Annotated in this window: 113 protein-coding genes and 5 pseudogenes (1 of these 118 running past the window's edge); 44 read left to right on the top strand and 74 right to left on the bottom strand. The window is 46.2% G+C overall.

Annotated elements, in window-relative coordinates; all coding sequences use genetic code 11:
• The 3 genes from GO003_RS00560 to GO003_RS00550 form a co-directional block, all read right to left on the bottom strand.
• Window positions 1–97, bottom strand: partial view of a DUF433 domain-containing protein gene (locus GO003_RS00560; RefSeq protein WP_231088745.1) — the 5' portion only. 56 nt of this gene lie to the left of the window's left edge; only the first 97 of its 153 coding nucleotides appear in the window; it begins with the start codon at window positions 95–97; the stop codon falls past the left edge of the window.
• A gap of 138 nt (window positions 98–235) precedes the next feature.
• Complete coding sequence (locus GO003_RS00555) at window positions 236–535, bottom strand: type II toxin-antitoxin system RelE/ParE family toxin (RefSeq protein WP_159658024.1); 300 nt, start codon at window positions 533–535, stop codon at window positions 236–238.
• The gene (locus GO003_RS00550) at window positions 535–780 is read right to left on the bottom strand and encodes a type II toxin-antitoxin system ParD family antitoxin (RefSeq protein ID WP_159658023.1); all 246 of its coding nucleotides are present in this window, start codon (window positions 778–780) and stop codon (window positions 535–537) included. Before GO003_RS00550 ends, GO003_RS00555 begins: the two co-directional genes overlap by 1 nt.
• A 230-nt stretch (window positions 781–1,010) precedes the next feature.
• On the opposite strand from GO003_RS00550, the pseudogene GO003_RS00545 reads away from it, so the two are divergent.
• Window positions 1,011–2,239: pseudogene (locus GO003_RS00545) on the top strand (ISL3 family transposase).
• Window positions 2,240–2,798: 559 nt separating this feature from the next.
• Here the strand turns inward: GO003_RS00545 and GO003_RS00540 are convergent.
• The 3 genes from GO003_RS00540 to GO003_RS00530 form a co-directional block, all read right to left on the bottom strand.
• On the bottom strand, window positions 2,799–3,374 hold the full coding sequence (locus tag GO003_RS00540) for a WecB/TagA/CpsF family glycosyltransferase (protein ID WP_231088744.1): 576 nt from the start codon (window positions 3,372–3,374) through the stop codon (window positions 2,799–2,801).
• A 216-nt stretch (window positions 3,375–3,590) separates the two neighbouring features.
• On the bottom strand, window positions 3,591–3,857 hold the full coding sequence (gene brnA / locus GO003_RS00535; protein ID WP_159656822.1) for a type II toxin-antitoxin system BrnA family antitoxin: 267 nt from the start codon (window positions 3,855–3,857) through the stop codon (window positions 3,591–3,593).
• Window positions 3,841–4,140, bottom strand: coding sequence for a BrnT family toxin (locus GO003_RS00530; protein ID WP_159656824.1), 300 nt, complete (start codon window positions 4,138–4,140; stop codon window positions 3,841–3,843). Before GO003_RS00530 ends, brnA begins: the two co-directional genes overlap by 17 nt.
• Window positions 4,141–4,268: 128 nt before the next feature.
• Here GO003_RS00530 and GO003_RS00525 point away from each other — a divergent pair, with 128 nt between their 5' ends.
• The 6 genes and pseudogenes from GO003_RS00525 to GO003_RS00500 all read left to right on the top strand — a co-directional run bounded on the left by GO003_RS00525 (window position 4,269) and on the right by GO003_RS00500 (window position 8,275).
• Window positions 4,269–4,703 (top strand): Rpn family recombination-promoting nuclease/putative transposase, encoded by a 435-nt coding sequence (locus tag GO003_RS00525; RefSeq protein ID WP_159656826.1) that lies wholly within the window; start codon window positions 4,269–4,271, stop codon window positions 4,701–4,703.
• Window positions 4,681–4,923 (top strand): hypothetical protein, encoded by a 243-nt coding sequence (locus GO003_RS00520; RefSeq protein ID WP_159656828.1) that lies wholly within the window; start codon window positions 4,681–4,683, stop codon window positions 4,921–4,923. The genes GO003_RS00525 and GO003_RS00520 overlap by 23 nt, the downstream gene beginning before the upstream one ends.
• 372 nt (window positions 4,924–5,295) lie before the next feature.
• A pseudogene (locus tag GO003_RS00515) lies at window positions 5,296–6,417 on the top strand (ISAs1 family transposase).
• A gap of 243 nt (window positions 6,418–6,660) precedes the next feature.
• Window positions 6,661–6,933 (top strand): type II toxin-antitoxin system Phd/YefM family antitoxin, encoded by a 273-nt coding sequence (locus GO003_RS00510; protein ID WP_231088743.1) that lies wholly within the window; start codon window positions 6,661–6,663, stop codon window positions 6,931–6,933.
• On the top strand, window positions 6,914–7,183 hold the full coding sequence (locus GO003_RS00505) for a Txe/YoeB family addiction module toxin (RefSeq protein WP_159656830.1): 270 nt from the start codon (window positions 6,914–6,916) through the stop codon (window positions 7,181–7,183). Before GO003_RS00510 ends, GO003_RS00505 begins: the two co-directional genes overlap by 20 nt.
• Before the next feature lie 411 nt (window positions 7,184–7,594).
• Window positions 7,595–8,275, top strand: a complete 681-nt coding sequence (locus tag GO003_RS00500; protein WP_159656832.1) for a hypothetical protein — start codon at window positions 7,595–7,597, stop codon at window positions 8,273–8,275.
• 87 nt (window positions 8,276–8,362) lie between these two features.
• Here GO003_RS00500 and GO003_RS00495 read toward each other — a convergent pair whose 3' ends face one another.
• From GO003_RS00495 to GO003_RS26765, 7 genes and pseudogenes are all read right to left on the bottom strand, one after another.
• Window positions 8,363–8,821, bottom strand: a complete 459-nt coding sequence (locus GO003_RS00495) for a PEP-CTERM sorting domain-containing protein (RefSeq protein WP_159656834.1) — start codon at window positions 8,819–8,821, stop codon at window positions 8,363–8,365.
• A 412-nt stretch (window positions 8,822–9,233) separates the two neighbouring features.
• Entirely contained in the window at window positions 9,234–9,542 is a 309-nt protein-coding gene (locus GO003_RS26050) for a WecB/TagA/CpsF family glycosyltransferase (protein WP_269144459.1), read from the bottom strand.
• A 5-nt stretch (window positions 9,543–9,547) separates the two neighbouring features.
• Window positions 9,548–9,772, bottom strand: coding sequence for a WecB/TagA/CpsF family glycosyltransferase (locus tag GO003_RS26045; RefSeq protein WP_159656838.1), 225 nt, complete (start codon window positions 9,770–9,772; stop codon window positions 9,548–9,550).
• Window positions 9,773–9,987: 215 nt separating this feature from the next.
• The gene (locus GO003_RS00485) at window positions 9,988–10,197 is read right to left on the bottom strand and encodes a toxin-antitoxin system HicB family antitoxin (RefSeq protein WP_159656840.1); all 210 of its coding nucleotides are present in this window, start codon (window positions 10,195–10,197) and stop codon (window positions 9,988–9,990) included.
• The gene (locus GO003_RS00480; RefSeq protein WP_159656842.1) at window positions 10,194–10,616 is read right to left on the bottom strand and encodes a putative toxin-antitoxin system toxin component, PIN family; all 423 of its coding nucleotides are present in this window, start codon (window positions 10,614–10,616) and stop codon (window positions 10,194–10,196) included. Before GO003_RS00480 ends, GO003_RS00485 begins: the two co-directional genes overlap by 4 nt.
• Before the next feature lie 549 nt (window positions 10,617–11,165).
• Entirely contained in the window at window positions 11,166–11,363 is a 198-nt protein-coding gene (locus GO003_RS26770; protein WP_456238219.1) for a WecB/TagA/CpsF family glycosyltransferase, read from the bottom strand.
• A 171-nt stretch (window positions 11,364–11,534) separates the two neighbouring features.
• Window positions 11,535–11,771, bottom strand: a pseudogene (locus GO003_RS26765) (IS110 family transposase); the annotation flags it as partial.
• Window positions 11,772–12,127: 356 nt separating this feature from the next.
• Here GO003_RS26765 and GO003_RS00470 point away from each other — a divergent pair.
• The 4 genes from GO003_RS00470 to GO003_RS00455 all read left to right on the top strand — a co-directional run bounded on the left by GO003_RS00470 (window position 12,128) and on the right by GO003_RS00455 (window position 13,844).
• Window positions 12,128–12,400, top strand: a complete 273-nt coding sequence (locus GO003_RS00470) for a BrnT family toxin (protein WP_159656846.1) — start codon at window positions 12,128–12,130, stop codon at window positions 12,398–12,400.
• Window positions 12,387–12,617, top strand: coding sequence for a hypothetical protein (locus GO003_RS00465; protein WP_159656848.1), 231 nt, complete (start codon window positions 12,387–12,389; stop codon window positions 12,615–12,617). Before GO003_RS00470 ends, GO003_RS00465 begins: the two co-directional genes overlap by 14 nt.
• Before the next feature lie 537 nt (window positions 12,618–13,154).
• Window positions 13,155–13,457, top strand: a complete 303-nt coding sequence (locus GO003_RS00460) for a hypothetical protein (RefSeq protein ID WP_206444679.1) — start codon at window positions 13,155–13,157, stop codon at window positions 13,455–13,457.
• 3 nt (window positions 13,458–13,460) lie between these two features.
• A complete protein-coding gene (locus GO003_RS00455; protein WP_159656850.1) occupies window positions 13,461–13,844 on the top strand; it encodes a type II toxin-antitoxin system VapC family toxin in 384 nt (127 codons plus the stop codon).
• 300 nt (window positions 13,845–14,144) lie between these two features.
• On the opposite strand, the gene GO003_RS00450 is transcribed toward GO003_RS00455, so the two are convergent.
• Together GO003_RS00450 and GO003_RS00445 are read right to left on the bottom strand one after the other, a co-directional pair.
• Window positions 14,145–14,492, bottom strand: a complete 348-nt coding sequence (locus GO003_RS00450; RefSeq protein ID WP_159656852.1) for an HVO_A0114 family putative DNA-binding protein — start codon at window positions 14,490–14,492, stop codon at window positions 14,145–14,147.
• A complete protein-coding gene (locus GO003_RS00445) occupies window positions 14,489–14,854 on the bottom strand; it encodes a toxin-antitoxin system TumE family protein (protein ID WP_159656854.1) in 366 nt (121 codons plus the stop codon). The genes GO003_RS00450 and GO003_RS00445 overlap by 4 nt, the downstream gene beginning before the upstream one ends.
• A 448-nt stretch (window positions 14,855–15,302) precedes the next feature.
• On the opposite strand from GO003_RS00445, the gene GO003_RS00440 reads away from it, so the two are divergent.
• The 4 genes from GO003_RS00440 to GO003_RS00425 all read left to right on the top strand — a co-directional run bounded on the left by GO003_RS00440 (window position 15,303) and on the right by GO003_RS00425 (window position 18,352).
• On the top strand, window positions 15,303–16,337 hold the full coding sequence (locus GO003_RS00440; protein ID WP_159656856.1) for an STAS-like domain-containing protein: 1,035 nt from the start codon (window positions 15,303–15,305) through the stop codon (window positions 16,335–16,337).
• Between the two features lie 920 nt (window positions 16,338–17,257).
• Window positions 17,258–17,545 (top strand): hypothetical protein, encoded by a 288-nt coding sequence (locus GO003_RS00435; RefSeq protein ID WP_159656858.1) that lies wholly within the window; start codon window positions 17,258–17,260, stop codon window positions 17,543–17,545.
• A 184-nt stretch (window positions 17,546–17,729) separates the two neighbouring features.
• The gene (locus GO003_RS00430; protein ID WP_159656860.1) at window positions 17,730–18,068 is read left to right on the top strand and encodes a type II toxin-antitoxin system RelE/ParE family toxin; all 339 of its coding nucleotides are present in this window, start codon (window positions 17,730–17,732) and stop codon (window positions 18,066–18,068) included.
• Window positions 18,065–18,352, top strand: coding sequence for a helix-turn-helix domain-containing protein (locus GO003_RS00425; protein ID WP_231088742.1), 288 nt, complete (start codon window positions 18,065–18,067; stop codon window positions 18,350–18,352). The genes GO003_RS00430 and GO003_RS00425 overlap by 4 nt, the downstream gene beginning before the upstream one ends.
• Window positions 18,353–19,630: 1,278 nt before the next feature.
• Here GO003_RS00425 and GO003_RS00420 read toward each other — a convergent pair.
• Complete coding sequence (locus GO003_RS00420; RefSeq protein ID WP_159658106.1) at window positions 19,631–20,419, bottom strand: WecB/TagA/CpsF family glycosyltransferase; 789 nt, start codon at window positions 20,417–20,419, stop codon at window positions 19,631–19,633.
• A 20-nt stretch (window positions 20,420–20,439) separates the two neighbouring features.
• On the opposite strand from GO003_RS00420, the gene GO003_RS00415 reads away from it, so the two are divergent.
• A complete protein-coding gene (locus GO003_RS00415) occupies window positions 20,440–22,539 on the top strand; it encodes a right-handed parallel beta-helix repeat-containing protein (protein ID WP_159658107.1) in 2,100 nt (699 codons plus the stop codon).
• 133 nt (window positions 22,540–22,672) lie between these two features.
• Here GO003_RS00415 and GO003_RS00410 read toward each other — a convergent pair whose 3' ends face one another.
• The 13 genes from GO003_RS00410 to GO003_RS00350 form a co-directional block, all read right to left on the bottom strand.
• Window positions 22,673–25,801: a right-handed parallel beta-helix repeat-containing protein gene (locus tag GO003_RS00410; protein WP_159658108.1), complete on the bottom strand. Its 3,129-nt coding sequence runs from the start codon at window positions 25,799–25,801 to the stop codon at window positions 22,673–22,675.
• A gap of 525 nt (window positions 25,802–26,326) precedes the next feature.
• Window positions 26,327–27,469 (bottom strand): glycosyltransferase family 4 protein, encoded by a 1,143-nt coding sequence (locus GO003_RS00405; RefSeq protein ID WP_159658109.1) that lies wholly within the window; start codon window positions 27,467–27,469, stop codon window positions 26,327–26,329.
• Window positions 27,466–28,104 carry an acyltransferase gene (locus tag GO003_RS00400; RefSeq protein WP_159658110.1) on the bottom strand — a complete coding sequence of 213 codons (639 nt, stop codon included), beginning with the start codon at window positions 28,102–28,104 and terminating at the stop codon, window positions 27,466–27,468. The genes GO003_RS00405 and GO003_RS00400 overlap by 4 nt, the downstream gene beginning before the upstream one ends.
• A gap of 152 nt (window positions 28,105–28,256) precedes the next feature.
• Window positions 28,257–28,598, bottom strand: coding sequence for a hypothetical protein (locus GO003_RS00395; RefSeq protein ID WP_159658111.1), 342 nt, complete (start codon window positions 28,596–28,598; stop codon window positions 28,257–28,259).
• 205 nt (window positions 28,599–28,803) lie between these two features.
• A complete protein-coding gene (locus GO003_RS00390; RefSeq protein WP_159658112.1) occupies window positions 28,804–30,258 on the bottom strand; it encodes a hypothetical protein in 1,455 nt (484 codons plus the stop codon).
• A 48-nt stretch (window positions 30,259–30,306) separates the two neighbouring features.
• Window positions 30,307–31,611: an O-antigen ligase family protein gene (locus tag GO003_RS00385; RefSeq protein WP_159658113.1), complete on the bottom strand. Its 1,305-nt coding sequence runs from the start codon at window positions 31,609–31,611 to the stop codon at window positions 30,307–30,309.
• A 29-nt stretch (window positions 31,612–31,640) separates the two neighbouring features.
• Window positions 31,641–32,555: a glycosyltransferase gene (locus GO003_RS00380; RefSeq protein ID WP_159658114.1), complete on the bottom strand. Its 915-nt coding sequence runs from the start codon at window positions 32,553–32,555 to the stop codon at window positions 31,641–31,643.
• Entirely contained in the window at window positions 32,552–33,508 is a 957-nt protein-coding gene (locus GO003_RS00375) for a glycosyltransferase family 2 protein (protein WP_159658115.1), read from the bottom strand. The genes GO003_RS00380 and GO003_RS00375 overlap by 4 nt, the downstream gene beginning before the upstream one ends.
• Window positions 33,509–33,558: 50 nt before the next feature.
• On the bottom strand, window positions 33,559–34,710 hold the full coding sequence (locus tag GO003_RS00370) for a polysaccharide pyruvyl transferase family protein (protein WP_159658116.1): 1,152 nt from the start codon (window positions 34,708–34,710) through the stop codon (window positions 33,559–33,561).
• A gap of 156 nt (window positions 34,711–34,866) precedes the next feature.
• Complete coding sequence (locus GO003_RS00365) at window positions 34,867–35,892, bottom strand: nitroreductase family protein (RefSeq protein WP_159658117.1); 1,026 nt, start codon at window positions 35,890–35,892, stop codon at window positions 34,867–34,869.
• Window positions 35,893–36,125: 233 nt separating this feature from the next.
• Entirely contained in the window at window positions 36,126–37,661 is a 1,536-nt protein-coding gene (locus GO003_RS00360) for an oligosaccharide flippase family protein (protein WP_159658118.1), read from the bottom strand.
• A 1,137-nt stretch (window positions 37,662–38,798) separates the two neighbouring features.
• Window positions 38,799–39,050 (bottom strand): type II toxin-antitoxin system RelE/ParE family toxin, encoded by a 252-nt coding sequence (locus GO003_RS00355; RefSeq protein ID WP_159658119.1) that lies wholly within the window; start codon window positions 39,048–39,050, stop codon window positions 38,799–38,801.
• A complete protein-coding gene (locus GO003_RS00350; RefSeq protein WP_159658120.1) occupies window positions 39,047–39,298 on the bottom strand; it encodes an antitoxin in 252 nt (83 codons plus the stop codon). Before GO003_RS00350 ends, GO003_RS00355 begins: the two co-directional genes overlap by 4 nt.
• A gap of 859 nt (window positions 39,299–40,157) precedes the next feature.
• Between GO003_RS00350 and GO003_RS00345 the strand changes: the two genes are divergently transcribed.
• Window positions 40,158–40,415, top strand: coding sequence for a type II toxin-antitoxin system Phd/YefM family antitoxin (locus GO003_RS00345; protein ID WP_159658121.1), 258 nt, complete (start codon window positions 40,158–40,160; stop codon window positions 40,413–40,415).
• Window positions 40,403–40,723: a type II toxin-antitoxin system RelE/ParE family toxin gene (locus tag GO003_RS00340; RefSeq protein ID WP_159658122.1), complete on the top strand. Its 321-nt coding sequence runs from the start codon at window positions 40,403–40,405 to the stop codon at window positions 40,721–40,723. The genes GO003_RS00345 and GO003_RS00340 overlap by 13 nt, the downstream gene beginning before the upstream one ends.
• Window positions 40,724–40,732: 9 nt before the next feature.
• On the opposite strand, the gene GO003_RS00335 is transcribed toward GO003_RS00340, so the two are convergent.
• The 3 genes from GO003_RS00335 to GO003_RS00330 all read right to left on the bottom strand — a co-directional run bounded on the left by GO003_RS00335 (window position 40,733) and on the right by GO003_RS00330 (window position 41,971).
• A complete protein-coding gene (locus GO003_RS00335) occupies window positions 40,733–41,158 on the bottom strand; it encodes a transposase (protein WP_331001653.1) in 426 nt (141 codons plus the stop codon).
• Between the two features lie 107 nt (window positions 41,159–41,265).
• Window positions 41,266–41,541 carry a transposase gene (locus GO003_RS26505; protein WP_206444729.1) on the bottom strand — a complete coding sequence of 92 codons (276 nt, stop codon included), beginning with the start codon at window positions 41,539–41,541 and terminating at the stop codon, window positions 41,266–41,268.
• Between the two features lie 199 nt (window positions 41,542–41,740).
• Window positions 41,741–41,971 (bottom strand): type II toxin-antitoxin system ParD family antitoxin, encoded by a 231-nt coding sequence (locus GO003_RS00330; RefSeq protein ID WP_159658123.1) that lies wholly within the window; start codon window positions 41,969–41,971, stop codon window positions 41,741–41,743.
• Window positions 41,972–42,053: 82 nt separating this feature from the next.
• Here GO003_RS00330 and GO003_RS00325 point away from each other — a divergent pair, with 82 nt between their 5' ends.
• Window positions 42,054–42,845 (top strand): hypothetical protein, encoded by a 792-nt coding sequence (locus GO003_RS00325; RefSeq protein ID WP_231088740.1) that lies wholly within the window; start codon window positions 42,054–42,056, stop codon window positions 42,843–42,845.
• A 134-nt stretch (window positions 42,846–42,979) separates the two neighbouring features.
• On the opposite strand, the gene GO003_RS00320 is transcribed toward GO003_RS00325, so the two are convergent.
• Together GO003_RS00320 and GO003_RS00315 are read right to left on the bottom strand one after the other, a co-directional pair.
• Window positions 42,980–44,299, bottom strand: a complete 1,320-nt coding sequence (locus tag GO003_RS00320; protein WP_159658125.1) for a type II toxin-antitoxin system HipA family toxin — start codon at window positions 44,297–44,299, stop codon at window positions 42,980–42,982.
• The gene (locus GO003_RS00315; protein ID WP_159658126.1) at window positions 44,296–44,535 is read right to left on the bottom strand and encodes a helix-turn-helix domain-containing protein; all 240 of its coding nucleotides are present in this window, start codon (window positions 44,533–44,535) and stop codon (window positions 44,296–44,298) included. The genes GO003_RS00320 and GO003_RS00315 overlap by 4 nt, the downstream gene beginning before the upstream one ends.
• A gap of 272 nt (window positions 44,536–44,807) precedes the next feature.
• On the opposite strand from GO003_RS00315, the gene GO003_RS00310 reads away from it, so the two are divergent.
• On the top strand, window positions 44,808–44,957 hold the full coding sequence (locus GO003_RS00310; RefSeq protein ID WP_159658127.1) for a type II toxin-antitoxin system Phd/YefM family antitoxin: 150 nt from the start codon (window positions 44,808–44,810) through the stop codon (window positions 44,955–44,957).
• 46 nt (window positions 44,958–45,003) lie between these two features.
• On the opposite strand, the gene tnpA is transcribed toward GO003_RS00310, so the two are convergent.
• Complete coding sequence (gene tnpA, locus GO003_RS00305) at window positions 45,004–45,408, bottom strand: IS200/IS605 family transposase (RefSeq protein ID WP_159658267.1); 405 nt, start codon at window positions 45,406–45,408, stop codon at window positions 45,004–45,006.
• Window positions 45,409–45,450: 42 nt separating this feature from the next.
• Between tnpA and GO003_RS00300 the strand changes: the two genes are divergently transcribed.
• Window positions 45,451–46,554 carry an RNA-guided endonuclease InsQ/TnpB family protein gene (locus tag GO003_RS00300; RefSeq protein WP_159658128.1) on the top strand — a complete coding sequence of 368 codons (1,104 nt, stop codon included), beginning with the start codon at window positions 45,451–45,453 and terminating at the stop codon, window positions 46,552–46,554.
• Between the two features lie 460 nt (window positions 46,555–47,014).
• On the opposite strand, the gene GO003_RS00295 is transcribed toward GO003_RS00300, so the two are convergent.
• Window positions 47,015–47,467, bottom strand: a complete 453-nt coding sequence (locus tag GO003_RS00295; protein ID WP_159658129.1) for a hypothetical protein — start codon at window positions 47,465–47,467, stop codon at window positions 47,015–47,017.
• A 113-nt stretch (window positions 47,468–47,580) separates the two neighbouring features.
• The gene (locus GO003_RS00290) at window positions 47,581–48,171 is read right to left on the bottom strand and encodes an Rpn family recombination-promoting nuclease/putative transposase (RefSeq protein ID WP_206444730.1); all 591 of its coding nucleotides are present in this window, start codon (window positions 48,169–48,171) and stop codon (window positions 47,581–47,583) included.
• Between the two features lie 417 nt (window positions 48,172–48,588).
• On the opposite strand from GO003_RS00290, the gene GO003_RS26335 reads away from it, so the two are divergent.
• Both GO003_RS26335 and GO003_RS00280 read left to right on the top strand, forming a co-directional pair.
• Window positions 48,589–54,234: a DUF1800 domain-containing protein gene (locus GO003_RS26335; protein ID WP_231088739.1), complete on the top strand. Its 5,646-nt coding sequence runs from the start codon at window positions 48,589–48,591 to the stop codon at window positions 54,232–54,234.
• Between the two features lie 14 nt (window positions 54,235–54,248).
• Window positions 54,249–55,487, top strand: a complete 1,239-nt coding sequence (locus GO003_RS00280) for a DUF1501 domain-containing protein (protein WP_159658131.1) — start codon at window positions 54,249–54,251, stop codon at window positions 55,485–55,487.
• Window positions 55,488–55,493: 6 nt separating this feature from the next.
• Here GO003_RS00280 and GO003_RS26760 read toward each other — a convergent pair whose 3' ends face one another.
• Entirely contained in the window at window positions 55,494–55,910 is a 417-nt protein-coding gene (locus GO003_RS26760; protein ID WP_231089165.1) for a recombinase family protein, read from the bottom strand.
• Between the two features lie 434 nt (window positions 55,911–56,344).
• Here GO003_RS26760 and GO003_RS00270 point away from each other — a divergent pair, with 434 nt between their 5' ends.
• A complete protein-coding gene (locus tag GO003_RS00270) occupies window positions 56,345–56,593 on the top strand; it encodes a type II toxin-antitoxin system Phd/YefM family antitoxin (protein WP_159658132.1) in 249 nt (82 codons plus the stop codon).
• Complete coding sequence (locus GO003_RS00265; RefSeq protein ID WP_206444731.1) at window positions 56,590–56,880, top strand: type II toxin-antitoxin system VapC family toxin; 291 nt, start codon at window positions 56,590–56,592, stop codon at window positions 56,878–56,880. Before GO003_RS00270 ends, GO003_RS00265 begins: the two co-directional genes overlap by 4 nt.
• 102 nt (window positions 56,881–56,982) lie before the next feature.
• On the opposite strand, the gene GO003_RS00260 is transcribed toward GO003_RS00265, so the two are convergent.
• The 6 genes from GO003_RS00260 to GO003_RS00240 form a co-directional block, all read right to left on the bottom strand.
• A complete protein-coding gene (locus tag GO003_RS00260; RefSeq protein ID WP_159658133.1) occupies window positions 56,983–58,308 on the bottom strand; it encodes a sulfate adenylyltransferase subunit 1 in 1,326 nt (441 codons plus the stop codon).
• Window positions 58,308–59,243, bottom strand: coding sequence for a sulfate adenylyltransferase subunit CysD (gene cysD, locus GO003_RS00255; protein ID WP_159658134.1), 936 nt, complete (start codon window positions 59,241–59,243; stop codon window positions 58,308–58,310). The genes GO003_RS00260 and cysD overlap by 1 nt, the downstream gene beginning before the upstream one ends.
• 191 nt (window positions 59,244–59,434) lie before the next feature.
• Window positions 59,435–59,623: a hypothetical protein gene (locus GO003_RS00250; RefSeq protein ID WP_159658135.1), complete on the bottom strand. Its 189-nt coding sequence runs from the start codon at window positions 59,621–59,623 to the stop codon at window positions 59,435–59,437.
• A gap of 136 nt (window positions 59,624–59,759) precedes the next feature.
• Window positions 59,760–61,334 (bottom strand): cryptochrome/photolyase family protein, encoded by a 1,575-nt coding sequence (locus GO003_RS00245; protein ID WP_407942106.1) that lies wholly within the window; start codon window positions 61,332–61,334, stop codon window positions 59,760–59,762.
• Window positions 61,286–61,435 carry a DUF2256 domain-containing protein gene (locus tag GO003_RS26500; protein WP_159658137.1) on the bottom strand — a complete coding sequence of 50 codons (150 nt, stop codon included), beginning with the start codon at window positions 61,433–61,435 and terminating at the stop codon, window positions 61,286–61,288. Before GO003_RS26500 ends, GO003_RS00245 begins: the two co-directional genes overlap by 49 nt.
• A gap of 566 nt (window positions 61,436–62,001) precedes the next feature.
• On the bottom strand, window positions 62,002–63,006 hold the full coding sequence (locus GO003_RS00240) for a class I SAM-dependent methyltransferase (protein ID WP_159658138.1): 1,005 nt from the start codon (window positions 63,004–63,006) through the stop codon (window positions 62,002–62,004).
• 555 nt (window positions 63,007–63,561) lie between these two features.
• Here GO003_RS00240 and GO003_RS00235 point away from each other — a divergent pair.
• The gene (locus GO003_RS00235) at window positions 63,562–63,924 is read left to right on the top strand and encodes a LysR family transcriptional regulator (protein ID WP_231088738.1); all 363 of its coding nucleotides are present in this window, start codon (window positions 63,562–63,564) and stop codon (window positions 63,922–63,924) included.
• A gap of 132 nt (window positions 63,925–64,056) precedes the next feature.
• Here the strand turns inward: GO003_RS00235 and GO003_RS26495 are convergent, their stop codons facing one another.
• The 20 genes and pseudogenes from GO003_RS26495 to GO003_RS00140 form a co-directional block, all read right to left on the bottom strand.
• Window positions 64,057–64,197 (bottom strand): diacylglycerol kinase, encoded by a 141-nt coding sequence (locus GO003_RS26495; RefSeq protein WP_407942050.1) that lies wholly within the window; start codon window positions 64,195–64,197, stop codon window positions 64,057–64,059.
• Entirely contained in the window at window positions 64,131–64,454 is a 324-nt protein-coding gene (locus GO003_RS00230) for a diacylglycerol kinase (RefSeq protein ID WP_269144302.1), read from the bottom strand. The genes GO003_RS26495 and GO003_RS00230 overlap by 67 nt, the downstream gene beginning before the upstream one ends.
• A gap of 3 nt (window positions 64,455–64,457) precedes the next feature.
• Entirely contained in the window at window positions 64,458–65,093 is a 636-nt protein-coding gene (locus tag GO003_RS00225; protein WP_159658139.1) for a phosphatase PAP2 family protein, read from the bottom strand.
• 529 nt (window positions 65,094–65,622) lie between these two features.
• Window positions 65,623–66,397, bottom strand: a pseudogene (locus tag GO003_RS00220) (ISAzo13-like element transposase-related protein).
• Window positions 66,398–66,945: 548 nt separating this feature from the next.
• Complete coding sequence (locus GO003_RS00215) at window positions 66,946–69,561, bottom strand: TonB-dependent receptor domain-containing protein (RefSeq protein WP_159658140.1); 2,616 nt, start codon at window positions 69,559–69,561, stop codon at window positions 66,946–66,948.
• A gap of 508 nt (window positions 69,562–70,069) precedes the next feature.
• Window positions 70,070–70,885, bottom strand: a complete 816-nt coding sequence (locus tag GO003_RS00210) for a glucose 1-dehydrogenase (RefSeq protein WP_159658141.1) — start codon at window positions 70,883–70,885, stop codon at window positions 70,070–70,072.
• A 35-nt stretch (window positions 70,886–70,920) separates the two neighbouring features.
• Entirely contained in the window at window positions 70,921–71,811 is an 891-nt protein-coding gene (locus GO003_RS00205; RefSeq protein ID WP_231088737.1) for an SMP-30/gluconolactonase/LRE family protein, read from the bottom strand.
• Window positions 71,756–72,301, bottom strand: coding sequence for a gluconokinase (locus GO003_RS00200; RefSeq protein ID WP_159658142.1), 546 nt, complete (start codon window positions 72,299–72,301; stop codon window positions 71,756–71,758). Before GO003_RS00200 ends, GO003_RS00205 begins: the two co-directional genes overlap by 56 nt.
• Before the next feature lie 10 nt (window positions 72,302–72,311).
• Window positions 72,312–73,775, bottom strand: a complete 1,464-nt coding sequence (locus GO003_RS00195; RefSeq protein WP_159658143.1) for an alpha-amylase family glycosyl hydrolase — start codon at window positions 73,773–73,775, stop codon at window positions 72,312–72,314.
• Between the two features lie 4 nt (window positions 73,776–73,779).
• The gene (locus tag GO003_RS00190) at window positions 73,780–76,473 is read right to left on the bottom strand and encodes an MGH1-like glycoside hydrolase domain-containing protein (protein ID WP_159658144.1); all 2,694 of its coding nucleotides are present in this window, start codon (window positions 76,471–76,473) and stop codon (window positions 73,780–73,782) included.
• A gap of 265 nt (window positions 76,474–76,738) precedes the next feature.
• The gene (locus GO003_RS00185) at window positions 76,739–78,226 is read right to left on the bottom strand and encodes a transposase (RefSeq protein ID WP_159658145.1); all 1,488 of its coding nucleotides are present in this window, start codon (window positions 78,224–78,226) and stop codon (window positions 76,739–76,741) included.
• Window positions 78,227–78,567: 341 nt separating this feature from the next.
• On the bottom strand, window positions 78,568–79,956 hold the full coding sequence (locus tag GO003_RS00180; protein ID WP_231088736.1) for a mechanosensitive ion channel family protein: 1,389 nt from the start codon (window positions 79,954–79,956) through the stop codon (window positions 78,568–78,570).
• A gap of 216 nt (window positions 79,957–80,172) precedes the next feature.
• A complete protein-coding gene (locus GO003_RS00175; protein ID WP_159658147.1) occupies window positions 80,173–80,739 on the bottom strand; it encodes a UDP-galactopyranose mutase in 567 nt (188 codons plus the stop codon).
• A 113-nt stretch (window positions 80,740–80,852) separates the two neighbouring features.
• Complete coding sequence (locus GO003_RS00170; RefSeq protein WP_159658148.1) at window positions 80,853–81,296, bottom strand: DUF2383 domain-containing protein; 444 nt, start codon at window positions 81,294–81,296, stop codon at window positions 80,853–80,855.
• Window positions 81,297–81,350: 54 nt separating this feature from the next.
• The gene (locus GO003_RS00165) at window positions 81,351–81,866 is read right to left on the bottom strand and encodes a hypothetical protein (protein WP_159658149.1); all 516 of its coding nucleotides are present in this window, start codon (window positions 81,864–81,866) and stop codon (window positions 81,351–81,353) included.
• Between the two features lie 17 nt (window positions 81,867–81,883).
• Window positions 81,884–82,297, bottom strand: a complete 414-nt coding sequence (locus GO003_RS00160) for a BON domain-containing protein (RefSeq protein ID WP_159658150.1) — start codon at window positions 82,295–82,297, stop codon at window positions 81,884–81,886.
• A gap of 326 nt (window positions 82,298–82,623) precedes the next feature.
• A complete protein-coding gene (locus GO003_RS00155; RefSeq protein ID WP_159658151.1) occupies window positions 82,624–83,568 on the bottom strand; it encodes a hypothetical protein in 945 nt (314 codons plus the stop codon).
• A 278-nt stretch (window positions 83,569–83,846) separates the two neighbouring features.
• On the bottom strand, window positions 83,847–84,041 hold the full coding sequence (locus GO003_RS00150; RefSeq protein ID WP_206444734.1) for a DUF21 domain-containing protein: 195 nt from the start codon (window positions 84,039–84,041) through the stop codon (window positions 83,847–83,849).
• 3 nt (window positions 84,042–84,044) lie between these two features.
• Window positions 84,045–84,215: a hypothetical protein gene (locus GO003_RS00145; RefSeq protein ID WP_159658152.1), complete on the bottom strand. Its 171-nt coding sequence runs from the start codon at window positions 84,213–84,215 to the stop codon at window positions 84,045–84,047.
• 11 nt (window positions 84,216–84,226) lie between these two features.
• A complete protein-coding gene (locus tag GO003_RS00140; RefSeq protein ID WP_159658153.1) occupies window positions 84,227–85,546 on the bottom strand; it encodes a ferredoxin reductase family protein in 1,320 nt (439 codons plus the stop codon).
• A gap of 747 nt (window positions 85,547–86,293) precedes the next feature.
• On the opposite strand from GO003_RS00140, the gene GO003_RS00135 reads away from it, so the two are divergent.
• Entirely contained in the window at window positions 86,294–86,707 is a 414-nt protein-coding gene (locus GO003_RS00135) for a CopD family protein (protein ID WP_159658154.1), read from the top strand.
• A gap of 45 nt (window positions 86,708–86,752) precedes the next feature.
• Here GO003_RS00135 and GO003_RS00130 read toward each other — a convergent pair whose 3' ends face one another.
• Window positions 86,753–87,205, bottom strand: a complete 453-nt coding sequence (locus tag GO003_RS00130) for a DUF2231 domain-containing protein (protein WP_159658155.1) — start codon at window positions 87,203–87,205, stop codon at window positions 86,753–86,755.
• Window positions 87,206–87,229: 24 nt separating this feature from the next.
• On the opposite strand from GO003_RS00130, the gene coxB reads away from it, so the two are divergent.
• The 12 genes from coxB to GO003_RS00075 all read left to right on the top strand — a co-directional run bounded on the left by coxB (window position 87,230) and on the right by GO003_RS00075 (window position 102,414).
• Window positions 87,230–87,946 carry a cytochrome c oxidase subunit II gene (gene coxB / locus GO003_RS00125; RefSeq protein WP_231088735.1) on the top strand — a complete coding sequence of 239 codons (717 nt, stop codon included), beginning with the start codon at window positions 87,230–87,232 and terminating at the stop codon, window positions 87,944–87,946.
• On the top strand, window positions 87,939–90,455 hold the full coding sequence (ctaD, locus tag GO003_RS00120; RefSeq protein ID WP_159658157.1) for a cytochrome c oxidase subunit I: 2,517 nt from the start codon (window positions 87,939–87,941) through the stop codon (window positions 90,453–90,455). The genes coxB and ctaD overlap by 8 nt, the downstream gene beginning before the upstream one ends.
• Window positions 90,455–90,805, top strand: a complete 351-nt coding sequence (locus tag GO003_RS00115) for a hypothetical protein (RefSeq protein WP_159658158.1) — start codon at window positions 90,455–90,457, stop codon at window positions 90,803–90,805. The genes ctaD and GO003_RS00115 overlap by 1 nt, the downstream gene beginning before the upstream one ends.
• The gene (locus GO003_RS00110) at window positions 90,796–91,566 is read left to right on the top strand and encodes a cytochrome c oxidase assembly protein (protein ID WP_159658159.1); all 771 of its coding nucleotides are present in this window, start codon (window positions 90,796–90,798) and stop codon (window positions 91,564–91,566) included. The genes GO003_RS00115 and GO003_RS00110 overlap by 10 nt, the downstream gene beginning before the upstream one ends.
• 353 nt (window positions 91,567–91,919) lie before the next feature.
• A complete protein-coding gene (locus GO003_RS00105) occupies window positions 91,920–92,147 on the top strand; it encodes a hypothetical protein (RefSeq protein WP_159658160.1) in 228 nt (75 codons plus the stop codon).
• Window positions 92,144–93,550, top strand: a complete 1,407-nt coding sequence (gene fumC, locus GO003_RS00100; RefSeq protein ID WP_159658161.1) for a class II fumarate hydratase — start codon at window positions 92,144–92,146, stop codon at window positions 93,548–93,550. The genes GO003_RS00105 and fumC overlap by 4 nt, the downstream gene beginning before the upstream one ends.
• 268 nt (window positions 93,551–93,818) lie before the next feature.
• Window positions 93,819–94,553: a rubredoxin-like domain-containing protein gene (locus tag GO003_RS00095; RefSeq protein ID WP_231088734.1), complete on the top strand. Its 735-nt coding sequence runs from the start codon at window positions 93,819–93,821 to the stop codon at window positions 94,551–94,553.
• 7 nt (window positions 94,554–94,560) lie between these two features.
• On the top strand, window positions 94,561–94,746 hold the full coding sequence (locus GO003_RS00090) for a hypothetical protein (protein ID WP_231088733.1): 186 nt from the start codon (window positions 94,561–94,563) through the stop codon (window positions 94,744–94,746).
• On the top strand, window positions 94,698–95,072 hold the full coding sequence (locus GO003_RS26325) for a DCC1-like thiol-disulfide oxidoreductase family protein (RefSeq protein ID WP_331001614.1): 375 nt from the start codon (window positions 94,698–94,700) through the stop codon (window positions 95,070–95,072). Before GO003_RS00090 ends, GO003_RS26325 begins: the two co-directional genes overlap by 49 nt.
• A gap of 782 nt (window positions 95,073–95,854) precedes the next feature.
• Complete coding sequence (locus GO003_RS00085; RefSeq protein ID WP_159658162.1) at window positions 95,855–98,710, top strand: bifunctional diguanylate cyclase/phosphodiesterase; 2,856 nt, start codon at window positions 95,855–95,857, stop codon at window positions 98,708–98,710.
• 458 nt (window positions 98,711–99,168) lie between these two features.
• Window positions 99,169–99,975: a Crp/Fnr family transcriptional regulator gene (locus GO003_RS00080; protein ID WP_231088732.1), complete on the top strand. Its 807-nt coding sequence runs from the start codon at window positions 99,169–99,171 to the stop codon at window positions 99,973–99,975.
• A gap of 576 nt (window positions 99,976–100,551) precedes the next feature.
• A complete protein-coding gene (locus GO003_RS00075; protein WP_159658163.1) occupies window positions 100,552–102,414 on the top strand; it encodes an AsmA family protein in 1,863 nt (620 codons plus the stop codon).
• Window positions 102,415–102,636: 222 nt separating this feature from the next.
• Here GO003_RS00075 and GO003_RS26490 read toward each other — a convergent pair.
• Together GO003_RS26490 and GO003_RS00065 are read right to left on the bottom strand one after the other, a co-directional pair.
• Window positions 102,637–102,762 (bottom strand): annotated as a pseudogene (locus tag GO003_RS26490) (transposase); the annotation flags it as partial.
• Window positions 102,763–102,835: 73 nt separating this feature from the next.
• The gene (locus GO003_RS00065) at window positions 102,836–103,066 is read right to left on the bottom strand and encodes an ISAzo13-like element transposase-related protein (protein WP_159658164.1); all 231 of its coding nucleotides are present in this window, start codon (window positions 103,064–103,066) and stop codon (window positions 102,836–102,838) included.
• 61 nt (window positions 103,067–103,127) lie between these two features.
• Between GO003_RS00065 and GO003_RS00060 the strand changes: the two genes are divergently transcribed.
• The 3 genes from GO003_RS00060 to GO003_RS00050 all read left to right on the top strand — a co-directional run bounded on the left by GO003_RS00060 (window position 103,128) and on the right by GO003_RS00050 (window position 105,689).
• A complete protein-coding gene (locus GO003_RS00060) occupies window positions 103,128–103,331 on the top strand; it encodes a hypothetical protein (protein ID WP_159658165.1) in 204 nt (67 codons plus the stop codon).
• Window positions 103,332–103,434: 103 nt separating this feature from the next.
• Complete coding sequence (locus GO003_RS00055) at window positions 103,435–105,504, top strand: carbon starvation CstA family protein (protein ID WP_159658166.1); 2,070 nt, start codon at window positions 103,435–103,437, stop codon at window positions 105,502–105,504.
• A complete protein-coding gene (locus tag GO003_RS00050) occupies window positions 105,504–105,689 on the top strand; it encodes a CstA-like transporter-associated (seleno)protein (RefSeq protein WP_159658167.1) in 186 nt (61 codons plus the stop codon). Before GO003_RS00055 ends, GO003_RS00050 begins: the two co-directional genes overlap by 1 nt.
• A 489-nt stretch (window positions 105,690–106,178) precedes the next feature.
• Here GO003_RS00050 and GO003_RS00045 read toward each other — a convergent pair whose 3' ends face one another.
• The 6 genes from GO003_RS00045 to GO003_RS00020 form a co-directional block, all read right to left on the bottom strand.
• A complete protein-coding gene (locus GO003_RS00045) occupies window positions 106,179–106,796 on the bottom strand; it encodes a hypothetical protein (RefSeq protein WP_159658168.1) in 618 nt (205 codons plus the stop codon).
• Window positions 106,797–106,865: 69 nt separating this feature from the next.
• Complete coding sequence (locus GO003_RS00040) at window positions 106,866–107,555, bottom strand: hypothetical protein (protein ID WP_159658169.1); 690 nt, start codon at window positions 107,553–107,555, stop codon at window positions 106,866–106,868.
• A 924-nt stretch (window positions 107,556–108,479) separates the two neighbouring features.
• Window positions 108,480–110,177, bottom strand: a complete 1,698-nt coding sequence (gene ilvD, locus GO003_RS00035) for a dihydroxy-acid dehydratase (RefSeq protein ID WP_159658170.1) — start codon at window positions 110,175–110,177, stop codon at window positions 108,480–108,482.
• Between the two features lie 77 nt (window positions 110,178–110,254).
• Entirely contained in the window at window positions 110,255–110,917 is a 663-nt protein-coding gene (locus tag GO003_RS00030; RefSeq protein ID WP_159658171.1) for a TIGR04211 family SH3 domain-containing protein, read from the bottom strand.
• A gap of 44 nt (window positions 110,918–110,961) precedes the next feature.
• Window positions 110,962–111,864: an ornithine carbamoyltransferase gene (argF, locus tag GO003_RS00025; RefSeq protein ID WP_159658172.1), complete on the bottom strand. Its 903-nt coding sequence runs from the start codon at window positions 111,862–111,864 to the stop codon at window positions 110,962–110,964.
• A gap of 3 nt (window positions 111,865–111,867) precedes the next feature.
• A complete protein-coding gene (locus tag GO003_RS00020; protein WP_159658173.1) occupies window positions 111,868–113,046 on the bottom strand; it encodes an acetylornithine transaminase in 1,179 nt (392 codons plus the stop codon).
• 166 nt (window positions 113,047–113,212) lie between these two features.
• Here GO003_RS00020 and grxD point away from each other — a divergent pair, with 166 nt between their 5' ends.
• On the top strand, window positions 113,213–113,536 hold the full coding sequence (gene grxD, locus GO003_RS00015) for a Grx4 family monothiol glutaredoxin (protein WP_159658174.1): 324 nt from the start codon (window positions 113,213–113,215) through the stop codon (window positions 113,534–113,536).
• A gap of 99 nt (window positions 113,537–113,635) precedes the next feature.
• Here the strand turns inward: grxD and rnt are convergent, their stop codons facing one another.
• Window positions 113,636–114,307, bottom strand: coding sequence for a ribonuclease T (gene rnt / locus GO003_RS00010; RefSeq protein ID WP_159658175.1), 672 nt, complete (start codon window positions 114,305–114,307; stop codon window positions 113,636–113,638).
• A gap of 137 nt (window positions 114,308–114,444) precedes the next feature.
• Here rnt and GO003_RS00005 point away from each other — a divergent pair, with 137 nt between their 5' ends.
• Window positions 114,445–115,206: an MlaA family lipoprotein gene (locus tag GO003_RS00005; RefSeq protein ID WP_159658176.1), complete on the top strand. Its 762-nt coding sequence runs from the start codon at window positions 114,445–114,447 to the stop codon at window positions 115,204–115,206.
• Window positions 115,207–115,343 lie beyond the last annotated feature (137 nt).

Raw genomic sequence — 115,343 nt, 5'->3', positions numbered from 1 at the left:
GTCCCACAATCATGCCGACCGTGACGCGCATTCCACGGATACAGGCTTTGCCACCCATCACATCGGGTTCTTGGGTGATGCGATTCAGTTGTCCCATGCTCTGCTCCTTATCGAAACTCATTGTCATAGTAGTAGGGTGAGAATATAGTTTCAAGAACTATTTGTGAGAATAGATGCGCCTTTATTCTGTGTGCCTCAGAGATAACGCAACGAGGCTTCTCAAAAACCTCCGTTTTTAAGAGGAGGCCAACTGATCTTCAACATTCATGCGTTCATGCAAAATACGAATGATTAGAATATGATCTTCATTGATCTTATAGATAATTAGATGCCTTTTATGGGTATGGATACGGACCGGAGGGGTAAATTCATCGCGCTCTCGAAACACTAAAGGAGTATCCGCGAGAAACTGGCACTTTTCTTTTAAGCTATCACTGTACTGGTTCGCTTGCCGTTCGCTATGGTTTAGAAAACCATAGCGATAAATGTCAATCAGGTCTTCTTCGGCCTTTTTTGAAAAAACATACCGTCCCATTATTGACGGTCTTTCAGGCCTTGCCGAGCCGCATGAATAATCTCGTCGAATGTTTTGCTGCTAACACCGCTTTCTATGCCCTCGGTAATAGCCTGTTGTAGAGCATTCAGTTTTGTTCTGTTTTCCTGATCCTTCCGGATCAAATCCCGAATGTAGTCACTGCTATTTGCGTATGTGCCGGATTGAACTTGAGACAGAACCCAGTCTTTCATTGGATCGGGGACCGAAATATTCATCGTTGCCATTGTGATGCCTCCATTGTGCAAAGATCATATCTTTATTTATGGCATAGATTGGCAATCTATGCCATGTTTTTCGATTTTCAACAGTCTATGGCTATTCTTCAATCGTAAGCGCTTAATAAAGCACGTACTTGCGCTATTCGATTGGATTTGTTTTGTTAATATTCCACGGCAACAAGGCTTCAAGTTTTTGGCTCTATGTGATTTGTAGTGGGTAATGCAATAATATAGCCATGAACAGTGAAACTTTATTCAGCATGGCTTTAGGCCTGCAACCCACTTGGCAGGTCAAAGCCGTGACCTTTTCTACAGATGAATTGGCCCGTAGCGAACTGCATCTGCATATCGATTTTGTGACTGGCTCGCGCTTCTTAGACGACGCGAATAACCTCTGTCCAGTGCATGATACCGTAGAGCGGCAATGGCAACATTTGAGCTTTTTTGAACACACCTGTTACCTCCACTGTGCGGTGCCGCGCATTACCACGACCGATGGTAAAGTCCGCACTGTTGACGTTCCCTGGGCACGGCCAGGCAGTGGTTTTACCTTGTTATTTGAAGCCTTGGCGCTAGCCTTGATCGAACGGGAAATGCCGGTCAACCGAGTCGCCGAGATACTGAGGGTCAATTTACAGCGCATCTGGACTCTCTTTAATCACTGGATTAGCCAGGCAAAAGCAGCCGATGATCCGAGCACGATAACCAAGCTGGGCGTCGATGAAACCTCGACCAAAAAAGGCCATCATTACGTCACGCTGGGCGTTGATTTGGATGAAGCCCGCGTGATTCATGTCACCGAAGGTAAGGGTAAGGCAACGCTGCAAAGTATTCAGCAACACCTTGAAAATAAGGGTGTTGATAAGGAACAGGTGGAGCAAATCAGCATGGATTTGTCACCGTCGTTTATTGCCGGTGCCGCCGAGTCATTCCCTGCCGCACAGATTACCTTTGATCGGTTCCATGTTGTGAAATTATTGAACGAGGCCATGAATCAGGTGCGCATTGCCGAACGCAAAGAGCATGATGCTCTGAAAAGCCACAAATACACTTTTCTAAAGAACCGGGAAAACCTATCCGAAAAAAAAGAAAAAGAGCTGGATGAACTGATTAAACTCTACCCCACCCTGGGTGAAGCTTACCGCTTAAAGGTGCTATTCAATGATCTCTGGGAAATGCCCGACAAACCAGCAGCGGAGGCTTTTCTGAGGCAATGGTGCAACGAGGTGGACGCGGCCAAAATTCCAGCGTTTATCAAGTTTGCCAACACAGTTCAAGGACATTGGTCGGGGATAGTGCATTTCGTGGAATCACTCATTAGTAACGGCATTCTTGAAGGCATCAATAGTAGATTCAGCTGGCTAAACGGCGAGCCAGAGGCTACCGCAACATCAACAATTTCATTAATATGATTTACTTCCTATGTGGAAAGTTGAAATTTGATTACCCACTGTATTTCACATAGAGCCTTAATTTTCTATCATAAGGTCTAAACCAGGCTAGGATATTGCAATCGGGTACACTTTTGAAACGCCTCCAAAAAGGGGTAAAAAACAAGTCATAAATAACAGGTGTTTTTTCGGTAAAAATAACCGGTATTTTTTAGCTATAAAAATCATGTAAAACTCGCATGTCAAAACGTTGTATGAGACCCCTAAAAATGGCTACATTTGGGGTGCCTTGTAAAAGATGAAAAGCCGATCTCCCATATGTATGTTACTGACTAAAAAATCCAAGTCTGTAACACGCGTCAGTAATACGCGTCATTAATAAAAATTACTGACGCGTATTAACCTGGAAATATAGGTACTATATTAGTACCTAAATTGATACCAACCGTTATACACAACTTCGCTAATACTGTAACCTACTGCCCTTTTGTGTTCGAGGGGTGGTAAACAGAGGTGGGATTGGCTTGCGGCGTGATGGTTCATCATAATCATGACTACTCAATTGCTGGATATGAATAAATACTATTATTGATTTAAGTTTATTTTGACTTTCTCAGTGCTTGTTTGCAGGATTTAAGTAGAAAAATTCCTAATCTTTGCGTTGATGAAATCTCTTAAAAACAACGCCAAAAATACCGGATTGGTCATCAAATAGCGCTTAATCAACCGGCGATCCTGGAGCTTGCGATAGACCCATTCCAGGCCCGTTTTTTGCGTCCAGACAGGTGAACGTTTAACATGTCCCGAATGAAAATCGAAAGCGGCACCCACGCCGACTTGTACCGGAACATTGACACGGGCAAGATGCGCAGCAATCCATTTTTCTTGCTTGGGTGCGCCTAACCCGACCCATAAAAAATCCGGTTGCAGGCTTTTGATCATCTCAACCAGATCGGCATCTTCCTGTTCGGACAATGCTTTGAAAGGGGGAGAATGCCAGCCCACGATTTCAACATCGGGAAAGCGCTCCCGCATCTTGCTAACCAAATCAATCAGTACGGCGTCTTTACCGCCCAGAAAAAAATGCCGCCAGCCTTTGCTCCGGCCTTCATCCAGACAGCGCAGCATTAACTCGGGACCGCAGATCCGATCTTTAAGGTTAGCGTTATGCACACAATTGGCGTACCAAACCAGCGGTAATTCGTCCATTGTTGCCAAGGCTTTAACGAACAGGGACTGGTATTTTCAGCTACGAGTACGAGAAAAAAAGCGGTCGTCTAACGCAAAGAAAAATAAGCTCAAAAAAACACAACCCGATGTAAAAATCGATAACCGATAGGGCGTTTTCGCGATAGCAAAACGCCAATATTTTTCAAAGTTATGGCGGATTGCCTGATGGCGAATCCGCCTTACCGGGTTAATGGTCTAATGATTTTGCACTTTCTCTTGCAACCAGACCTTAATCAGTGATTGGTAGGGCACATCCCGAGAATTTGCCGCCGCTTTAATTGAGTCCAGCAAATGTTGTGGTAATCGCAACGAAATGGTCTTGGTTGTTGGCTTCAAATTGGGCAGTACAACCGACTGGGCATGGCTCCAATCGAGATAGTCAGTGGAATCGTGACTTTCCCAAAAAATGCGTTCTTCCTCTTCATTGGAAAAATGTGGAATGGTTTTAAGTTGTTTGTTCATAAATTGAACGCTCCTTTTTATGCATGACTCTCGCCGAGATAACGCGGATAGTCATACCATCATTGCGTAATGTAAATGAAATATGTAAAAGCCGTTCATTGTCTGTTTTGCCCAACGCATGAAAACGTGGTTCCAATTGACTGTGCTTAAAATCTTCTAACAGTAGCAGTGGTGCATTGAAGAATACTTGCTCAGACTCAGCCGTTGATACGCTGTGTTTAAGATTTTTTTGACTATTTCCTACGTCCCAATCAAATCCGGTGACTTTAGCTAAATCTATCATAAATGTATATTATGAAAATATACATAATAGTGCAACACCCATCTTTACAAGCTATATCATTGAAAATTCACTTTTTGAATGCGTTTTTGGCTCAGGAGCTTTCAGAGCCGATTGTTTGAGTGGAGATCTTGAATCCCTATAATGAAAAGGAATTTTTAAGCGATAAGCTCAGCATTGTCGATGTCAAAGCCAAAGACGGGCAGGAACGGATTTACCAAATCGAAATCCAATTGACCAACCATAGCCATTTGCCAGCCAGGATCATTTACAATTGGTCTGACATCTACAGCCAGCAATTAAAAAGTAATCAAGATTACGGCGAACTGAAACCCACTTATGCCATTTGGCTATTGGCCGAAAACCTGATAACCGATGATAACGAGTATGTGCATCATTACAAAGTCCGTGATGAACAAGGAAAAACATTCATTCAACATGGCGGCATCTGGCTGCTGGAATTAAACAAGTTTGATGCAAACCGGATTGAGTCAGAAGATCAACGCTGGTTACAGTTTTTCAAAGTCGGTGAGCAGTTAAACGATGGTCTTTACCGGACTGGATGATAACGCAGGAGATGAAACAAGCCATGAGCACGTTAAGCACTTTTTCAGAAAAAGAACGTCAATACCACCAATACCAAGCCGGCAAGAATATCTGCGGGAGCAGAGGGCTATCCAGCGTGAATTAGAAGAAACAGCACGAGAGTTAATGCAGGCTAAGCTAAGGGAAGAAGCTGCGTTAGCTGAAATTGAGCGTCTTAAAGCACTTCTGGACAAGAAATAGTTCCAATTTAAACGTTTCCAGCCGGCAAGAAACGGTGTGGTACGAACCGCATTAATTGCAAACTTGCAGGAATTCGATAGAGTCTGCGTAAACGGTGGTTAGCCCATCTTTTGCATTTAGATAGGTGCACGATTGACATGACCCGAATGAAAATCAAAAGCAGCCCCACGCCGAATTGAACATGAACATGGGCGTCATCAAGATGCGAGGTAATCCATGCCGGAATGACAGCCTTCGTTAAGGAAAGAAATTAAACTAAAAAACACAACCCGCTGTAAAAAGGCATGACCCGTAGGCAGGGAAAACGCATATAAATAATTTGAAAAACAGTATATTACGAGATTAAAGTAATACTTTTTGCAATAAAAGTATATGACCCCCTGTTTTGTAGAGTATTTTTCGAAATTACCCGATCCTCGAATAAACCGTAATAAGCGGCATGAGTTAATGGACATCATCGTTTTAACCGTATGTGCCGTGATCAGTGGTGCTGACGGCTGGGAAGATATAGCCGATTTCGGTCATAACCAATTAGATTGGCTCAGGCGTTTTGTTCCATTAAAAAACGGTATACCTTCTCATGACTGTATAGCGTATGTCATATCAAGGTTGTCACCTAAAGCTTTCCAAGAGTGCTTTATTAGTTGGACACAAAGCGTGAACACGCAAACAGAGGGTGAACTGATCAGTGTGGATGGCAAAACGGCGCGGGGATCGCGAGATCGAAAAAACAGCAAAAACCCGTTGCATAGGGTGAGTGCATGGAGCGCTTCAAACCGAGTGGTTTTAGGCCAGGAAGCGACAAATGAGAAGTCGAATGAAATTACCGCCATCCCCAAACTGTTGGCATTACTGGAGCTAAAAGGCTGCATTGTGAGCATTGACGCAATGGGCTGTCAACGAGACATTGCTAAACAGATCGTCGATCAAGGTGGCGACTATGTGTTGGGCCTGAAAGGTAATCAAGGCAGCCTGCATGAAGCCGTCGAGGATTATTTCACGACGGCTCAAGCGGCTGGTTTTAAACCAATAAAATATGATTATGTGGAGGAAGTGGAGCACGGCCATGGGCGCTTGGAAACTCGCCGCTACTGGATCACCGACGATTTGCGCACACTGCCGAAAACAGAATCTTGAGCAGGTTTACGGACTATCGGCATGGTTGAAAGAGAATACGAAGAAGCCGGTAAACAGTTTAAGGAAAAGCGTTTTTTCATCAACTCTATTCCGCCTGTTGCTAAAACATTTGCCTATGCGGCGCGGGGACACTGGGGGATTGAGAATATCCTGCATTGGCGGATGGATGTCGTGCTTCGAGAAGATGCCAGCCGGATTCGCAAGGGAAACGCTCCAAGTATTATGACGAGTATCCGACATCTCGTTTTGAATCTGTTCCAAAAAGAGCCTTCAAAACTAAGGCTTGCTAAAAAACGCAAAATGGCCGCTTGGGATGGCGATTTTCGTAGCAAGGTGTTGTTTGCGGATAATTTTTAATGCGTTTGCCCTGGACCCGTAGGGCGTTTTCGCGATAGCAAAACGCCAACAGCCTTCAAAGCCATGGCGGCTTGCCCCGCCCTACCGGGTTGTGCTCAATGACGACAGGGATTCAATGGGCTGCCATTCAACGCAGCTATAACCTGCGACCAAAGTGAAGCTGGTTTTGGACATCAGGTTGATAGCGTTACTAGGGGGTGTCTGCTACACTTGTACGGTATTTCCGTACATATGGAGTCAAATATGGATACAGTTAGCGTAAACCAGTTTAGAGATAAACTAAAATCCCTTGTAGAACATGTGGTTAGTAATCATGTCCCCCTAAAGGTAACTCGCAGGGCAGGTGAAGCTTTTGTGGTTATGAGTGCAGACGACTGGGAGCGAGAACAGGAAACTCTTTACGTTCTCCAGAACAGCAGCCTAATGAAACAGATTGCCGTATCAGTGGCAACTCACAACAATAACTCCGGCTATACCCCGACTAGCGACGAACTGAATGAGATCACTCGTATTTGAGGGTAGAACCTGGGAAACCTACGAAGAGCTTCGTGACAAAGATAAAAAGCTACACAAAGCTCTCTGTATACTCTTAAAAGAAATGCTACGTGATGACCCAAGCAAAGGCTTGGGTAAACCCGAGCAGCTTCGACACAACCTAACTGGATTATGGTCGAGGCGAGTTTCTCAAAAAGATCGACTCATTTATAAATTTGATGAAAAATCCATTTACATCTTTGCAGTTGGTGGACATTACGAAGACCATTGAATTCAGGGTGTCCTAACGTTACGGCAAGGGACGCCCCGCTAACAAACAATGAGAGCCGGTCTTGCGTTGGCAATCGTTAAATAGAAATCCCCAACTGGAACTTGTGTGTTTTGATTGCAAGACTTGACACTACTTAATCTTTGTCGATGTCAAAGCCAAAGACGGGCAGGAACGGATTTACCAAATCGAAATCCGATCCTAGCCATTTGCCTGAACAAGGCTTTGACCTACAAGGACGGGTCAGCTATGAGCATGAGACAAAAACAGTCGTCTAACGAAAAAACACAACTCGATGTAAAAATAGATAATCGGTAGGGCGTTTTCGCCATTGCAAAACGCCAATATTCCTCAAAGTCATGGCGGATTGCCTGATGGCGAATCCGCCTTACCGGTTTGTTTTGACGAACATAGATGGCAAATGGAATCATCCTTTTATATTTTGGGAGAACGATGCGAGTATTGAATAGACTATCTCTAGGATTACCGGTAATAAACACCATTACAGGTTTTCTTTCAATCGTTGCGTTGAGTGCAATGCTCGTCGTTAGTCCAGAGACGCAGGCGAGTTTCGTCCGTTGGGAGCTCAACAACGCAAAATTCGATGATGGAACTGAATTGACGGGTTGGTTTCTTTTGGAACCACTCGACCCCGATGGAAATTCCTCAAATTTTATTGATTTCGATATCAAGTCCCGCAATGGACCATATGGTATGACTGGTTATGAATACACACCAGCATCAGTGACATACGCCGGGCAAGGTGGAGGAGGTGTAATATTGGAAATATCAGAAGGATATTTGGCATTCGGATCAGGAGTGGCATTCACGCAAGCGGGAGGTTTGGTCCCTTTCAATCCCGGCGTTTACTCCGACCCCCAATGGGCTTTACACGGGTCTTATGAAATAAGGGGTGGCGCAACCACTTTGGAACAAGCTGGCACACCGCTCCTGCGTGTTCTCACTACAGGTTCCGCAATTGGTGTGTTGGTCGTGCCGGTACCAGTACCGGCATCCGCTCTATTTTTTCTGGTGGGTTTTGCTCTATTACTGTGTATTCAACGGCAGCCTGGACTCCTTGCCTTTACGAGATAATCTATGGGATATTCTCGTTTTATTGCCAAGTCGCAAAATGCCAATATTCTTCAAAGCCATGGCGGATTGCCTGTCGGCGAATCCCCCTCACTTATAGGCCATTTTTAAATCCCGAATCTTTTTTGTCCGGATTAACCTCATACCTGCCAAGCCCAAACCGAAAAGCGTTAAGCTACTTGGAAGAGGAACGGGTTTTATGGATACTACTCCGATACTATCACCATCTCCGCCAGCTGTCGTGAGGTCAAACCAGTAAAACGCTGTGGGGTCGGCTGGAGTTGCACCATCTAAAGTGAAGTTACCAATGTCGTCACCTGGAATACCTGTATCACAGTACAATACGCCAAAAAGACAGCCATTGCTAAGCGATTGACCAATTAATTCAGTGCCAAAATCAAGGCGGCTTGGTGAATAAAACCAAATGGAATTGAAGTCACTCAGCCCAAAAGTTCCATTGCCAATTGATGCGCCGGATATGGTTATGCCTAGATCGGAAATGGCTGAGCGAGGCAGATTAAAGCCGCCTTGGGGATTGGTTATTTCCAATAACGAGGCGTCGAAAGTAATAAACCCTTTAGCCGTTATTGGTGGACTTCCCCATTTAATATCTAGAGTTATTAATGTTGCATATGCAGTTTTGATTGTGCCAATTGAAACGATAATTGCAAAACAAATTAACTTAACTTAACTAGATTCTTCATGTGGAACTCCAAAGAAACAAAAATTTAACAGGAAAACATCCCATAAAGGAATTCGTAGTCAGTAGGATGCGGTGAGGCACGAACCGCATCAATCGCATACGACGCGGTTTCTGCGCACACCGCAATTCTACAAAAAAAGGCCACTGATCGGCAGCAAGTGTGACATATACCGACCGTTATTAATATCGCACATTTACCCGATTAGCTAAACCCAGGCGACTCAAAAAAGCCCAAATAAGCTGATCCTGATTTTGGGTTTAATCAGAAAAATTCCAAATTTTTGCTTTGATTAAATCTCTTAAAAACAACCCCAAAAAAACCGGATTGGTCATCAAATAGCGTTTTATCAATCGGTGATCCTGGAGCATGCGATAGACCCATTCCAAACCTGTCTTTTGCATCCAGACAGGCGCACGTTTGACATGGCCCGAATGAAAATCGAAAGCAGCGCCCACGCCGACCTGTACCGGAACATTGACACGGGCAAGATGCGCAGCAATCCATTTTTCTTGCTTGGGTGCGCCTAACCCGACCCATAAAAAATGTGGTTGCAGGTTATTGATCATCTCAATCAAATCGGCTCTTCCTGTTCGGACAATGCTTTGAAAGGGGGAGAATGCCAGCCCACGATTTCAACATCGGGAAAGCGCTCCCGCATCTTGCTAACCAAATCAATCAGTACGGCGTCTTTACCGCCCAGAAAAAAATGCCGCCAGCCTTTGCTCCGGCCTTCGTCCAGACAGCGCAGCATTAACTCGGGACCGCAGACCCGATCTTTAAGGTTAGCGTTGTACATACAATTTGGTGGACCAAACCAGCGGTAATTCGTCGATTGTTATCAAGGCTTTAACGAACAGGGACTGGTATTTTCAGCTACGAGTATGAGAAAAAAAGCGGTCGCCTAACGCAAAGAAAAATAAGCTCAAAAAACACAACCCGATGTAAAAATCGATAAGCAGTAGGGCGTTTTCGCGATAGAAAAACGCCAGTGTTCTTCAACGCCTTACCGGGTTAGTCTTTCTCAAGCAATTCTAAGCCTCGCGCCAAGTTTCCACGACCTCTTTCCGCTCTAATTAAAAAACGAGTTTCAGCATCCAGCTCAGCGAGCATCAAAGTGGCCATTTCGTCGATCAGACGGTTGACGCTGGTGCCACGCTGATGAGCCACCTCTTTAAGGCGACGGTACTTGTCATCGGGGAGTCTTACGGTCAGTGCTGTCATGCTGCTATTTCCTTCAAAAATGCTTCAGGTGTCAGTACAGTCAAATGCGGAAAATTCAATTCCATTCTGGATAGATCACGAAGATTGCGAGTTACTATAAATTGTGCATTACCGGCAACCGCTAGCTCGACCAAATGATTATCACCCTCGTCAATTAGATTCGGCCGCCAGCCATAATAGATTCGCGTCCACTGACAAATCGAGAGGAAAATATCCAGAAGCTCATTACGCTCTTCAGCACTCAGACGACTACGGTGAAATAACGTTGTCCGGGCCAGTACATCTTCGTACTCGTTAAATAATGCCGTGCCCATCAAAGGAATGGCCTGACCTCGTAAACACGCAGCGATCACCGAGTTAGCAGAGCCTTGGCTTAAACAGACAGCCAAAAAAATATTGGTATCTACGACAATTTTCATCAGTATGCGGTAGCATAGCTGCAACCACTTAGCTTAGCAATGACATGATTCAATGTCGGAGGACAATCACCTATCAGTCACGTAAAAAGGCAGGTTTCGATATTGACTGACAGCTTAGTATTTATTAGTTCGCCGACAACCCGGATTTGGACTGCATGTCGCTTACCCTCTGTTTCTGGACAGTTGTCGTCAACCCGTAAGTGACAGATTTGTTAGGTGTATTCGTCGATAGTCATTACACCTGGATGGCTTGATTTGGGAATCGTCCTTCCTCATGGGTTTGCTTCACTGTGTTACGCAAAACTACCCTGTATTTCAACAATTCACGCGTACAAAGTCAGTAGGATGCGGAAAGGTACGAACCGCATCAATCGCGATAACTCCAGTCGGAGCAAAAAAGCCAAAATGAGCTGTTCTTGATCTTTGGGGTTAATTAGAAAAATTCCAAATTTTTGCTTTGATGAAATCTCTTAAAAACAACGCCAAAAATACCGGATTGGTCATCAAATAGCGTTTAATCAACCGGCGATCCTGGAGCATGCGATAGACCTATTTCAAGCCCGTCTTTTGCATCCAGACAGGTGCACGATTGACATGACCCGTATGAAAATCATAAGCGGCACCCACGTCGACCTGTGCCGGAACATTGACACGAGCAAGATGCGCAGCAATCCATTTTTCTTGCTTGGGAGCGCCTATTCCGACCCATAAAAAATGTGGTTGCAGGTTATTGATCATCTCAATCAAATCGGCTCTTCCTGTTCGGACAATGCTTTGAAAGGGAGAGAATGCCAGGAAATTAAGCCAAACAACACAACCCGATGTAAAAATCGATAACCGGTAGGGCGTTTTCGCGATAGCAAAACGCCAACATTCTTCAAAGCCATGGCGGATTGTCTGGTGGCGAATCCGCCTTACCGGGTTAACGAAGCGGGCGTTCAATAACACCACTTCGTGGCCCAAGGCTGTAAACTCCCTAGCCCAATGATGCGCTCCACCACACGCTTCCATCGCGATCAAGCTCACGGGCAGCTGTGCGATAAACGCCAACAACTCAGACCGCTTCAACTTCCTTTTCACGGCTTTGCCATCTTTCATCGAGAACAAATGAAATACTTGCTTTGCAATATCCAAACCCATTACGTTACGATTCATGACAGGCACCTCTTTCTTCCGGTTAAATTAGTCGGTGCATTTTGACACCATTTAGGGGTGAGGAGGAGTCCATATCATCATCCTATATTACTCCCTTTTGACTCTAAAACCGTTTCGAAAAAGCGAAAAAGGGGTCAGGTTTAATTCATGCATGAAAAGTAACCTGCTTTTTTTTGGCGCTGTCTTTCCGCCAGATAAAACTGTCGTTGTTGAGGTAATGGCTTTGCTCTCTGAGAATCAAGCCTAATCCGTGCGAGATGAGACGTCCCAGTCGTGACTCGTAGATGCAGATACTTGCTAAAAAAGAAGGAATGCAGATATAGTGCAAACTGATGTGCGCGAAGGATATGGCTTCAATGAAATACGACTGGGATAAAAACAAAGCGGTAGCAAATTTGTCAAAGCATGGGGTTTATTTTGAAGAGGCAAAAACAGTTTTTGATGATCCATTGTATGTAGATTTCTATGACCCTGACCATTCCTTCGGAGAACACCGTTTTATCCTGTTGGGTGAATCGGCCCAGGGGAGACTATTGTTTGTTTCCTATATGGAGCGTAACAATAGCATTCGATTAATCAGTGCTAGAGAAGCAACGCTATCGGAGCGGAAAGCCTATGAACAAGAGTGAAATAGAAGATGAATTACGGCCCGAGTATGATTTACAAAACTTACAAGTAAGGAAACTGGGGCCGGGGCGCAAAAGGTTTTGTGATACCGTTCGTTTAGAGCCTGACGTGATCGCTGCGTTTCCAAATGCCGAAGCCGTTAATGAAGCATTACGTTATCTCATTGAGGTAGCCAAGCGTACAAACAGCCTAACCCAACGCTCCGGCGAACTCCGCTAACGCTTCGCCTCTGAGCATTACATTAACGTCTGTTGTTGAGGCTAATCCAGACACCTGAACAGCAACTGCTGACAGTCAAAAATTGGCCGATTGGGCGAGGTCGCCAATGGCTGCTTTCTGGCTATCCAGTCCGCAAAATCCCGATTAGGCTGACTGTCCGATTTGGAGAACTGCGTCCGGCTGGTTTGAGTCGATCACCACTTGCGATCTTCTCGAAAATTGTCGGTTCGAATGTCGGTATACAGCATTTGAACATTCGATAAAGCCATGGCGGATTGTCAGTTGGCGAATCCGCCTCACCGGGTTGGCGTACCAAACCAGCGGTAATTCGTCCATTGTTACCAAGGCTTTGTCGAACAAGGACCTAGGAGCACAAGACACAAAGCGGTCGCCTAACACAAAGAAATTAAGCCAAATAACACAACTTGATGTAAAAATCGATAAGCGGTAGGGCGTTTTCGCGACTGCAAAACGCCAGTGTTCTTCAAAGCCATGGGGGATTGCATTTTGGCAAATCCACCTTACGGGGTTAGGCAAATGTTGGTATTTAATTTTACTCTGACCCCAACCTTCCCTTTTCATACGTTAAATAAGGAATCCAACATGCAGGCTATAGAATTTGAAACAAATATAGAAAATGGCATTGTCCATGTTCCTAAGGAATATCAATCACTGCAAAAGGCAAGTAAAGCTAGAATAATTATTTTAGTTGACAATACCTCAGAATCACCAACTACCCAGCCGAGACGCCGTCCGCATCCGGACATAGCCGGAAAATTGCAAATTCTAGGGGATATTATTTCGTCAGCGCCTGAAACAGATTGGAATTTGCCAAAATGATTTTTGGATACTCACATCTGGCTGTGGTGGGTCAATGATGAGACGAATTCGTTGAAAGCCCAATGGATGGAACTCATCAATAACACCTCTGAGGTGGGTGTGTCAGCGATTAGTTGTTTTGAAGTTGCATGGCTACAGCGGCATGACCGACTTATATTGCCGGAACCAACCCTCATTTGGCTTGATAAGGCGTTAAGCGGATCGAATATTACTTTAGTGCCCATTACAGCCGAAATTGCTTGCGCAGCAGTCGATTTATCCGAACATCATAGCGACCCGCAAGACCGTATCATCATCGCCACAGCACTTATGACAGACAGCCAGTTAATATCTGCAGATCGCAAATTTCCTCTTTATGCAGAATTAACAGGAAAACTCGTCAATTAATGGATCTTCGGGCCGAACGCCTACTCGATGCGCCGACGCTTTCAGCTATCTTTGATCAACACTAAAGAGATACATAGAAGAAGTATTATTTTAATGTCTGTGCGCCTTTTAATGGATGATGCAAAAATCAAGACCTGACCCCGATCTTTTTCCTTTTTCATCCGCGCAGATCGCGAAGAGCGCGCGAAACGTCTCGGTATTACATCTAAACTATGACGGTATTTTAGTATGTTGGCGCCGATTGAAAATTACACTGAGAATTTCATCTCGCCAGATCTTATACCGATAGTCGGAATTAACTCAAGCAAAAATCTGAAACTCAGTAGCCACAGCAATTGGCCGGACTTGATTTTTCTCGCGCCGCATTTCCACTAACCCATAATTCGACATGGTTTTCAAGGTACGAGACAGATTGCTTGGTTTTCTACCGGTAATCACCGCCAGAGATGAAATTGACTCCGGATGGGTTTCCTGAATGATTTTCAGCAGCGCCCGGTTGTCATCGCTCAAAATCTCGGCCAAAGAACGCATTGAGGTGAACCAAATTTTGGGCTCTGAAGGTTTTGGCTTGTATTCACCTTTGGCAATAGCCAGAACCCGTTCCCGCATTTTTTCCTGTGACAGAATGCCAATCATAACTTTACTCATAGTTTTCTAAGTTCCTCCAATACCCGATCAACCTCTGCGAAGAAGTTCATTAAAAGTTGATACGCATTTTGAAATTCATAAGGCACGCCTTGGTCGCTAATATGCCGGTGTTTGTGGTCATAGGGTAAACGTTGTCCAGCGAATTTGAATTTTTTCGGCGGTTTCACAGCATGAGCATTGTCATAGCCAAGAATCCGCTTGCCATAGGGTTCATGTAAGGTCAGCGAGTACCGTATACCATGCGGAATTTGCTTGGTTGACGTCACTCGTCTGGCCTCAATTTTGATCCAATAGCCATTTCCCTGATCAAGAATCTGTTGATCAAGTTCCAAAAGCGTATCTATTCCTGACTCTTTGTGCACAGTTAATCATATCATCCGATGATAAGGTGCGTCTAAACATATGCTAGAGCTGCATTCTTAGCAAACATTCAAAGTCGATGTTTTCAAGTAAGAACGGGGTCATGCAATCGAGTATTCGGCCTGCATGACGCTCAGCCTTGATATGCTAAAATTAATAACTCAGATTATCGGGCCGCTCCTCCTTTTTTTGCGGTAAATGGATAGTCTGCTATGTGTTTAATTTCTGTCACAAAAACTACGCAGCAGTCCGCTTTTGGCCGCTATGTTAAGCTTAACATAGCGACCCAAAGCCGTCTTTGACAGAAATTGTTTGGTTGACTGGTCATTGGCAAGCAGCAGACGTTCGCTAGATAACAAGAAACCGTGCAATCAGTCTATATCGGGCTCTTGCCCTTTAAGAAAAATCGATTTATCCTTTAAGAAAACAGTTTTTCTTAAAGGATAAAGTATGAGCAACAAAGAGCGCGGTGAGCAAATTCGACGCCAAATTATTAGGGACGTCAGGCATCATCCCATTGATATTGCAAAACATATTGCAACTATCTTCTCGATAAGCGCACAAGCAGTCAACAACCACATAAAACGCTTAGAAACCGAAGGCTGGTTAAACTCGAGCGGCACCGGTAAAGGAAAAAGATATTTTCTTGGCGACTTAAGACAATATAAGTCTCTATTTCCTCTGACCGAAGGCTTCACAGAGGATAGCGTCTGGCGAGATTATTACGCTTTCGTATTTGACGGTTTGCCTGAAAACATCGTCGACATATGCCATTACGGTTTTACCGAAATGGTCAATAACGTCATCGACCACTCGGGCGGAGAACAAGTTTATATATCCGTTGTACGGGACAAAGAAAAAATAGTCATCGCTGTCGTTGACGACGGTGAAGGTATTTTTAGGAAAATTAAACGGCTGTGCGATTTAAGTGACGAACGACAAGCCCTATTCGAATTGTCCAAAGGCAAGCTGACCACCGATCCCGACAATCATACCGGCGAAGGCATTTTCTTTACATCGAGAGTATTCGACGAGTTTGAAATCGAATCGTGTGGAATCAGGTTTAGTCACGACGACACATTCGATTTCGATTTTATTCTCGAGTTGTCTATTTCTAGAGATAAAGACGGTACAGTGGTCTATATGCTTATTAAGCTGGATTCGACGCGCCAGATTCAAGCGGTGTTCGACGACTATGCTGGACCAGACGAATTTCAATTCAACAAAACCATCATTCCTGTTCGCTTAGCCCAATACGGTAATGAAAAACTTGTATCCAGGTCTCAAGCGAAACGATTACTGGCACGGGTAGAACGCTTTCATTACGTTATTTTTGACTTTGAGGGTGTGTTGGCTATCGGCCAAGCTTTTGCCGATGAAATTTTCCGTGTCTATGCACAAGCTCATCCAGAAATAACATTACTGCCCGACAACATGGAACCCAATGTTGATAAGATGGTTTCTAGGGCTATTGCGTCGAGGTAAGTCAATCAACCTGTAAGTCACCCAGATACTATTACCCAAGTTAAGCGGAAATGACGTTGGGTCAGGGCATTTCAGAATCGCATCAACAATTGCTACTGTGTTTTTTCAGGTTGGGTTGTTTGTTGCGTGCGCTTATTTGGGTTTGGGTATGTTTTCTTGACCTAACGCTGGCCGCAGTCGGTTTGTAGATTGGTTTTGTGTCTCTCGCCTAGGAGCCTGTCCGAGAACTCGACAATTGAAATTTTTAACACAATATATAGTGTCAGTTATGACTAAAAAACTATATGCTGTGTCTGTTTTTTCATAACTTGTATTCTCGGACAGGCTCCTAGTTAGTTCTGCCTAAAAATAAGCGCGTTATGACATAAAGCTGCCATTCCAAAATCAAACTCGTCCGGCAGGTATTGGCCGCTATGTTAATCTACAAATAGCGACCCCTATGTGTAGTTCCAAACTATGTGCAGATCGTTAATATCATCTGGATGAGAGGTAGAGTTGACATGGGATACGGTCAATATGAATAATTTTTAGCTTCACATAGTTTTGCCTGTGATCCTGTAGTAATAACTCAGTGGCAACAGGGCTTCTAATGCATCACGTTCCGCGTCACTAAGCTATTTCAGAGCCAATTGGCACCCTAACTCGAGATTTCATGACAACCGCAATGTATCAAAGTGCTGGAATCATCGATTAGCCGATGTTATGCAAACGATGGCAAGTTGATGATATATCTTCAAGCATTGAAATTATGTGCAGTTTCACTCGGTCATATGCAACTGACACCAAGGGCTGAGCCACAAAGTAAATTCGCAAATACACATAGTTTGGATCTACACATAGTGGCCGAAGTGACTCAGTGATAATGCTAATTTGCTCACCGAATACCGGACACCCGGTTGGACCACAGAATGCCTTAACTATTGAAATTAGATAGTGACATCGACCGGCGGGTTTTGGACGATTGGGTGTGGTCGCCAATGGCTGGTTTGGAGACCTCCACTCCGCAGAATCTGGATTGGCTGAATGGCCGCTTTGGAGAAACGCGAGTGTCAAAAATGGGTCGGTTGAACTCAGTGACGAACGGCCGCTTTCAGGTATCGGAATTCAATGACAGCTTTCCGGCGATGAATCTGAAGAGAAGACGGTCGCCATGCAACCTCAAGTTGACGTTCGAAGCTTTGCGCTCAATGTCGGCAGGTATTAATTAACTGTCATTCAACGTCGCAAACGGAGCGTAGGGAATTTTCATCCGAATAAATTTGCTTTGTTAGATTGAAGCACCAAGTCTAACCTCATTCATTTTGTTACCTGCTTGATCAGTCCGTTTTTGAAGGAGGGATCAAGCCTGTAAATCGCTTCTAAAATCATACAAAGTATTGTATAATTTAGCTTATGACAAACACCAAAACCGTCGAATTTAGAGGCCGGTCGCTAGAAGATCTGCGCACTTTTCCGCTGTCAGCGCGACGTGAAGCAGGATTTCAAATCGACAAAGTGCAGCACGGCCAGGAGCCGGACGATTGGAAACCGATGAATACGGTCGGCCAGGGCGTGAAGGAAATCAGGATTCGTGATTCAGCCGGAGCATTCCGGGTGCTGTATGTCGCAAAGTTTGCCGATGCGGTGTATGTGCTGCATTGCTTCCAGAAGAAAACGGAAAAGACCAGCACAACCGACCTGGACTTAGCCACCAAACGATATTTAGAGTTAGTAAAGGAGTTGAAGCCATGACCACTCAACGATTTGCCAGCGTATGGGATGCCATCGAGGACACGCCGCAGGAAGCGGAAAACATGAAATTGCGTTCCACACTGATGATGGCCATCAAAAACCACATCACCCGCGCCGATCTCACCCAAGCCGATGCCGCCAAGTTGTTAGGCGTCACTCAACCCCGAGTTTCTGACCTGATGCGTGGCAAAATCAATTTGTTTGGACTGGATGCCCTGGTGAATATGGCTACTGCTGCGGGCTTGCAGGTTGAGATTAAAGTACTGGAAGTGGAAGCAGCCTAAAACCGGAACATTCAGAGATTAAATCCAAAACGATCGACACGAAAAAGAATTGATCAACACACTTAGGCGCCTAGAAACTCTGTCCCCCGTTAGAAATGAAGGAGCTAAATCGACCCATTTTTGCCACTCGCGCTTCTCCAAAGCGGTCATTCAGAGAAATCCAGATCCTGGGGCTACAAAGCAGCCATTGACGACCTCACCCTATCGGCCATTATGTGAAGTTTCCTTTTATGCACATTGTCTTGGTTTCTCATAGTTGACGCTAGGTATATAGCGGATTGAGCAAGGCAGCCAGATAAAAAGCTGATCATAATTTTTGCAAACTGCAGGAGTCGATTTTCTGTAGTTCCATTCAGAAACTAACCCTCAGTACTACAGATAGCTTTTTCTACTTAAATATTGCTTCCAACAGGGAAACAATCACGCGGAATTTATCCATGATGTCGATAAAAAGTGAGAATTCGATACGTCTGATGACATCGACTGGAATAATCGCTGATATTGCTCCCTTTGGGTGTATTTGAAAGCTTGTTTTAAATCATGGAAATTATGCAAAGATTGTGAACGAGGTAGGGGCTTTAAAGACAGCTTACATCATAGTTGCGCCAAAGCCGCTACACATAAAAGGAAACTTCACATAATGGCCGATTGGGTGTGGTCGCCAATGGCTGCTTTCTGGCTATCCAGTCCGCAAAATCCCGATTAGGCTGACTGTCCGGTTTGAAGAACTGCGTCCGGATGGTTTGAGTCGATCACTGCTTGCGATCTTCTCGAAAATTGTCGGTTCGAATGTCAGGTATACAGCATTTAAACATTCTTCAAAGCCATGGCGGATTGCCTGGTGGCGAATCCGGCTTACAGGGTTTGCTCTAAGCGCCCGTCATGCCCGTCGGGAAACGGGCATCCAGTGCCATGGATGGTAAGCTTCGAACTATCCATGTGACCTGGACTCCGGCAATCCCCCGGCATTCCCTGACCGGGGCAGGCTCTGCCGGAATGACGCGTACGAATATATAGCTGAAACATCTTTATAATCAGGACTATTAATGTAAACAAAGTTCTATAACAAGTCTGGACAACCTTATAAAAACTGGGTAACTTCTCACTTTTCAACATTGAATTCCGAATACCTCAATCAATCAACTGATCGGCAGCCGGGGTAGGTTGGGTTGCTGCTTTTTGCAACCCAACATTCAAGGGTATACACGCTTGTTTACCAGATTAGCGAACTCCAGTCGGATCAAAAAAGCCAAAATGAGCTGTTCTTGATCTTTGGGTTTAATTAGAAAAATTCCAAATTTTTGCTTTGATGAAATCTCTTAAAAACAACGCCAAAAAAACCGGATTGGTCATTAAATAGCGTTTTATCAATCGGCGATCCTGAAGCATGCGATAGACCCATTCCAAGCCCATCTTTTGCATCCAGACAGGTGAACGTTTGACATGGCCCGAATGAAAATCGAAAGCGGCACCCACGCCGACTTGTACCGGAACATTGACACGGGCAAGATGCGCAGCAATCCATTTTTCTTGCTTGGGTGCGCCTAACCCGACCCATAAAAAATCCGGTTGCAGGCTATTGATCATCTCAACCAAATCGGCATCTTCCTGTTCAGACAATGCTCTGAAAGGGGGGGAATGCCAGCCCACGATTTCAACATCGGGAAAGCGCTCCCGCATCTTGCTAACCAAATCAATCAGTACGGCGTCTTTACCGCCCAGAAAAAAATGTCGCCAGCCTTTGCTCCGGCCTTCATCCAGACAGCGCAGCATTAACTCGGGCCCACAGACCCGATCTTTAAGGTTAGCGTTATGTACACAATTGGCGTACCAAACCAGCGGTAATCCGTCCATCGTTACCAAAGCTTTTTCGTTGATTGCCTTTAGTTCGCTGTCAGTCCGGCTCAACACTATCGTATGCACATTGGCAATACAGACCTGATGCGCAGTTTTTTCTGCTATCCAATGACTAAAAATATCCAGCGTTAATGAATAATTAAGTAAAGGAAAATCTAAACCGAGTATCGTAACCCTGCTAAGGTTGTGTATTGGATTAATTGGCGTCATGTTTAAAAGAGGTTCAGGCGATGAAATCATGGATAAAAGTTTTGTTGAGTATAACAGTTTTATTTGGCTCAAATGCGGCCCAGGCACTTGAGCTGTATGTAAGTCCAAACGGCCGTGATCAATGGAGTGGCGCCCTGGATCAAGCCAATAGGGAAGAAACAGACGGCCCATTTCAAACGCTATATCGGGCTCAGCAAGAAATTAGAAAACTAAAAGCTAAACGAGTATTACAAGGCCAAACAACCGTCAATATTGCCGGGGGCATTTATTATCTAGACAAACCATTGAGCTTTGATTTGCGAGATTCCGGTCTCAATGAAGCCGTTACGCGTTGGCAGGGCAAAGAAGGCGAAAAAATAACCCTCAGCGGTGGTAAACCATTGACGGACTGTTTGCCCGAGCAAGCATCCGTCTGGTCGTGCTCCGTAAGAGGGTTAAATCTCGGCCCAAGCAAACTTAAGGAAACCGGGAGAATCAAAGGCAGTTTGCCGGGTTTTGAGCTCTTTGTTGATGGGCAAAGAATGCGATTGGCGCGCTGGCCAAATGAAGGGTGGGCTCACATCAAAGTGCCCCTGGATGCAAAAACACAATTCACTACATTTGAAACCATCCCACTTGATGAAAATGGGTTGAGTCAGGCACATGTGCATATTTGGCCGGGTAATGATTGGTTTGATGAATATCTTCCTGTTAAGACGATTGATTTTGGTACCAATAAAATAACCGTAGGTAGCGAGACAGCGTATCCCTTAAAAAGCGGGCACCGGTTTTATTTGCTGAATGTTCAGTCGCAATTGGATGTGCCGGGAGAATGGTTCTACGATCGGGACAAGGAGCGCATTCAGTTTATTCCACCTTTTGGTCAAGCACCGCAAAAGATCAGTGTTTCTGTCCAAAAAAACCTGATGACCGTCGACGGGGCAAAAAACCTGAATTTCAGTAATCTGAGTTTTGAGGAAGCTGTCCACAGTGCCGTGGTCATCACTAAATCAGACAACGTAATACTGGAGAAACTGGAGATAAAAAATGCCGGTGCTAAAGCGATAGAAATCAACGGCGGCCAAAATATTAGTGTTAAAGATGGCTATTTTCATCATTTAGGGCGAGGTGGAATCTTGGCTATAGGCGGCGAAAGAAAAACACTTTATCCGGGCCTACATAGCATAATCAATAACCATTTTTCCCATTTTGCCGAGATAGTCAAAAATTTAGCCGCTGCAATTGATGTTCAAGGTGTAGGACAAATCATTACACATAATTTGATTGAAAATGGCCCTAGCATGGGTATCTTGATTAATGGCAATGAGCATTTGATCGAAAAAAATGAGCTGCATCATTTATGTGAAGAAGCGTCCGATTGCGGTGCCATTTATTCGGGAAGAGACTGGACCTACCGGGGAAATATTATTCGCTATAACAGTTTGCATGATATTTACGGCTATGGCTTGAAAGCTGTGGATATTGCCAAAAATACAGTGGAATATGTTAAATCAAAAGACGTAATTGGTGTCTATTTGGATGATGCCGTGAGCGGTTTTACGATCTATGGCAACCTATTTAATCATGCCGGAACAAAAGCTATTCAACTGGGAGGAGGGCGCGACAACACAATAGAAAACAACGTGTTTATCACCGATGTTTATGCCATTTGGGTCGATAACCGTTGGCCGGATTATAAATGGTCCGAAAATCAGAAAAACCTGAAGGCCATGCCGTATCAAAGCAGTTTATGGCGGGCTAAATATCCTGAATTACAAAGATCCATGAATAATGAAAAGTGGCCCGAGGGTAACCGCATTCAGCGCAATATCATTATAACGACCAAGCCCGATGGTCGATCGCTCAGATATTTTTTGCCGTATGACAATAACATCATTTCGGACAATCTGGTTTGGAGTACCAACGGAGTATTTCGAGTGGATTATCACCTATTGGATAAGCAGGAGAAAAAAACCGGCATGTTGTGGCTGCAATGGCTGGAAGAAGGCATGGAGAGGAACAGCATCAATCAAGACCCTTGTCTCACTCTTACCAATAACACGGTTAAGTTTTGTGATAAGTCACCGGTAAAACGTATTGGTTTTACATCGCTGCCTGCTGATATTGGGTTGATTAAATAGTGACCTTATATTTTTTCGCAGAATGCAGTGGACTGGTCTTGAACGTACTTCCCGATGATCTAAAGCTTTAAGGGGCGATTTTAATCGCCCCTTAAAGCTCGTTGTAAAGCATTAAATTAACTTTGTAAATTTTCTAATCGAACAAACTGCAGCCTTTACAGTTTACTGCAAGTCCAGTGGCCGAACCTGGGCATTGGTCTTGGGAATCGGCGATACCGTCGCCGTCTGTGTCAATTAAAGTTATATTTTGAGTAAAGACTATTCGACCGGAACGTGGCGGAACTGAAATAGGCCAAACTGCGGCGGTAGCCTCAGGAAAAATAAAATAGTGTGAGCATAATTTGCTGTTACTCAAACGAGTAGGGCAATCTAATGCTTTATCTACATCAGTCTTGTTTACCAGTAAATTGGTGTGCGTAGGTCCCAAAGTACCTGGATCGAAGGGTACAATTTCAAGGTTGGCTATTCTAAGGCTTTGTTTAGCAGGTAGGCCTTGGATGTCAAATCGCGCTCCTTGATCGGCAACAGTGATACTGGACGCTGTCTCGTTAGCCTCGAAGATAAAGGAATGGCGCTTCCATTCCGTTGATGAAGAAAATTTATAGATTTTATTCATCAGGGATTTATAGTTGCTTGGTCCTGCAAACCGGACTAGTGCAGTTAAATTGGCTTGGTCAACACTTGTTTGGAGATCAAACGTTACTCGGTAAAGTTTGCTCTTGGTAATTGTAAATTTCGGGCTATTTACCAGTGTTACTGAGGCACCTGCAATCACATGCATACAGTTGACGCTTACAGGTAAACACCCTTCAAGAGCTCTTGTGGACATGGGGGCAATAGCATTCCACGAACCCCAACCATTTATTCCAGTAACAAAATCAGTATTACTTATAAAATTACTATCTGCGATTCCTAATGCAAAGAATGGCAAAGGCGCCGGTGAGGAACTATTCAAATCATTATTTCTATATTCTCCGTTAAGCGTAGTTGCTGTTTGCCACTCATAAAGTGTGTGTGATGTGGTATCGGTTAGTTCATTTATCTCCCTGGTAACATGATCCGTAAAGATAGTCGCATAATGGTTATCTTCGTAGGTTGCAAATTTTGAAGCATCTTGAGAGTTAGTAGAAAGGAATGAGTTGTTGATGGCAGGGTGATTTTCTGTTGGAAAGAATTGATTGTTATTAATGATATTTCCGGACATATTGCCATAGGCAAGTGTATCTTCTTGCTGCCGAACTAGCCAAATGTCAGAGCCATAAAAAATATTACGGGTGATAGTATTTTGGCTGCTGTTATGAAGATGAAGAGAACTTGTCCCTCCTTTTACGGTATTCCCAATTATTGAAACACCCAAAGTGCCATAATCAAGATATATGCCGTTACTAATTCTATACATCAAATCCGGAGTGCCTGTTAAATCGCCTGATGTTTCGAGAATCAGGTTGTTTTGAATTAAGCTACCCTTCGAATTTGAAGTAACCAAATAAACTGCGCCGCAATCGTTGATATTAAAGCAAGCGTTTTCAATTATATTTGATTCTATCTTGTTTTCTTGTTCCCCACTAATAGCAAACCCTCCTGAGTAAGATAAAGAATTATGGGCTATAACAGATAAGTCGCCACCAATAATTGTAAATTGTGTGGTCATTGGTAGAGAAGTGCGTTTGCCAGATTTTACTATTACTCCAGACTCAGATAATTCATTATTTTCTATAAATGCATTTGTTGAGAGGTATGCATTGATGCTAGCTACCCCGGATAAACCTGTTCTATTAATCTGATTTGCTTTAATGTAGGGGTCCGTTGACTGTCTTGCAAAAACAGCACTAGCACTAATGTTGTTGATGTTCATATTAAATAAACTAACATTTGCGCTTTTTTGCATGCTGACCCCGGTCATCGCGCCGTCAATCTGCAGGTTTTCAATCGCGATGTTGTTTTTAGCATCCAGATTAATCGCCGTGTCTAAGGTAGCCAATGCAACCCGATTACCCGGATGTTGATTTGTCGGCGTCCACACATAAAGGGTTTGAGTGTCTTCATCGAAAAACCATTCACCTGCAGAATCCAGCATCCACAAGTCGTCATAAAAATAAAAACCCCAACCGGCACTTGAAATTGGATACATTGTGTTAGGGCTTATAGTTAAAGTATCTGTTCCCATACTGCTGACCGCATATTCGTTGATTCGCCAGTTGACTTCCCGCAGCCTGAGTTTTGTGCCTGAGTCAATACTGGCTCCTGGGGGTAGTTTTAAATCGGAAGTCATGATTTGATTGCTGTATTGACGATTGTTTCTATCCTTTAATACCGGTGAGGCTTCACTGGTTCTGAGATAAACTGAATCAGGATTGGCGGTATCGTGGCCGACATTGGGGTGGTGTGCAATAGTCAGTGGGTCGCCGGCAAACAGAACCGAGCTGGGTTTAGGCAGAATATCCTGTTGGTACACACTGGCATCGCGAAGATAGACCTGCTTGTTTCTTGGTACTTCTATGTCAAGCCGGGCATTGGGTAACGTGGTTGTAGCAGTAAATTCTAGTCTGAGATGTTGCCATTGACCCGTCCCGGTAATTTTTTGCGATAGTCCCAAGGGGCTGAATTTATTGCCATGTTCGCGGACGATCAGATTAATAGATACATCATTGGGTGCAAACATCGATAGAATGGCAACATACTTTTGGCTGCCCACAATCGGAAAAACACGGCTGATGGCCACACTGCTGTAGTTAGAAAAACCTGCTCGAAAATCCATACAGCCTTTGACCGACAGAGGACAGTCAGCAACAAAGGTTTGGCTGGCATCGGCAGGCCATTTAGACCAATTAGCCACGGTTGTAGATAAACTGCTATTAGGAATTAGACCTTGAGGAAACGTCGTTCTCCAGATATTGCCTTGATAGGGTTGCCAATTATCACTTGGGATCGTGCGAAACCCGCTGATTTTGGGTTTGTCGGGACAATGCGCGGGATAGGACCCGAAATTGATTTTGGCTGTGCTCGTGCCGTTACCGGACGGCTTTAATGATTCATACCATGTCTGTCCGCAACTGAACAAAACCTGGTCTCCCGGCTGTAGAATCGCACTATTGACCCTGGAAATGCTTTGCCACGGCCCATTGGTTCCCGATAGTGTGGCTGAAGTACCATTCCAACTATCATTACCATTCCTGGCATCTACAAAGTAAATCTCAGCATTAGCCTGAGAAAAACTAAATAAAGCAGCTAGGGTGAGGACTACATAAATTAAAGTTTTCATTTTTATTCCTTAAGAGTCTTTCTTACAAATGTAATCAGTCTTCTGTTTTTGGAAAATCTGAATCAGAGGAATGGCTTAGTATTAACCTCTGGCTTACAACATTGAATTAGAGTCTAGGAATACAATGGATATTTTTCTTTGACTAGACGCTCAGTTTTGGCGTGAACTGTGTCGCAGAAAAGGATAGAGCAATTGGACGAGGGGTTGGGTCATGTGCGAGCCATGTGTTTGTCGCGACATAAGTAAAAAACATCCGGCAAAGCCGGAGGCTTGAAAACACCATTCTTCGATTTGGAACAATTCGAACGGACTGCAACCAAGGCTACTGATATTTATTGTTTATTTGCTTCGTGCATGTTACTTGGGTCATGCATTTTAACTACATAAATATGCCTTTTCACATGATATAGCTAATCAACTTAGGAACAAGCATAAAATAAATTGTGTCGTATAATCCCTTCTCTGGAAGAGGACTGAGATGATGGGGGGAAAAGTCTAAGTTATTTTGTACTTATTCCTTAACCGCTAAAACTTCTTGTCCATGATCAAGCAACGCTCAATCCCATTAGCAAAACTGTCTACCATGTTTTGCAAGGTGTAACGCTTAGAGCCATTAAGAGCCCCTGCTTTTAACTGCATATAATACGAGGGATTAAGTAATAAACCAATGATGGCATCGGCATAATCGTCAACACCACCCTTTACCACCAAGCCATTTTCACCATCCTTGAGATAGGCAATCTCTGGTCCGTGTCGAGCTGTAAATGTAGTAACCATAGGAACACCGGCACAGAATGAATCCAGCACATGCAACCCTACAGCACCAGGATTTAAGACGATATGTGCTAAACGAAAATAGGCCGCCTTATCAATGCCTTTGCGCACTCCTACCCAATGTAGCCAAGGCCGTGATACTGTTGCCTCTTTAATTACAGAGACACTTGGGCCATCACCAATGACTACTAAGTGAAAATGAGGCTGCGATGCCTGAATCTTATCAGCAGCGGCTACCATATAATCCAGACGTTTATCCGGATAAAGAGAACCGCAAAATAAACCGACATGTGCGTCGTCTGGCAAGCCCAACTCGTTACGTAACTCAGAAAGACGAGTATCGGTAATTGATGCCAAATCGGCCAAAAAACCTTCATTGTCAATGGCATTATCCAATACCGTTATACGCTCGGCCGGGTAACCGTTAGATAAAAGTATATCTTTTGTCATGTCGGTATAGGCAAACCACCAATCAACCCGGCCTAATAAAAATTGCTTCCACTTTTCTAATAAACCCGCAGGATGGTGGGCCTGAAAATTACGACCATGCCCCCAATACCCTAATTTTGATTTATGCAAACCGCGCAAAAATAGCCACGGGTAATTGGAAAGCAGGCGATTTTCTTGCATTATAATCACTAAGTCAGCATCGTGATGATGGGCGGGGAACGGTTGCCAAAGCACATCTTTACTGCCTATAGATATATAGCGATTTACTACAACATCCGCCCAAGGCAATGTGCCGACATCGCGCTTTTCTCTCTCTCGTTGGGTAGGTTGCCCATGTACTAAATGCAGTTGAATTCCTTTTGCTTCGCATCCTTTACGCAGCCGGTCAAAAAAATTCATGCGATAGTGAAGTAAACGATGTTGAAGAATTACAACTTTTTTCATTCCATTTCCTGATAGTGTTCCACTGCGTCAATTTCTAGGCTTGGTTCTATTAGCCAGTGATCATATCCTCGTTCGGAAGATACGAAACGGCCGGTTTTTATAGATGCTTCATGTTGTTGAATGGTGACCTCATCTTTAAAACGTATGCCAACTTTTTGTGCGGGATTACCTGCCACAATTTCATAAGCACCAACATCTCGTGATACAACTGCTCCAGCGGCAACAATTGCTCCTCGGCCAATTGTTACACCAGATAACACAATTGCGCTAAATCCAATCCAAACGTCGGTTTCAATAAGAACTTTTTCTTCTTTGTATGGGCTAGGCGGCATCTTTCTGCCTACCCAAGGAGAAAAGCGGACAGGGATTCCAATTGCACGAAAGTCGTGATCACGCCGGCCAACCAAAGCCACGCGGTTTGCTATTAGAACGTAATCGCCTATTTCTGCGTTACACTCGACCAATACGTCCTTGCCGATATAGACGCCGCTGCCAATTGAAATGGATTTTGGAGCCCAAAAACGACTACCCGAGCCAATGTGGATATCATTACCAACACTGCGTATCTTTCTTGAGAGTAGAACTTTTAAATTGGTTTGAAGACGCCGTCCAACGGCTAGCAAGATATTTAACATAGGCTATCCCTGTTTGTTAGATGGTAAAATAGCAGAATGTCTTTTGTCATATCGGTATAAAAAAACCATCAATTATCCCGGCCCACTAAAAATTGCTTCCACTTTCCCAGTAAAACCGCCGGATGATTTGCCTGAAAGTTACGTACATGCCCTCAATAACCCACCCTGGCATAAAGCAAACCGCGCAAAAAAAGCCAGGAGTAATTTGAAAGCAGGCGGATTTCCTGCATTAGAATCACTAAGTCGGCATCGCGATGTTGGGTGGGGAACGGTTCCCAAAGCACATCTTTGCTGCCTAAAGATACATAGCGATTTAGCACCACATCTGCCCAAGGTAAGGCACCGACATCACGCTTTTTTTCTTCCCTCTGGGTAGGTTGACCGTGTACCAAGTGCAAGTTAATTCCCCTTTTTTCGCAGGCTTTACGAAGACGATCAAACAGCTCCAACCGATAATGTAGTAAACGATATTGAACGATAATGACTTTGTTCATTAAGTTACCTTATAGGAATATAAAGGCGCTAATTTAAAAATAACTTGGAACGCTCACATAAGGGATTGAGTTAACAAAATATGGTTTCATAGGTGTAATCTTATGTGCGGTAAATGCAAACAGTATTAGCCGAAAATTTCGGAATAAAAAATTGTAAAATTGTCAAAAGTTATAGGTACTTAAGAAATATTTTTATATCGAAATATTAGATTAATGATTTTGATTTTAGTATAAAATATTTTAATATTGCATTACCATTTTTAAATTTTCTAAGGAAACTTTCATCGGGATTTATAGGTTCGAGTAGCACATCACTCCATAAAAGCCGTATTAATTTTTCAAAAAAATAATAATTAGGTGACTTTCTTCTATTGGGGTCTATTTTTAATATACTCAACAGTAAGGTTCGATTGTTAAATGGCGATATCTCTTCAATCGCAATATCTTGTTCAAAAGGATAATTAGCCCCCCAATTTCCAAGTCTCTGTTCCCAATAGAAAAGATCTAACAAAGGAATGTTAAACTCCTCAGAATATTGATTGGCAGTAAAAAACCATTTTTCTATTTGAATATTAAAGAATGGTATTTTATTATTATATCCAGAAAAAGCAAGTAACATATCTAAGCTTATTTTCATATTAGTGTGGCCATAATAGCACCTAGCAATCTCAGTGCAGTTCCCATTAATATTAACTACATCTTTGTGGTAGTTTTTGTCGTAGTGATATTGAATATTTTCAGTCTTTGGCAGAACTCTTGGTACAATATGCTCTTGCTTATATTTTAATAAAAAATCATCTCTTATTTCTTTTGGATTAATGCAGGTGAAATCTATATTTAATAATTTACTTAAATTATCAGGTACCCATGCATCAGGGGATTTACCGAAAGATCTATCAAATACATAATAATTTATTAAATGTTTACTATCCTTGCTTGCCGATAGTAGAATTCGAGAGTCCCAACCTGCTGTTAGCGGTTGTATTAATTGATATCGTTTGGTTAATGCAGAATAAGTATTACGCAATATTAAAGAAGCGAACTCCAAAGTTTTTTCCTCGTATTCATGCTCAATTGAGTGAAGTGGGATTCTATGGGTTTTGTGGGATTTTAAATCTAAATAATGATTAGGCAATAACTTGTGGAAACGTTCATCAATTGTTTCTTCGCCGTACCAAGCTGACTCGTTATTTAAATATATTTTATTGTCTAAAAAATTTAGTTTTTGTTTATTTATAAGTGGCTCGCTACTCAGTGCTTTTAAAATCATTTTAAGTGATGAGCCTATTACGAATTCATTATCTATAAATCCAAAGTTAATTTGACGAAGGTGACAAGCGTCACCTGTGATAATTAAATCATTTTTCGCCTTAAAAATTAAAACATATCTGCCAGAAAAGATGCTGATTTCTTTTAAAAATTGCGGTACAGTTTCGCAGGATTTAGCTAGCTTATTAATTATTTGATTATTCGAATCGTCAGGATTAAGTGGGTCAATAATAAAACCAATTAATATTAATTCAGAATCTGCATTTTTTGCTACTGAAATATTCAGGTTGGGATAGGCATAAATAAACAAATCGTTAAATTCAATTGGATTAATTTCTAGATTTTCAAAAGGTAATATTTTTTGAGTAATGAGATACTGATTTTTGAACATTGTAACTTGCCTCATTTATTTTCAGTCATTTAGCCAATAATTTTTAAGCTAAAATGTTGTATTCGACTTATAAGTAATTTTTTGTTGAGTATGACTTTTAGATTTATATTTATAAGTAAGCAATGTAGTAAAATAAGAAATCAAAAACATTAGCCATGTTAGGCTGCTATTTGACAATATACTAGCTTCTGTAATGTTATGAATTAGAACTACGGTAATTAAACTTAAAACAATAGGATAATCTTGATTGTTATCCATGGCTTCTTTTATGATGCGCAAAAATAATTGTAAAATAATAAGGATAAGTAAAAAAATTGAAATATATCCACCACGAACAAGCAAATCAAGATAACCGTTATGTAGTTGTCCATAACCGAGTTTATAAGTACTCATGAAAGATCTCAGGTTGTCAAAGCTCCAACCTAATATTGGTTTGGCCTCATGGCCTTTGAGTCCAATTTCCCAGAGGCTTGTTCGGCCACTTAAGTTTTCATTCCTTCCAATTAAATGGAAAAAAAATTTAACTGTAAATATCTCGGGATGTTGGATATATATAAAAAATATGCCGATGATAAATAGAAAAACACAAGATAAAGTTTTAATCAGCTTAGTGTTTCTGGATGAACTGTTAATCAGATAAAATCCACTGATGCCTAGCACTAAAGCAATAGATAAAATTAATGAAGTCATGCTGTCGGCTTTATGTAAGCAGTAAAAAGTGCCAGCTAAGGAGACTACAGCAAGAAAGTAAACCCATTTGTTATTTTTTGATTTAAATAATGCACAAGAGCAAACCCAGGTTGTAAATAAACAGATTATGCCTAAGGAATTCGGGTGCCCTGTTAATCCCCGCCACCTTCCTATCAAGCTAATGTCATAAATATTTGAGGATGTCATAACTCCAATATGGGGCATATATATAGTGACAATAATACTGGTAAAAATGTATAGCATTAAAATTATTAATAATAATTTAAAAAAATTATTTTTATTACTAAGTAAATAGATGGCCATGCATATTGCAATTAGTGATAAACCAACATTATGTATAAATGAAATAAAAACTTTGCTAGGGAAATAAGACCAATAAAATGAAATAAGCGTAAATAAAAACAAAGCGCACAGTGGTATTGCTCTCTTCAATATATAAGGTAATAGTCCATGTTGCTTTAATATCAATATTAAGGCAGTAGTATAAGCAAGTGTTAATGTAATTTGATTGATGATACTACTTTCTTGTTTTAAATCGGTGCCATAGGACGGCTGCAGTAAAGCGATACTATTGACTGTAAAATAAATTAAAAATGGCAAAAGATAGGCGCAGCCGATATTTGGTTGGTGGTTTAATGTCATAAGTCATCGTAAATTCATATTGATAAATGTTATTTGTATTCTTGATAAGCATCATTTATAAATAACATGCTTAATTGACCGTAATTTGCCATCAGTTTACGTAAAACCCAAACCCAACTGCTTTTGCCCATAAAAAAAGCTACAGGTAACGAAATAATAGCTATGACAAGATAACTAATACGTTTAATAAACCATGTGATGCGTTTATATAACGAATAATCTTTTAAATAAATTTTGGCGTAAATTTGGCCACCTCGTAGCGCACGCTTGACTAACCACTGGACCGTCATACGTTCCCGCGGAACATCTTCATAGGCCAATGCTTCATTACACCAAATCATTTTAGCGCCAAGCAAATACAGTCGGTGGAACAATTCAGTATCTTCACCTCCAGTGAGGCCGTATTTCGGATCAAAATACAAAGTATTCTTAAATGCTTTCGGTGCACGAATTAATACATTACCACTTGCACCATGAGTCAAGACAGCCCCCGTTTTATTGTTTCGATAAAAAAAACCGCCTTTCAATATCCATTCAGGGGTATCTTCAGGGAATTGTGGTAACACTGGTCCAAATACTATGTCCGCATTGTATTGCTGGCTGGCATTTAATAATAGATTTAGCCAGTTTGGCACGGCCCATTCGTCATCATCAATAAAAGCTAAATAATCGGCAGTGACAAAATCCAACGCTTTATTGCGGGTTAAAGATATATTTTTTTTTGGTTGTACGTCATATATATAAACAATATCTTTATCATAAAAAAAATTTTCAACCGTTAATCTAGCAGATTGTTCTGGATCGTTATCAATAATGATAATTCTTAGCTTAATTGAATTTATTAGTGTTTGTTTTGATAACGATTTTAATAATTTGCCTAATAATTCTTGCCGTTTATATGTTGCGATACAAATGTCAATGTTGATGGTTTTAAATGCTGTCATTTAAGGAATATCCTTTTTAAATATCTAGAACTCATCCTTACACATGTAATCCATGATTTCGGATTTGTTATCAATTTCTTTGCAGCTGAATAAAATCGCCACTGCTTAATAAGCCTGACAATATCGTAATAAAGCATTAATTTATCATAACGTTTTTGTCTTTTTTCCAATAATTTAACAACTGTCATTTTGCCGACTTTTTTTGCGCTATTAATTAATTTTAAATTATTGTCACGCAGTTCTTGGTATTTTGTATTGTCGCCCGTTCTACTTAGCGATTGTGGTACCCTACGATAATAATAATAAGGCTGATTTGTTAGTACAAATATTGCTCCTTGCAGCAGGCATTCGGTATATAACATAAAGTCTTCTCCTAATCTGACATGCTCATCATATCTAATCATGTGATTTTTAAGAAATGAGCGTCGCACGATTGGTTTCAAGTAGCCATAGTTAAAGCCTGTTTTGATTGGAAAATCGTTTGCAATAAATTCGGTTACAGATATTATTTTAAAATTTTTCTCATGTGTAGTTTCTGGAAATGCGATTAATGGATTTTGTCCATTGATATCGACATAAAAAACATTGTCTGCAACTAAATCCGCGTTATTTAGTTCTGCAATTTCTATGAGTTTATTTAATCGCTCCGGATGGTAAAAATCATCTGCATCCAGCAAGGCAATCCAAAAACCGTTAGCTTCAGATATGGCACGGTTACGGGAACATGATGGACCTTGGTTTTGATTGTTTTTAATTAATTTTATTCTGCAATCACTTAAAACCATGCCTTCTACAACAGCAACAGTATTGTCAGTTGAAAGGTCATCGCAGACGATTACTTCTAAATCAGTTTCTGTCTGATTGATAACTGATTCTAATGCTTGCTTAATATAAGGTTCGGCATTAAATGTAGGGATAATGACAGAGACTTTTACGCTATTTCTTTTTGACATAAATAGATTTTAGTTGAAGATTTTGTATGGTTTTTATTCTGGATGCTTGATTACACTTTCTCTATTGCATCTTTTAAAAATCGTACAGCCTCTGCTTTTCTTTCATTTAGCACTTTGTTTACGTGAACCCAGTTAATCGATTCTTTAATTTGTTCATCCGTTAGTTCTTGTAAAGAGTTTATTAGCCGGTTTTCAAGGCCAAATATCTTCAAAAGTGAGTTAAAACGGGCTGAACCGCGACTTTCGTTTCCCAATGCTAAAAATGGTTTATTAAATAAAATTGAAAAAGCGGTGCCATGAAATGAATCGGTTATTATAAATTCTGCATCCATGAATCCACGTAACCATTGTGTGACTGGAGGGTAAATTCGATCGTTATATGGTAATTGACTTGTATTTGTATTTTTATTAATGAAAAAAGGATTAAGGCCGTATATCTCTGAAACCTTTGTTATTATACTTTTGTTGCTAGGTGACAGATCAAAGATATAAATAACCAGACTTTCTTTGACTGGTAGGACATTATCTTTTTCAACCAAGGTTATATAATCTTCCTTATTCAATAATAGGGTGGGGTCTAGTACGTGTGTTGCATTTACGTCAAAGTGTTTTTTGCAAAGCTCAATTGCAGAATCTTCCCTCACTGAAATTGCATTAAATCTTTTTGCTAAGTTTGCGCATATAATTGTTTGTTCTTGAGTGTACTCCCAATTGTCAACTCCGAAAGAAGCTGCATAAGCAATTCGTTTAGCAGGGTCATTTTCATTGATAAAATCAAGAAAGTAATGAGTTAAACAAGGTGAGTACTTTGGTCGCCAAACTTGATCGCTACCGACAATATAAGCTTCAAAATCATAGCTAGAAATAGTTGAAAGATTGGATCCAGACTCAATTTTCGATGTGGTCTGGATATTCTCATTTATAAAGCGTTGAGTATGTTGTGAAATTATGTTTTTAAACTTTGCAGTTGGCCATATGTTTACCACAATCAGCTTGCCGAGTATGTAACGGAGAATTAGTCTCTTGCCGATTGATCTGAATAATCTGAAATAAAATTTAAAATCTCTTTTACTCTCCACTGTCCATATATCTACTGTCAATACTTCATGCCCCATTCGTTTTACTACTGTCTGTAGAGCATAAGCTTGTAATAAGCCACCGTAGTTGTTATGTAATGGTTGTGTCAGTATTGCAATTCTCATAATTTCATTATTCTATAAAGTATTATAATTAAATCATTAATCTTAGTAACAATCATGATTCAAAACTCAGATAAAAAGTGCTCTAAAAATTAAATAACTTGGATAATCTACTAATTATCAATTGAAGCTTGCTAACTATATTTTTTCACGCAAAAATTAGCTTGATACAATTTTAAGAATTTCTTCATTTTCCCTCCTTAATGATAACGTTGTTTTAAAACTTTCGTTTGGTATCCCAATCGGCACAAGACATATTACTCTTTCTGAATCACTTAACTGTAATTCATTTTGAATCAGCTTATCTTTATCATGATTTAAGCCCCAGTGTGCAGGGCACGCACCAATACTATAATAATGCAAAGCATATAATAAGTTCATTAAGAATAATCCACCATCTATATACAACTGATTACGCTCACCAACTGTATAGTAATAATTTTTATCCGCAACAAGTACCAATAATTGATAGATATTATCAGAATAACCAACTAATCCTTGTTGAATAGCAAATACGCTGTCAATTTTTATTTTGTTTTCTATATAATATACACGGCAGGGTTGCCTGTTACATACCGAAGGAGCAGTTTTTGCTATGCCAATTGCGTTTTCAATCAAATTGAATGGTATTTTTTCGCCGGTAAAATTGCGCACACTGCTTCTTGATTTTGAAAAAACTAAAAAGTCACTTCTATTATTTTTGAAATAATCATCATGATTGTGTGTTTTAATAATTTCATTATTTAAAACTGTTAAATTTCTAAAAAACTCATAGTCTTCTCTACTGTAAAAGTCTGAAATATCGATACCATCGTCCAAGTGCTTTTCATAATACTTGCACATTGCCAAATAGGCTACGGCTACTTGGCTCCTTGTGTTGTTTTTAACAATATCTTTATCTTTAAGTAATATAATTAATTCCTTGACTCTACTCTCACCAAAACGATACCTAAAATTTTCATGTAAAAATCCTTTTTCTATTGCATGGTAATGTAAAATAATCTTTGATTCAATTTTGTTAAAGTTATCCAGTTCAAATACCATTGAATGTTTGTAAAATGTTATTGCATCTTTATAGCTATTATTTAATAACAAAACCAGGTTTGATGAATTTCTCTTGATCTTACCTAGTTTTTTTGAAAATTTATTACCTAATATTTTTCTTACTATTTCTTTTGTATTCACGGCACTAACCTATTGTTTTAAAATGATATTTATCAGTTATTGGATCACATGTTTTATTAGTAAAATCCTCAACTTGACAATCTTATCTCCCGCAAATCACTTAAAGCTTACCAAAATTAATAAAATTAGTACTTATAAACTCAATCAATTGAGAGATTTATATCAATTTAGTAGGTCAAATAATTCAATTCTTATATCTATACTTTATTATAAATTTACCCAGCACAATTTATTCAAATTTTACCCGTTTTTAACTTAAGCAAATACGTTAATTTATTTTTTATGAAAATTCGTTCATTATTTTTAAAACCGACTACATATATAACCAATAAAGCAGAAATTGTAGAATATATGCCAACAACAAGTAACCGCTGAAATCCTGGTAAAAGTATCGTGTGCATGAGCAATGGCGGTATTATAGAAAATATGGTAACCGAAAAAACTCTTAAAACTACTTTTACTAAATATCCTGTTACCGATAACCTAACTAAATGGCTTACAATGATCAATCTAAAGATAAGCGCAATAACTGAAACTATTATATTAATATAAATGGTAACTTCCGGCGGATATCCCTGCTTTAGAAAAACATATGAAATAGGCAAAATTGATATTAATAAACCGCCAACTATGCTTTGATACAGTTTTATTTTTCCTGAAGCTTGTGCGGCTGTCATTAATGGCCCGGAAATGCTTTCGATTAATATATTGACAATTACTAGTTGGGTAAAAATAATGGTGTAATCAGGAACTGTATTGAGCCATAATTCAAGAATAATTTCCGTTTCCAGCAGGATAGGTAGTGATAATAGAAAAAGTAAATAAAAAGAGTATTTTGCACCTTGAAAAATTAGTTGATGCATGTACTGGAGATCATTAGCTGCAAACGATTTAGTGATCTGGGGGTTCATTGCCATCTGAAAATTATGAACAAAACCATTGACTGATCCTTGCACTTGATAGGCAATACCTCTGGCTGCATTTACTGCTGGACCAAAGAAAATATTCAAAAGAATATTTATTCCTTGGCTATACATCGCAAAGGCTACATTCCCCCAAAGGTTCCATGCAGCAAAACCCATTAGTGTTTTAAATAATGGCTTATCCCAAAAAAACCGGAACCTACTTTCCGGGAAATTTCTACGGCAATAGATACCATAAATTATCCGAATAATTAATGCGATACTGAACATTAAAACAGCGTAGAGTTTCAGCTTATCAAATCCAAACCATTGAAGCATAAATACAATCAACAGTTTTAAGCCTACATCGATGATGCTTACCCATGCGAACACGTTCATGCGTTCATGCGCAATAATAGCCGCATTGTAGGGTACGCTCACTACGTTTACCAAAAAGGCCAAAATTGAAAACTGATATACCCATAATGTTGCCTCCATTCTTTCGGTTGGGAGCGTCAATTGGGTATTTACGGCCCATAGTCCAATTGTTTCAGCCAAGATTAGAATTACTAGTGCGATAATGAAGTGAATGTTAACGCACATGCTAAATACTTTAGCTAGTTGGGTGAAGTCCTTTTGCCCGATTTCGAATGACAAAAATCGTTGGGTGCCAGAAGCCATGGAGCTATTTAAAAATCCAAAGAGGGTAACAAAGCCCCCAACTACATTGTATATGCCAAAATCCTCAACCCCCAGAGTGTTCAACACGATCCTGGATGTGTATAAGGATACTGCCATAGTGAGCAGCGACCTCAAGTACAGCAAGCCTGTGTTTTTTGCAATACGTCGATTTCTTTCAGAAGACATATTAATTTTATGGTTAAAAAATAAGCATTTAAAATAAGATCTTAATTAAGTTTGAAGAAAGTTTCGAAACTTTCTGTTTCTTGGTGCTTCAAAATTCCAAAATAATCAGGCATATAAAAATAGCATAAACCAGATCGTTGCCGACTTTATTAAAATCAGGAATTTCAACTTATACGGCCAGGAACTTTTGAGAATAGGAAATTTAAATCAAGGTAAAGGATAAACTAGTGTTGTAAATTTGACAGGTCAATCTTCGACTCTTTCGATGCAGCCATATTAACCTTTCCGTATTACAACTTTCTTAAACACAATTCAGGTAGTTGTTCTTCGGGATTTTAAAAACAACCTTTCTGAGGTTACTAAATTTTGTTCGGGTTCTTAGTATTTCGCAATAACCCGGTTAGGCGGATTCGCCAACTGGCAATCCGCCATGACTTTGAAGAATATTGGCGCTTTGCTATCGCGATAACGACCTACCGGATATCGATTTTTACATCGGGTTTTGTTTTTTTGCGTTAGTTCTACTTTGTAAGATTTCAGGTTTCACATGACCGAAGGTCGTCATTCCGGCATGGATTGCCGGAGCCGTTAGACCGCGTAAGCGAATCCAGGCTCCATGGAGGGTTCGAAGCTCGCCATCCATGGCACTGGATACCCGCTTCCCGGCGGGTATGACGGTCTTTCTTCTAATCTGACAAAGTAGAATTAGACGACCGCTTTATGTCTCATACTCTTCGTTGAAAACCAGGCCCTGTTCGTCTCTTTTTGGCCGGTGCTGGCTGCGATCTTCTCGAAAAATTGTCGGTTCGAATGTCAGCCATGCAGTATTTCAACGTTCAATTCTTAATACCCAAAAATTTTCCAGACTACATGGATAGCTCGAAGCTTACCATCCATGGCACTGGATGCCCGTTTCCCGACGGGCATGACGGGCGCTTTTGTATTTAGCTGAAACATCTTGCTAATCAGGAAATTTTTGGGCACAAACGACGAAAAATAGGCACTAGAGCACCGTAAATAAGAGTATCGCGGGCTTACCGTTGATTATTTCTCGATGAAATGTTGCACTAACTCTATCCTACAGCCTTTCCTTGAGCCGCTCTAATAGATTAATGCATTCATGCAACACTGCCAGTATTACTGGCTTGAGGCTTTCCTGTGGGCGTATAAAGAAAATATAGTGTGCTCACACCGACAAACCCGCACATTGGGATATTTTGAAAAAGGTACTTTGGAGAATATCCGTCCTTCTGCAATTTCAATGAAATGACCATTCAACAATCCTGCATAGCTAATCGCTTGTTCGCGACCCCATGTGTCAGCTTTGTAGCTGGCGATATCAGACAAGTCTTTAATAGCCGCTGATGTGAAATCAACAGCAAGCTTCATCGCCGGGGCGCGGCAAGTGCTTCCTCAAAAATTGTTATAACTGACGTGCTAACCACATCGCCACGTTCGGCGGCTTCAATACGTGGTTTTAGAAAGGCCTCCAGTTCTTGTATGGCTTTTTCTTCATCATCGGTCAGCGGCAACAACCGCTGCATCGCGTATTCTTTAATGCTTATACCCTGCAAAGCAGCTAATGCCTTGATGCTCTGATGCTGCTGTTCCGTAATTTCTATGGTGAGTCGGCTCATGGTGAAATTTCTCCAGTTCTTAATTACATGTCAATATTACGCAAAAATGTAAGTATGTAAAAATGTACATCAACCCGGTAATGTGGATTCGCCACCAGGCAATCCGACATAGCTTTAAAGGCTATTGGCGTTTTTCTGTCGCGAAAACGCCCTACCGGTTTTCGCTTTTTACAGCGTGTTGTGTTTTATTGGCTCAATTTGTTTCTTGATTCTAAAGATCAATCAGCTCAGTCAAAAATCGTCATCTCGACAGGGATTGCCGAGATCCAGATGCCATGGATGGCAAGGGCCGAACACATCCTTGTGCTCTGGATTCGCTTACGCGGTCTAACGGCTCCGGCAATCTCTGCCGGAAAGACGTTGTTGCTGAAGCATCTTTATAATCAGGATTTATTTTGCGTTAGACGACCGCTTTAAGTCCGATACTCGTCGTTGAATTGGGTAGTTCAAGCGTAGCTGCGTAGCGGGCTCGCCCCAAGTCTTGGCTAATGGTTTTGTTATTGCTCCCTGTGCTTGCCGACAACACTAACACTATCTCGGCTCGTTGCACCAAGCATGAGGAGCTTCGCGACTCCGAGCGATTGTTTCTAAAATGTCTTGTAACTCAATATTCAGTTTCAGTGGGGATAAAGGCCGTGCCATTTGCTCTAATGTTATCGATTTAAAACAGTATATTATCTAACCTATTTCGAGTTGTTTGTACTATAAGGACCTCAATGTGGGATATTACTCACTCTGAGTGATTTCACACACCCATAAAAGTAGAAAAAAATAAACATAGGAAAAAACTGACAAGAACAAGCAATGAATCCAATAACAATTTTTGCACAAATGTGAGTGATAGTTTAGTATCACTCCTATGAAAATAGAACTTGTCACCACCCTTAAACGTCAGGCCACCAAAATTCTTGCTGAACTGCACGAATCTAAGGAGCCAGTGTTAATCACTGAACACGGCCAGCCATCGGCTTACCTTATCGATGTTAAAGACTACGAGCTTATGCAATCAAGGATGAGCATTCTTGAAGGTATAGCTCGAGGTGAAAAAGCGATTTTTGAAAATCGAACCTTTAGCCAAGCGGAAGCAATCGATAAAATGAGCAAATGGCTCAAATAATATGGACCGAATCCGCCCTCTCTGACCTTGATGATATTGCAGAATACATAGCACTTGATAAAGTCGAAGCCGCTTGTCGCTTGGTCAAACACGTATTTAAAAATGTGGGTGAGCTTGAACATTTTCCAGAATTAGGTCGTAAACCTCCAGAACTTGAAAATTCGACCTATCGGGAGATCATCGTTAACCCTTGTCGAATTTTTTACCGGCTGGATCAAAACGAAAATATTTATATTCTCTATGTCATGCGAGGAGAACGGCAGTTACGTAAGTATTTGTTGGATGAACGCGCTCAAGATGCCAGCTAAGTAGGTGTCTCAAAAGTTGGCAGGAGAGCCTTTGGTTAGTCTATTGAGCATCAAATTAATCATGGCAATATGGACAAATGCTCGACTGGACTCAAGACTGACTTCATAATCCTTGCTCAAACGGCGGTAGCGATAAAGCCATGCAAAGTTTCGCTCTACGACCCAGCGACGTGGCAACAATTCGAAGCCGTTTGCCTTATCGGAACGAAGAACAACAGCCCAGACAATACGAAAACGCTCCGCTAACCAAGCGCTAAATTCTTTGCCAGGATAGCCACCGTTGACCCAAATGCACCGCAGTTTTTTGCAACTGCCGGTGAGTGACGCCAGGACTAATTCGGCCTCTTCTCGTTCGGGCACATTCGCAGCGGTCACGACGATCTCCAGCAGCAGACCCAAGGTATCCACCAGAATATGGCGTTTACGACCCTGGATGCATTTATCCTTTGATACCGGTCAAGGCAGTGGTTATAACGCTTTGGCTATCAATACTGCCCGTCGTAGGATGTTTATGACGCCCGGCTTTTTCCTGACCTGAGCCCTCAGCGTGTCGTGAATACGTTCCCACGTTCCGTCTTTAATCCAGCCCCGGCAATATCTGTATACTGTTTGATAGGACGGGAAGTCATTGGAGGGGGCTGGAGTCGTAAGACGCAGCCGCTAAGAGCGATATACAAAATAGCATTAACAATTTTGCGTAAATTCACTTGCCTGGGTCGACAATCTGGCAAGGTGGCCGGAAATAAATCTTGGACTAACTTCCATTTTCTGTCGTCTAAATCGGTTGGGTAGCGTTTAATCCGTGTCTTATGGGCCATGGCAAAAATTTAATTTTTGCGGATTTAAGCAGCATTGGCGACTTTTAAAATACGTACTAAAGCATGAAACGTGCGATTTATATCTCGTATATGAGTATCAGCCTGGATTTCACCCCAGGTTTTTAGGTGTAACGCCAAATATCCGCTAAATCTTGTCTTGCTCTAGGCCGGAGTTTAAATTGAGCCATCAGCTATGAGATTATTTAATTTCGTTTAAGAATTCTTCTACATCAAAATTAGAGGAAGCGCCGCTTTGTTCGCCGGCAATAAGCTCAGAACGTAGTGCATCCAGTTTCAGTTCTTGTTCTTCAAGCAAACGAAGACCCGCACGTATTGCTTCACTTACCGATCCAAATCGACCTTCTCTGATTTTTCCGGCAATAAACCCTTCAAAATGCTCTCCAAGAGAAACACTGGTATTTTTTTGCATACTCAATCCTCCAAAAACGCCAACAACAATATATTATTGAGCTTCGTAACATCAGTTAGTATTTTTTAATCCTGAGAACAAAATGAGCTGCAAAATGCTGCAAAATGAACATATGCAATGGATAACGCTGGATCATGACCTCATTAAATGCCAAATAAAGCGCATTGATGATGACTGTTATTTAGCATTAGGTCGGCATAAACTTGCATTTCCCGAATGCTTTGATGTTTGGGAGTCCTACCTAAGCTCTAGCGACAATGAGGAATTGAAGACGGCGCCGCTCGCCTTCTTCTTCATGATTTTTGAGAATGCATTTGGCCCAAGCGGCAGTTGGTATGACAGCTATAAGGGGGCGTTTTCTTTTCCATTCGCTCTTAGATTATTTCGCAAGGATACGGTCATTCCTTATCTTCTCCATGTAAGCTGCTGGCGTGGTTCAGTTGAGGTTTGTTTTTATAAAATTATTCCGGCCGATGAAACGCGGTACGACACCAGTATTATTCACAAACCGTTCGACGATGAACTTGCCGAGCGGCAAATGCAGGTGTTGGTTAATTTTCTGATGGGTTTTGCAGAAGGTTTTTGGAGAGGAACACGTCGCAACAAGGACAAGTGGGAAAAGTTATTCCCGGAAGATAAACAACAGGATTTTGTTAAAGCCATTGATTCTAACTGTATTCTTTTCGGTTGCAAGGACGGGCGTTTTTTTCAAATGTGTTATTCCGATCGAGACGAATACGAACAAAAGAAGAGTGAGTTATTGACGCCTTATCAGCATGCGCTTCATCAAAAAATGGTTAAGGATGTGTTTTTTAAGGACCAAAACATTAAAGCTAATCCGGAATTGTGTTGGCGCCAACATGAAACATTCTGAAAGAAAATTGAACATATTAACCCGGTAATGTGGATTCGCCACCAGGAAATCCGACATAGCTTTAAAGGCTATTGGCGTTTTGCTATCGCGAAAACGCCCTACCACTTAACGATTTTTAAAACCGCCTCCGTTGATTATAATTCAGCTTCATCGACAGAGCTGTCCTGTGAAGATGCAGAATCAAAGTGCGTATCCTTTATTCTCATCTTCATCTGAGTCACCGATTTTGTTATGAAAGCTCGGATCTTACTAATCATGTCCAATTCTTCATTACTTAAAGCAAAAGAGCTAAGTTCTTCGGAAATCGAGGGTAAGGCAGATTCAATTCGGTTCATTATGTCGAGCTGAGCTTTAGTGATGTATTGAGGCTTAACACCAATATCGGTTGCAAAACGCCCCCAATGGCGTGCCATCATCCATTTTGGCCGGTTTTCTCCGCCGATCTTAAAAGCAAATTTTTGGCTCAAATTGCCATAAACTGCCGTACAAACCATGTCATAAAAGGGTGCTAGTTGAGTATTTTTTCCGGCAGTCATCAATGATAAATTTTTTGCATGACCATCCATGTTGCCCACCAAAAAATTGAATATCACCCACTCGATTAAACGCCTTTTGTCGATGGCCGGTTGCGAACTGTGTTTCAGCACTGCCTCAAAACATGTTTTCAAAGAAGGGCCACCTTCTGATTCGTATTTCATGCTGGAAGGAACGCCCAATACTTGGCAAAGATCATTCTGATGTAATCGGTGCAAACGATTATCCTTATCTATCTCCCTGTCGTAACGAGCCACAACGACCGCGCTCAATTCCGGCCAATAACGAACATCAGCCACTTCAAGCTTGATTCGTCTGGCCAACATCATAACCATAGCTTCATTAATTGCCGTGCATGGCACGTCTTGCCGATGCTTCACCGAAGGCTTGATGATATGACTGGATGGCGCCGCCCCAAGAGGGATCGATACATTGCCTTTGGAATCGATGAACACCGTCATTTTGTCCTGGGCGCCGGACAAGGACATTCGAGCTTGTTCGCCGTTGATATTCAGAGGAATTCCTCGAGATCGCTGAAACCATTCAAGAATGTCTTGCGGTCTGACAGGCAAGTAGTGCGGCTCATGGGATGGTCGCATTCCTTCTGGTAGCAGTGAAAACGCACCTGCCGTATCGCCGCCGAAGCGTTCAAGCAACCCAAATGTGTTGCCGGATGAAATCTGTATCGCCTTACTGATGAATTCTAAAACATCGCCTTCCGGCAATAGATTCTCAAAAAAAGCAACAACCGGTTCGCCATGATAAGTTTGATCGGAAAGCGGAAGATCACTCGATAGCGACATTGCGTCCGCGTTTGCCAGCCAGGCAGGCGCATAGACAAAGGACATACCTTTAGCAGTGCTTTCCGATAGATATCCAACCAACAGATCACCAGCAAAGATATTCAGTTTTTTTTTCATCTGTCGCGCTTTAAAATAACGACATCAAGTCCAAGCAGATCAAGAACCTGCATAACTTTATCGAATTGCACGGTTCCTTTGCCATTCTCAAGCTCACTGAGAAAACGAATACCCATATTCCCAAGTCCTGCAAGATCCGCCTGAGTAAGATTCTGCGATTTTCTGCGCTGAGTGATAATACGCCCCACATCTTCGGCAGATATTATTTTCCCGTCCGGTAGTATTTTGTAATTCATGGGCCTTTAGCTATATAATTTTCCCGTTCGGGAAATATTATAGCCAAAATGAACCGAATTACCAGGGTTTTCCCTATCGGGATTATAATTAGAAATTTGGCATGACTCCTATCAAAAATCCGCTTGGATTGTAGTTATGCGGCTTTCCGATGTTCGTAGGCCGATCAAACCGTTCATCATCAGCGTCCGGTGACGTCCACGTTAAACGATAGCTTTGTGTTTTTACATAACATTTTTTGTACAAATGTGAGTGATAGTTTAGTATCACTCCTATGAAAACAGAACTTGTCACCACCCTGAAACGTCAGGCCTCCAAAATTCTTGCTGAACTGCACGAATCTAAAGAGCCCGTGTTAATCACTGAGCACGGCCAGCCATCGGCTTACCTTATCGATGTCAAAGATTACCCAAAAAACACGTAAAGCCCCTTTCTTCAGGCGGGGGATATCAGTGTGCTCTTGATTGTAGCTAAACAGGTCTTTCTTGTTGCTCGATATAGTGTTTAAGTATTGAAAGTGGTGCGCCACCGACGGAACCGGCAAAATAGCTGGGACTCCACAAAACACCTTTCCAATATATGTTGTCAATTTCGCTAGCATAGTCAACTCGTAGCCTTCTGCTGGACACGCCTTTAAGGCTATTAACCAGCTTTGAAATACTCACCTTGGGTGGATAGTCAATCAGCAAATGAATATGATTTGTTTCGCCATTAAATTCAACCAAAGTCGTTTCAAAATCACTGCATACTTTTTCCATATACTCTTTCATTGAAACAAGCATTTCATGGGTAAATACTTTATTCCGGTATTTTGTTATAAAGACCAAGTGTGCATGAAGCATAAATACACAGTGCCGTCCGGTTCTAATTTCCATAATAATATTGATAGACCAACCTAAATAGTCTATCATAGCACTATGAACACTCAAACGAAAACCTTGAAAGTCAGAATACGAGATAAACAGGTCGATGTTTTGAATCGTATGGCGTTTGAGTGCAATCAGGTCTGGAATGCAGCCAATGCGACAAGCGCTGAGTTCGCTTGGGTTCCAGTTCCTGAAGTGGGCTATATGACTATGCAGACTTCCGGTTTTGACTTAATGAAGGAACTGAAAGGCATTCGCAAAGAACGCAGTATGATTATCGGTGCGGGAACGGTTCAGGAAGTGATCGCTGTTCACGCGAAAACCCGTAAACAATTCAAGAAAGACAAACTTAAATGGCGGTCTTCAGGTGGCGCAAGGCGCGCGTTAGGATGGGTTCCTTTCAAGTCTGGAGCCGCTCAATGGATCAATGGGCAAATTAGGTTTTGTGGTATCTATTTCAAATGCTGGGACAGCTACGGATTAAGCCAGTACGATTTTAGAAGTGGATCATTCAGCCAGGACAGTAGAGGGCGTTGGTATTTCAATATCGTGGTGCATGTCGAGGCAAAAGTCAGGGTATCAGAAGGCGGTCAAATAGGCATTGATCTGGGCCTAAAAACAACGGCAACGTGTTCGAATGGCGATACTTTAGAGCGTCAGAATGTCTACCGGAATAGTGAAGAAAAGCTTGGCAAAGCGCAACGTGCCAACAAATCCAAACAAATTAAAAGCATCCACGCCAAGATAAAAAACCGGCGTGCGGATGCAATCCATAAGTTCAGCAACAAAATAGTAAAAGAAAACAGTTTAATCGTCGTCGGCAATGTGAGTGCGTCCGGTCTTGCTAAAACTAAAATGGCTAAATCCGTTTTAGATGCAGGTTGGGCAATGCTCAAGGCACAACTTGATTATAAATCCAGAGGGATGCAAGGTGTCTTCCTAGAAGTCAACGAAGCGTACACTTCTCAGACTTGCTCTTGTTGCGGATGGATATCTGCTAACAGCCCGAAGGGGTTAGGCGGTCTTGAAATAAGAGAATGGACTTGTGCCGAGTGTGGCACTGAGCATGACCGCGATCAGAACGCGGCTAAGAACATTCTCCGTATGGGACATCATACGCTAGCAGTAGGAATCACCGTCTCTTCAGGGCGGTGAGGATGTCAAGCTTATGCCCGCAAAGTCGCTGAGGAAGAGCAGGTTTCGATAAACCAGTTTTTTGTTACCGCGATAGCCGAAAAAGTCTCGGCGCTCAAATCCGAAGCCTACTTCCGGGAACGTCAAGCGCGCAGCGAACCGGCAGCTTTGGATGCTTGGCTGGCCGCCAGCCCGGATGCCGAGCCGATGACGGGCGACGAAGTACCGTGATGCTTTAAATCTTAGGCTTTATAGATGCGCTGTGCGTATCCTGCTAGTTGTGGCAAGTTTTCGTGGGGCGACCCCCGTCGCGATTGAGGCGCCCAATTGGAGCTGTTATAAGTAGCGACTATCGTAGCTTTCAGGCTTCGTTTGCTCGCGTCGTTTATCGAATGGCGATGACTTCGACAATCGCAATCTGGGCATCACGCCTACTTTAACTGAAATGTGATAAAGCAGAGCTTGAATTAATTTCCCGTCACTAGGCCAAGAGCGACTCTAGGCTTTCAGCGGTTAAAATACGTTCAGACCAGATTTCGAGTTGTTGAATGTCGGCCTGCTCCATTTTTTGTAATGCCCAGTCGGGTAATTCGCCGTATTTTAAAGAAGTCAATTTAATCAATAAACGCAGAGCTTCTTTTTTCTGACCTCTTTCTTCGCCAATTTTCTGGCCTCGTTTCTCACCTATTTCTTCGCCTTCTTTTTTCCATTGTAGTGTCCAATCGGTTAAGCGTTCGGCTAACATGGCATTGACCTCGGTAAGTTCTTGGTATTCGGGAATCGATTCTGCTTTAAATTTTACGCGCAATAAGCGGCGGAGCCAAATAGCAAAAGAGCGCCGGATCGGTTGATAGTGTGCTGCTTTGAGGTGTTGCTGCAGCAGTTGAATATGAGTTTGCAAGTCGTCCGACGTCGCGCACTGCTGCAAAGACATAAAGCCAAAAACAAACTGGATGTAAAAATCGATAAGCGGTAGGGCGTTTTCGCGATAGCAAAACGCCAAATATACTTTAGGGCCATGGTGGATTGCCTGTCGGCGAATCCGCCTTACCGTATTTCAACTGGCCCACTCCAGTTAGAGGCACCATTGTAGATAACTATTGGCAGTACCGGCGGTAACAGGTCGCCTTTTTTTAGTAGCTGGGAACGAATAATATCCTGGTACAGTAGGCCGAGGTAAGTCATGACTCGATTGGCCATGAAATAATCGTCACTGGATTGAAATTCCAATAACAGGTACAGGTAGAGCCAAGTGTCTTTGAATTTCATGCGCCAGATACAATCATCATGGCGTTGGCGTAGGTCATCGGTAGCAAAGCTGGCTTTGACCGGTTCCAAGGTTTTAAAGTCGATACTGTCCAGCCATTGCGGTTGCACAAATCCGGTGATCAGGTCTTGCACCAGTCGCGGATGGCTAAACAAAAGCTTATAGCAGTGTCGTGCGACAACGCATCTTCCGCATCTTTGGGTGTTGATGAAGCCGGTTTTTTTGCCATGGATTTCGATTAATACAGAGTGGCTTATTACAATAAGACGGATTCTAACAGATCCTGGATTTAAATCAGCCGCCATGCCTGCAGGTATAGGCTCAGAGGGCAAGAGATTAGCTGAATAGCAAGCTGTTTCAGCTAAATCCATAAGCCGTCATGCCCCTCTGGAAAGGGGGTATCCCGTGCCCTGGATGGTAAGCTTCGAGCTATCCATGTGGTCAGGATTCCGGTAATCTACCTGAATGACGAGCATCTTTGAGAATCTGACAATGCAAAACTAAGAGAACCATGAATAAGGTTAAATTTAATCCCATTTTCCTTAAGTAATGGCTGACTTTTGTGAATTAGGGACCAAAAAGCAAAGTCAACTACCTTAGTTCATTATTTGATAAGTTTTACCTGCTAGTCTTTTGACTTACTTTTTGATTCAAGCTTCAGCAGGTAAATAACCATGATTTTTCTTCCCCGTTACAAGTACCCACTGAATTTATTCATAAATTGTTTACTGTTTCTATTCTTAACATTACCTGGTTCAACTTTCGCTGTTGACAACCAGTTGCTCAATGTGACTGTGACCGATGGCATCAGTAATACCGTACTTGGAAATCAGGATGTGACCGTCTATCGCCGCGAAGCTGATCACAGCTTGAAATGGTTTCGTCGACAGGCTACCGATGCTAACGGCAAATTAACACTGGACTTGCCAGGCTTGGGCAACGATACCGTCTATGTGCTGCGAACCGCGATGAAGCACGGCAACCGGACTGCCGATTCCAGTGATATTAAGCAAACCGGCAACTTTGTGTTTAAAGCAGGGAACGTCCGGGTTAAAGCGGTCAATGGCCAAGCTGGCACAGTATTAAGTTCATTTCAGGTTAATGCCTATAAGTCAATGGCGGATGGCAGTGAAGCTTATGTTAGCAGTACCAACACCGATCAAAGCGGCTTGGCCGACTTTAATCTGCCGGATATAAGCAAGGCTCAAGCTTATAAGTTTAGAGCTAAAAACAGTTTTGATAATAGCTGGAAAACCAGCTCCCCAATCAGTGAAACCGGTCTGACGACTTTTGTGGTCGGCAACCAGTTGCTCAATGTGACTGTGACCGATGGTGTCAGTAATTCCGTATTGGGTAACCAGAACGTGACCGTCTATCGCCGCGAAGCTGACGGTAGTCTGAAATGGTTTCGTCGAGAGCCTACCAATGCTAGCGGCAAATTAACACTGGACTTGCCAGGCTTGGGTAACGATACCGTCTATGTGCTGCGAACCGCGATGAAGCACGGCAACCGGACCGCCGATTCCAGTGATATTAAACAAACCGGCAACTTTGTATTTAAAGCCGGTAATGTCCGGGTTAAAGCGGTCAATGGCCAGACTGGTAGCGTATTGAGTGCATTCGATCTCCATGTCTTTAAATCGATGGCGGATGGCAGTGTAGTTTATGTCAGCAGCACCAACACCGATCAAAGCGGCTTGGCCGACTTTGCTCTGCCTGATTTGGGGAGCGCGCAGGCTTATGTGTTTAGAGCCAAAAACAGCTTTGATAACAGCTGGAAAAGCAGTGCTCCGATCCGTCAAGGCGGCCTGACAACCTTTGTGGTCGGTAACCAGTTGCTCAATGTGACTGTGACCGATGGCGTCAGTAATTCCGTATTGGGTAATCAGGACGTGACCGTCTATCGCCGCGAAGCTGACGGTAGTCTGAAATGGTTTCGTCGAGAGCCTACCAATGCTAGCGGCAAATTAACACTGGACTTGCCAGGCTTGGGCAACGATACCGTCTATGTGCTGCGAACCGCGATGAAGCACGGCAACCGGACTGCCGATTCCAGTGATATTAAACAAACCGGCAACTTTGCGTTTAAAGCCGGTAATGTACGGGTTAAAGCGGTCAACGGCCAAACCGGCAGCGTGATGGCAGCGTCTCAAATTAATGCGCATAAAGTAATGGCTGACGGAACCGATGTTTATGTCAGCAGCACCAACACCGATCAAAGCGGCTTGGCCGACTTTGCTCTGCCTGATTTGGGGAGCGCGCAGGCTTATGTGTTTAGAGCCAAAAACAGCTTTGATAACAGCTGGAAAAGCAGTGCTCCGATCCGTCAAGGCGGCCTGACAACCTTTGTGGTGGGTAACCAGTTGCTCAATGTAACGGTGATCGACGGAGTCAGTAATTCCGTATTGGGTAACCAGGACGTGACCGTCTATCGCCGCGAAGCTGACGGTAGTCTGAAATGGTTTCGTCGAGAGCCTACCAATGCTAGCGGCAAATTAACACTGGACTTGCCAGGCTTGGGCAACGATAGCGTCTATGTGCTGCGAACCGCGATGAAGCACGGCAACCGGACCGCCGATTCCAGTGATATTAAACAAACCGGCAACTTTACATTTAAAGCCGGGAACGTCCGGGTTAAAGCGGTCAACGGCCAAACCGGCAGCGTTTTGGGGGCCTATCAAATTATTGCTCAGAAAGTGATGGCTGACGGAACCGATGTTTATGTCAGCACCACCACTACCGATAGCAATGGTTTGGCTGACTTTGCTCTTCCCGATTTAGGCAATACTCAGGCTTATATCTTTAAAGCCAAAAACAATTTTGATAACAGTTGGAAAACCAGCGCCCCTATCAATCAAGGCGGCTTGACGACCTTTGTGGTGGGTAACCAGTTGCTAAATGTAACGGTGACTGACGGTATCAGCAATACAGCTTTGGTGAATCAGGCCGTTACTGTTTTGCGGCGCGAAGCAGACGGCAGTGTTAAAGGTATAAGAACCGTTGCTACGGATGCCGGAGGCCAGCTGAGTTTAGATTTGCCGGGCTTGGGCGCCGGTAGCGTCTATGTGCTGCGCACAGCAATGAAGCATGGTAACCGGACTGTCGATTCCGCTGATATTAAGCAAACCGGCAACTTTGCGTTTAAAGCCGGTAATGTCCGGATTAAAGCGGTCAACGGCCAAACCGGCAGCGTGATGGCAACGTCTCAAATTAATGCGCATAAAGTAATGGCTGACGGAACCGATGTTTATGTCAGCACCACCACTACCGATAGCAATGGTTTGGCTGACTTTGCTCTGCCCGATTTAGGCAATACTCAGGCTTATATCTTTAAAGCCAAAAACAATTTTGATAACAGTTGGAAAACCAGCGCCCCGATCCGTCAAGGCGGCCTGACATCGTTTGTGGTCGGCAACCAGTTGCTCAATGTGACGGTGACTGACGGCATCAGTAATACTGCCTTGGGTAATCAGGGCGTGACCGTTTATCGCCGCGAAGCTGACCACAGCTTGAAATGGTTCCGGCAAGGCACTACCAATGCTAGCGGCAAATTAATGCTGGATTTGCCAGGCTTGGGTAGTGACACTGTTTATGTGTTGAGGACCCAACAACTCTTTGGTTCAGGAACGGTGGATTCCGGTGAAATAGTCACTACTGGGAATATGGAATTCAGAGTTGGTAACTTGCTTGTTAGGGTAATTAACGGTGCTACTAATCAACCATTAGTTGGCCAGGACATTACCGTTATGGAGGAGTCTGTCGACGGAAGTTTATCTTGGTTTGCCCGCGTACCCACTGATCAAAATGGCAGGGTTCCTCTTCATTTGCCGGGCTTGGGGCAAGGCCGCAAATATCTTCTGAGGGCTCAGACTCAACTTGATCAGCGTTCAATAAGCAGTGATTTAATCGTTAATACCGGTAAATTTGATTTTACTGTAGGTAATAAATTGTTAAATGTGACTATGCTGAATGCTCTGGACGGTAAGCCTTTAGCTAATAAAGAAGTGACTGCTTTTGAGCGGTTGCCGGATCAGACATTACGGTGGTTTCAACGAAAAAGTACGGATGCACAGGGCAGGATTGATTTCGATTTGACCGGCTTGGGGCAGGGTTCCAGTTATGTGTTGAAAGCCAATCCTTACGGTAACTGGTTTGAAAGCAAAGACCTCGATAAAACCGGTCCATTCCAATTATTGGCAGGCCCTGTTGCGGTTAAGTTGCATAAGGCTGAAACCGGTGAGGTGATGTCCGGGCAAAGTCTAACGTTGTTTGAAAAAGGTTCTGATGGCCGATTAATTTGGCGTTCGACGTTAGTCACTGATCGCACGGGTGTCGTACGTTTCGATCCTGTCGGTTTGGGCGATGGCCGCTTATTTGTGGTCAGAGCGACTAATTTATTCGGTAACGCTAAACATCACTATAGCCGGTGGATTGCCCAAAAAGGCTGGGTAGACTTTGCTGTCGATAAGGACGATCCGGATAAGCTGGATGATAAGCCTCCGATATTTGTGGCTTTTAATCCTTCCGGAAACTCAAAACTATCCGATAAAGGTTTTCAGCTGACTATGCGGGTGACCGATAATCAGGAAGTCGACAGGGTTGAGATTCTGGTCACTGATCCGGTTGCCGGTGCTTTCTCCGGAGTGGCTGGACTGGTTAAGGGTGAATGGCTGTTTTCTGTTAATGATGCCATGTTGACAGCGGGGCAACTTGTAACCGTTAAAGCAACCGCTTTTGATAAGGTGGGTAATCATTCTGAAATAGCCAAAACATATTCAATTATCGAAGATAAAGAACCGCCTTCTATCGTGATTTCATCTCACAGCGATGAAGATCAAGTTGATGAGCATGGTTTGGCCTTACTCGGAAGCGTTTCCGACAATACCGGGGTAAAATCATTAAAAGCGACAGTGATTGATGCGGGTAAGGGAACTGTTGAAAACAATAAAGAGCTTGAAATGGGTGAAAATGGCGGCTGGGGACTTGCCGTTAGAGGTTTGACCCGGAACGGCACTGTTAGTGTTGAACTGGTTGCTGAGGATTGGGCGGGTAATAAAGCGCATAAAACGCTTGTATTAAATGTGATGACCGAATCGGTAAGTGCTGTTCAATTACTGAACCGGATAACCTTCGGGGCAACCCCTGAGTTATTGAAGGAGCTTAGAGATTCTGGTTCTGCGGCCTTTATCCAGAAGCAATTACATCCTGAGTTAATTGATGATGCTGAATTTGAGGCTTATTTATCGCGTGTACAGGAATTGACGCCACATCTCGAGCAAAAGCTGCAATTTGCTCAAATAGCCCGAGCAATCTCCAGTAAAAAACAGCTATTGGAAGTGATGACCTGGTTTTGGGAAAATCATTTTAATACCGACCGCAACAAAACAAGTAATGGATTCGAGTTGGCTGAGAATGCTGCTTTCAGAACGCATGCTTTAGGACGGTTTAGAGATTTACTGGGAGTGAGCGCAAAAAGCCCGGCAATGTTGCTCTATCTGGATAATCATCAAAGCCATAAATCTGCACCCAATGAGAACTATGCCCGCGAGTTATTGGAGCTTCATACCATGGGCGTCGACAATGGGTATGCCGCTAAGGATATTTCAGAAGTTGCGCGCGTCTTTACCGGTTGGCGAGTGTCTAATGGTGCGTTCCATTTTGATAAATGGCGTCATGACGATGCTGAGAAGTCAGTGCTGGGGAATCTTGTTTCTGCTGGTTCGGGCATATCCGGCGGCGAGTGGGTGCTTGATTTACTGGCAGAACACCAAGGTACGGCGAGGCACATTTGCAGCAAACTGCTTAAACTGCTGGTTTCCGATCAACCTTCCGCGGCCAGCATAGGGTCTTGTTCCAAAGATTTTGTTACTTACGCAGAAGACGAACATCAAATTGCGCGGGTTTTGGAGGGCATCTTAACCTCAACTGCCTTCTCCGATTCCGGCAATTTCCATAACAAAGTGAAAATTCCTCTGGAGTTCGTGGCGGGTTTATTCAGACAGTTGCCGTTGACCATCGCTTTTGAACATACCCGTGTTCAGTTAAGAGAAATGGGTATGGATTTGTTCAATTACCCTGTACCCACAGGTTGGGCTGAAGAGGCGGATCGTTGGGTGAATTCCGGACAATTAATGCAGCGCTGGCAGTTTGCCGGACAAGGCATGATGAACAAGCCTGCTGTCTGGCGTAATTATTTGGAAAATCCAGCGCAGTTCTTTATCGAACAAGGTATAGAAACGGCAGAAGGGGTATTGGGTTATTTGTTTGAGTTGACGCTAAGTCACGATTATTCAAATATAGAGAAAGAAGCCGCGATGGCGATATTGACTGGCAACGGTACAGAGACGTTCTCTGTTCGTGATGCAAGTGCCGATGTCAAAATTCGTAAAGTATTAGCATTAGTGCTGAATTACCCAGCCTACCAATTGCAATAAAGAGGAATGCGATCATGAAAAGAAGACACTTTTTACGTAATTTGGCGGCACTGCCGGTGCTGGGTCGGGGTTTGTTATCTGGTGGCGCACTTTTGTCCGGCTTTAAAAACGCTTATGCGGCTTCTGGCAAGACCTTGGTGGTTATTTTTCAGAGGGGAGGTTGCGATGGGCTGAATGTTGTTGTTCCTCATGGTGAAGATGAGTATTACCGGCTTAGACCGGATATTGCAATCGCCAGGCCCGGATCGGGAACCAGTGCTGCGTTAGATTTGGACGGCTTTATGGGTTTGCATCCCGCTATGGCGCCTTTGTACGATATTTACCAGCAAGGACATATGGCTGTTATGCCCGCTGTTCATTACGATGATGCTAACCGTTCGCACTTCGTCAGTCAGGATTTTATAGAGAGCGGAGTCGGAGGAATGCGGACTGCTGATGGTTGGTTAAACCGTCATTTGTCGAGTAAAAGCCAGGATGCCGAGGTTCGTGCGGTTAGCTTTGGAACGCTGGCACATGCTTTAAAAGGGAATATACCGGTAACAACAATTGATAGCTTGGCTAAATTAGGCGCGGGGATGGATGGTGAAATGCTTAATAAGCTTACCGCTATTTATCAGGAGCCGGTCAGCTCTTTGTTAAAACAACGATTATTGTTAAAGCAGCACGGTGAATTGGCCATTGATAATCTAGCCACATTAGATCCGTACAGCAAACAAGCTTATTCGCCTGAAAATGGGGCGGTTTATCCTAATACAGATTATGGAAGGCAGTTAAGAGATGTTGCTCGATTAGTTAAAGCCGGGGCAGGGCTTGAAATAGCGGCAGTCAACATAGGCGGTTGGGATAATCATTCAGGTCAAGGGGGTGCGCAAGGAACGCAAGCCAGTCGATTAAGCGAGTTTTCAGGAGGCATTGCAGCCCTTTACCGCGATTTGGGTACGGTTTATATGAACGACGTCGTGATTTTGACCATGACGGAATTCGGCAGAACGGCTCAGCAGAATGCCAGTAAAGGAACCGATCACGGGAACGCTTCAAGCTGGTTTGTTATAGGCAATCAGGTAAGCGGTGGAATTTATGGCGATTGGCCCGGGTTGTTACCTGAGCAATTGTATTTAGGACGTTACCTTGCTCATTCGATCAATTTCACGGATATTTTTGGTGAACTTTTAGCCAGACACTTAAATAACGCTTCAGGCTTGGCAGCTGTTTTGCCTGGAAGTCATTATCAACCGGTTGGCTTTTTAGCTTAATGATCGTCAGGGGCTGAACTCAGACGTCTTGGAGGTAGATTGCTGCAGTCTCGAATGCTTCCTCTGGTGTCCCATGGAACGTCCCGTTATCGAATGGACTTGGCTCATATTTTTCATTGCTGTAGGAATAGAAAGCCATGCTCCATCGGTCTTCATCCCCGAAAAAACGTAATCGGCACAAAAGAAGTGGTATGTTACCTTTAGCCGTCCTTCCTTATAAAGTGTTTCTACTGGACAGGCGGTGGCTTTTGCTTTTGGCGGAATGCCTTTGGGTCTGCCTCCGTTTCTCCCTCTATCCCTGGCTGCGGACAAGCCGGCTTGGGTTCTTTCCTGTATAAGTTCGCGCTCAAATTCGGCTAATGAGGCGAACAGGTTAAAGCTTAACCGGCCTTGGGCCGTGGTGGTGTCACTGGGATCGTGCAGGCATTGCAGGCCGATCTTTTTCGATTAAGTCATTGACCAGGCTAATCAGGTGATTGAGCGATCGCCCCAATCGGTCTAGCTTCCAGATTACCCGCCATCACCCGGGCGTAGGTTATGAATCATCTCATTCAATGCCAGGCTCTGGTCTTTGGTGCTGCCCCGTGCATAGCCAATTTTCATGAAGGCCGATCTCCAGAAATTGTATGAAAATTTCGTTTCTACAAAGCGTTTTAAACCTTGTTTTCTAAAACCGCAGTACCGAACCATAAAATCAAGGACTTGAAGGTAAACACGGCGAACTTTTATGGTTCGATAAAATCCTCGTTTTATCGAACCCGTGAATAGTGGACGTAAACGGCAGAATGACCTGTTTGAAGTCTTGTTTGATTTGCGTGATTAGCTAGACTAGACTCGGCCTTTTTAAGGAGCATGTAATGCAAACTGTCAATATGTTAAAAGCCAAGTCCTCTCTGTCCCGCTTAGTCGAAGCCATTGAGCAAGGGCATGAGCGTGAAATTGTGATTGCCAGAAATGGCCGTCCAGCTGCTAAACTTGTTCCGGTGGATAGTGGACCAACCGGGAAGCGGATTGGTGTGGCGAAAGGCTTGTTCGTGGTGCCGGACAGCATTGATGCGCATAACGACGAAGTGGCTCAGTTGTTCATGGGCGAGGTGCATTCTTGAATCTGCTGCTGGATACTCACGTTGCACTGTGGGCTATCACGGATAACCCAAAACTGCCACAAAACGCGCGTGATTTAATTGCGTCACCCAAAACGAACGTTTGGGTCAGCGCGGTGAATGTCTGGGAAATTGCCATCAAGCATTCGTTAGGGCGAGGCGACATGCCGGTTTCTGGCCGAGACGCGATGCGCTATTTTCAGGAGTCGGGTTATCGCTTTCTTGCCGTTGAGGCGGAACATGCGATAGCGGTCGAAGAACTGCCTTTACAGGCGGTCAACGACAGATAAATCGGCATCGCACTGATCGGGTTCACCACCGAAATCAAGCCGACCAAAAGCAGTACGTATTCGTTCCAGTTCATTTGGTTCCTGTTTCTAGGCCCTATATGATTAAATGATCACTCCGGCCGCGACCGTATGAAACGACACTGGATCGATAACAATGAAGCTGCCGGTGGTGCGATTGTCGGCGTAACTGTCCACGAACAACGGCTGCTGCAGTTTCAGTCTGACCCGCAGGATATCGTTCATGACAGTCTTTTCAGGCACGGCCTCATGTGCCAGCGTGTTGACATCAACCCGGTAACTCAAGTCATCGAACAGGGCATTGACGGTTCGAGTTGTGTGTTTAATCAGATACTTGCCCTGCGCTTGCAAAGGCTGCTCCGACAGCCAGCAGACATCCGCCGTTATTATCTTGATGGCACGCGGAGGATGGACCGGATCGGACAGCATATCGCCGCGCGATATATCGATTTCCCGATCCAGCGACACCACCACCGAGCTGTCCGCACTGGCTTTTTGTAATGCACGTTCTGCAATGTTCAAGCGAGTCACTCGGGCCCGATGTCCTGACGGCATCACCTCTACTTCATCGCCAACTTGTAAGTGACCTGAAGCCAGTGTGCCTTGATAACCGCGAAATTCCACGTCGGTCGCGTCGTTGGCGCCATTGCCCATCATCACGCGCACTACGCGCTGGACCGGTAGTCTCAGCGGCGCTTGATCGGCGTCGCGCCGGGACGGGATGGTTTCCAGATGCTCGAGCAAGCTCGGGCCGTCATACCACGTTATGGCTTCCGCGTGGGTTGCCACATTGGTGCCGTTCAGCGCCGACAAGGGGATCGCTTGAACATGATGCCGACCCAACTGGCCGACGAAAGCGTTGAATTCGTCGACAATGGCTTGATATATCGATGGTTGCCAGTCGACCAAGTCCATTTTGTTGACCGCCAGCACGAGTTCGCGGATGCCGAGCAAATGCGCAAGATAGGCATGGCGGCGGGTCTGGGTAATGACACCTTTTCGAGCGTCGACCAGTAAAATCGCCAGATCGGCGCTGGACGCGGCGGTGACCATGTTCCGTGTGTATTGCTCATGGCCGGGCGCATCTCCGATAATGAATTTGCGCCGTGCCGTCGAGAAATAGCGGTAAGCAACATCGATAGTGATCCCTTGTTCACGTTCGGCGATAAGGCCGTCTGTCAACAATGACCAATCGATTGCCGCCAGCCCGCGCTTTTGCGAAGTCGCCTGAATTGATGCCAATTGATCGGCGGCGACGTTGCCCGTGTCGTACAACAGTCGGCCAATCAACGTGCTTTTACCGTCATCGACGCTGCCGGCGGTGATAAAGCGCAGTAGGCCGGACGGGCTTTGATTGGGTGCCAGTTCAGTCATTTCGTTGTCTAGCGATGGGTGGGCTGATATGTTCATTAGAAATACCCCTCTTTTTTGCGTTGTTCCATAGCCGCTTCCGACGCTCGGTCATCCAGGCGCGTGGCGCCGCGTTCGGTGAGCAGGCATTGTGTCGTTTCGGCGATAATGTCGGCCACGGTGATGGCCGTCGACGCCACCGGCGCCGTGCAAGAAATGTCGCCGACCGTTCGAAAGCGGCAACTGATCGTTTCCACGGTGTCGCCATGGTTCGCCGGTGTCAGGTGCGTGACCGGTACCAGAATGTCGCCGCGCCGAACGATATCACGCAGATGGGAGAAATAAAGCTTGGGAAGCTCTATGTCTTCTCTTTGGATGTACTGCCAGACGTCGAGCTCGGTCCAGTTCGAAATCGGGAATACCCGAACATGATTGCCCGGAGCAACACGCGTGTTGTACAACGACCAGAGTTCAGGACGCTGGTTTTTGGGTTCCCATTGGCCGAACTCGTCTCGCACGCTGACAATGCGCTCCTTGGCCCGCGACTTTTCCTCGTCGCGCCTCGCACCGCCCAAACAGGCGTCGAAACCGAATTCGGCGATCGCTTCCATCAATGTCACAGATTGATGGGGATTACGCGATTCCAGTTGATGCCGCAAACGTACCGAACCTTTCCGGATCGAATCTTCGACGTTACGAACGTGCAGTTGGCAATCGTAGCGTTCCGCCATGCGGTCGCGGTAGGCAATCACTTCGTCGTAGTTATGGCCGGTGTCGATGTGCAGCAGAGCTAAGCCGATACGTTCCGGATGAAAAGCCTTGTAGGCCAGATGGAGTAACACCGCCGAGTCTTTACCGCCGGAATACAGCAAGACGGGGTGGCGGCATTCGGCAGTCACTTCCCGCAGGATGAACAGCGCCTCGGCTTCCAGCAAGTCCAGGTGATCGGCCGATGGATGTGGCATGTTCAATAAGTCCTTTGATTGCAAGTTCATATCATGGCTCCCATGAGTAATCGGAAACGGGTTGCGATTGACGTACCGGCCACAACGGGTCTTTTCGCGCGCAGAAACTGTCGATGACGGCTGTCATGTTGCTGTCGACAAGACGGCGTTGATATCGGAACTATTTACTGTCCCGGCACTGCCGGAGTAGCTTTTGGATTTAAACGCCAATACCACTGAGTTCATTGCGGAATTCTTCCAGGTTGGAGATGGCTAAGGTGAACTGGTTTGGGCCAGTAACGAGTGATCAGTCGGGTGACCAAGGTGCTGATGTAAATGTCGTTGTACATATGGACGTAGGCAGTTTGCCAAAGCTTGGCCGCTGCCGAGCCGGAGTATTGAAGCTGCAGCATCAGAAAGGTTGTGTTCATGACGATCTCCAGAATTGATGATGGGAGGTCATGGTAGCAATCTGTCTTTAATTCATCCAATATATGTGCTCAATAAAAACGTTCTTTTCTATTAATGAAGAATGTCTTCGCTGAATTACCCCCTAGGCTCAACGCCTTACAACTCGTCCAAATCCGATAAAACCGTTTCGGCACGCCGGACTATCGCGTCGCGTTCTGAAGCCGCGAAGCGGTCGAGATTGCGGTAAACCAAGCTCAGTCGCGGATTGTGGTTGAGCTTTTCGCGGTGACGGATAAAAAATTGCCAGTACAGCGCGTTGAACGGACAGGCAAGGTCGCCGGTGCGGGTTTTTTTGTCGTAGCGGCACCCTTTGCAATAATCGCTCATGCGATCGATGTAGGCCGCGCTGGATACATAGGGTTTGGTGGCGAGCAGCCCGCCGTCGGCGAACTGGCTCATGCCTAAGGTGTTGGGCAGTTCCACCCATTCGAAGGCGTCGATATACACGCCGAGATACCAGCGATGCACCGCGTCGGGCGCAAGGCCCGCCAACAGCGCAAAATTGCCAATCACCATCAAACGCTGGATATGATGAGCATAGGCATATTGCAATGATTGGCCGATGGTCGCCGCCAGACAATTCATAGTGCTTTCGCCGGACCAGAACCAGGACGGCAGCGGCCTATCGTGGCCGAAATAGTTTTGCATCACGTAATCCGGCATCTTCGCCCAATACACACCTCGCACGTACTCGCGCCAGCCCAGAATTTGGCGAATAAAGCCCTCGGCGGCCGCCAGCGGAGCATGACCTTGGCGATAGGCGATTTCGGTGCGCTCAACCACCTCGCGCGGATTGAGCATTTTGGTATTGAGCGCGAACGACAGCAGCGAATGAAACAGCCGCCAACTGCGCAGACTCATCGCGTCTTGAAAGTCGCCGAAATACGGCAGGCCCTGAGCGATGAACGTGTCGAGTTGCATTAAGGCTTCAGCGCGATTCAGCGGCCAGCGGAAATCGCCGGCATCAGCTTCGCCAAAACTGCGCACGCCTGCCGAAACGATGGCGTGCCAAAGCGCCGAATGGTCGTGATGTGGTCGCTTGTCGTCTGGCACAGCCGGTGTGCCGAGCCAAGTCTTGCGATTATCGTGGTCGAAATTCCATTGGCCGCCGATCGGCCGTCGGTTGTCTTGCATCAGTACGTTGTGTTTGACGCGCATGCGACGGTAGAACATTTCCATCAGCCAATGGGGCCGTGAGCCGAACAGTTCAGTCGCTTCATCGCGTCGAGTGTAGAAATGTTCGGTGTCGTCAGCCTGGCTTGGAATCGCCAGATTTCGGCAATAAGTTTGCAACTGTCGATCCAACCGCCATTCGTCAGGCAACTGGTACTCGAAACGCGTAATTGGGTAGCGTTCGATCAGGTCATCCAGATTGGCGGGCAGCGATTGAGAGTTATCGGGGTCATCGATTTTTAAGTAATGTACACGATGGCCTTGGGTTGCCAGATGCCGCGAAAATTCGCGCATCGCCGCGAAAATGGCGATGATTTTTTGGGCATGGTGCAGCACATAATCGGTTTCCTGGCGAATTTCCATCAACGTGTAGATCACGCTTTCGTCAGTTCGCGCAAACCAGCTGTGCAGTGGGTTAAGCTGGTCGCCAAGAATCAGGCGTAGTGTGGTCATGTTGCAGCTACCGTTGATCGCTGACGGCGGCAGCGCTCGGAGCAATACTTCACCGAGTCCCAGTGTTTCGTCCATTTTTTGCGCCAGACAAACGAGTGGCCGCAAACGATGCACAATTTCGACGGTAGCAAGGCTTTACGGTGCATCAATACTCCAGTTCAGTTTGTTCAGTCGCCGGCGAGCGCATTTGGTTTTTTGGGCGCCGGGACGGCAGTTTGAGCGCGCCCTTTTTTCGACGATAGCAGCCTTGGCGGGTTTGATCTCGGTGCGGTTCCGTATTTCGTGGAGTTGCAGGCTTGCCGGATTCCATATTCCAGATTCCAGATCGGAAAATATCCCCTTATATGATGCGCATATAAAACAAAATATCATGAATTATAGTTTTTTATGCCGACGTATACGGAGCGCATACAAAAAAGGGGGGGTTAAGCGGTTCTTTCGAACACGTTTTAAACGTTTTGCAACGGGTAAGAATATTTGGAGAGCGGACATTGGCGATGAGAAAATATTAAGTGATTGGTTATTCGCAGTCGGCTCAAAACTGCCGGTTCTGTGATTGGCGAGGAACTCAATGGATTTATGTTGACACCTGCACTCCCGGGCATCAAGTCAATTCTGCAACGTGCCGCAACTGAGAAATTGGTTTATTTTAAAGAGCCTGGAGTATTTGGCAGAACACTCCCGACTGAGATTAACTTTACCCTGACCCCGATTATTTCGGGTTTTGAATTGACAACAATTTACTGCATACGGAATCGCAGATGTCTTTGGCGTTTTTAAACTTTTTGATATCGATCTGCTCTTTGCAATACTGATGACTTTTTCTCAAAAATCTCCCATAAGGGGCGGGTGTCAAGAAATGTCTTAGCAGGGTGTGCTGTTGAAGCACCTTTGAGATAGTTTCAGCATTGCCCGCAACCAATGAATTAACTTCTACTTCTGATGCTGGTGATTCGTCACTTTTTGTTAGCACTATATTGATGTGCTTGGTGCCATTTATAATTTGTACATCATCAATAAGAAAGCCGAGTTGAAGCGCTAAAGCTCGAATTGTATTAGGGTTGAACCAGTAAAGATGACCGACATGAAATATTTTATTTGGTGCATGATATGTCGCCTCGATATTAGGTATCTCCATTAGCACATGCCCGCCTTTTTTAAGTAGTTTGTGCATTTGTACCATTGCTTCGCGAGGATTGGGCAGATGTTCGAACACATGATTAATGGTTATCAGGTCATATTGGTTTTCAGTTGTTAAATCTCGAAGAAATCCAGTTCTTATGGTGTTCAAGTGAAGATTAGATCGTGCATAGTTTGCATACTCTTCGTTAGGCTCAATTCCCTCAATTAAGATTCCTATCTTTTGTAAGACATATGCAAAAAAACCCGCCCCTGCGCCTACATCAAGCACTCGCATACCATCTCTATATACCGATAGAAATCGAGTTTTTCTGTCTATGGCTCTCAGCGTTTCTCGATAACAGTGCTTGTGTTTTGGTTGAAAAGCCTTTTTGTACTGTTTTCGATACTCAGAAGAATAAAACTTTTCAGTACATTCAATAGTCGGCTGAGGATCGACCCAGACCAAACCGCAGTTTACGCACATTACGTTAGTAAGCGGCTGACCATTTCGGTCTTTTTTGGCAATGATTTTTGTCTGATTGTTTCCGCATACTGCGCAAGGCAATGATGCTATCCAGTGTTGTGCTGAGAGCACTTAATACCTCCTCAAAAAAGTTAGGTGAAAATCGGGCTCAACCATTTGACTGACTTAGTTGCTAACGTTTCGGAGCTTTTCAATCAATAATTCGGGTCAGTGCGGTTAGGCAAGTACGTGCATTCAATTGGGTGTGAATTCCAGTCCAGTAAGGCAGGCGAGTCGCTGGATAGAGAGCTTTGGGTCGGCGGAAGTAATTCCAAAGATTAAGCACAGGCCAATGCAAATTTAGGCTATGGCTTGCGTTTTTGCGGGTATTTTTGCCGAGGCAATTAACCCAGCTAAAAACAGTAGTTTAGGTGCTGCCAGGGCCGCGTTGGCAATCCAGGCAGTCATGGCTGGTCTCCATTACTTACGGGGTGAGTGGATGTAATGGCGGATTGGCTATCGTAACCGTTCGCATGGCGGATGGTGGTATTCATGACGATCTCCTCAAAGTGATCAATACGCCGCCATACTAGCAATCGGCCATTAACTCATCCAATATATGTAATTAATGGATATGTTCTTTTTTGTGAATGTAAAATAGCTTCGCTTAATTATCACAGGGGGCACTTGCGTTATTTTTGGATAATCGCCAACGAAAGCAACCTGACTCTAGCTGCAGAGCGTCTGCACGTTTCACAGTCGGGACTCAGCATCCAATTAGGTCAGCTCGAAGACTCACTCGGACAAAAGCTATTCGAGCGCGAGGGCAAACGCTTGCTATTGACCGAAGCAGCCCGGATTGCGCTGGATTATGCCAACTTCATCTTTCACACTGGCGATGAACTGTTCAGCGAAATGCATGGCCGTTCTGCCGGCGAACGTCAGCTGTTGCGGATTGGCGCCCAATCGACATTGTCGCGCAACCTCCAGCTCGAATTAATGCGTTTCTGGGCATACAGCGCAAGGCTCTATGTGAAATACAGCGGATAATTGAAGCCGGACATGACGCCGGCGAACCATGACGACACCGTGGAAACGACTTCAACAATTTCGCATGATGCGTATTGGTGTAGCTACTAAGCTATAAAATAATGTTTCCTATTTCATAAATAGGTTTATTGTTTAAAAGACAGATACAACGAATGACCATAAATGACTTAACTCCGATACTAATACGACTGCCCAAATCAGGATGCTTATTCCGGTGGCCGCGGCGGCAATATCCTTAATGACACGTATTTTTTCGTTTTGCCGTGTTTCCACAAAATCGCAGAGTGTGCTTCTACAGTAGTGTTAAACATTTCGCAAATCAACATCAGGCCGGTGGCGGCGAATACAGAGATGAAATCCACCCATTGGCGAAAATAAAAACAGACGGCCAAAACCAGAACTGAAAGTATGACTTTATAGGCCACGCTGAAATCATATAAAACCGCGTAACGTAGACCTGATAAACAGACCTTCAATTTTCTAAAAGGGTGGTAGCCGCTCTGGCCCGTATTGAGAAACTTGTTGCGCATAGCCTACCTCATGATGATGCCGATGGTATGCAGCAGTTTAAATAGACCCAGAACCCAAAGCAAACCCAGCAAGGCGCCCCCCACTATATCCGAAGGGAAATGAACCTGAAGATAGATGCGGGAGAGGGCGACCAGGAACGCCAATAAGAGGGTAGTCCCCGTCAAAGAGTAATAGGTAAAGCACCGTTTCTCGGTTTTCAGTATCCAGCACACTGCCATCGAAAAGGCAACGATTTGCGCAGTGTGGGCGCTGGGATAAGAGGCATCCAAAGGGATTTCACCAATAACCGGGAATAAATCGGGGCGTGGTCGTGAGAACCAGAGCTTGGCCAGACGGCTGACCAAGGCAATACCGACTAGGCTCAAACCCAACAAAAAAGCCTCTGCGGCGCGACCGTTTCTGACCAGAAATCCACAGATCAGAGCTGTTACGGGAATTAGTATAAAAAGGGAGCCGGCCCAAGTGATGAGTGCGAAAAAACGATCGAGATGGAAACCTCTCAGTCCGTGAGCAAGGCTAAGCAAATAGCGATCCCACTGATACGGCGGTATACTGATGCGTTCGATGAGGACCAGCAGAACGATTGCAACTAAAAAAGTTACTACTGTTGGCAGGTATTTCAAACCTTGAAAGTACATTGTTTTACCTTATATCTCAGCCAATGAACAGGTTACTTGAAACTTTATCATAAGCCTGATTGAGCATTCAAAGTTCATTATTTCCCCGGACACGCTAAGCATTGAGAACCTAAGCGGTGGTGCTGGGAAGTCCGAGATTCCTATAGTAGCGATGAACGCGGGAAATGCTGCGGAAGCTAATGGAAGTCGGTTTAAGATAATAGTCAAGGGAAACATGCACCGACACCGAGCGGACTCTGCGCATGGCAACAACAATCGCAATTGAACGTTTCAAAAAGGGGTACTATTGCATTTGCATCCCAATACAACGCACTGATGGGAATACTGAGCAATCCGGAAGAATGACTGGAATGCTTTGAAACTCAGCCGGGTAATAAAGCGTGCGAAATCGACAAGATCTTCAGCTACGCCTATTTGATAAGCCATTCGTAGTTTAATGACTCAAACGGCGAAGTCAAAGGCGGAGTAATAATTGGGTTAAATTTATCAAGGTGCTTAGGATTCCGTCAAAAATAACTTCCCGAAATAGTCAGCCGTGAGGCAGAGCCCGGTAATTCCAGCGGGGTAAAAAATCATCAAGCACGATGCGCCTGTTTTGGATGAAATAGGCAGCGCATTGCTTTCCCGTTTCATAGGTGCCCTCCAGGATAGCCACAGTGACTTTGAGTTCCGTATTGGTCTTGGCTTTTTCCGTAAACCGCTTGGCAATCTCGACTGTATAAAATACCACGCCCTGACAGGCGCGGGTGATGTGTGGAAACAAGCGATGCTCAATCGGATTGTGCTTTGAGCAATACGGTGGATAATGCGCAATTCGGATTTCCAAGTCTAAACAGTCGGCCAAAGCTTGCAAGGCTTCTTTGAAAACATGCCGATTAGCGGCATTGCTTCCACCGCCATCGCAGAGGATTAATAATCGCAAAGCATTGGGGTAATGGTAGCGCCCCTGCCGTTGCCACCCCCACACTTGAAACATCATGATCAAGTGTTTCGACGATGACTTGCGTATGGGTATGACCCTCACGGGCGAAGTCGCCGATGAGTTCCTTCTTTTTGGTGTCGATACTAATCACGGGATCTCCGGCAGACAAGTATTCCGCTTTAAGTTGAGTCATGTTTTCGAATTGGGCATTGCGATCGGGATGGGCGCCCATAGATTTTTTCTTGCGCGCCTTACGTTGATCCAGTCCGTTTTTTTTCAACAGCTTGCGAACTGTGCGACGGCTGGTCGGCGTTCCCATCTCCCGTAACCGACGGCTGATTTCACAACGCGATAGATGGGTCCATAACACGCCATCCCGCATCGGGTCCCCGGCGGTGAATTCTGCCAGAAGTGCCAGAAAGTTAACCAACATTTGAGATTACTGTTCAATCGCTGATTTCCGGCCCCCACCTTTTTTTTTCGGACCCGCTCCGATGATAGGTCATCGGTCGAGTCTAATTCCTGCAATCCGCGCCGGATCGTTTTGGGATCAACATCCAATAGCTTCGAAATAGAGTTGATACCGCCATGGCCCAGTTTCGTCGTTTCTGTACCTGCGTATCGACGCTTATCTTTTTCGGACAGAGTGCAAAGCCGCATGACTAATAGGATTGCACTTATAACTTGAATCCAAGCGGGTTAAAAACCTCGATTCTCTTTATTAATTCAGGGAAGTGATTTGGGGCGATATCCTAAGCGGTTCATTCGAACACGTTTTAAACGTTTTGCAACGGGTAAGAAAATATGGAGAGCGGACATTGGCGATGAGAAAATATTAAGTGATTGGTTATCCGCAGCCGCCCTTTTCGGTCATTCGATACATACATTCTGATTGTGATTATTTGATAGGCTGATTGGAACACTCCCCCTTCAGAATGCTGCTTTCAAACTAATACGGAAACTCATCGGTTCGATCGGATGAAAGTGAACATCATCGATGCCGGCAGCGTCTTCGCCGGGCAGCCGGGATGGGTAGTAGTAGTCAATGGCGCTGTCTTTTCTATCCAGAAGATTAAACATCTCCGCCTGTACAGTCCAGTTCTTGTTGAATGCGTAGCCAAGCATTGCAGACAGAAGAATAGTTGAATCTGAACGGACGCTGTTATCTTCGATCAGTGACCGTGGGCCAAAGTAGCGCAGACGCGGACCTCCAAAAAAGCCGCCATAGAGGTCATGAAACGTAGCGCCGGAGGCGATGACTGTTTCCACTGACCCAGGAATATGATTACCTTCCGGCGCATCATCTCGAAAACGTGACTTGGAAAAACTGAAATCCGCATCGAAATTCAACCAATCGGTCGGTGAGTAGTAATTAGCCCACTCCACGCCGTAGCGTCGACTGGGACGACTGGCTTCCGTGGTGCCGGCATCACCCACGAAGAGCAGTTCTGAATCAATATCCAGCCACCATAGCGCCAACGTGCTGTGCAAGCCCTTGACCCAGGTGGTGCGTAGCCCGGTTTCCGCGCCATACGTGCGGGCCAGCGGGGCTGCCGGTTTGACGGGATTTCCGTCGGCATCGACCGATTTACCGCTAGCGGGGTCAACGCGTGTGTTCACGCCGCGGGCATCGTTACTGTGAAAACCGAGGCCGCCATTCAGGTAAAGCTCCGTATCCGCCCAAGGTCCGAAGACGATACCGAGTTTGGGACTGACCAGGCCGTCGGTAGTGTTGCCGTTGTTTTCCTGGATATTGCTATTGTCCACATTAAAGCGAAAGCCGTCGAAGCGTACCCCTAGAGTGGTGCGCAGCCAGTCATTCCAGTGCGTTTTGTTTTCCGCGTAGGGACTGACACTGGTTACCCAGACCTCATCAGCACGGACAGTGTCATAGCTTACCTGGGCTTGAGTTAACAGCAGGCCGTTTTCGATAGTATCGTTACGGATTTGCAGTCCTAGGGTAGTCTCGGAATCGACGGCGCCGAGGTGATGAAAAAAAGTATGACTTGCTTTGAGGCCCGAGGTCCAGCGTTGGTCAGGTTGGGCAAATTGGTCGCCCCGCACCGGGTCATTCAGAAAGTAGGTGAAATTCGAATACAAATCCATTTGCGTATAAAGTCCATACACCATTAGATGAGTAGCGCTGGAGTCGTTCTGCCGGTGCCATTCGGCAGTCAAACTATAGCGCTGGCTGCTACCGCCATCGGTCGGGTCAATGGTCCCGTTCCGGTCTATCAAACCGGCCTCTACGGCACGCTTGGGAATCTGATCGGTTGAATTCCAATCGGCCTTATAGGCCATCGCCGTGACGCTCCAGCCCGAATCCGCGTGCTCTTTACTGTAACGAAGCACGCCATTAAATTTAAGATAATCATTGCTGACCGTCCACGGACCGCCGTTATTGACGACTTCACCGGCATAAAGCAGGCGGCTGTGTTCATCCAGTTTGCTCGATCCCGCCGCTAACCCCCGATAGTAATCGAAACTGCCACCGGTAAATTTAGCGATGTTGTCGCGCAGGTCGTTGAAGTATTTGATATTGGCCGCGCCGGTACTGGAAAAGTCTCCGTTTTCGGCGTAGTAATTACCCTTTTGATAGTTGAGGGTCCTGATCAATTCGGGAATGAGAAAGTTGGTGTCGGTCCAGCCTTGTCCGTGCGCGTTGGAGACCTGGTTGACCGGCACGCCCTCGATCTGGGTCAGAAAATCCGTACCGTGATCGAGATTAAAGCCGCGCAAATAATACTGGTTCGCCTTGCCCTCGCCACTGTGTTGAGAGGCAATGAGGCCGGGCACGGTTTCGAGTATTTCACCGGGACGGGTGATGGGCCGGTATTCCAACTGCTCCTGTCCCACATTGCCTTGCGAGGCGCTGTCGGCATAACCGATCATTGAGTCGGCGCGTTCAGTTACGATCATTTCTGAAAGTTCCACAGATTCCCCGCCGGTAACTTGGGCGTTGGGTTTGCCTGGTGCAGCGTTCCCAGACGGTTCGGCGTAAGCGCTGTTGCCAAGAGAATAGGCGAAGGCTAGCAAAACCAGACGCGCGGCCACGATACCCGCACCGTGCAATAGTAAGGTCGCCAACATGAAGCCGAGCGCGAATGACAGCAGACTGGCTGAAGTGGGCATTTCCTGGCCGTGCGCATAGCCATGAAAAAAGGCGAAAAAAACTACGATGAGTACGCTGAGCAATGCTTGAAAGCGGATGCGGCAGACTATCAGAAAACCGAAAACCAACACGGACAGCAGAATCATCGTTTCCACGCCCGGCACGGAGACCCCCATCATGCCGGCTAACCCACCGAGACTCATCACCCCGACGAACGCAATGGGAAGCTGCCATACAGCTCGGCCACCCAATTGCGCCGCCCAAACGCCCACGGCGAGCATGGTCAAAAGATGGTCCCAGCCGTGCAGAGGATGATTGAAGCCGTTAGCCCAGCCACTCATTGCAATGCTGTCGGTATGGGCCTGGACGTGTGAGGGTAATAGAGACAGCAGCAGCCCTAAAAGGCACAGCAGAGTCGTTTGATTAATGCGCATAAAATTCCTAGATCATTATAATTTTGCATTCGCTCCTCGGCTGGGCAGCCGGGACCAAAAAACATCACATTCGAGCTTTGTTTTATCGGTCTGTGAACACAATCATTATAAAATGTCAGCTTTGGAGCGCACTGATTGTTATTGTTTATTCGAATAATATTTCGTGCTACTTCTTTGCCTATATCAGCGTGTGGCCGTGTCATTATGGGGTTAAATAATGGGGTTCATCTCTATGAATAGCTCGCAAAAAGATCCAGTCCCTCGGTCATGCTCTACACCAATACAACGTTCGGTCTGAAAAACCCGGAAACGATGTCATCGACGAGGGTCTGATTTTGTTTTGGGCGGATAATCAACGCCGCATCATTACCGGCTTTGAGCGGCTCGGACGCTTATTACGTAAAATTGCCTGCCCAGCCCCCACCGTTGAAAAATTAACGAACAGAGATTCGGATCAAATCCGGAACAAAACATTGCTATCAAAGACCTCACGCGATAAAAAAAGAACTTATCCCCCTTCGCCAAATCCCGGATAAAGCGTCATCCCGCCATCGATGTACAACGTTGTGCCGACCACGTAATCGGATGCATCGGAGGCGAGCCAAACCACCGCACGGGCAATATCGGACGGATCCCCGATGCGTTCGTATGGAATCAGTTTCAGTAAATCGGCTTCCGCCTCGGGAGTTTCCCAAGCGCTACGATTGATCGGTGTTTTGATCGCGCCCGGCGACACGGCATTGACCCTAATCTTGTCATGAGCGACTTCCTGAGCCAGACTCTTCATGAACATCAACAGGCCGCCCTTCGACGCAGCATAATTGACGTGTCCGGCCCAAGGAATAATGTCATGCACCGAGGAATTGCAAATAATCTTGCCGGCCGAACAGGACAATTCCGGCACCACACCCCGGCGAAGAAATTCCTTGACCGCTTCGCGGGCGCACAAAAACTGCCCGGTCAGATTGACCGCCACCACGGTTTCCCATTGTTTCAAGGTCATCTCGACAAAAGGCGCATCGAGCTGTATGCCGGCATTGTTGACCAAAATATCGAGACTGTCCCAAGTCCCGATGACTCGTTGAAACATCGCAATCACTTGATCTTCTTGGCTGACATCGGCCTGAACCGCAATGGCTTCGCCGCCCGAGGCTTGTATCTGATCCACTAACTTTCCTGCCTCCTCGGCATCGGACAGATAATTGATCGCCACACGTGCGCCAGCTTCGGCCAATGCGAGCGCAATCGCCGCGCCAATGCCGGAGCTACCGCCGGTCACTAGAGCACGTTGCCCGGCTAATGATTTCTCGATAATAAGCGGCATATCGTCTCTCCTTTTTTCGAGGGTTTAATGGAAAATCAAGGCAAACCCGCACCCGGCACTTCAACTTCGGCCATTTCGATGCGCCCCGATTTCAGACTGTTGGCCTTATCGGGATCGTCCGTTTCGGAAGTCGTGATAAACAAAGTCCGGCGCTCCGGACCGCCCAACATGCATGCGTACGGCACGCCCAACGGCTTGATACGGGCCGAAATCTTGCCGCCCCGTTCGACCCGGATCACTTCGCCGGTTCCGGGACTGGCGACCCAGACCGCGCCTTCGTCGTCGAGACAGATACCGTCCGGCGTTGCCTCGCTCAAATCGGCCCAAGTTCGGGCGTCTTTCAACAGGCCGTCGTTACCGATCGTGAATTCGGTCAAGCGCGCCGCGAAAGTTTCCGCGACGATCAATGTCGCGCCATCCGGCGTGATCACACAACCGTTCGGAAACAGCAAGCCTTCGGCTGCGATCCGGCAACTACCGTCCGTTTCGACCGCTATCAAATGAGTCTTGGCTTGCGGGGCGCCGCCGTGCAAATCGTAGCCGAAGTTGCCGATATAAACGCGGCCGCCGGCTGCCGCGATCATGTCGTTGCAATGAAACGGTGCCAATGCGGACAAATCGGCATAGAGAGTCCAAGCCCAGGCTTTGATTTTATAAATGGCACGCTCGGTCATCGCAACGACTAAAGGCGTTCCATCAGGCAGCCAAGCGAGTCCGCCCGGCAGATCGTCGGTTTCGAGAACACACTCGGCCTGCCCACCGGTTTTCACGGTCATCACACGCCGCGCATGCTGATCGGTAAACCAGAGACGATCGCCGCGCCAACGCGGCGCTTCAGGAAAGGCCAAGCCGGTCAGCAGTATTTCGGTATCATGTTTCATCGCATTTGCTCCCAGAATAAGCCAGCCAATCCACGATCGATTCAACCAGCGTTTCGACGGCTTGTTCGCTGTCTATTAAAAGGATATCGTGAGACGATTCAAGGGTCGCGAGCTGGCTATCGAGCAATTCGGCACCTAAGAAATGGCCTTGCCGTGTCGTCAAACGTCGATGCAGACTTTCACGGTTGCCGCTCAAGAAGACAAAGCTCACGTTAGCTTCGGCACCGCGCAATATCTCGCGGTAACTCGCCTTCAATGCCGAACAAGCCAGCACCGCCGAAATACCGCGATCGAGATGATGTATGATTTCATTGTGCAAGCTTTCCAGCCAAGGCTTTCGGTCGTTATCGTCCAGCGCTTCGCCACGCCGCATTTTTTCTATACTCGCTTCGGAATGAAACGCATCGCCTTCGATGAAGGACCAGCCTAAATACTCGGCCAGCGCCTTGCCGACCGTCGATTTTCCGCAACCGGAAACACCGCCGATGATTACGACGCGCGCGGTACGATGCCGGGTGCCGTTCGACGAGTTCATATTTTTCTCGTCAGTCCGGTAACGTAAAAACAAGATAGCCCCATGCTGGAAAATGGAACCGGATACTCTCCTCGTTCATTTCGACACCCGGCTTCTGCGGCTGCGAACTCAACAGGACTTGCGTGTTATTTTTGGCTTTCGGTATCTGTGCCCCTACAAGACGACACTGGCCCGGCTGAGCGGCATAGTTGACGACGACCCAAGCCGTTTCACAGGCCGATCGCCATCGATAAACGATGAAATCCTGCCAGGATGCGTTGCGCTCTTCGGCCGGACTGCAGTCCACCAATGTCCATTCGCCGCCTCTAAACACCGGCCTTTGCAAGGTCTGCAGCAAATCGCTGTAAAACTCGCTCAAGCGCTGATCGGCGGTTTCATCGGGGCCACGGCACAGATGAATTGGAATATGTACACGTTTACCAGTCAATTGACCGTCATGAAAAAAACGCAAACCCGGCGACAGAAAAGTCACGATCGCCGCGGCTTTGTGGATATCCTGCGGAAAAGTCTCCGCGGCGCGCGGTTCGTCGTGGTTTTCGAGAAAACGCGCCAGCTTGCTCTGAAAATCCAGATCCGCGACCAAATGTTCGCGCACCGGGCGGCCAACTTGATCTCTGAGCCGGTCGTAAAGGCGTTTGTCGTAGGTGTAATTGAAGCCTTGCTGCTGCAGCGTCCATTCGAGATCCCAATAAACTTCGGCCAATAACACGAAATTCGGAAAACGCTCGCGCACCGCCGCAATCGCCTTCGGCCAAAACGGCTCTATCGATTTCCCCCAGGTTCGCTCGAATACGTCCGGCAAAATCAACATCGCCATGTCGCAGCGCACGCCATCGCAGCGTTCTGCTATGGCAAGCAATTCGGCGATCATCGATTCCTGTACCTTGGGATTGCTGTAGTCCACCTGCAGCGCATCAGGCCAGCCGTCGAAATAAGGATCGCGGCCGTAAGCAAACACATGTTTGCCGTGCAGGCTTTCGAGCTCGATATAATTTTGCGGTTCTCGCGTAAGATCTTCATACGAGCCTTGAATATAAAATTCCGGGCGTTGCCGAACCCAAGGATGATCCAATGCGGTGTGATTCGGTACAAAATCGAGCATGAGCTTTAGGCCTCGCTCGTTCAGCTTTTTGCGCACACTGGCAAGGGCTTCATCTCCGCCGAGACACTTCGCCGTTCGATAAGCCGCGACCGCGAAGCAAGACCCGCAGATGTCATCTTCGGATAAATAGGCCAAACTCGCATGAAAACCTGCTTGCCACGGCTCATGACTTCGGGAAACTTGTGCTCCGGCTTGACCGGTTTGCCAAACGCCCAGCAGCCATAGCCAATCGAAACCTTGTTCGGCAATGCCTTGCCATTCGCTATCCGGCCAGTCGCCGATGCCGGCAGCCCCACCCCGATCGCGGCAGAATTTGCGATGCCGGACCCGTGTATTGATCTGATAAAGCGATGGATAATGTGAAACCGCCATTTCGTCACCTCGCTAGCTGGGTTGTATTTTCGTCCGTTCCCGCCAATGCTTCGACGACTCCCTGCATACCGCCTTCCAACAATTCTTCATGATCGAGCGAACCGAATATCGTCAACAATGTCGCCAGGGTTCCGGTCCAGCCGGTTTGATGACTGGCCCCCAGCCCCGAACCGTCGTCGCCATGAAAATATTCATAGAACAACAGATTGTCATGAAAATGAGGATCGTTCTGAAACTTTTCGGCGCCGCCGAAGACCGGCCGCCTGCCGTTTTGATCGGGCAGAAATATATCCATCAGCCGGCATGAAATTTCCTTGGCGATTTGAAACAGATTGAGCCGGTTGCCTGAACCGGTCGGGCATTCCATCATAAAATGGTCGCCGTAGTAGGTATGCATCGCCAGTAAGGACTGGACGATCAATAAATTGGCCGGCAGCCACACCGGGCCTCGCCAGTTCGAATTGCCGCCGAACATATAGGTATCCGACTCGCCCGGTTTGTAAGCGACTGTATAAGTTTGGTCTTGCCAATGAAACTGATAGGGATGATCTTGATGATATTTAGACAGCGAGCGAATGCCGTAAGGGCTTAGAAACTCTTGTTCGTCGAGCAATCGGGTCAACACGCGCCTTAATTTCTCTTCATCCAAGATCGCCAGCAAGCGCCGGTTCTCTCTGCCGGGCGTCACCGGACAGAAAATCGCCTCAGCCAGATGCTCCTTTTGCTGAACCAGTTTTTCATAGCGGGCCGCGAGCTCAGGCAATTGCGTCAAGGTATCGGCTTCGATCACCGTGACCGCGCATAACGGCAACAAGCCGACCAGCGAACGAACTTTTAAACGTGTCGAGCTGCCGTCCGGGAAACGCAGCACATCATAGAAAAAACCGTCCTCCTCGTCCCACATATCCCGGTGTTCGCAGCCAATATCATGCATCGCCGCGGCGATTTCCAAAAAGTGATCGAGATAAGCAGTGACCTTTTGTTGATAGCCGGGATCGTGCTTGCTCAACTCCAGGCCGATCTGAATCATGTTCTGCGCATAGAGCGCCATCCAGGCGGTGCCGTCCGACTGTTCGAGATGCCCGCCGGTCGGCAGATGTTCGCTGCGGTCGAACACGCCGATATTGTCCAAACCCAAGAAGCCGCCTTGATAAACATCGCCGTCGGGGCCCTTGCGCGTTTCCCACCAATGAAAATTGCGCTCCAAACCGGCAAAGGCGTTCTTCAAAAAGTCGATATCGCCCTCGCTCCGGCGCTCGCGATCGATACGATAGACCATGCACACGGCCCAGGCATGGACCGGCGGATTGACGTCGCTGAAATTCCATTCGTAAGCAGGAATCTGGCCGTTCGGATGCAAATACCGTTCGTCAAGAAATAGGCTGAGCTGCCCCTTCGCAAAATCGGGATCGACCCGTACCAGCGCCAAGGTATGAAAAGCCGAATCCCAAACCGCGTACCACGGATATTCCCATTTATCCGGCATCGATATGATGTCGTGGTTGCGCATGTGCCCCCAATCGCCGTTGCGGGTAGCCGTACCGTGATGCTCGTCGAGCCAGCGGCCGACATCGAATTCGTAATATTGCTTGGACCATATCATGCCCGCCAGTGCTTGCCGCAACACAAGCCCTTGCTGGCCCGGTAGTTCGCCGGTCAACTCCTGATAAAATTCATCCGCTTGTTTGGTTCTTTGCTCGAAGATGGCGTCGAAGTCTTCGAAAGCCGTTTTCGCTTCACCGTCCGCTTTACGCATGCGCAGTTTTACGGTTTTCGTCTCGCCGGGCCGAACGGTCAACGCATAATCGGCCGCCGCTTTCGTGCCGAATCCTTCCGGATTCACGGCATCGTGCTTGCCAAGCACGATGCAGTCGTTGATGCCGTCCTTGACATAAGCGCTATGGTTCTCGCCACCGAACAATAAGCGGTTATTGCTTTCATTGTCGACGAACAACCACTCCGGCGCGCCTTCGGCGATAAATTGATAATCGCCTAATTCCGCATGACTCGCAGACACCGCGCTCGCGCCGTTTCCGCTTTCGCCCCGGTTCAATTGGGGCTGAGCCATCTCATACGACCCCGCCCAAGTGTTGCGAAACCACAGTGTCGGCAGCACCCGAAGCGAAGCTACGGCCGGACCGCGGTTCACGATGCTGATGCGGATCAGAATATCCTCGGGTTCCGCCTTCGCATATTCGACGAAGACATCGAAATAACGATCCTCGTCGAAAACACCCGTATCGATCAATTCATATTCGGATTCTACTTTGGAGCGCCCGCCGTTGGTCTCGACCAGATCTTCGTATGGAAATGCGGCCTGCGGATATTTATAGAGATATTTCAGATAGCTATGGTTCGGCGTCGCATCGAGATAGTAATAATATTCCTTGACGTCTTCACCATGATTGCCTTGCGGCCCGGTCAATCCGAATAGACGTTCTTTCAATATAGGGTCTTGCCCGTTCCAAAGGGACAGCGCGAAACAAAGCTGTTGACTCTCGTCGCTGATACCGCCCAAACCATCTTCGCCCCATCGATAGGCACGCGATGTCGATTGAGAATGCGGGAAATAATTCCAGGCGTCGCCGTTGTCGCTGTAATCTTCACGCACCGTTCCCCATTGCCGTTCGCTGAGATAGGGTCCCCATTTCGACCAAGCCTTGCCAGCGGTGTTTTCTAGCGTATCATTTTTTGTCATGGTCTTCTCTACCAAAAGTTTATAAGTCGGGAACGCTTGACAGCTTTGAGTCTAAGTGAGCCATTTGCGCTGTAACACTTTCCAGATTCACTGGTGAAAAAGGGGCGGCTATTTCGCCTCAAAATAAATTTTTGGACGACTCACTAACGCCGCTTTCGACGATTTTCAGCGCTCGATATCAAAAAAACCATAAGAGCCTATTTTTAGGCAATACGCCCGCTTGCCGATATGATCGGCGGCTGTTGGAAATCGCCCCAGTCAAAATTTAACCCGTATTTCGAATCGGAATCGGCTTAACCAGTGAGCGCATCTGCTCAATGCGCCCCGCTTTCACATGGCCTAGCGCCATAGCCATCATAACCGCCAGTGCCAGCCCCATCCGGGTTTTCATTTTGGCCTGGCCCCGGATAAAGTGCTGTTCAAAACAGAAGTTATTGTCAATCCGGTTGTTAATGCGTTCCAAGGCGCTGCGGCGAGCATACCCTCGTTGCCAAGAGGGACTGCCATGAGGCGTCGGGACGAAAATGCGCCGATTTTGTTCAGTGATGTCGATGCGGACAATCCGACCATAGTCGCCCGGATTCACTTGCCCGGCTGCGTGGCATTGGGCTTTACCTTGGCAGTCCAGGCCATAAGCTGCCGCAGGACAGCGATATTTCAGGGTGTCCCGATCGGCTTCGAAACCCTGAAAGGCTAAATCGCGTTGGGTACCGGTGACTAAGCAAACACAATGAACTGTTCCTTTCTCGGTGTACACGATAGTGTCAGCCCGATCAGGGTAGAGAGGACGCGTAATCGGCTGACCAGGCTCATAATGGGGTTCCTGTTTTTCTGATCGCCACATTTCGCGGGTGTCGATCAGTGGACGGATGTGATGCTCATCCCATAGCTTAGCCTTGGTTTCGGCGCAATCCAGGCCCCGATCCGCACTAAAATCCGCGCAGCGTTCGGCCAATTCGGGCGTTTGTTCGAACAGCTCATCAAGCATAGCCCGCAGTTCGACCTGTTCAGAACGAGACGCGGGGGTCAGGTGAAATCCCACCGGAATTTCGTAGTGGGTGTCGGCAATCAGGTGCAGGCCATAGCCAAACCAGTTTTTTACTTTCTTCCAGGGCGTGCCGGTTTTGGCATTCACGCCGACTGTTTCGTGATGCCCCCAATCGGCATCAGGGTCTGAACAGTGTCCACTTTTGCTATCGACGTGTCCGGTGCTGTGGCTATCAATAGCTTTGCCATCGTAGCCCAGGTGTTGACCAAAATCAGGCACTACCGCCATTAACTGTTCACGCAAATCGATTAACATTCGGCTAACCAGTCCTTGTTCCGTTTCGACAGCAATGAGATTACTGAGAAAGCGCGAGAAATTCCAGCTATTGGGTACCGCATAATGGGGGGCTTCGGGTTGAGGCCAAATCACCTCCATCCGCCCGGTAAGCTGATTCTTCACCAGTTGCGCCACCGGCTTTTTTTGCAGGGGTAAAACATTAAAACCACACGCCTGTAACAAGGCCGGATTACGGGACAGTTCTCGCTGCAACAATTCAATCGATTCATGTTGAAAAACCACACCCGCGACTATCGCATTCCACATAGGAATGACCGGATAGTCATCCCGCCCTAGGCCCCGTTTCGCCTCCAAAGCAGCGATCAAATCACGGTCGGGCAAATGGTCACGAACCAGAAAAAAACGCGCCAGATCCGAACGTGCTTCGACGGCATCCCAATCAAATAATACGGCCGCTATCTGAGTCATAAAATACCTATAATTAGCATAATTATCAATAGGTTAATTATAACATGACCCCCCATTGCATAGCCTGTCAATCGTGGGGTGAAAATCCGAAAAAAACTGTGATCGTATCTCTCAACCCCGCATTCTTCAGTTACAATTTGGGGTAAACGATTTTTAGGGTGCGCTGTAGGCTAAGTAAGTCAAGGGCTACAGAGCTGCGCAATTGGCTCTAAGTCACAAATTCATTTCTTTACTCGGAAGCGAGGGTTAGACCGGTACTCTATTTCCCCAACACAAGCGACAAACCCGTGCCGATAAAAATGAGGGGTGACCGAATAGTTACGCTGCTCTTTTTAGATTTATTACTCTGAAGGTGTATTCGGATCCAAAAGATTTTCAACCTTGTCTTCTATATTTTCCTTTAAAATCTGCTTTTCGACAGAGCGATCGACTGTCATATCATTGACTTCCTCAGTTTGATTGTCGATGTTTTGAAGATCTGTTTTTATAGCTGTCTTAACTTCCTGTTGATTTTTTTCCTGGGACGGCTCTTGGTTATGAGTCATTCTAAGATCGTAAATCGGATTGGGCATCGTGATCAATGATTCGTCAAATGCTTGCTTCACCGATTTAATCGCCTCGCTACGCACTTTTAAAAAATCATGTTGTGTTTGGTTTACCCAACCGAAAATACGCATCACCACATGGGAATCACCTAACTCATGAATAATGGCTAAAGGTTTTGGTTCCTCTAAAATACCGGGTACAGTTTTGAGCATGGCCAATGCTATAGCTTGAGCTGTTGACAAATCGTGGGTGGTACCTACACCGACATCGAATTGGAATTGTCTCTTGGGGTTTCGTGTGAAGTTGGTTATCGTGGCTTTGAATACTGTCGAGTTTGGAATACGGATATGATTGCCATCCGGTGAAATCAATATGGTGGCCCGTGACGTCAGACGAGCGACATTGCCTTGTCGGCCTTCAATCTCAACAAAATCGTTGATTTCAAAGGGATTTCGAATGCTCAATAAGGTGCTTGCGATAAAGTTTTCGACAGTATCTCGTATAGCAAAGCCGACTGCCAAGCTGAAAATACCGGCTGCACCGAGAATTGTGCTCAATAATGCGACAGAATCCAATAGGTTTAGCACCAGGACAATGCCAATGAGTATAAAAACAAAATGGGTGATCTTCCCCAATAATTCGGCGATGAAACTGTTAACGCTGATACGACGAAAAAGTGCTCTACGTTGAGAAAGCCAACCGCCCAATTTCCAAAAAACCAAAAAAATTAGCAACGCCATCAGAATCAAGGGAAGCCCGGCGATCAACTGCTTGCCAAAAGTCGATATTTTATTGATCGTCTCCGGAAAACGTTTTGTTATGCTTTGATTAATAACTAACCGGTTCTCAACTTCGACAACACTTTCGATTTGTTGGGCAAATTGAATAGCTCTTGTTTCCGCTGCTTTTGAAACAATTTCACCTTCTAAGATTACAACACCATTACTAACGGACACTTTTATGTCCTTTAAATTATCCAGCTCTGAGAAAATCTGCTGCAAACGTTTTTCTATTTTTTTATCATTTTGTTTCAAGTGCGTTACCGTAATGACTTGATCCGGTGCAGGAGCACTTTCATTAGCATCACTGCCGGTCAATAATTTCGATAAGTCCTGAGCTTGAGCGATATCAATTTCAGACAGAAGGCACGTTAGCCAAACGAAAGTTAGGAGCATCTGTTTCATTAATTTTTTCATCTTATTTGCCTTTCATCCCTTTTTTCAGTCTTGTGTTTGACTGTTTCAGCTCGTCAACGATGTAAGTCAGTCCCTAAATTCATATCGCTCAAGCTAAGGACTTATCAAACCCAAAATTGCCGGCAATTTAGAGTTCAATCTCGGTAATCAATGGTAAATGATTGGAAGCGACTGCTTCTTTACCTCTGCCTGATCATCAAAATCTCATTTTTCTCCAAGATTGCCGCAATTATTAGCCAATTTCACCTTTATGCAACAAAACGAGGTTGTGAGATGAAACGCCAGCTCGTCCTTAGAACCATTGCTTCGATGCAAGCCATTCGCAAGCATTTTCCTGACACGCGCTTTATTCAAACTGATCCTGCCATCCGCGCGATCCTTCGCCCAACAATAGTCGTAATAGATATATTGACCGCATGGGCCTATGAAAGTGATAGGGTTTAATTTTTTCGCTTCATTACGATATTGTTGGTATAACGATTGGTGAATACCGTCAACCTTTTTGATAGGATAATAACGTTCATAATTATTTTCCTCATATCTGCAGGGAATCTCTTTGGTAAGCAACACTTCACTCCGCCCGCCTAAATCACAGCCCGGATACAAACGCCAATCAGTCTGGCGGCTATAAATGCCCTCATCGGTAAAATTTATGGTCGGGACGGGTTGGTCATGCTGTTTTAACCTTTCATGAACAAATTTATTAGCGGGTGTTTTGTGCTCACAGTTGATGCTATCCAGAAAAACTTTGACGTCCTCTTCATTTTTCAATTCACCTTAATTTAAAATCCGGTAACGCAATAAATAGAGCCAGCGCGAATCAATTTGAGTTCACGCTGACTTCATTTAAAAACTGCTTGCTAAGGCTAAGAAGATTGAAAAACCTACTCAGTTTCCGCGCCCAAAAGCCGATCCAAAGTTCTAATATGCGCTTGTTGAGCAGGCAGCAGCTTCGTTTCAATCAAAGTGTGAATATCTGATGACAGCTCACTCTCCTCCAACGCTTCCTCATAAGCTTCGGCGCCGCTTTTTTCTCCGCTCTGTAAAGCCTTTAGGGCCGTTTCTTTTCCCAGCAGATTAGCGCTGCCCTGGACTATTTTTGCCCACGTTCCCCAGGCTCCTGAATCCTCACAGGGCGTTCCTCCCAGTCGACTGATGAGTGCCTGTAAACTGGAAACTGCCTGCTTATGATCCTCATAAATGGGCGTTAGAACCTCCGCTTCGCTAGCTCCGACATCTTCTCGAAGTTTGTCCAGCGCCTGTTGATAGGTTTCTGTTGCCGATAATTCATCTTTCAGAAATTTGTTGAGTGTTTCAATGTTGTGCATGATATAACTCCTGGGTGATTAGTTTTTGATGACGTGCCAGTGCATCATCGATGCTTAAACTGACGCTTCCCCTGTCGAAGAAATATCCTCGGCATGAGCCAGCTCGAAGATTTTTTTCGCTTTATCCACCGCTTCGCTGCTGGTCGTATGGACCGAAATCAAAGCATTGCCGCCCGCGACTTTTCCTTCGTAGCGTTTCGCTTCATACTCGGGGATTCCCAGCCCGATTAAGCCACCCGCCAAACTGCCGGTGGCAGCGCCTACTGCGGCTCCGCTCAGGGCGCCCATAATGGGTCCTGCGGCGATAAAGGGGCCTACACCGGGAATTGCCAAAGCGCCAATCCCGGCTAACAAGCCGAGTACTGCGCCGGTGCCAAAGCCCACTGTCCCTCCCAGAGCAGCCCCTTCGGGCGCTTTGGTGTTCTTTTCATGGGCAAAATCCTGGGTAGAGGATTTGTCCGAAAACAAAACTGATATATCACTGTGGGAAAAACCCGCGGCATTCAGGTCATTAACGATGCTCTCTGCCTGACCGGTGTTTTGGGCGATACAAAATACTGCTTTACTCATGGCGTTCTCCTGAGCCTTTAAGGCGCTTTAATTTCAAGTTGATTATCTACCTGCACGACGCCGGGTGTTTGCTTGGCGATAGCATGCAGTTTGATTTTTTCGGCTTCACTTTCAACAGGCCCACGCAAAGTCACCACGCCATTACGGGTGATGATTTTTGTATTTTGCGCATTGACTGATAGCGACTCATTTCTAACCACGGCTTGCCGGATGGCCGCTGTGATAGCGATATCGCCTTCGGTTTCCTTTTGATCTACCGGGGTTAAAGTAGCATCATCTCTGTCGCGAACATTGCGCTCGGTGTTTTCCAGTTCCGAACTGGAGCCGTTCGCCAAATAGAGGACGGCACCCTGTTCGGCTTGAACGGAACCGCTCATCAGGAGTAGGCTGCCGGTTAAAGTGAAGAGTACTAACGGTAATCGTGTAGACATTGTAATTTCCTCGCTTTTTTTATTTTTTAAGATAATTGAATGCCATCCCTGGGGGATTTATTGTTAATGGCTCACCGTTTTGGGCCTGCGTTGTTTTGCTGCCTGAACTGGTGGATGGTTTAATTTATCCCTCTAATTTCGAAGCCGCTTTCTCCATTTCATAATGGGTGGGGAAGAAGAAAGCGACTTTTCACGCCGACTGTCTCACGAGCCTATTATAAAAATAGCGCAATCAAAATGATGATGGGAATGGGAATACCGAGCACGAACAAAAGAATTGAACGCATGGCTTGTCTCCTTATTTAACGGTTAGTGAGTGGAAGTTGCTAGCACAGGTCACGTTGCTGACCACCGAATATAGCCGCGTAACTGGCAACAAATGCACCGATGAGTAGCGATATGAAGAACCACAGCGCCATATAGGCGGAAGCCTTGCGCATTTTGTCAGCCGCTTCTTTCGCCGCAGTTTTCGCCTCATGCAGCTGGCTCTGTAGGCGAGCATAGGTATCCTTCACCCGTTGTTCAGCCTCTTGTTGACTCATGCCGGTACGCAACGCGACAACCTGTCCGACATACTGAACATCCTCTGCAGGCAGAGGGCCCGTGTGAATACTATTGATGAAGATGCGGGTGACTTCGGATGCAGATTCGGCAGGCTTTGCCCTCTGAAACCGGACTGGCTGCTGCGCCGAATCGCTTTCGGCTGGAGTCAGGGCGTAGGTAGTTGCATTGATCTCCTTTCGGAATAGCGAATCCACGAAATAATCCATCGCTTCACGGTTGCTGTCGGATTCCGCCGCTTCGGCCCCGACGGCCGTGGCCACTCCGCCCGCTACAGAGGCCCCAGCCTGGATTCCACCGCTAACGATGAACCCAGCCGCCGAAGTCAGTAGCGCGGCGGTCGTCAGTGCGGCAACGGCCCAGGCCAGAAAGCCGTGCGCGGTGTCACGGAAATAGACCTCGTCCGTAGGCACCGCCAACCACTTTATTCTCAACCTGCCGGCTAGGTACCCACCCAGCCCCGAAGCAATGAGTTGCGTGAAGGTCAACCACAGGATAGACGAGACACCGAAAGTGGTTGCGCTGACACCGCTGTAAGCCCAGGGTGATACCGAAGACAGACCCAAACCCACCCCCAACATCAAAAGGATTAATGCCAGGGCAGCGGCGGCTGTAGCTCCTGCCAAGATAGCGCTCCACGACACTGCGCTGGGTGAAGTTTGTAAGGATATTGCGTATTCGTCAGCGGTTGAGTGATTAGATAAGGTCATAATGAGTCTCCATTCAGTTGTGTGCGAGAATTATTAAACGAATCGCCGGCCTAGTCTGTTCGCTATCAAACAATAAGCTGAACAAGTTGCAGCTTCAGAAGTCAAGCAACATCCCTACACTACAAGTTTGACTCGGGCACGCCGTCTGATTCAACGTAGGCGAATTTCTGTCCAGTGACACCTGGCAGAGGGAACTGGCGCTAGTTGGCGATCTTGGATGAAGAGAAATTAAGGCGCGTGTTGACCCGATTGCTCGACGAACAAGAATTTCTAAGCCCTTACGGCATTCGCTCGCTGCCTAAATAAGAATTCCGACGCAGTGCCAAAACCCTCCGGGCGTTTGGGTCACCTTTTTCGGCGGCGGTTTCGAGACGCAAGCGGCTCAAGCTGAAGGCCGCCAAATTCAGGCCCGACAATGCTGCAGACTGAGACAGGCAAATGAGAATACCGGTCCAATATCGCAGGTTGATCATCGGTCACTTTTCAGGACGGTAAACGTCGCCGAGAGCTTCACTCCAATCGGCTAAAATAGCCAGCCATTCTACCGGACTGAGAGCGCCGGTTCGCAGTCCGGCCAACGCCACAGCGATTAATACCAGTAGGGCGGCGGTAATGGTTCCGGAATGGCGGGCTTTAATATGCAACATCGGCGACCCCTTTAGACGAGATTGAAACGTTCCGAATAAACCCGGTTGAGAGCCGCTCCTCGAGCGATCAGAATCGGTTCGACACTGTCCATCATCAGCGGTGGACCGCATAGAAAATACTCGATGACATCGTTGTCCTCGGGCAGATGGCGGGCGAGTAAATCGGCATCGACGTAGCCGGTCTCGCCGTTCCATTCTTCATTCGGATTCGACAAGACACACACCAAAGTCAGCGGCAAATGGGCGGCCATTTCGTTCAATTCATCGCGGAACAGGATTGAATCAGCATCCGAGCAGGCGTAAATCAGCCATAACGGATAATCGCGCTCTAGATCGCGGTAAGTACGCAGCATGCTGATAATTGGCGTGATGCCGACTCCGCCGGCGATGAAGATCGCACCGCGCGAGCGGGCTGCGTCATGAAAGAATACACCGTAAGGTCCTTCCAGCCAGGCATGGGTGCCTGGCTGGACTGCGCTCAGGTTACTGGTGAAGTCGCCGAGCGCTTTGGCGGTGATGGCCAATTTATCGGGATGGGCAGCGCTCGAGCTAATAGAAAAAGGATGTTGTTGTAGCGAAAACGGTGAATCGCCGAGTGTCAACCATACGAACTGGCCGGGGCGGAATTTCAGTCCGGCGTGGCCTTGGGCCTCGAACATTATTGTTGTAGCATTTCCGGGTTCTGGGATGACTTCAATGACCCTCCAGGGCCTCCGGAGCATTCTGAGTGGGCGCAGCAGGCGTGATTCAACAATTAGTAACAGTGCTAACCCGACCACGCTCATTAAGACCAGTTTTTTCCAGTCCGGCGCGAAGTAGCTGTTAACCAGCAATGCATGACTGAGGCCACCGATAATGACCAGAATAGATAACACGCCGTGGATGACTCGCCATAGCTCGTAGGACAGTCGAAATGTCAACCGTAGCAGGGAACTTGTGACCAAGATCAATGTAGCGATGATGATGAAATTCAACGCTGCGGCGCGCATGAGGTTGACGCGCGGATCAAGAAACGCAAAATTGGTTGGATTGGCGATTAACATCGCGGCCGGATGGGCAAGTACCAAAAGGAGGGCAAAGATGCCGAGTTGACGGTGAAATTGCAGTACATTATCCATGCCCGCACCCACTGCAAACCAGCGGTGACGCCCTGAGACGGCTGCTTGCATCGCCAGAACACCAAGTGCTAGTAAGCCTAATATTGCCCCCAATTCAGCCGCGAATGACCCCGCCGACGGCGCTTGAAATCCTAACGCCAGGATTGTCGGCAGCTGCACCAGACCCAAGTAAATGATAATCCATGCAACTGCTTGCCAGAAACCGTATTTCAATTGCGTCCCCTCGTTGTTGTATTCGCCAATTTGCGGCGGCAGCTGCCGTAAAATAAAAGCCTTGCGTGTTTTAATCTATACAGTCATCAACAGGAAACGCCAAGACCGGGCAGGAAAAAATTAAAAGGGAGTCGATCACGCCGCCCTAGCTCATGTCCATTGGTCGTTGCCGAATCAAGGAAGCGACAAACATTAACCTAGTCTCAAGAATAGGAAGGTTAGGGTTAATTCAAAATCTACTCACCGACGCGTCTTTGGCCTTCCCCTATTAACTTATCCCCCGGTATTCCAGGGAAACCAATAGATTCACTGGTTGAATATAGGGCATCGCTAATTTGCACAGATGCCAATGACTGCAAAGAATTGACCCTAACCTGATAAACTCAAAATACAAATTATTAGAAACTGTGTTGCTCAAGCTAATCGGTAAAGCCGATGGTTTAAACATATGAAGGACGTTTTTATAGGCCTTTTTAATACTATTCCTGCCAGCCTTGGTCGTCGGTTTGGTACCGCACAGATAAAAGACAATGAAGTTTTTATTCTTACTAAGGTCCCCCACTAGACTGGCATCATTTAATTGAAAAGATTGCAGGAGCAAGAATTCATGCAGATAAATGCCTTTTGCGATAAATGAATCAATGCGTTTTATTAGTCCTGCGAAAACGCCTGAATTTCCAATGCAGATTGACATAAGCATGTCGGTAGATTTCAGAAATGGGTTTCAATGCTGGAAAGGAGAGGTTAATGCTCTGGCTTTTACTGTTACATATTTCCGCTGTAGTGTGCTGGTGCGGCTCATTGCTGTATCTACCTGCCTTGATAACCGGGACGGCTTCACAACATACGGACATCGAGCGTGAGCGTCAGCAAGCCATGATGTTAATGGTTTACAGATTATTCTCTACGCCCGTTGCATTGATGGCTATCGCTTCCGGCACAGCCCTTTTTATAACGGGTGGCATTTCAAAGCATTGGCTTATTATTAAGTTCACATTGGTCGCCGTGTTAGTGCTGTGCCATGTACTTAGCGGCTGGATGCTGCTGCTCACGCAGAATAGATCCTATAAAAATATAGGGGTAGCAAGCGTGTTACTGAGAATCGTGGTTGCAATCCTGATACCTTCGATAGTTTGGATCGTTCTGAGTAAACCCCTATAGGAGTTGTTATTGAAACATCTGAAGCGAAATAGACGGGTTGAGGCCTCAGGGATCAATATGAACTCCGACTGCATGATGGTAAACCATTTGCCCGCCCAGCAGGCTGGTAATTGTAATCAGCGCCGCCGTCAGCAACGAGATATACAAACACCAGGGATCAAATCCACTAGCCTCACTGAAGCGCAGCAGCCAGTTGAACGAAGCCAGCGACAGCGTCATGACGGCCATCAGCGCATGGCTCCAAGCGATGATCAGATTGCGTATGCGCGGGACGAATACGAGGTCGACCAAGCCTGCCAGTCCCGCCAACCACCCGCCCAGACTCCCCAGTCCCGCCAGCCACAAGCCGACACGCACCCAGAACGGGTCAGCCGTATAGAGAAAAGCCAGATCGGCACCGACCAGCCCGAGCAGGAAGGCCACGGGAAAATGAATCAGCATAGGATGCACAGGATGGCCGGCAACAGACATCCGACTGATAATGGGTTCTTTCGCCATCGTGGTCTTCCTTTTTGGTTGAAAATGAACGTGTTAACGGTTAATCGCAGTTTAGCTTCACCCGTAGCGTTTATCATTCTTTTTTTTCTGGGTGGCTGTGGAGGTCCCCAATCCATTCTGAATCCTGCCGGGCCGTCAGCCCATGCCGCAGCTGCGCTATGGTGGGGCATGTTCGGTTTTTCCGCACTTGTGCTGTCGGTCATCGTAACCTTATGGCTCTATGCGATGTGGCGCAAACCGAAGCCCTTGACCATAGCACAGGCCAGCCGGCTCAACCTGCGCTGGATTATCGGCGGTGGACTGGTGCTGCCGGTTATCAGTCTCTCCATCCTGCTTGGCTTCGGCATTCCGATGGGTTACCGCATGCTGCCGCTGCCTTTGGTCGGGCAAACACCGCTTCGCATCAATGTAACCGGACATCAGTGGTGGTGGGAAATCCGATACCCCGATGCGGGTATCGTGTTGAAAAATGAGCTGCACCTGCCGGCCGGCATCCCGGTCGACATCCATGTGACCAGCGCCGATGTGATCCATTCGTTCTGGATACCGAGATTGGGCGGCAAACTCGATATGATTCCGGGTCGCACCAACATCCTGCGGCTGCAAGCTGACCTGCCTGGCCATTACCGCGGCCAGTGCGCCGAATTTTGCGGCACCGGTCACGCCGACATGGTGCTGGCGGTGCAAGCCCACACTTTGCAAGATTTTAAGACCTGGCTGGAGGCGTACAAACATGAATGAGGCAAACGGGAAAGATAGGGACGCCCTGCATCAGGATTTCATCAAGGTCTGGGGCAATCCGCAAGGCTGGCGGGCATTAACCGTAGTCAATCATACCGCAGTCGGTATACGCTTCATGGTAACGGGCGGGGTGTTCTTTCTGATCGGCGGACTGATGGCGATGCTAATGCGCACGCAACTGGCATTGCCGCAGCAGAAAATCATCGGCCCCAAACTGTACGACCAACTCTTCACAATGCACGGCACAGTGATGATGTTTCTGTTTGCGGTGCCGATCCTGGAGGGATTGGCGCTGTATCTGATTCCGAAAATGATCGGCGCGCGCGATTTACTGTTTCCGAGGCTCAGTGCTTTTGGATACTTTTGCTATCTTTTCGGTAGCCTGATCCTGATGTCTAGCCTGGTACTGGGAATCGCGCCGGCGGGCGGCTGGTTCATGTACACACCGTTGACCAATGCCGTTTACTCGCCGGGACCCAATGTGGATTTCTGGTTGCTCGGCATAACCTTTGTCGAGATCTCGGCGGTATCGGCCGGGGTTGAGCTGGTCGTATCGATCCTGCGTAGCCGGACTTCCGGTATGGAACTGATGCACATGCCTTTATTTTGTTGGTATATCCTGGTCATGTCATTGATGATCGTGTTCGGTTTTCCGCCACTGATTCTGGGCAGTATCCTGCTGGAGCTAGAGCGAGCGGTCGGCATGCCGTTCTTCGATATCGCCCGCGGCGGTGATCCGATTCTCTGGCAGCATCTATTTTGGTTATTCGGCCATCCTGAGGTCTACATTATCTTTCTGCCGGCTGCAGGCATCGTATCGACTCTGCTCCCGGTGTTTTCACGACGGCCTATTTTCGGCTATCGATGGATAGTTATGGCCATCATAGCGACAGGCTTTATCAGCTTCGGCCTGTGGGTGCATCATATGTTCGCGATCGGGATTCCGAAACTGGCGCAGACTTTTTTTTCGATGGCCAGCATGTTGGTCGCGATACCTACCAGCATTCAGCTGTTCGCCTGGCTGGCCACGCTCTGGACCGGAAGGCCGGTCTATCATGTGCCGATGCTTTGGCTGGTCGGATTTGTGGTTGTCTTCGTAGCCGGCGGACTGACAGGCGTCATGCTGGCTTTAGTGCCGTTCAACTGGCAAGTGCACGATACGCATTTTGTTGTGGCTCATTTGCATTACGTTCTCGTCGGCGGCATGTTTTTTCCATTGATGGCTGGCCTTTACTATTGGCTGCCGCATTTCTCCGGGCGCATGCCGTCCGACAACCTTGCGCGTTGGGGTTTCTGGCTGACATTTGTCGGTTTCAATACTACGTTTCTGGTCATGCATTGGACCGGCCTTCTCGGCATGCCTAGGCGCGTTTACACCTACCAGGCGGGCCTTGGCTGGGATTTGCCCAACGGTCTATCATCGATAGGCGGCTTCATCTTCGCCATGGGAATTGCGATGATTTTGCTCGATATCGTATTGCATTTTCGCTTCGGCCGACCTGCGGGCACCAATCCTTGGCAGGCCGACACGCTGGAATGGGCAACGGACATGCCCCCTCAACCTTATAATTTTATCAGCCAGCCCGTTTGTTCTACGCGGCATCCGATGTGGGATGAGCCGGACCTGCAAGCAACGATCGCAGAGGGGCGGCATGGCTTATCGGAGATTACTCATGGCAGGCGGGAGACATGGGGCTCGGATCCCGTTACCGGCAGCATTCGCGAAATCATTCATCTGCCCGGCAACTCCTGGCTGCCTTTCTGCGCGGCATTGGCGCTGTCGGTGGTGTGCATTAGCCTCCTGACCCGGTCCTATGGCATGGCTGTGATCGCAGTTTTGGTCAGTTTGTTACTTCTCCTGCGCTGGTCCTGGATCAACGGCGCACATCCAGACGCTGCTCCCGACGCCGATGTCATGCCCGGTCATCCGCCCTTGCATTCGCTTACATTTGATGGTCCGGGGTTATGGGGTATGGTGGTAACGCTGCTATCCGATGGTGCGCTTTATTTATCCATGCTGTTCAGCTGGCTCTACTTGTGGACAGTTGCGCCGCAGTGGCAATTGCCCGATACGGCACCGATGTCCTGGTTGCCGTTTTCGATTAGCGGTTTACTACTGACCGGCGCGGCGGTCTGGTTTAATCAGATTGTCATGCGGCTGCGCAAGGGCGTCGTTTACCGCTTGCAATCCCAGTTGTGGTGCGTATCGGTATTAGGCCTATTACACTGTTTTCTCTTGATTTGGGTCTGGTCGGATTCGGCTCTGGTCTCGACAAAAACCGCTCACGATGCCGTTATTGCAGTGCTGCTAATGTATCAGCTGTTCCATAGCGGACTTGCCGTGATTATGACCGCCTTACAGGCCTTACGCGTCGCCTATGGCTATGTCGGTAAAGCCGCGCCCTATGAACTGGCCGTTGTAGCGCCCTGGTGGCTTTACACGTCCGTCGTATTTTGGATCAGCTTCGCTGCCATCGTGCTGTTGCCTGGTGCCTGGGGAGATTTCTGATGCTGTCGCCTTATCATCCGCTACAACTGGCCTTGGGCCTGACTGTTTGGATTATCTGGTTTGCATTGATGTACGGGGTCTTGGCTGTCGCCTGCAAGATGGCCCCGCCACTGGCCGAACAGGGTCCCTTCACCTGGATCAATGTCGCGTTGCTGTTTAGCACCCTGTCGGTTACCGGACTCCTGTTGTTCTGGGCTAACGCCTGTTGGCGCGCGTATCGAGCAGGAATCGGACAAACCAGTCCGTCACGGTTGTTTATCGCTAGGTTGGGCGCCGGCATCAACCTGATGGGTGCCATAGCAACGCTCAGTCTCGGACTGATGGCGCTACTATTGCCGCCATGCCTTTAAAGATTGGGCTTCTAGCTTTCGTTGTTCTGCCGGTGTATCCGGCGCACGCGCATGGATGGATTGAAGAGACGGAGGTAACGAGTTTTCCGGAAATACTCGGTGGATTGCTGCTTGCACTCCTCTGGCTGTCCTACTGTATCGGAGCACGGCGCATACGACCAACGACAGGACGGTCCCTGACATTTCATGTTGCCGGCCTGATTACTGCATTGATCACGTTCGGTCCCCTTGCTGCCCGGTTAGATAACAGTTCGGCGATGCACATGATTCAGCATATGCTGATCATGGTCCTGATCGCTCCGCTGTACGTTCTGGCGAGGCCCTTGCCGCAGTGGTTTGCCGCAAGCGGACGGACAGGTATCAATCTAGTGAAACCTTTATTGCGCCTGGGTCGTTTTCCGATCCGGATGTGCGGTTTGCAGGGTATTGCGATCTGGTTTTGGCATGCGCCCAAGTTTTATAACCTGGCACTGGAAAGTCCCTGGTGGCATTTCGCCGAGCATGTCAGTTTTGCGTTAACCGCAAGCCTATTCTGGTGGTCGATTTTGGGAAGACAATCGTCTTCCGCTTTGCCGGCTCTGTTGTTTACCCTGATGCACACCGGCATGCTCGGTGCTTTGCTGACTTTTGCGCAGATGCCTCTCTACAGTGATCTTCACGATATTCAGGATCAGCAACTGGTTGGCCTGATCATGTGGGTGCCGGTTGGATTGATGTATCTGGTTGCCAGCGTCTGGATCAGCATGCGGTGGCTGCAATAAAATGTGTTCAGGATCTAAACGCTATCAATCATCGATATTACATACGCTTAGGGGATTCATGTCTGTACGTTTGCATCTCTAGATTGCCTGGAAATAGATAAGCTACGGGCGTTGAAGGAATGGGGAATATATCCGTTTGTGGAACTTTATTGTCAGTATGGTGATTCGCGTTTTGCATTAAACAATGAGCCGCTATCGCTGTCGATATCATCCTATAGAACCAGACAAAAACTCGTACCTTTTTGTGCGCTACCGTACAGAGCCACTTTTTTTTATTTTATATTGTTCCTATCCAGAGCCGGAACCTGAGCGCTCTTAGTTTTGATAAATTTACAAATTATCAAGGAGTCATCATGAAAGAACAGAACCACCAGTACCGATCTGAAAAAGCCGAAGGTAATTGCAACGATACCGTCAGCAACCCGTTCGACTATGAAGATCAGGAGTTGGAAAGATGTTTGCACAAGAAAGTGGGCAAAATGGAAACCGGCCTTGGGAATTTCAGAGAAAAAATCAAGAAAGGCCGTAAAAGCAGTTCTGCAGATCATCCCGGCCCTGTTTCAGGAAGACCTACCCGGTGAGTAAAAGGGAAGAGTTGGCACGGATCGAGACCGACTCTCTGGGCGATATTGCCGTCCCTGCCGATAAATATTGGGGTGCGCAAACCCAGCGTGCTCTTGAGAATTTCAAGATTGGCAACGAACGCCTACCCAGACCCTTGATCCGCGCCTTGGGCATCGTCAAGCATTGCGCGGCTCTGGCTAATATCGCGGCAAACAACCTTGACGAGGCTATCGGTCAGGCGGTTGCCGATGCAGCCTTGGTGGTGATAGCGGGCAGGCTGGACGACCATTTTCCCCTTGTGGTCTGGCAATCCGGTTCCGGCACTCAAGCCAACATGAATGCCAACGAGGTGATTGCTAATCTTGCCAGCGAAAGGCTCGACGGCACGCTGGGATTAAAAACGCCAGTGCATCCGAATGACCATTGCAATCGCAGCCAATCGACTAACGATGTATTTCCAACAGCAATGCACATTGCCACAGTCGAGCAATTGCAGCAGCTACTGATTCCGGCATTGCAGCATTTGCATCTGGCGCTATCCGACAAAGCCCAACAGTGGTCCGGCATTATCAAGATCGGCCGCACCCACATGCAGGATGCTACACCTCTGACGTTGGGCCAGGAGTTTTCAGGTTATGCCATGCAAGTGCAACTGGGTATCGAGCGAATTAACGACAGCCTGAAACGTTTATATCCCCTCGCCCAGGGTGGCACAGCGGTAGGCACCGGCCTGAATACCAAACCGGTTTTTGCCGAGCTATTTGCCAAACAGGTGGCAAACTTCACCGGATTGCCTTTCTGTTCCGCCGTGAACAAATTCGAAGCCATGGCTAGCCACGATGCGTTGGTTGAAATTTCCGGCGTATTGAACTGCATCGCAGTCAGTCTTACTAAAATCGCCAATGACATAGGTTTACTGAGTTCCGGCCCGCGTTCGGGACTCGGTGAACTGATTTTACCCGCGAACGAACCCGGCTCATCCATCATGCCGGGCAAGATCAATCCCAGCCAATGCGAGGCCTTAAGCATGGTTTGCGCACAGGTTGTCGGTAATCACGCCTGTGTGACGTTTGCCGGCGCGCAGGGCCATCTTGAACTCAACGTATTCAAACCTGTGATTATTTATAATGTATTGCAATCAATTCGACTGCTGGGAGACGCGGCGATGAGCTTAACTGATCATTGTGTGGAGGGTATCACGCCGAATGGCGAACGTATTAACGAACTAATGACACAATCGCTAATGCTGGTCACTGCTCTGGTGCCAATTATTGGTTACGATAAAGCTGCCCATATTGCTAAAACGGCCCTGAAAAACCGTAGCACTCTGCGCGAAGAGGCCATTGCCAGTGGGTTTATAAGTGCGGATAGGTTCGATACCGTTGTCCGACCGGAACTGATGCTGTTTCCAAATACGTAAGGCGACAAAACTCTGCCTGTAGATTACGAGCAAACAGAAATGGTGATTGCTGAGTCAAAAAGGCGTGCTACTGCCGGTTTTGGTGCCGATTTGAAGACGTTTACCCTAGAATTGCGTTTCTAACGGCTCGGCAGCATCGAAATTGCAATCAAGAAAGCCAAGGCAGGCGTTGAGGTAATGGATAGTTTGGCCGATTTACCTTCCCATCCCCGGCGAACGTGAGCTCGACAGCTATGCATATCAAGTAGCTTTAGGTATTGGAGAACGAATGATGGATACCCCCAAATTTCCTGAGCAAATGAATCAATGGGTTTGTCTGAAATGCGGCTATAACATGATTGGAGAGATGCCCGACATTTGTCCGTTTTGCGGGGCAAAGCATGACCAGTTCATGACGTGGGACGAAGTTGAAGCCGCTTATCGCGTCACTAGCTTCCCTGTTAATGACGTTGTAAGCCAGTTGCTTTCGGTACCGAAACTTGGGCTGGAACATGCAGCCTATCGCATCGAAACCGAGACAGGAGCGGTGTGGATCGATTCGCCTTCGGCATTCAACCGTGAATTGTCGCCCGTAAAAGCCATTTTATTTACTCACCACCATTTCCTGGGTGCATGCAACCAATACCGAAGCCTTTGGAACTCGGAAGTCCGGCTACATGAACTGGACGCCAAGCATCGGTTGGTGACATTGTTCGATATAGACCGGCGATTTAGCGAAGATTATGTCGCCCATGGCAATGAGGCATATCACGTAGGCGGGCACACACCGGGATTTACTTTTTATATTTACCGGGAGGTATTATTTATCTGCGATTATGTATTTTTATCTGCTTCCGGCATGCAGTTTAACCCTTACGGTCCCGCGCAAGAGACCCTGAAACAGGCCGGTCTGATATTCGAAATTGTTAAACACAAAGCCTTGAAAACGGTCTGCGGCTATAACTATGTTGCCCATTTTGCCGACTGGTTGCCTAAATTTGAGCACTTGGTGCTAAATCGTTGAAAGCGTCATGCCAACAAACGCCGAAAAATCAACTAAAGACGACATTGATCAAAATAAGTTGACTGTTTATCACGATGGCGCATGCCCTAAATGCAGGCGAACTAGCAAAGCTTACGAAAAACTCCCGGTTCGTCAGCAGGTCTGTTGTGCCGGTTCGACATTACCGGACAGGATCAGCGGTTACGGGATTTAGGTTTCGATTCACAAAAGGCTTTATCCGAATTGCATGTCCGCGAAACAAACGGCCGGATTCTTTCGGAACGAGACGCTTATATTCTATTAATGAACAAGGTGCTGTTGTTAAAACCTGTCGCTTGTCTGATCGTTTTGCCGTTGATCAGGCCCTTATTGGTCCAGCTTTATCATCGGCAGGTCAACCGCCGGCTTGAAAGTACAGAGGCAAGCTTTGACGCGAATCTGCTTCTTGCTAGCCCAAGCAGAAATCCTGGACAAATTAGCATCGCGGTTTTGGCCGTAGCAACAAGCTCATCAGCGCTAGATTACCAGTTACGGCGGTAAGTTATAAAACTGATAGCCCCATTAATCTGATTATTTAAAACTGCATCTCCCCAAAAGGCTCCAAGTGTTTTGTAGTGTCGGTTGAATCGTTAGAATTGACTGGCAGCATTTCGTGCAAAACTTGCTATTCGGAAATAGGGCTCCACTGTCTCTTAGGGGTCGCCAGGTGGCCGTCTTCTCTTCAGATTTATCGCCGGAAAGCGGTCAATGAAAATCCGACTCCTGAAAGCGGCAAGTCGTCGCTGAGTTCAACCGACCCAAGACTGCCGGTCGCGTTTCTCCAAACCGGTCAGCCAAATCCAGATTCTGCGAACTGGAGGGCTACAAAGCAGCCATTGGCGACCTCACCTTCGCCGGTTGAGGGCACTATTCAATTTTAAGGGTTAAGGCATCCAGTGACCCAGTCGGATGTCCGGTATTCGGCGAGCAAATTGACATTATCATCGCTTCACCCGACTAAAAGTCGATCACCCCAATTGAAGCCAATATGCCCCGCCCGTATAGTTTGCAAAGCAGCCCTTTGATGACAACAATACTTTTATGTACGCCCCCCATTCAATCAAGTTATTATTCAACTTCAAGATATATTTTTGGTAACTACTCGCCGCTTGGAATAGAGGGTGTAGGGGGTTGATTGTAAAGGCTTCGGCAACAGGGATGTTGCAGTGAGCTGCAGAGGCGTATTTATGCGTCCTTTGAAATCAAGCATCTACACACTAAAAAATGGGACGCGGTGAGTAGATACTTTTTTGATTTTAAAAAATTGGTGGAGAAGTAACGCTATGGGAGCATACCCTACCTCAAGCAGCCGTTTAAAGCCCAGTTACCCCCATAGTGGTTTGTTATTTGATTCGCTCCCATTCGGTATCGTTTATCAAAATTTACAAGGCCAAATCCTTTCAGCCAACCCTGCGGCCGAGAAGATTCTTGGACTGTCCTTCGATCTACTGCGTGGTATCACATCCATGGATCCTTGTTGGCATGCTATCCATGAGGATGGTTCGCTGTTTCCCGGATCAGATCATCCTGCCATGGTGACACTCCGAACGGGAACTGCCGTTCTTCATGTTGTGATGGGGGTTTTTAATCCCCAACGGCAAGATGTTAACTGGATCAACATTAATTCCATACCGATCAGAGACGAAGCCAATGACTCTGTAATGGGTGTTTACTCAATATTTGAGGATATATCAGAACTAAAAAATGCACAGCTGAAGCAAAAGGAAAGCGAGCTGCGGTTTGCCTCCTTGTTCTCCACGATGTTAGAGGGGGTTGCGTTACATCAACTTATCTATGACATATCCGGAGAGCCTAAAGATTATCTGATCCTCGAAATCAATCCTGCCTATGAAAAGCAAACTGGACTGGCCAAGCAGCGCATCGTTAACCGATTAGCTTCAGAGGTTTACGGAACAGGGGAGCCACCTTTTATTGATGTCTATGCTCAGGTTGAGCGCACAAAAATTGGCACTTCATTTGAACACTACTTCTTGCCTTTACAGAAACTTTTTCTGATTCATGTTTCCACACCTGGGCCTGGGCAATTTGTAACAATATTCGAGGACATCACTGCGCGCAAACAGGTAGAAAACATGCTGCGCTTCCATAGCCAAATTTTAAACAATCTGGCGGAAGGAATTTATTTGATTAGAACTACTGACCAAACCATTGTTTTTGCCAACCCCCGGTTTGAGCACATGTTTGGTTATGAGCCTGGGGAACTTCTCGGAAAGCATGTCAGCGTAGTTAATCCTCCAAGTATCGATAGTCATCCACCAACACATGATTCAATAATCTCAGTACTTGAGAGGACAGGCGTCTGGTGTGGCGAGGTGCATAATGTCAAAAAAGACGGCAGCCTTTTCTGGTGTTATGCCTGTGTTACCACCTTTGATCATCCCGAATTCGGACTGGTGTGGGTATCGGAACATCAAGATATTACTGCGCGCAAGCAATCGGAACATCAGTTGAGAATAGCCGCCACGGCTTTTGAAGCTCACGAGGGCATGGTGATAACCGACGCTGATAGCCTTATCTTGCAGGTCAATCAAGCTTTCACTCAAACTACCGGCTATCTGCCGGAAGAAGTGATAGGCCAAACACCACGTATATTAAAATCGGGGCTTCACAATGCTGAGTTTTATCAGGAAATGTGGAGCAAAATCGCTCTCTCCGGAAGTTGGCAAGGGGAAATCTGGAATCGGCGCAAGAATGGCGAAACCTATCCTGAATCGTTGACGATTACCGCCGTAAAAAATGAGTGGGGCAAAATTACCAACTATATTGCTACTCTCAATGACATTACACAGCGTAAATATAGCGAAGACAAAATCAAACAGCTCGCCTATTACGACCAACTCACCCAGCTTCCCAATCGGACAATGTTACTTGATCGATTAAAACAAGCCTTTGCCAACAGTGGGCGCAGCGGTTTACATGGAGCGTTGCTGTTTATCGATCTGGACAATTTCAAGACCCTGAATGATACGTTGGGTCACCATATTGGCGACTTACTGCTGCAACAAGTCGCTCAACGCCTGTTGGTGAGTGGTCGAGAAGGCGATACGGTTGCCCGCATAGGCGGAGATGAGTTTGTAATCATATTGGAGAACTTGAGTGCTTTGCCTGACGAGGCCGCTGTCCAAAGCGAATCAATCGGTAAAAAAATTCTAACGACTCTGTGCATACCTTACATACTGGATGGTCACGAATATTTAAGTACACCCAGTATCGGCTTTGCATTGTTCAAAGGCCATGGCCTTCCAGTAGAGAGTCTAATGAAACAAGCCGACATAGCGATGTATCAAGCAAAAGCGGCCGGGAGAAATACCCTGCGTTTTTTCGATCAAAACATGCAGGACAGTTTGAATCGAAGGAGCGCGCTAGAAAACGACTTACGTCAGGCCATTCTTAGCCGACAATTCGTGCTCTATTACCAAGCACAAGTCGATGGGGGCGATCATGTCGTAAGTGCGGAAGCACTCATTCGGTGGTCGCATCCTGAACGCGGAATGGTCTCTCCCGCGGAATTCATCCCTTTAGCCGAAGAGACGGGTTTAATACTAGCCATTGGGCAATGGGTATTGGAATCAGCATGCCTACAGTTGGTGACTTGGGCTAGTACGCAGGCTACCCGACATTTACGGATTGCCGTCAATGTTAGCGTTCATCAATTTCGTCAGGAAGACTTTGCCAAACAAGTACAGGAGTTGCTTGATCGCACAGGCGCAGACCCCGGCAAGCTCAAACTGGAGTTAACTGAAAGTCTTTTAGTGGACAACGTTGAAGATGTCATTAGCAAGATGAATCTACTGAAAGGTATAGGCGTGAGTTTTTCGTTAGATGATTTCGGCACAGGCTACTCTTCATTGTCTTACCTAAAGAGATTGCCGCTGGAGCAATTAAAAATTGACCAAGGTTTTGTCCGCGATTTATTGACCGACCCCAACGATGCAGCTATCGCGCGCACTATCGTAGCCTTGGCGCAAAGCATGGGGCTAGAAGTGATTGCAGAAGGTGTAGAAACTACAGAGCAGCGCGATTTTTTAGCTATTCATGGTTGCAACCATTTTCAAGGATTTCTATTCGGCAAACCTGTTTCAATTGAGCAATTTGAAAGTTTGCTCAGACATCGTTAAGACATTCTGAAGCACTGTTCAGTCGCCTTTGCATTGATAGGTGAATGCTATTGAATCCGCATTCGAACTTCTCTGAATCGGACTTCTTGCCGAAGAGATAGAGATGGGTGGATTAAGCTAAATCTCGACCAACGCCTACAAGTTGCACCGCATAACATGCTACATCGGTCAGACCGTTTGCGAATAGTGAATATGGTCTGTTCCCAACTAAGCCTTGCCTGCTGATTCCGGGCTATTCGGTATGAATTTCAAGGGTAAATCGTTACACCTTTGTTCTGCTTTCCTGAACTGGCAAATTGATCTGATCTAATAATCCTCTGTGTCCGGATAGTTCATGGAATGCTGCAAGAGGAGAAATAGCTAAAAACTGACGTCGGCGATCAGACTCAATTTATGGGTAAATCCACATTTGCTGACCAGAACGAGAGTCAAAGAAAAGTTTCTCTAGCCCAAATAGTATGAATAATATACTGTCATGGTCTGAGTTAATCCAATTTAACAATTTTTCATACTTGGATATTCAAAATATGCCACAAACGATAATAACAAATGATTCGCCCCCAGACCCTAAGCAAAACTTCATAATAGCAGCCCTTCCTGCCACTGATTATAACCGTGTGGCATCCGATCTTAAGCTCGTTGAGTTACCATTGGGATTGACGATGTCCGAGTCAGGTGACCATGTAAAATTTGTGCATTTCCCTATCTCTGGCATTGTTTCGATGGTCTACTCTCTGGAGGACGGTTCCACAAGTGCAACCGCTCTTGTTGGTAACGAGGGTATAGTTGGCATATCCATTTTTATGGGTGGGGAGAGCTTGCCTACTAGCACAGAAGTTCAAAGTGTAGGTCATGCTTATCGACTCAGCCGGAAAGTGATGAAACAAGAATTCTCGTTAGGGGGTAAACTGCAACATCTAGCCCTGCTATATACGCAGGGGTTACTGGCTCAGACATCTCTAGTTGCAGTTTGCAACCAGCATCATAATCTGGATCAGCAAATTTGCCGATGGCTGTTGATGACTCTGGATAGATTAAATGACAACAAAGTAGTAATAACGCACGCTAGAATTGGGCAATTATTGGGTATACGCCGGGCAAGCGTGACCCAAGTTCTTGGTCAGTTAGAATCTGATAAGTTGATTGTAGGTGCACGTGGCCAAATTACAGTGTTGAAACGCCGCGAACTTGAAATGCGAGTGTGTGAGTGTTATGCGGTGGTTAAAGATGAGTATGAACGCTTGCTCACAAGCAACCGAAAATAAAAGTAACGGGGTTAATCACAAAAAGAACGGTTTGTCTTAAGCCTTCACTGTATGTATTGGTATTCGTAGCTTACAGCTGAAAATATTGATTTTTACTATTGTTAGTAAGCTATTGAAAAATTGGATAAGTATCTTCTTTAGAATTTATGTATCCCTCGAGTACAAATACACCCATCAAGACCAACACCACCAGTTGAAATTACTCAAAAAAGGCAACTGGTAATAAGCAAATTTTCGATCAAATGACCTGCAAACACCAACTCAGGGTGAGCTTAAACAAACGACAGAATTGTCACTTAGATTTCTTTGAATCACTATAGAAGACGCGGATTTGAGCCTCATTTTAATTCCCAAAAAATAGACCTGTTTTTCAGGACTAAAATTGGGGAGCCGATAATTAATTCAATCTCTTTTGGGCTTTGTATTTTCGTAAAATCCTATAAGGCTTTGGTGGTGTTTGTTAAAACATACCCCTGTGTCGACCGATAAGTGCAGCTTTTCAACTTATGAAAATTTGCAACAGAACCCGTGCAGTCATAAAAACTGTTTAAGCGCGCCAAGCAAAATAATCGAAGAATGAACTTCAAACTGAAAATCCTAATCCGTTTATTTTTAGTTATCCTCCTGATAGGATTCTTAGCCTTCGGAAGTATTCTACTAAGTTTTGCCTATTCCAATAACTTCAGGGTCTGGTTTATTGAGGCTCTCGTTAATACTGAAAGACTAAAACTTGATATAAAAGGCACAACTCTCCTGGAAATCGGCTGGCAACCTAAACTGACGCTTAATCACATTTCGATCAAAAATAAGGCTTGGCCGAGGCCGGAAAATGTTGCAACAATTAATCAATTGTTATTGCAAATTTCACTACCGAAACTATTTCACGGTGAGATCTTCATAAATGATTTAAACATTAACAAGCCGGAGTTATTCTTATTAAAAAATAAGAAAGGCGATTCAAACTGGCAGTTTACTGACCGGGAAGCTGATTCAAACGATCTTGATGTACCCGTTATTTTCGAGAACCTGCGTATTAGTTCTGGAATATTTCATTATTATGATGAAATCCGTGATATGAATTTCGAAGGGGATATCGATTCCTTAAAAGGCTCTGGTGGCTGGCAACAGCCGATTATCATTGAGAGTAAGGGAAGTTATCAACACAAAACACTCAATCTGCAGGCTTCTGCAGGTTCATACTCAGAATTGCGCTCAGAAAAGAACCCTTACCCTGTCAAGCTGAATATGGCTTTTGGTCAAACTGAAATAGCCATTCGCGGCACAGTGATTCAGCCTCTGCAAGTGGCCGATCCAACGCTTAACCTCTCAATCAAAGGGCCTGATCTTGCTGAATTATTTCCTCTAACCGGCCTCCCTTTACCGCCCAGCTCAGCCTATAAAATAACGGGTAATTTAAGTCATCATGATAGCACTTGGCGTTTTGATCATTTAGAAGGAGAGATTGGTCAAACTGATTTGCAAGGAACAGTTCTAGTTAATCCAAAACTTGAACCCTTGTATTTCACTATGGATTTGTTCGCCAAAACGCTGGATCTTGCAGATTTAAGCGGATTTATTGGGGGCGAACCTAACCATCAAGATCAAAGTATTACTCAAAATGATTCATTGATAGCTGATCATCATTTCGACCTAAAACAACTTCGTGCCGCCAATGGTAAGGCCCGACTTCGTGCCACGAATATTATTAACAAAGCAGTTCCCATAACCAACTTTGACGGTCAATTATCTCTTAACAACGGTGTATTGAAGTTCGAACCCGTCACGTTCGGAATTGACGAGGGCCGGGTGAATCTTTGGATGTCAGCCTATGCAACGATAAACCCGGCAGAGGTCGACATTCAAATTCATGTGATTGACCTTTCTTTAAGCAGGCTTATCAGGAAAATTAATGATATTCAGAAAACGTTGGGCAAAATTAACGGTAAATTGACATTAAAAGGGTCTGGCAATACGCTTAAAGATATACTTTCAAGCTCTAATGGAGAAGCCTATTTAGTGCAGGTCGATGGCAAAATAAGTGCTTTGATTGTTGAGTTGATAGGCTTGGATATTGCCCAAGCGCTTGGCTACTATATCGTTGGAGATACCCAAATTCCTATCCTTTGCGCCGTTGTCGATGTCGATATTAAAGACGGGATTGCCCATTCAAAAACTTTATTGCTCAATACCCTGGATAGTGTGGTTCATGGAAATGGCTATTTGTCATTCAAAAACGAAACCTTTGATCTTGCTATTACTCCTTACCCTCGTGACTTTAGTCCGCTGACCCTTCGGTCAACCTTAAATTTTTCCGGTACTATCTTAAAACCAAAATTTTCACTTAATCCTTTATCTACTCTCATGCTGCTCCCACCCTTTGATATAGGCGAGGTTCAAAACATTGATTGCGAGAAAATGATACGACGGGCAAAGGATTAACTTTGTGGGCTTCCTTTGTGCGGCAAAGTATGGACGAAACCAGCTGATGGATAAAATGCTTGCATATCTGGATCAAAAAATTCAACCGAGACGTAGGGAACTCAAGGGTAATGTGATTGAGCTGATATTCTCGCCGCTAATTAAATACCCTCACCCAATTTCGGCCATAAAGTCCATTGAAAACTCCCCAGGTTGCTTCAATTTGTCAACACTTAACAGCACAAGTCCCCGTAGTGAGAATTGGCGGACGCCCTTAACCTGTTTGATAATGCCAAACACCGGTTCTACAGTCGATTTACGCTTGGCATAGCGAGCCTTCCCTTTTTTGGTTTTCAGATACCAGGCCATCTTCTTTTCCGAATCATCAGTTTTTGCTGCGTCGTTCGCTGAGGATTCTGCCAAAAATAACTTCCCGATATAGTCAGCCGTGAGGCAGAGCCCGGTAATTCCAGCGGGGTAAAAAATCATCAAACACGATGCGCCTGTTTTGGATTAAATAGGCAGCGCATTGCTTCCCCGTTTCATAGGTGCCCGCTAAAATAGCCACAGTGACTTTTAGTCCCGTGTGGGCCTTGGCTTTTTCCATATACCGCGCAATCTCGACTGTATGAAATACCACGCCTTGACAGGCACGGGTGATAGATGGAAACAAGCAATGCTCACTGGGATTGTGCTTTGATCAATACGGCGGATAATGCGCAATGCTGATTTCAATGCCCAAACAGTCGTCCAAGGCTAGCCAGGCTGCTTTGAATGCCTGCCGATTAGCGGCATCGCTCCACCATCGCAACGGATTAATAATCGCAAAGCATTGGGGTAAGGGTAACGTCCCTGCCGTCGCCACCACAGCCTATGCTATCAGAACCCCCTTCGCTGGTATCGTGGCTGATATTCAGAAGGATGGCGCCTTCATTTAAGCTCAGGGTCGCGTTTGAAGTTAAGAAATTATCTTGTTTTCGATGCTGGGTAACTGCATATTAGGCCATCAAGGCCAAACCAAACTAGCTGACTTTATTTATCATGACTCATTTAACAAAGACTATTATCTGGATTTTAATTGCTGTGTTGGGCGCTTCTGCAGTCGGAGGCATCGCGTTGAACCGGGGTGAGAGCATCAATGCCTTATGGTTTATTACTGCTGCGGTCTGTGTATACAGTCTGGCGTATCGCTTTTATGCGGCCTGGATTGCCGCTGGAGTTCTGGTCGTTGATGAGACGCGGGCGACACCGGCCGAGCGACTTAATAATGGGCATGACTTTTTACCCACCAACAAATGGATCGTCTTTGGTCATCACTTTGCGGCGATCGCCGGCCCCGGGCCCTTGGTTGGTCCCACCTTAGCGGCACAGTTCGGTTATTTGCCGGGTACGTTATGGTTATTGTTCGGCGCGGTGCTGGGCGGTTGTGTGCAGGATATGGTGATTTTGTTTTTATCGACGCGCCGCGATGCGAAAAGTCTGGGGCAAATGGCACGGGATGAACTGGGTGCGCTGGGCGGTTCGGCGGCCTTGCTTGCTACATTCGCCATCATGGTGATCTTGATTGCAGTATTGGGTTTAGTGGTGGTTAACGCCATGAAACACAGCCCGTGGGCGACATTTACCGTTGCCGCTACGATACCGATTGCGATGATCGTCGGAGTCTACATGCGCCATTTACGCCCTGGCCAAGTATTGGAAGCTTCGGCTTTGGGTGTGGCTTTATTGTTGCTGTCCGTTGTGGGGGGCGGGTGGCTGGATGATCAGCCGTCGTTGCGCGGCTGGTTTGATCATGAAGGCCTGACTCTGGCATGGTGGGTGATGGCGTACGGTTTTGCCGCCGCTATTCTGCCCGTATGGCTGTTGTTGGCGCCGCGTGATTATTTGTCGACGTACATGAAGCTGGGCACGATCACCCTATTAGCTGTTGCGATTTTATTTTTGATGCCGGAAGTGAAAATGCCGGCGTTGACGCAATTCATAGATGGCACAGGGCCCATATTTGGCGGCAAGTTGTTTCCGTTTGTATTCATTACCATCGCTTGTGGCGCGATTTCGGGGTTTCATGCCTTGATTTCTTCCGGCACCACGCCGAAATTGCTGAGCAACGAACGGGATATTCGAATGATAGGCTACGGCGGCATGCTGCTGGAATCCATGGTCGCGATGATGGCGATGATTGCTGCGACTGTGTTGGATCCGGGCGTGTTTTTTGCGATCAATAGCGCTGCCGGCGCGGTGGGTGCGGATCCCGCCACGGCTGTGGCGACCATCAGTGCCTGGGGGTATCCCGTGACTGTAGAACAGATGCAGACGTTGGCGCAGCAAATGGGTGAGGCCACCTTATTTGCTCGAACCGGCGGTGCGCCATCCCTGGCTGTCGGTATGGCGAGTATTTTCGGCAGCGCTTTCGGGAATGGGTTGCTGGCCATGTGGTATCACTTTGCGATCATGTTCGAGGCTATTTTCATACTGACCACACTGGACGCCGGTACGCGGGTCGGGCGCTTTATGTTGCAAGACATGCTGGGCAATATCTGGCCGAAAATGGGCGAAACGTCCTGGACGCCGTCGGTGATTTTGAGCAGCGCGTTGGTGGTCTCGGCTTGGGGTTATTTTCTATATATTGGCGTCATTGATCCTAACGGTGGGGTTAATATTTTGTGGCCGTTGTTCGGCATTGCCAATCAAATGCTGGCCGCGATTGCATTATCGGTGGCAACCGGGATTCTGATCAAATCGGGTAAGTTGAACAAAGCCTGGGTTACCGGATTGCCGCTGGTTTGGCTGATTATTATCACCAGCACCGCAGCCTGGGAAAAATTGACCAGCAGCGATGTGCGTATCGGATTTTTTGCGGCAGCACATGATTTATCTTCGAAACTGGCAGCAGGATCACTACCGGTCGAAAAAGCCAAAATTGCGCCGCAGCTGATCTTTAATTTGCATCTGGATGCCTACATTACGCTGTTTTTTGTTGCGCTGTTGTGGTTGATCGTATTTGACATGCTCCGGGTTGCGGTGCGCCATATGATGGGTAAACCGGGTTTACCGTTGACCGAAACTCCGCACAGTCCTAGTCTGCTGGAAGCTGAGTGGGTCAGAGATTGATGCGAAAACGGCTGAAGAGAGTCTGGCAAGGTATCCGGCAATTATCCGGCGATGATGCGTATGAGCGCTATTTACAACATCATGCCGCTCACCATCAGCATGAAGGTAGTCCTCCGCTCAGCAAAGCGGAGTTTTTTAAACGCTGGCAGGATCGCATGTGGTCAGGCATCAAACGCTGTTGTTAAGCCACAGAAAAGCCATTATTTCGGCCCGTTTTTCTTTTATAACAATCGTTGTAACTACTCGCTCGCTTTGAATTAAGGGTGTAGGTGCTTGATTTCAAAGGACGCATCAATACGTCCCTATAGCTCTCTGCAACATCCCTGTTGCAGAAGCCTTTTCAATCAACCACCTACACCCACTAAAATTGGAGGGGGTGAGCCGATACCAATCGTTCCAGTAATAGCAGCGATTTTGGCCTGCCTGATATGGCAGGCCACAGTAGATAGCAAAAAAACGGGAAGGATCGATTGATCCTTCCCGTAGAAGGTATACCTTTCGCACTTCAAATTTCGGCAGTGCCTAAGGAGGCAACGGGTTGTTCGGCAAAGGCTTTGCCAGCATGGATGCTGGCATAGAGCCTACAGGGATGGTTTTACGGCGTCCTTTGACGGGCACCTCGGTGCCGAATTTCGATCTACGATGGGTGTACATACAATCAACAAGCTGAACGCTTAAACGGTGGAAGTTTTGCGGCGTAGCTGCCAACTTAATCCGAATAATGCCGAAGCAAATAACGGTAATGCGGCCGGAATAGGGACGACCTTGATTTGCGTGGTTTCAAATGTGATCGTCGGGTCATAAACAAAACCATCAAAGCCGACAAAGCCGTCAAAGGTTAGATCCGGTTCTACATTTTTGAACGAAACGTTATAAGAACCGGGTGTATTCGGCGCCAATAGCGTCATATCGAACAGATGTACCGAGCCCGAAAAAGTATCAAAAAATGAACCGTCAATCACTTCAATCGTCGGCGTTATTGACTTAGTTTCCGGTAAATCCCATTGGGCAGCGGAGGTGATATTCGCAAGTTGGTCAGTATTTGTAGCGCCTGCGATTTTTAAGGGTGAATCCAGATCGACCTTGATGCCGTAAGACGTCAACCCTTCATGCAAACCATCTTCGTTGGCATACACGGATAATTTAAAAACGGCCCCTGGCGTGGTGTTGAAAATAGAGTCATAAACGCCATCGCCGTCCGCATCGGCAAATACCGATAACGAGGCGTTGCCCGTGCTCAAATGAAAAAGACCTAATGCTAGCGTCAGTGATTTAAGTATAAATTGTTTCATGGTGTCCTCGCATAATCTAAATGTTGGCATGCTGCAGCCGTGTGCTAACAGCATTGATTGGGGTCGGTTTTACATCAACGGGCAATCCCGACGGCCAAATTCCAGCCGGATTGTGCGGGTATCCCGGGTATCGACGTCACCGTCACCATCCACATCGCCTTTGCATACCGGTTCGGCCGGAGTCGCTTTCAATCCGTCGACGCTGCCTTTGAACAGCACTTCACCTTGTGGATCTTCGACGCGGAAACTGCCTTTTATAAAACCATTATTAATTTCATCCATGTTGGGCAGGCGTTGTTCTTTTAGAAACGCACTATCTGTGGGAAACGACAGTTCAGTGATGAACGAGCTGCCTTTTTCCAGCGGCGGCACACCGTCCATTTCCATGATCATGTCCTGAGCATCGTCATATACGGCTTGAACTCTAAGAACGAAGGGCTCAGGTCCCGGTCCAGGAATTCTAGGAATCTCGATGACAAAGCCTCTCAACCAGTCCCAGCGCCGCCAGTGCCAGCGCCAAGGATCTATGAAAATCAGGCGCTCCCGGCTTGACAGAGCTTCCGTGGCAATCAGGCTGGGATCCAGCATGAAGTCGGTAAAAATCTGCTCGCCAGGCGCTACGCCCAGTTTGTTTTCGCCAGCGGTCACCTCGCCGACCACGCTATAGGCCGGCTCGGATTTGTCGTCGGCGGCACCAGCAGGATTAATAAAGCTCCAGGCTGTGATTAGCGTTAGCATGTATTTATTTTGATAGTTCATGGTGTTCCCCTTATTCAAATAACTGCGGATTTGGGCTGGTTTTTACAAAAGAAAATGTGTCGAATACCGTTCTCTTGATAACATGGTTCAGATTATTGGATAGTCTGAGACAGATAGCTGTCTAGGATTACCCTTAAAACTGTTAACTTTTCCCAACAAAGGCATCAGGTCGAATCTCAGACTATTGTTTACCCGCTTGGAGATGCACCGCCATTGCCGCAGCCATCCTTATTGCCTATGCGTTTTCGCCACTAATGCTGTTTCTGGAAGCCGGTCAGGCGGCAGGTAGTGTTTTGGTTTCTTATGTGATAAAGGCTTGATAGTTTTAATTGTCGGCGGACTGGCGCATCGCATCCATGGAACATCAATGAGCGTCAATCACAGGATATGGAAGATTTGTTCTGATATTTGGCCCATCTCCGTCACGATTTTTGTGTTGGTTGGCGACCCGCTGTCAGCCATATGCACAAAGCTGTGCCGTCACCCGCAGTCTAGTGTATGAAGAGTTATGGTGTAGCGGTATTGCAGACCTCGCAATAATTGAGGAATTTCGTCACGCGACTTCGGGACGATGACAATAGCGGGGATATTCGTTTCGCCAAAATTCAGTTGGGACTGGATGACTGGTAAAATCAATGTTGGCTGCGGCCAGACGCTGATCCGATCAATGAAAATACCGGGGCTATCATCATGGCGCTAGCGTAGGTCATCAGCAGCAAAGCTGGCTTTGACCGGTCCCAAGGTTATAAAGTCGGGACTGTTCATCCCTTCCGCTAGCACTCATCCGGTGGTCAGAGCTTGCAACAATCGCCGATGGCTCTGAAGGTCTCTGTCTTGTTAAGGGCTTGGTGTTGTTAGCGGCAGGCTTTGTTATATAAAGCCTGCCTGCTTTGCAGATTTAGTGATGGGTAGGGTGAGGGAGTGTCAGTCAAATTTGTCAGTAACAGCCCCTTGGCTGGCAGAGCTCACAGAACTGGCATACTTGGCCAGAACGCCGCGAGTATATCTTGGCGCAGGCTGTTGCCATTTTTCCAGACGGCGGGCTATTTCATGTTCATTGATATGCAGGGTCAGTTGTTTGGTTTCAGCGTCAATGGTAATTTGATCGCCATTTTGAACAATAGCCAGTGCGCCGCCCACATAGGCTTCCGGTGTGATATGACCCACCACAAAACCGTGAGTGCCGCCGGAGAATCTTCCGTCTGTGATCAGCGCGACTTCTTTGCCCAGTCCTTTGCCCATGACAGCCGAAGTAGGGGAGAGCATTTCCCGCATGCCGGGGCCGCCCTTGGGGCCTTCGTAACGGATTACAATCACGTCACCTTTGACGATGTCACCGTTTAATATACTTTGCAAGGCGAGCTCCTCGGCGTCAAATACCTTCGCAGTGCCGGTAAAAACCAAGCCTTCCTTGCCGGTGATTTTGGCGACGGCGCCTTCTGTAGCGAGATTGCCGTAAAGAATGCTCAGATGGCTGTCTTTTTTGATGGGGTTGTCCAGTGAGCGGATCATATCCTGATTTTCAGGATAAGGTTTGACGTCAGCCAGGTTTTCCGCCAGTGTTTTGCCGGTTACAGTCAGGCAGTCGCCGTGCAACATACCGTTATCAAGCAAAATCTTCATGAGGGGTTGTATGCCGCCTATCTCGACCAATTCCGCCATTTGATATTTGCCGCTGGGTTTTAAATCGGCCAGCATAGGCACTCGTTCGCCTATACGGCTGAAGTCATCCAGGGTCAGATCCACGCCGGTTGAGTTGGCCATTGCCAGTAAATGTAAAACGGCGTTGGTTGATCCGCCCAAAGCGATAACGACAGTAATTGCATTTTCAAACGCGGCTTTGGTCATGATGTCGCGCGGTTTAATATCTTTTTTCAGTAATTCAAGCACGGCAGCACCGGCTTTTTCGCAGTCCAGTCTTTTATCTTCTGAAACAGCCGCTTGAGCAGAACTGTTAGGCAGGCTCATCCCCAATGCTTCGATCGCAGAAGCCATGGTGTTGGCGGTGTACATGCCGCCACAGGAACCGGGTCCGGGAATGGCTTTGGCCTCGATAGCGGCCAGTTCTTCATCGTCTATTTTATTGTTTGCGCGTGCGCCCACGGCCTCAAAGACAGAAACAACATCCAGTTTTTGATCCTTGTGGCAACCGGGGAGTATGGTGCCGCCATAAACGAAAATGGCAGGACGATTCAAGCGGGATAAAGCAATCATGCAGCCCGGCATGTTTTTATCGCAACCACCGATTGCGACGACGCCGTCAAAGCCCTGGCAACCGACGACGGTTTCAATTGAGTCGGCAATCACTTCGCGCGATACCAGCGAGTACTTCATGCCTTCAGTACCCATCGAGATGCCGTCAGATATGGTGATAGTGTTAAATATCACAGCTTTACCGTTGGCATTGTCGACACCGCGGGCAGCATCGTCTGCGAGTTTATTGATGTGCATGTTGCATGGGGTTACCATGCTCCAGGTCGAGGCAATGCCGATTTGGGGTTTTTTGAAATCTTCATTCTTGAAGCCAACGGCATGAAGCATGGCGCGGCTGGGCGCTCTTTCCATGCCATCCACAACAAGTGATGAAAATTGACGGGTATTTTTTTCCTCTGAATTTGCCATTTAACTATTTCCTGAATGCTTTGGTTAACTTCGGTGCGGCACAAAGACTGTGCATGGGTAGGATGAGTGGTCGGTGTTTAGAACGTATCCCAGCCGCTACTTCTGCGGCGCCAGCCTAATTTAGGCAGAACAAAGCCCAACAGCACCCCTGCCAGAGCTAAAGCACCCCCATAAATAAACCAGTCCTGATTGGAATTGTCGATCAATGCCTGGTTTTCGCGTTTTAATTTTTGTAACTCCCGCTCTGCGCTTACAACGCGCTCTTGTAAACTATCGCGTTCAGTTTTTATTTCTATGGCATTGGCCGCCGTCATTTTAAGTTCTGCCAATTCCCGGGTTAGGCTGTCTCTTTCGAGAACGATGGAATGCCCCAGTGAGTCGATTTTGGACGTGTCGCCTTTTAATGCCGCTAATTCAGCTTTAATGCTGTCGTTTTCTTTTTGAAAGGCTTCAATTTTTTTGTTGGCATCTTGCAATAAAACGGCGCTAGGAGGAGTTTGTAGCAAGTGGCGAGTTAAAAAATAACCTTCTACACCGTTCATTGTGCGAACCAATGAATAACCGGTACTCCTTTCTTCAATCAGTGTTAAAGGCGTGCCGGACTTGATCATCTTGACTATTTTGCTGCGATCATTTTCTGCCTTTCTTAAAGTGAGTTCCAGATCGTCGGTGACATAAACTGTTTTGGCTTCAACGGTTATTGAGGTCAGGAAGATCAGAAAACCGAGTATTTTTTTCACGAGTGTCCTTTATGGTTCGATTCTAAATGATTGTAATTTTAGCTTTAATTGCCGCTCATGAGCAATTCGAGCAATGCTTTTTGGGCGTGCAGACGATTTTCCGCTTCATCGAAAATAACGCTGTTGGGGCCGTCAATCACCTCTGCAGCAACTTCTTCGCCGCGATGAGCGGGCAAGCAATGCATGAATAAAGCCTCTTTTTTTGCAGCGCTCATGACTGATTGACTTACCTGATAATCTTTGAAAGCCAGCGCTCTTTGTTTTTGTTCTTCTTCCTGACCCATGCTGGCCCAAACGTCAGTAACTACGAGGTCACAACCTTCGGCGGCTTGTTGGGCAGTGTCAAAAAAGTTAATCGTGGCGGACGCATTATCAACAAAGCATGAATCCGGCTGATAGCCTTCCGGGCAGGCCAGGTGCAGTTTAAAATTCAATATCGATGCGGCTTCAATATAGGAGTGGCACATATTGTTGCCGTCTCCGATCCAGGCGACGGTTTTACCTTCTATGTCACCCCGGTGTTCAAAAAACGTTTGCATGTCGGCCAGCAGCTGGCAAGGGTGCATCAGGTCTGTCAGGCCGTTAATGACCGGGACGCTGGAGTGTTCCGCAAAAGTGGTTACGGTATCATGCTTGTTGGTCCTCATCATGATACCGTCAACCATGCTCGATATGACTTTGGCGCTGTCACGCAGCGGTTCGCCACGTCCCAGTTGGGTGTCCCTGGGAGATAAAAACAGCGCGTTGCCGCCCAGTTGAATCATGCCTGTTTCAAATGAAATGCGGGTGCGCGTAGATGACTTTTCAAAGATCATCGCTAACACTTTTCCTTTCAACGGCTGAAAGTCCGGGTTTCTGGTGTTCTTGAGTTCGCTAGCCCGGCTGAGCAGTTGACGGAGTTCTGAGCTTGTCAGATCGTGTAAAGAGATAAAGTGTCTGGGTTTCATAAGTTACGACTGCGCTGTAAAGTCTTGAATAACAGTGGATAAGGTGTCCACCAAAAGGTTTATTTGCTCATCGTCCATAATCAAGGGAGGAAGGAGGCGGATGGTGTTTTCTTGGGTCACATTGATCAGAAGGCCTTGAGCGAGCGCCTGGCTGACCAAAGCGCTACAAGGTTGTTTCAATTCAACTCCGATCATCATGCCTTTATGGCGGATCTCGTGGATATGGGGGGAGCCGGCCAGTTCTCTGGCTAAACCCTGGGAAATCGCGGTTCCCTTGCTTTCGGCTTGTTCAATCAGACCTGTCTCGTTCAGCGTGTCAAGAACGGCCAATGCGGCACTACAAGCCAGCGGATTGCCGCCAAAAGTTGAGCCATGAGTTCCTGCAGTGAGGATTTTGGCCGCCTGTCCTTTAGCCATACAGGCGCCAATCGGAACGCCATTGCCCAGCGCTTTTGCCAGCGTGCAGACATCAGGACTTATGGTGTTATGCTGATGTGCCAAAAATAGGCCTGTTCTGCCAACACCCGATTGGACTTCATCCAGCATCATCAGGATGTTGTACTTGTCGCATAAAGCTCTGATGCCGTTAAGAAAGTCAGGCGCAGGGATATTCACCCCGCCTTCACCTTGAATCGGTTCTGCTAAAATGGCGACAATGTTGTTGTTGGCTGATAGGGTCTGTTCAATGGAGTCCAGATCGTTATAAGGCACCCGGACAAAGCCTTCGACCAAAGGCGCAAATCCTTGCTGTATTTTGGCATTGCCTGTCGCGCTCAGCGTTGCCAGGGTCCGGCCATGAAAACTTTTTTCCATGACGATGATCGCAGGGCGCTCTATGCCGCGTTCAAATCCATAGCGCCTGGCCAGTTTTATCGCTGCTTCGTTGGCTTCTGCGCCGGAGTTGCAGAAAAAGACGTTGTCCATTCCGCTTATGGCGCACAGGCGATTGGCCAGCGTCTCCTGTAATTCAACGCCATATAAATTAGACGTGTGAATGAGTCTGGCGCTTTGGTCGCAAAGCGCTTTATGGACGGCAGGGTGCGCGTGTCCCAGGTTGCAAACGGCTATGCCGGAAAGTGCATCCAGGTAGCGGTTATTGTCCTTATCCCAAAGCCAGGCCCCTTGGCCCCTATCCAGTGTAATAGGTAAGCGACCGTAGGTAGGCATGATATGACTGGTCATCGTTTAAAGCCTGCTAACCTTAGAGCAATAAGTTGCCCTATGAAAAAACCTTAAATTATAATTTTCACGATATGACTAAGCAAGAATTAGATAATTAAATTAGGCTTTTTTAAAAAATCTATTCTTGATAAAATCGCTGGGTTATTAATATAAAAGGGTGATAATTATGGAAGTAATAGAAAGAATAAAAGACCAACTTGAGCAAAATTCGGTTGTCTTGTACATGAAGGGTACTCCTGATTTTCCTCAATGCGGATTTTCAGGCCAATCAGTTCAGGTGTTGAACGCGTGTAAAGCCAAGTTTGCCTACGTCAATATTTTTGAAGATCCAGAATTGAGGGAAGCTTTAAAGACTTATTCTAACTGGCCGACATATCCTCAGTTGTATATCAAGGGTGAATTGGTAGGCGGATGCGACATCATCATTGACCTGTATACAAAAGGCGAATTGCTAAAAATGCTGGCTGAAGCTGATGCGGTCGCTGCCTGAGCATTATTGATTCTAGCTCAAAAACCGTTGGCTTAATGAGCAGTGACAAGCTTCGGCTTGTCACTCCTTAACTTAGCCAGAACAACTTTTCTTATAAATTCAATTCGATGGATCAATATCCTGGTTCTTTGTCAGGGCTTGTTGTTTCATTTGATCCAGTTTTTCCAGATAGTCCAAGCGATTGAAAACCTGACAAAACAGTTCGGCAGTTTTTTCTGCGTCGTAGAGTGCAGCGTGCGCTTTGTCATTATCCCAGACCAGACCCGCACTTTGAGCTATCTTGGCTAATACCGTCTGCTTATAAAACAGGCCGCCCAGTGTGGCAGTATCAAAAGTACTAAAAGGATGAAAAGGGCTGCGTTTATATTGGGTGCGTGTAATGGCGGCATTCAAAAAACTCAGGTCAAATGCAGGGTTGTGGCCAACCAGAATTGCGCGATTGCAGTTGTTTCGTTTGACTGCTTTTTTGATCGGTTTAAATAGTTTTTCCAGGGCATCTTTTTCTTCAATTGCCATGCGAAACGGATGGTAAGGGTCTATGCCATTGAATTTAAGCGCTGATTCATCGAATTCTGCATTTTTGAATGGCGCTACGTTGGCGCAATGGCGTTCGGTAATTTCCATCCGACCCTGATCATCCAATTCGACGATAACAGCGGCAAGTTCAAGAAGCGCATGTTTTTTGGGGTTGAAACCGGCTGTTTCTATATCGACTATGACCGGAAGGTAGCCTCTGAATCGCTTATCAAACGGTAATCGAGTGGTTTCCATGAAGATTATAAAATGCGTTGAATGACGGGGTAAAAGCAGATACACAAGGATGTAAATGCTCGAAGAGGCTTTATCTTTATGTTATGTTACGCGAAAAATTCAATATAAAAAATCTTTTAGGAAGGCAGAGAGGGTAAATGAATAAAAGAAGAATTACATCGGGACTGCTGGGTCTTGTAATAATTTCAACAGTTGCCGGTTGTTCGTCGATTCGAACCAGCAACGATCCCAGGGACCCTCTGGAAAACTGGAATAGGAAGGTTCAGACATTTAACGATAATATCGATAAATATTTTATGAAGCCCGTTGGTCAAGGTTATCAATGGGTCATGCCTTCGTTTGCCGATCAGGCGGTTACCAATTTTTTCAGTAACATTAATGATATCGGTGTAACGATCAACGATTTAATGCAATTAAAAGTGGCCCAATCAGGTTCTGACGGCGCCCGTTTTATCGTCAATTCAGTGGCGGGATTAGGCGGATTAATTGACGTGGCAACGATGATCGATTTACCCAAGCATGATGAGGACTTTGATCAGACTTTGGGAGTGTGGGGCGTACCAACCGGGCCTTATCTGGTTATTCCCCTGTTCGGTTCCAGCACGCCTAGAGGTGTAAGCGGCGCCGCCGGTGATGCAGCTATGAATCCTATCAGTTATCTTGATAGTGGAATTATCACTTCCGGCTTATTCGGTCTCAATGCCATAGACAAACGTGCTGATCATTTGACGGCAGAAAAAATCGCCTCGGAGGCCGCTGTCGACCGTTACGAGTTTTTCAAAAATGCTTATCTTCAACACCGCAAATATCTAGTCTACGATGGCAATTTGCCGGAAGACGAATACGATTTGGAATTTGATGTTGATGATCAGGGCGATGCGCCTCTTCAGCCTTATTAAAAGGTAGAAATTAAAAGTCCTCCCGCCGGATTTTATGGGGGAGGGCCGTTTTTTTAAAATTCAATCGACCAGTTGATGATTTCTCCCGCTCTTAGCGGTGTAATTGATAAATCATCACTACCAAAAGCCAGAGGCGG

Source organism: Methylicorpusculum oleiharenae (genome assembly GCF_009828925.2).
In the GTDB taxonomy this organism is placed as follows: Bacteria; Pseudomonadota; Gammaproteobacteria; order Methylococcales; family Methylomonadaceae; genus Methylicorpusculum; species Methylicorpusculum oleiharenae.
This window is presented reverse-complemented; position numbering and strand designations above follow the sequence as displayed.

Bases quoted from the DNA above. Each gene is read 5' to 3' on its own strand.
- GO003_RS00195 (WP_159658143.1), bottom strand. From the start codon at position 73,775: ATGGCGGTTTCACATTATCCATCGCTTTATCAGATCAATACACGGGTC.
- GO003_RS00260 (WP_159658133.1), bottom strand. From the start codon at position 58,308: ATGAACATATCAGCCCACCCATCGCTAGACAACGAAATGACTGAACTG.
- GO003_RS00405 (WP_159658109.1), bottom strand. From the start codon at position 27,469: ATGAAAAAAGTTGTAATTCTTCAACATCGTTTACTTCACTATCGCATG.
- GO003_RS00270 (WP_159658132.1), top strand. From the start codon at position 56,345: ATGCAAACTGTCAATATGTTAAAAGCCAAGTCCTCTCTGTCCCGCTTA.
- GO003_RS00425 (WP_231088742.1), top strand. From the start codon at position 18,065: ATGACCACTCAACGATTTGCCAGCGTATGGGATGCCATCGAGGACACG.
- GO003_RS26045 (WP_159656838.1), bottom strand. From the start codon at position 9,772: ATGTACAACGCTAACCTTAAAGATCGGGTCTGCGGTCCCGAGTTAATG.
- GO003_RS00340 (WP_159658122.1), top strand. From the start codon at position 40,403: ATGGCTCAAATAATATGGACCGAATCCGCCCTCTCTGACCTTGATGAT.
- GO003_RS26050 (WP_269144459.1), bottom strand. From the start codon at position 9,542: ATGATCAATAACCTGCAACCACATTTTTTATGGGTCGGGTTAGGCGCA.
- GO003_RS00400 (WP_159658110.1), bottom strand. From the start codon at position 28,104: ATGTTAAATATCTTGCTAGCCGTTGGACGGCGTCTTCAAACCAATTTA.
- GO003_RS00115 (WP_159658158.1), top strand. From the start codon at position 90,455: ATGCTGTCGCCTTATCATCCGCTACAACTGGCCTTGGGCCTGACTGTT.
- GO003_RS00360 (WP_159658118.1), bottom strand. From the start codon at position 37,661: ATGTCTTCTGAAAGAAATCGACGTATTGCAAAAAACACAGGCTTGCTG.
- GO003_RS00310 (WP_159658127.1), top strand. From the start codon at position 44,808: ATGAAAACAGAACTTGTCACCACCCTGAAACGTCAGGCCTCCAAAATT.
- GO003_RS00330 (WP_159658123.1), bottom strand. From the start codon at position 41,971: ATGCAAAAAAATACCAGTGTTTCTCTTGGAGAGCATTTTGAAGGGTTT.
- GO003_RS00020 (WP_159658173.1), bottom strand. From the start codon at position 113,046: ATGACCAGTCATATCATGCCTACCTACGGTCGCTTACCTATTACACTG.
- GO003_RS00080 (WP_231088732.1), top strand. From the start codon at position 99,169: ATGAATAATATACTGTCATGGTCTGAGTTAATCCAATTTAACAATTTT.
- GO003_RS00350 (WP_159658120.1), bottom strand. From the start codon at position 39,298: ATGAGCCGACTCACCATAGAAATTACGGAACAGCAGCATCAGAGCATC.
- GO003_RS00465 (WP_159656848.1), top strand. From the start codon at position 12,387: ATGAACAAGAGTGAAATAGAAGATGAATTACGGCCCGAGTATGATTTA.
- GO003_RS00385 (WP_159658113.1), bottom strand. From the start codon at position 31,611: ATGACATTAAACCACCAACCAAATATCGGCTGCGCCTATCTTTTGCCA.
- GO003_RS00130 (WP_159658155.1), bottom strand. From the start codon at position 87,205: ATGGCGAAAGAACCCATTATCAGTCGGATGTCTGTTGCCGGCCATCCT.
- GO003_RS00485 (WP_159656840.1), bottom strand. From the start codon at position 10,197: ATGACAGCACTGACCGTAAGACTCCCCGATGACAAGTACCGTCGCCTT.
- GO003_RS00390 (WP_159658112.1), bottom strand. From the start codon at position 30,258: ATGTTCAAAAATCAGTATCTCATTACTCAAAAAATATTACCTTTTGAA.
- GO003_RS00095 (WP_231088734.1), top strand. From the start codon at position 93,819: ATGATGGATACCCCCAAATTTCCTGAGCAAATGAATCAATGGGTTTGT.
- GO003_RS00410 (WP_159658108.1), bottom strand. From the start codon at position 25,801: ATGAAAACTTTAATTTATGTAGTCCTCACCCTAGCTGCTTTATTTAGT.
- GO003_RS00375 (WP_159658115.1), bottom strand. From the start codon at position 33,508: ATGTCAAAAAGAAATAGCGTAAAAGTCTCTGTCATTATCCCTACATTT.
- GO003_RS00135 (WP_159658154.1), top strand. From the start codon at position 86,294: ATGCTCTGGCTTTTACTGTTACATATTTCCGCTGTAGTGTGCTGGTGC.
- GO003_RS00165 (WP_159658149.1), bottom strand. From the start codon at position 81,866: ATGAGTAAAGCAGTATTTTGTATCGCCCAAAACACCGGTCAGGCAGAG.
- GO003_RS00415 (WP_159658107.1), top strand. From the start codon at position 20,440: ATGAAATCATGGATAAAAGTTTTGTTGAGTATAACAGTTTTATTTGGC.
- GO003_RS00040 (WP_159658169.1), bottom strand. From the start codon at position 107,555: ATGAACTATCAAAATAAATACATGCTAACGCTAATCACAGCCTGGAGC.
- GO003_RS00090 (WP_231088733.1), top strand. From the start codon at position 94,561: ATGCCAACAAACGCCGAAAAATCAACTAAAGACGACATTGATCAAAAT.
- GO003_RS00055 (WP_159658166.1), top strand. From the start codon at position 103,435: ATGACTCATTTAACAAAGACTATTATCTGGATTTTAATTGCTGTGTTG.
- GO003_RS00450 (WP_159656852.1), bottom strand. From the start codon at position 14,492: ATGAGTAAAGTTATGATTGGCATTCTGTCACAGGAAAAAATGCGGGAA.
- rnt (WP_159658175.1), bottom strand. From the start codon at position 114,307: ATGGAAACCACTCGATTACCGTTTGATAAGCGATTCAGAGGCTACCTT.
- GO003_RS00440 (WP_159656856.1), top strand. From the start codon at position 15,303: ATGAGCAACAAAGAGCGCGGTGAGCAAATTCGACGCCAAATTATTAGG.
- GO003_RS00380 (WP_159658114.1), bottom strand. From the start codon at position 32,555: ATGACAGCATTTAAAACCATCAACATTGACATTTGTATCGCAACATAT.
- GO003_RS00470 (WP_159656846.1), top strand. From the start codon at position 12,128: ATGAAATACGACTGGGATAAAAACAAAGCGGTAGCAAATTTGTCAAAG.
- GO003_RS00460 (WP_206444679.1), top strand. From the start codon at position 13,155: ATGTTGGTATTTAATTTTACTCTGACCCCAACCTTCCCTTTTCATACG.
- GO003_RS00110 (WP_159658159.1), top strand. From the start codon at position 90,796: ATGCCTTTAAAGATTGGGCTTCTAGCTTTCGTTGTTCTGCCGGTGTAT.
- GO003_RS00550 (WP_159658023.1), bottom strand. From the start codon at position 780: ATGGCAACGATGAATATTTCGGTCCCCGATCCAATGAAAGACTGGGTT.
- GO003_RS00345 (WP_159658121.1), top strand. From the start codon at position 40,158: ATGAAAATAGAACTTGTCACCACCCTTAAACGTCAGGCCACCAAAATT.
- GO003_RS00155 (WP_159658151.1), bottom strand. From the start codon at position 83,568: ATGACCTTATCTAATCACTCAACCGCTGACGAATACGCAATATCCTTA.
- GO003_RS00105 (WP_159658160.1), top strand. From the start codon at position 91,920: ATGAAAGAACAGAACCACCAGTACCGATCTGAAAAAGCCGAAGGTAAT.
- GO003_RS00555 (WP_159658024.1), bottom strand. From the start codon at position 535: ATGGGACGGTATGTTTTTTCAAAAAAGGCCGAAGAAGACCTGATTGAC.
- GO003_RS00190 (WP_159658144.1), bottom strand. From the start codon at position 76,473: ATGACAAAAAATGATACGCTAGAAAACACCGCTGGCAAGGCTTGGTCG.
- GO003_RS00325 (WP_231088740.1), top strand. From the start codon at position 42,054: ATGAGCTGCAAAATGCTGCAAAATGAACATATGCAATGGATAACGCTG.
- GO003_RS00045 (WP_159658168.1), bottom strand. From the start codon at position 106,796: ATGAAACAATTTATACTTAAATCACTGACGCTAGCATTAGGTCTTTTT.
- GO003_RS26505 (WP_206444729.1), bottom strand. From the start codon at position 41,541: ATGGCCCATAAGACACGGATTAAACGCTACCCAACCGATTTAGACGAC.
- ctaD (WP_159658157.1), top strand. From the start codon at position 87,939: ATGAATGAGGCAAACGGGAAAGATAGGGACGCCCTGCATCAGGATTTC.
- GO003_RS00160 (WP_159658150.1), bottom strand. From the start codon at position 82,297: ATGTCTACACGATTACCGTTAGTACTCTTCACTTTAACCGGCAGCCTA.
- GO003_RS00315 (WP_159658126.1), bottom strand. From the start codon at position 44,535: ATGAATTACAAAATACTACCGGACGGGAAAATAATATCTGCCGAAGAT.
- GO003_RS00210 (WP_159658141.1), bottom strand. From the start codon at position 70,885: ATGCCGCTTATTATCGAGAAATCATTAGCCGGGCAACGTGCTCTAGTG.
- GO003_RS00540 (WP_231088744.1), bottom strand. From the start codon at position 3,374: ATGGACGAATTACCGCTGGTTTGGTACGCCAATTGTGTGCATAACGCT.
- GO003_RS00185 (WP_159658145.1), bottom strand. From the start codon at position 78,226: ATGACTCAGATAGCGGCCGTATTATTTGATTGGGATGCCGTCGAAGCA.
- coxB (WP_231088735.1), top strand. From the start codon at position 87,230: ATGAACGTGTTAACGGTTAATCGCAGTTTAGCTTCACCCGTAGCGTTT.
- GO003_RS00510 (WP_231088743.1), top strand. From the start codon at position 6,661: ATGGATACAGTTAGCGTAAACCAGTTTAGAGATAAACTAAAATCCCTT.
- argF (WP_159658172.1), bottom strand. From the start codon at position 111,864: ATGAAACCCAGACACTTTATCTCTTTACACGATCTGACAAGCTCAGAA.
- GO003_RS00280 (WP_159658131.1), top strand. From the start codon at position 54,249: ATGAAAAGAAGACACTTTTTACGTAATTTGGCGGCACTGCCGGTGCTG.
- GO003_RS00320 (WP_159658125.1), bottom strand. From the start codon at position 44,299: ATGAAAAAAAAACTGAATATCTTTGCTGGTGATCTGTTGGTTGGATAT.
- GO003_RS00420 (WP_159658106.1), bottom strand. From the start codon at position 20,419: ATGACGCCAATTAATCCAATACACAACCTTAGCAGGGTTACGATACTC.
- GO003_RS00480 (WP_159656842.1), bottom strand. From the start codon at position 10,616: ATGAAAATTGTCGTAGATACCAATATTTTTTTGGCTGTCTGTTTAAGC.
- tnpA (WP_159658267.1), bottom strand. From the start codon at position 45,408: ATGGAAATTAGAACCGGACGGCACTGTGTATTTATGCTTCATGCACAC.
- GO003_RS00520 (WP_159656828.1), top strand. From the start codon at position 4,681: ATGGTCTTTACCGGACTGGATGATAACGCAGGAGATGAAACAAGCCAT.
- GO003_RS00290 (WP_206444730.1), bottom strand. From the start codon at position 48,171: ATGGATTTAGCTGAAACAGCTTGCTATTCAGCTAATCTCTTGCCCTCT.
- GO003_RS00500 (WP_159656832.1), top strand. From the start codon at position 7,595: ATGGCAAATGGAATCATCCTTTTATATTTTGGGAGAACGATGCGAGTA.
- GO003_RS00225 (WP_159658139.1), bottom strand. From the start codon at position 65,093: ATGTACTTTCAAGGTTTGAAATACCTGCCAACAGTAGTAACTTTTTTA.
- GO003_RS00295 (WP_159658129.1), bottom strand. From the start codon at position 47,467: ATGTCTTTGCAGCAGTGCGCGACGTCGGACGACTTGCAAACTCATATT.
- GO003_RS00145 (WP_159658152.1), bottom strand. From the start codon at position 84,215: ATGTTGCATATTAAAGCCCGCCATTCCGGAACCATTACCGCCGCCCTA.
- GO003_RS26500 (WP_159658137.1), bottom strand. From the start codon at position 61,435: ATGCACCGTAAAGCCTTGCTACCGTCGAAATTGTGCATCGTTTGCGGC.
- GO003_RS00215 (WP_159658140.1), bottom strand. From the start codon at position 69,561: ATGCGCATTAATCAAACGACTCTGCTGTGCCTTTTAGGGCTGCTGCTG.
- cysD (WP_159658134.1), bottom strand. From the start codon at position 59,243: ATGAACTTGCAATCAAAGGACTTATTGAACATGCCACATCCATCGGCC.
- GO003_RS00530 (WP_159656824.1), bottom strand. From the start codon at position 4,140: ATGATAGATTTAGCTAAAGTCACCGGATTTGATTGGGACGTAGGAAAT.
- grxD (WP_159658174.1), top strand. From the start codon at position 113,213: ATGGAAGTAATAGAAAGAATAAAAGACCAACTTGAGCAAAATTCGGTT.
- GO003_RS00150 (WP_206444734.1), bottom strand. From the start codon at position 84,041: ATGATCAACCTGCGATATTGGACCGGTATTCTCATTTGCCTGTCTCAG.
- GO003_RS00180 (WP_231088736.1), bottom strand. From the start codon at position 79,956: ATGAAACAGATGCTCCTAACTTTCGTTTGGCTAACGTGCCTTCTGTCT.
- GO003_RS00050 (WP_159658167.1), top strand. From the start codon at position 105,504: ATGCGAAAACGGCTGAAGAGAGTCTGGCAAGGTATCCGGCAATTATCC.
- GO003_RS00060 (WP_159658165.1), top strand. From the start codon at position 103,128: ATGCCCAAACAGTCGTCCAAGGCTAGCCAGGCTGCTTTGAATGCCTGC.
- GO003_RS00300 (WP_159658128.1), top strand. From the start codon at position 45,451: ATGAACACTCAAACGAAAACCTTGAAAGTCAGAATACGAGATAAACAG.
- ilvD (WP_159658170.1), bottom strand. From the start codon at position 110,177: ATGGCAAATTCAGAGGAAAAAAATACCCGTCAATTTTCATCACTTGTT.
- GO003_RS00250 (WP_159658135.1), bottom strand. From the start codon at position 59,623: ATGAACACAACCTTTCTGATGCTGCAGCTTCAATACTCCGGCTCGGCA.
- GO003_RS00430 (WP_159656860.1), top strand. From the start codon at position 17,730: ATGACAAACACCAAAACCGTCGAATTTAGAGGCCGGTCGCTAGAAGAT.
- GO003_RS00170 (WP_159658148.1), bottom strand. From the start codon at position 81,296: ATGCACAACATTGAAACACTCAACAAATTTCTGAAAGATGAATTATCG.
- GO003_RS00370 (WP_159658116.1), bottom strand. From the start codon at position 34,710: ATGAGAATTGCAATACTGACACAACCATTACATAACAACTACGGTGGC.
- GO003_RS00085 (WP_159658162.1), top strand. From the start codon at position 95,855: ATGGGAGCATACCCTACCTCAAGCAGCCGTTTAAAGCCCAGTTACCCC.
- GO003_RS00075 (WP_159658163.1), top strand. From the start codon at position 100,552: ATGAACTTCAAACTGAAAATCCTAATCCGTTTATTTTTAGTTATCCTC.
- GO003_RS00395 (WP_159658111.1), bottom strand. From the start codon at position 28,598: ATGAACAAAGTCATTATCGTTCAATATCGTTTACTACATTATCGGTTG.
- GO003_RS00230 (WP_269144302.1), bottom strand. From the start codon at position 64,454: ATGCGCAACAAGTTTCTCAATACGGGCCAGAGCGGCTACCACCCTTTT.
- GO003_RS00005 (WP_159658176.1), top strand. From the start codon at position 114,445: ATGAATAAAAGAAGAATTACATCGGGACTGCTGGGTCTTGTAATAATT.
- GO003_RS00200 (WP_159658142.1), bottom strand. From the start codon at position 72,301: ATGAACTCGTCGAACGGCACCCGGCATCGTACCGCGCGCGTCGTAATC.
- GO003_RS00355 (WP_159658119.1), bottom strand. From the start codon at position 39,050: ATGAAGCTTGCTGTTGATTTCACATCAGCGGCTATTAAAGACTTGTCT.
- brnA (WP_159656822.1), bottom strand. From the start codon at position 3,857: ATGAACAAACAACTTAAAACCATTCCACATTTTTCCAATGAAGAGGAA.
- GO003_RS00505 (WP_159656830.1), top strand. From the start codon at position 6,914: ATGAGATCACTCGTATTTGAGGGTAGAACCTGGGAAACCTACGAAGAG.